This is a genomic window from Pseudomonas sp. 09C 129, assembly GCF_002843625.1.
Taxonomy (GTDB): Bacteria; Pseudomonadota; Gammaproteobacteria; order Pseudomonadales; family Pseudomonadaceae; genus Aquipseudomonas; species Aquipseudomonas chlororaphis.
Genome location: NZ_CP025261.1, coordinates 1,986,965 through 2,099,637, shown reverse-complemented (window position 1 = coordinate 2,099,637; position 112,673 = coordinate 1,986,965). Strand labels below are relative to the sequence as shown.

Genomic DNA, 112,673 nt, shown 5'->3' with positions numbered 1-112,673 from the left:
CTGTTTCCCATGAGCCTGATCGTGTCCCTCGACCACCTGGACAATCCGCGGCGCGCCGGTGGCCTGACGGCCTTCGTGCAAGGCATCGGCTACCTGATCGCCGGCCTGTCGCCGCTGCTCGCCGGGATCATCCGCGACCGCCTGGGCAGTTTCGAATGGGCCTGGTGGTCGCTGACCGCGGTCATGGCGCTGATGATCCTGATGGTCCTGCGCTTCGATCCGCGGCACTACCACCGCCACTTCCAATGACCCGGAGAACGCGCTCATGAAGCCCACCAGCTTGCTCAACGCCCATCTCGGCATGCTGCTGTGGGCGGTGTTGATCGCCGCTTCTTTTTTCGCCGCGGCCCGGGTCAGCCAGGCCGTCGACCCGCTGTTGCTGACGGGCCTGCGCCTGCTGTTGTCGGCCCTGATGTTCGTGCCGGCGCTGTGGCTCAACGGCACGTTCCGGATCAACCGCGCCGGGCTGCGGGCGCATGCCATGCTTGGGTTGCTGCTGGCGATCTATTTCGCTTCGCTGTTCGAGGCCCTGCGGCATACCTCGGCGGTCAATACCGGCATCCTGTTCGCCCTGGTACCGCTGCTGACCCTGCTGTTCGAGGGCCTCCTGCTGAGCGACAACCCAGCAAAAAACCGCCTGTTGCCGATGCTGCTGGCGGCCGCCGGGGCCATGCTGCTGACCTTCAGGGGCTCGGGCCCCGAGGGCATGCCGTCGCTCTACGCGGTCGGCGTGTATGGAGTCGGTTGCCTGGCCATGGCCGGTTATTCACCGCTGAGCCAACGGCTAAAAGCCACCAGCCTGAAAGATCGCAGCCCGGCCGCCATGACCTTCTGGAACATGCTGTTCGGCGCGCTGTTCCTGTTCGCCTTCTGCCTGCCGGGTGGTGGCTGGCGCAGCGCCGTCCTGCTCACGCTCAACGACGGTGTGTGGCTGCTGTACCTGGCCTTGTTCGCCACCCTGGCGACTTTTTGGCTGCTGCACCGGGCCATCGGGGTGATCGCACCGGCCACGGTGATTTCCTACATCTACCTGAGCACCCTGTTCATCACCCTCTTCCACTGGTTCGGGCTGGGCCGGCATCCCTTGCCGAGCGAGCTGCTCGGCGCGCTGCTGGTGGGCCTGGGCATGCTCGCCCTGATCCTCGGCAGCCGCCGGCCAGTCCCGGTGCCCGGTTGAAGGCACAACACCAAGGGACAAGCCGCTACGCGCCGCGCCATACCGCACAGGTCGTGTTCTCGGAATTAATTGTCCCTTCGCTATCCGTGAAACCCCGGGGCAAGGATTCAATTAGGACGATCGTTCCGTTAGCATCAGGCAGGTTTGCGCACGACCGCGCGAGGTGCTCAACGAGACGGAACTGATGCTGAACAGTAACTTGCTTAGAAAGCTCGATATGCAGGACCTGATGGTGTTCGTCGCCGTGTACGAGCAAAGCAGCGTGACCGGGGTCTCGGAAACCCTGTGCGTGAGTCAGTCGACCGTCAGTTACTGCCTGAAAAAACTGCGCACCGGCTTCGAGGACGAGCTGTTCATCAATACCCGCACCGGCATGCGTCCGACCTACAAAGCCACCACCATGTACAGCCATGTGCTGAAGATTCTCGAGAGCATCAACCTGTGCCATTCCGGGGTCCAGGCTTTCGACCCGACCCGCCAGGCCGTTACCTTCAACATCTGCGCGCCGGAATACTTCGAACTGCTGATCCTGCCCCGCCTGCTCAAGGGCTTCGACTTCGCCGACCTGCCGGTGTCGGTCAATGTGCACAAGCTGGAAACCGACATCCCCGCCGAGGAACTGCGCGATGGCAGCCTGGACCTGGTGATCTGCTTCGGCCCGAACTTTCACCACAACCACCCCGACCTCAAGTCTCAGGTGCTGCTCGAGGATGACCTGGTGTGTGTCTTCGACAAGCGCGCGACACCGCCGCTGGAGCCGCGTTTCAGCCTGCAGTCGTTCGTCGAGCGCCGGCACGTCTACCCCACGCCCTGGACCTCGACCACCAACATGGTCGATGGCTGGCTGGCCCGCCAGGCCCACCGGCGGCAGATCGTCGCGCGCTCCAACAGCTACAGCGCGGCGCTGAAAATGATCACCGGCACCGACTTCATCCTGACCCTGCCGCGGCGCATCCAGGCGCTGCTGACCAACGACGCGGTGTTCAGCCATTGCGAAGCGCCCAACGGCCTGCCGGGCTTTACCCTGGACATGCAATGGAGCGCCCACACCGACCAGGACAGCGCCAACACCTGGTTCCGCGAGCAAGTGGTCAAGGTCTGCGCGCAGCAGGGCCTATTGTAGGTCCAGGCCCTGTGGCATTCCGGCTCAGTGGCCGATGCTGAGCTTGCCGTAGGACTCGCGGTCGATATCCAGGATCTCCACCGCCAGTTGCAACTCGACGCCAGCCGGCCATTCACAGAGTTCCTGCAGCACCGCCAGCAGGCTTTGCGAAAGCTGCTTCTTGATCTCTGGCGAACGCCCGCTGAGCAACGACAGCTTCACATGCACGAACGCCCGCTCGCCGAGGCCGGTGCCGACGCGAAACGTCTCGACCTTGCGCGCGCGGCTCTTGATGTCGTATTCAGCGAACTGCCCGGATGCCACCAACGCGTTGTTGAACCGCAGCAAGGCCTTGTCGGCATCCAGTTGCGACAGGTTGGCGGTGTATTCCATATGCAGATGAGGCATGGCGGAGCTCCCTGAAAGGTGGGGGTGAAAAGGCGCTCCATACTACACGCCTCGCGACCGCCTGCCTGAGTCCTCTACGAAGGGATAAGAGTTCAACGCGCCTTGAGCGGCGCCAGGTCACGGTCGCTCATGAACGCCTCCAGCCGCGAACGCAGCCAGCGTTCGGCCGGGTCGGTGTCGACATGGCTGAGCCAGACCATGGACAGGTCCAGGGTCGGGGTCTTGAACGGAAACGGCTCCTGGAACAACTGCCCCGACGCCGCCATGGCCGCCGCCGTGTAGTCCGGCAGGCTAGCGATCATGTCGGTCCCCGCCAGCAACGCCGGCAGCGAACTGTACTGCGGCACCGACAACACCACATGGCGCTGTCGACCGATCTCGGCCAGCCATTCATCGGCAAAGCCGCTGACATTGGCCGTGTGCGACACCAGCACATGCGGACGGGAACAGTATTCGTCGAGGGTCAGTGGCGTGTCGCTGGCATCGGCGCGCAGCACGCTGGGCTGGATATGCCGCAGCAGCTTGCGCTTGGCATTGGCCGGCAGCCCGCGGGTCTGGCTGATGCCCACGGTGATGTCGCCGGCGGCCAGCAGGTCCGGGATCCGCCAGTAGTCCGCGTGCTGCACCACGAACACCACCTTCGGCGCTTCCTGGCGCAAGGTCCGCAGCAGCGGCGGCAACAGGCCGAACTCGACGTCGTCGGACAAGCCGATGCGAAAGGTCATGGTGCTGCTGGCGGGATCGAAATCGTGGGTCAGGCTCAAGGCCGAGGACAAGGCATCCAGCGCCGGCGACAGGTGCTGGATCAGCTCCTCGGCGCGGGCGGTCGGCTCCATCCTGTGGCCCACACGAATGAACAGCGGATCGTTGAAGATCGCGCGCAAGCGATTGAGCGCCGAACTGATGGTCGGCTGGCCGAGAAACAGCTTCTCCGCCGCCCGGGTCACATTGCGCTCGAGCATCAGGGTTTCGAACACCACCATCAGGTTGATATCGGCCTTGCGCAGTTCGTTGCGATTCATCCGCGTGCTCCATCCCCAGGTCGGAGCCCAGTGTAGAAAGGCCCCGCAACGGCGTCTATCGCCATCGAAGGGGCTTGGTTCAACCCTGAATGACTCAGGGGAAGGTAAAGGTGAACTCCGCCGCGCCATCGGCGTCGCCGACCTTGACCTCGGCATCGCTGCCGGTGCGGATGTAGCCGGCCCGCAGCGGGATGATCGCGCTGTCGCCCACCCGTTGCATGTCGTAGCGGGTGCCGTCGTATTTGACCCGCTGCCCGTTCAGGTCGTTGATCATGATGATGCCGAAGCCCTTGGCGCTGTTGGGCGAAGCCGCCAGGTTGAGCACCGACGGGTCGGTGTGAGCGGCAACTTTGTCGGTGAAGGTGATCTGCGGCCTGGCATTCAATGCGCACTGGCTCAGTTCGATGCGAAACGGTACCGGCGACGAGGTCGAACCCACCTTGGGAAAATTGGCCAGGGAGAAACGCCCGAGCTTCACCGGGATGGTCCTGTACGACTCCACCACGCAGGTGTTGGGAACGGTGATCCCGCCTCCCCCGCCCATATTGATGATGGCGGGGCCCATCAACGAGTAGGGCTTGCGGCAGATGCCGATGGGCATGTTGTCGCTCGGGATGGTGACCTCCCCTCCCAGGCTGGCCACCCCCTTGAGCAGGTCGACCGCATACAGCATCAGCCCCGAGCTGCCGGCGACACGGTCGATCACCAGCTCGCCGCTGGGCAACTGGCTGGGGGGCACCGTGAGGATCAGCGATTGCAGATAGTTGGTCACCATCAGCGAGCGCTGGTTCTGGCCTGCGCTGGGGTCATAGATAACCTGGTTCTTTTCCAGCGCTACGGGTTTGGACACCTGGGTGATATTCCTGAGGACGCCGTCGGAGGAGTTCACCGCGATCTTGAAACCGATGCCGTCGATGTTGGTCGGGGCGATGGCGTCGGGCAGCGGTGTACCCGCGGTCCAGTATCCGGCAGAGACCAGCTCATGGGCCTTGTTACCCGTAGCCCCGCCATATCGGTAGTTGGTGATCAGGGCCACCGGTCGTTGCCACAGGACGGAGCCTACCGGCGTGGTGCTGGTCAACGGCGTCACTTCCACCCAGGGCCGGCCGGCACCGTTACTGAACGAGCAGTCGATCGCCTGGCTTTCCACCAAGGCGGCCTGGGCCGTCGCGCCGATCAAGCCCGGGAGCAGACAAGCCAGTACCTGGGCACTGCGGTAGAACCGACGTACGTGGCCGGCGGGCCTCAACGCCAATAGGTGGGTCATGGGGCCATTCTCCATACTCTGCTTGAGCCCGGCCGTGTTGGCCGACCGGGTTTCGTTGCTCATGGAAGACCCGCATCGCGGGTCATCCTGAAAGAGGTGATGAATCCTGAAAAACCGATACGCCATGCCGCGGCATGACGTATCGGGAACCCGCGATACCTGGGTATCAGCGGGTGGTGCCGAGGGTTACTGGATGATTCCCAGGTTCATGCCGGAAAGCGGTACCTGGGCAGCCTCGCCCAGTGCCGAGTTGTATTTCATCTCGCCATAGTTGACGCCGACCAGGCCGCCGTAAGTCTGGTAGCTCGGGTAATTGGCGTTGATCTTGCCACTGGCCACCGATTGACGAACTTTGCCCATGTTCAGCCCCACCAGGCCGCCGAGCCTGGTGTAGTAACCGCCGCTCACCGAGCCCAGGGCCAGGGAGTTGGAGATCTGGCCATGGTTCTGCCCCACCAACCCACCGATGTTACTGTCCCGATCACCGTAGACAGTGCCCTTGGCCGTAGCGGTTTCGATAGTCGAGCCCAGGGTGCGACCGTTGGTACCCACCAGGCCACCCACGAAGCTGTTGCTCCCGGCCCGGACTTCACCACTGGCTTCGACCGAACTCAGGTCACCGTCGTTGTTGCCGATCAGCCCGCCGACATTGCTGTTGCTGCCTGCCACGACCTTGCCGCGAGCCACGACGTGGCTGACGGTACCGCCGTAGTTGCTGCCGATCAGCCCGCCGGTATTGCTGTTGGCGCCCGCGGTGACATTGGCCAAGGCCTCGGCGGTGTCTATTTTGCCGTAGAAGTTCTGGCCGACCAGGCCACCGACATTGGTGCCCGAAGTGTCGTAGACCGTACCGCTGGTCTTGACGTCGTTCAGCGTGCTGTTCTGGTTGTAACCGATCAGCCCGCCTGCCGAGGCACTGCCGTAACCGTTGACCTTACCGCTGAAGCTGGACTCCCTGACCGCACTGTTGGTGTTGAACCCGATCAGGCCGCCAATGTTGCTGGCGCTGTGACCCTGCACCGTTGCCGAGGAGCTGGACCGCTCGACCGTGCCTGCCTGGTTGTAACCGATCAGCCCGCCTATATTCGTGCCCACATAACTGTACGAGTAGTTACCGACTGAACCGCTGCTGGAAGAGTCGGCGATATAACCGCCCCTGTTGGTACCGACCAGGCCGCCCGCACCACCAGCGAAGTTGCGCGCCAGGTACCCGCCGATGGCGACATTCGCCAAACTGTTGGTAATGCTCGCGGAACCCGCACCCCCTGAAACGTTTTCACCGACCAGGCCACCCACCGACGTGGTATAGCTGTTGCCATTCACGTAGGAGTTGCCCCCCACCGATGCGCGATCGATCGCACCGCCAGCATTGAGCCCGACCAAACCACCCACGACGTTGGTGTTCGAGGCGTTGGCGTTGACGCGCAGGCCAGTGGCGCTGACGTTGGTCAGGGTCCCGGTGTTCACCCCCACCAGGCCGCCGATATAGCTGAAGCCCACTCCGGAGGTAGTGCCATTGACGGTCATGTTGGCCAATTTCAGGTTACTGATACTGCCCGAGTTGCCGGCGAACAGACCAACCATAGGCCCGGTATTGGTCACCGTGAAACCGCTGACGGTATTGCCCAGGCCATCGAAGACGCCAGAGAAGGTGCCATTGCCACCAATGGACTTGAAGTTGCCGTACCCCTTGATGTCGGTCCCCAGGACATACAAGCCATTGAGGTTGTTATTGACCGCCTGCAACTGGGCGGTGTTTTGAATGACATCGTAAAGCGCGCCGTTCGAATCGAACGAGGCCCCGGTACCGGACAGAGTGACCTTCGCGTCCTGCCCCAGGGCATAGCCGCTGCCATGGTTCATCCCGAGGCTGGCATTGGCCCCACTGAGGGTCACGTTGCCGTTGAGCCGGATGGCTTTATCGGCATTCATCTCGACCCGGGCCTTGATACCGGTGCTGGCCAGTCCGCCATTGACCTCGATGTCGCGCTTGGAAGACAGCTTCAGCTGATTGCCACTGTTCCAGGTGACGGGACCACCCACCACCACATCGCCGGCACTGCTGGCCAGTTCGATATTGGTGGTCGCCAGGTTGTTCGACAAGGTATCGGCGTAGGCGGTGTCGCTGCCCGATGCCGCTGTCGGATTGACCTTGACCTCGCGCGAGGTGATCTTCCAACTGCCGGTCTGGCCGTTGCTGGCCTGGGTATTGACCCGGGTCGCCAGTTGCACCTCGGTATTCGCGCCTTTGGTCTCGATCACACCGCCATTACCCACGGCGCCGATGGCACTGGCAGTCATCGCCCCGCCCACCAGCACCTTGCCCATATCGCCGCCATCGAGGGTGATCTTGCCGGCTGTGCCACGCAGGGTATTGGCCTCGATGGTGCCCTGGTTGTTGACCACGGTCCGCAACATGTCGCCGGCACTCTTGGCGGTCATCAGCACCTGGCCGCCGTCAGCCTTGAGCAGGCCACCGTTTTTCACCAGGGCATCCACTGCGGCACCATCGACTTGCAGGTTGAGCAGGTTGTTGCCGTCGAAGTTCACGGTGAACTTGTCCCCCGCCCCCAGTACCACCCGCCCCATTTGCGCCTGGATCACCCCATCGTTGCGAACGTTGGTCCCCAGCAGCGCCACGTTGCCGCCCTGGTCGGCAATGATGTCGCCGTTGTTGATGATCTCCGCCGACGAGTTGCCCGAGAAATTGTATTTGCCGGCCTTGAAGTCATCGTCGCTGATGCTTCGGGTCGAAGCCACCAGACCACCCACGTTGACCTGGGCGCCCTGGCCGAACACTACGCCGTTGGGGTTGACCAGAAACACCTGGCCATTGGCATTGATCCGGCCCTGGATGTTACTGGCATTGGTTCCGATGACGCGGTTCAGCGCAACCGAGCTTTTACCGGGCTGGTTGAAGGTAACCCTCTCGCCCTTTGCGACGCTGAAGTCGTTCCAGTTGGTGATCAGCTTGTCGGTATGCTGGTTGATCGACATTTCCTTGTTATTGTCGAAGATCAGAATATCGCCCGTACCGTGCACCACAGTTCCCCCCGTCGGCAGGGCGAATGCCGAGGACATGGCGCCCGCTCCCAGCAGGCTGACAGCCGCCACGACCATCCCCTTGCGCGCACCCGACTTGCGCCGGCGACGTGCCCCTTCATGAGCCACATTCCAGCATGCCAGGGCCTGGTTCCAAACCAGTGCATACATTTTGTTCACGGTAACGCCCTCTTCACTAAAGAACGTTCTGCAAACCATTTGCAGAACGACACCACTCCTGCTACGAGCAGGTACTAGAAATATTGCGTCGCGTTCATCCAGACCTGGGGGCGGCGCTCCGGCTTGTCCCGGGTCTTGCCGTTGTCATGCAGCGGCCAGGCGAGCGTCAGGTTGACTTGCTGCGAAGGCCCCGCCCAGCTGGCACCGATACCGGTCGCCGTGATCCGGCGGGTATTGTTTTCGGAGGTCCAGGGTTGGCGATCGACCTTGACCGTGCCGTTGTCGGCGAAGGCGCTGAGCTGCCAGCGCGGGGCCAGGGCGTAGCGCAGTTCGGCACTGGCCTGCCAGCCCTGGTCGCCGCTGCCGGCGCCCAGTGGATAGCCACGCACACCGTAGGGACCGCCAAGGCCGAGCTTTTCCGAGTTGTCCAGGTTGCTGTTGGCCCATTGCGCACTCAGTCGGGTATAGAGCTGGAAACGGTCGCTCAGGCGCTGCAGGCGCGCAGCGTTGAGATTGAGCTTGGCGAACCCGCCCGAGCTGCCCGCGGTACGACCATCGCGAACCTCTTCCTCGGGGTCGCCAAAACGCAACCGGCCGCTGCCGTAGGACAGATCGAAGAAGTTCTGGCCTCCCCGGAAAAAACGGTCCTGGCTGTTGCCGCTGAGGCTCAGCGTCCACAGGCCGATCCGCTTGCGGTTACTGAATTCGAACAGGTCGATATCGTCGCGTAGCCGTTTGTCTTCGTATTGCAGTTGCGCAGTGAGGTCGAAGGTGCGACTGCGCACCAGCGGCTGGGCGACGAAAAAACTGCGGAAGCTGGCGGTACCGTGGTAGTCGAGGACCTCGAAGTCCCTGTACAGGCGGTAGCTCATTTCCGAGTACGCACCGCCGATGCGGGTCGACCAGGGCCCGACCGGTAACTGGTAGGCCGCACGGTAATAGCGCTGCGATTCGTCGCTGCGCATCGCCCGCAGGCTGAGCTGGTCGCCGAGGCGCAAGGGGTTGTTGAGGTTGAGGCTGCCGCCCAGGCGGTATTCACCGGTGTAGTAGCCACCGAAGTTGTCCGCCTCCAGGGTGCCGTTCAGCAGAGGCCCGGGCTCGGCGTCGATCACCAGGTCGGTGGTCCCGTACTCCTGGCCAGGACGCAAGGTGCCGCGAGCCTGGACCCCGGGCAGGTCGCTCAACAGCAAGAGGCTGCGCTCCAGGTCCGCGTCGTATACCGCCTCGCCGCTGTTCAGCGCCGACAACGGCGCATGCACCACCTGATCCAGGGCGCGCGAACGGTTCTGCACTTCGATGCGTCCGTAACGCCCCTCCACCACGGCGATCCGCACCAGGCCGTTTTCAATGTCCTGGGGCGGCAGGAAAGCGCGGGCCAGTACATAACCCCGCTTCTGGTAGTAGTCGGTAATACGCTGCGCGGCTGCGCGCAAACCGTTCAGGTCCAGCTCCTGGCCCTGCAGGTCGGCCAGCAGCGGCTGCAGACGCTCGGTGGCGAAAACCTGGTTGCCCTCGATGGCAAACGCCTGGACCTGCACCCGGATCCCGGAGGTGTCCGGGGCTGCGGGCGCGGCGGGCGTCTCGGCCTTGGGCAGATCCAGTTCCAGCTCCGAAGGGACTGGCTGGACCGGCTGGACCGACTCGATGTCACGCATCGCCTGACCGGCGCTAGGCACCTGCAAGGCCAGGGCGATATCGGGCACCGCCAGGGGCAGCAGCGCCGCCAGCACGAAACACGACCCACGCCGCCCCAGACTCATGCCCACCGGTCGCGCACCCTCGGGCGCTCGACCGCGACCGCATGACGACGCACTCGCCGCGAATCTGTCCATCGCAAAACTACTGTTGTAACCGCGCACTTCCACTCAGCGTCTCCCCGCTGTCTATCGCCACCTGGTAACGAACGACCGTCGCATTGGCGACGGCTGCCTTTTTTGTTGCGGGCAGGGCGATACGTGTCGTGCCGAAAGGCTCGAGCGTGATCCCCTGCCAACTGATCGATTGAGCCCCGCTGCCCAGTTCCAACTGCGGGATGGACACGTAGTAAGGCGCCCGGCTGGTGGCCTGCAGCGCCATCTGCCCGTCCGCTCCGGGTGCCTTGTCGAGGCTCCAGACCACTTGCCCGATTGCCTCGTCCGCCTTGCCGGCAAGGCCCGAAGGGCGGTACAGCAGCTTCATGCGCATGCGATAGGCCAGGCGCAGCACATTGCTGTCGCTGGTCGTCACCGGTGGCACTTCAAGGAAGTTGATCCAGAACACCGACTCGCGATCGCCGGGCAAGGGCTCACCGGTGTAACGCACCACCAGGGCGCTGCGCTGTTGCGGGTCGAGCCGTGAAATCGGCGGCGACAGTACGAACGGCACCGTCAAACGACTCGGGTCGGCGCGCGTATCCCCCCGGTCCAGCCAGGCTTGCAGGAGGATCGGCGCATCGCCGGTGTTGCCGACCCTGACCGTCAACGCCGGGGTATTGGCCGGGTAGATGAAGCGCGTACCGGTAATGGCCAGCGCCGCCTGGACGTCGGCGCAAAGCGACATCAGCAGCCAGGCCGCCATCAGGCCCTCACAGATTCGCCGAGCCATGGCCGAGGGGCAGCACAAGCCGCCTGCCTGTCGCATCAGCCGCTCCTCGCCTGAGCGGGCGCGCCGGCAGTGTCGGGAGGCAGCGGTCGGCATGGCAGGTCGAACACCTCATAGCCCTTCGCCTCAGCCGCCTTGGCAGACGCTGCATCGCGTTTGGACAAGCGGTAGTCGATCAGGCATTGCTGCCCAGGCTGATCACCCCATTCGACGCGGATCGAACCCTGGTCCTTTTCGCTGCGCAGCACCAGGCGACTGCCCTGTCCGACCGCGCCCATTTCCACCCCGCTCTCGGCGTCGGTCGCGCTCGCGGCAAACGGCAGGAGCGCGCCATTGGGTTGCAGGCTGTTGATCAGGAAAGAGCGCGCCTTGCGGGTCGGGTAAGACAGCATCACCACGGCTCCCGCCACCGGCGCGGTGTTGCGCGAACTGACCTGCAACTCGACGTCGTCGGGCATGCCTTGCGGGTCGATATCCACGGTATTGAGCTGGAAAGGCGTGAGGCTGGGCACCACCGCGTAACCGCTGCCATTCACCCGCGCGCCGCTGTAGCCGACACCTGCGCCCTTGGCATGAGGCGCGTAGACCAGGCCGCTGGTCTCGCTCAGGGTCTGGGCAAACGTCAGGCCGCCGGGGTGCAGGATCATGCCGCCGGACGCACCGATGGAGCCCTGGCGGTAATCGCTGCCCTGGGAAAAACTGGAACTTAAGGCCACCTGGGGCAAGGAATAATTGAGACTAGCGTTGTGGCTGGTTTCCCGTTGCTTGTCATCACGGGAAACGGACACGGCATAGGATGCTTTGCCCGCGTCGTCCACTGTCCCGGAAACGCCGCTGGTCAGATGAGTTCCGGTGCTCTGGTCGTGACTGACGAAGTTATTGAGCACCGTTGCGCCCCGGGTCTCACGGCCCAGCGGGATCGTAAGGGTCAAACTCAAGGTCGTATTGCTACTGACTGCCCGACGCCCTGAATACCGGTTCTGACCCAGCGTGCGCTGTACGGCGAAGGAATAGCTATTGCCCCGCCACTGATTGCTGTAACCCGTGGAAAAGCTCAGGGCCTTGCCTTGTCTGTTCCAATAATTGAGCGCCGAACCACTGGCATAGAAATGCCCGCCAGTGGCCTTCAACTGCTGACTGATATTCACATCCAGCCGGTCACGCATTCGGGAGAAGGCTTCCACCCGTTCGCCGCTCTCGACGAAGTCCTGCAACGCGACCGCGTCATGCAGTCCCAAATAACCACGGGTCGAGTAGCGATAAGCCAGTAACGAGAAGTTGGTACCGCTATTGGGCAGGTTCTTGCTATAGGACAGACGCAGGCTCGTCCCCTTCAGACGGCCCCTTCTGGGCACGTTGGTTTTGGCCTGGGTCACATCGAAAGCAAAGCCCCCCACATCGGTATTGAGCGCACTCCCCATCAGCACCGACATATAACTGCCCGTGACAGCACTGCCGATGTACCCGGTAATGTCGTTATCCAGACCGTGCTGGGCTGTCCCTTGCAGCACATACTGGTTATTGCCACGCAGTCCAGGATCGATGATCTGGCCGGCGGTGAAGCCATATCGGGAGTTTCCAGGACGCAGTAACTGAACAGTCGTGGCAAAGGGCACGATGAAGCTGCTGCTCTTCCCGTTAGCCTCGGTCACGGTGACGCTCAGGTCGCCACCGAAGCTGGCGGCCTGCAGATTGCTGATCTCGAATGGCCCTGGCGCCACCGAGGTTTCGGAGATCAGATAACCGCGCTGATAGACCGACACCTTGGCGTTCGAACTGGCTGTACCGCGCACCACAGGTGCGTAATAACGATCAGTGTCAGGAAGCATCCGATCGTCACTGGACAACTGCACACCACGGAACGACACCGAGTCGAACAGATCCGCATCGGTGGCGCTCTCTCCCACCAGCAGCTGCGAGCGCCAGGCCGGCAGTTCGGTCTGGGCATAAACTTGCCCGCGCTGATAATGGCCACCCGTTTGCGGCGACCAGGTCAGGGTGCCGTTATGCCGCAAGCGCACCGAGCCGGCATTGACCCCCATGTTCAGCCCGGCATAACCATTGGTCATGGTGCGGCCGCTGTTTTGCACGCTGAACAGGTTAGTGTTGTAGTTGAGTAGCCCCGCGGAAACGCCATGATCCCAATTGGCCGGATCGACGTAGGTTTTCGACAGGTTCTTCTGCAGGAAATATTGTGGGACCGAAAGATCGATCGTCAGCTCCTTGAGATCGATTTTCGTGGTGAGACCCGGAATGTAGCGAGCCAGGTCGGCGCAATAGGTGCCCTCCGGCATGCTTTCTGCGGAAGGTTGCGCCGAAGCCGCCTTGTCCAGATCGATACCAGCGCGGACCAGCAACGAACGCTCATAACAAGGCTGGCCGCCTTGCGGCCCATGCGTGTCGCGAAACTCGATGTTCTGCGTGGCACGCCACTGACCATTTACCAGCAGGTCGATACGGTAATTGCCCGGAATGAGAAAGCCCTGGCGCTCAAAGCGGCTGGTATCGATGGGGGCACCTTCGGTCTGAAACAACATCTGCGAATCGAATACCACGCCCTGCCCCGCGGGCTCGGCAGTGGAAGTTTCAGCCCATGTTTCAGTCGTCATGACAATAGCCGCCGTAGAAACAAGACATAGAAAAAACCGACCTGAGCTCAAACCGTACGAAACTAACGCACAAGCAAAAACAACCAGATAACTACGCTGGACGTTCAACATATTCGATACCGGCATGCAGCCAGGTCATAGAAATGACAGAACTGCAGGGTGAGAAAAGTTACAGGGACAACGGTTTTTCAAGTACGCGCCGCCCACCGAAGTCATTAATGACCTCGTAATGAACAGAGGCTTTTCGATAAGCCTGAGGAGCCTGTTCGGGCAATGAAAAAAAACCACTACTGAAAGGCGCGATCATTTCATCTTTAACTGCAATCCGTCGCCCATCCAGAGCAACTTCGACCTTGCCGAAAGAAACGTAATACGCCGTCGGATTGCTTACCTGAATCCCCAGGCGATGCCCGACTTTGCCTTTTCCATCCGAAGGACTGGCTTGCTTGAATTGCCAATCAAGCTTGTTCGCCACCAAGTCCACATCCGACTTCAAGTTCTTGGGTCTAAAGAACACTTTGATTCTAGTTCTGAACGTAAATTGCAAGACATTTTCATCGACTTCCTTGCGCGGAGGCGTTTCCAGCACATTGAGCCAGAACAAGGACTCCCGATCTTCTGCAAGTTTTTCACCCGTATAGGAAACACGCAGTGAAGCCGAACTACCCGGATCCAGACGGATCACCGCAGGGGACAGCAAAAATGGAACCTTTATTTCCTCGGGGCCTTTAGTTGAATCGCCATCATCAATCCAACTTTGGGCCAATGCAGCAGAGGCACCGGTATTGTTCATTTTTATAGTAACTTCACGAGCATCCGACGGATAAACCAGCCGAGTGCCCTGGATGACTACCGACGCCTGCACGATTCCAGAACATACGCCCAAGAACATGACGCCGAGAACGAAAGAAGAAAAAATACGCGCTTTCGGCGTCATGACCCACTCCTCGGGCGCTGGCCTTTACTTATACGACAGGGTGTATCGAACGAAGGAGTTACCCGAACCCGCGCCAACGCTAGCAGCGGTCGCGACATAGTTCGCCTTGAACTTCAGGGTTGCCGTGTTGCCTGCAACGGTGGCGACCTGTGGCGTGGCCTCCGACATACCGAGTGGGACTTTCGTGCCAGCAGCGACATTGTCGTTGTACACCTGAATCTGCACGCCGGTAGCAGGCGCGGCGCCGATCAGCTTGAGGTTTCCGGTCGCCGCGTCGACGTTGCCCACCTGGTCAAAATCAACGACGACCTTGGTTCCATTGGAACAATCCGCGCCGGACAGCACCAATTGGAAGCCCTTGAACGGAGAAGCATCGCCAATGGCCTTGAAGATCGAAGGAGAGATGCGCCCCAGTTCCACGTTGGTGACGTTGTCTTCACCCGGGGCCTTGCCGTTGATATTGCAAGTCACGTCAGTGATGCTGCCAGAGAAGTTAACCACGCCATCAGTGGCATGAGATAACGAAGGAACAAGTGCGGCAAGCATCAAGCTGGAAGTTGCCAGGGATAGTAAAGATGTTCGTTTCATGTGATTTCCTTGTTCACGTTGATCGGCAAAAGAAGTGCAATCTATTTGATCGTCCTCCCGGTTCAGCCATGACCAAATCACGCCAGCCATAGCAGCCCTAGCCTCTCTCATTCAAAGTCTAAGTCGATTGGTCGACAACAATAGCAAGCCCCCTTGGCAGCCCATGAAGGACGCCCAAAGGAAGCCGTAGCTTACCGATCAACCTTCGAATTTGAATTGAGAGACGGCCGAAGCACCCATCAGAAATATCTTAATAAACCGCCCATTGATTTCGTCTTTACTTATGAGGCAAGACTGTGTACTTCTTCAACGCATTGCGTTCAGCTGAACTCTGCCAAGTGCTCGCATCACAGTAGCCTGAGTCAGGCTAACTAAACTAATCAATAAAAATGAAAGGAGTCTACCCCGCCGGCCTGCGCAGTGAGCGCCGACAAAAGGCCCAACCTCAATGAGAAGAATTGAATATAGAGAGTAAAAATATAAAACCTACACGCATAATCAATATAGAGAGAGCACACTATGGGATCCATAGTAATAGTCGACGACCACCCCCTGGTCAGAGTCGCATTGAAAGTCATTCTTGAGCGTAATGGTCACAATATCGCCGCCGAGGCAGACAATGGCGTCGATGCCATTCAAGTCGTTCGCATACATAAACCGGACCTGGTGATACTTGACCTCGATCTACCGCAACTGGACGGGTTATCGGTACTCACTCACTTCAAGGCAAATAACTTCCTGGTAAAAACGCTGATATTGACTTCCAGTGACTCAAAGAATTTTGCCGTACGTTGTTTGCATGGAGGCGCAGCAGGTTTCATTTGCAAGGACGAAGCGCTGGATGAGGTCGGAGATGCAGTAAAGGCACTGTTATCGGGGCATACCTATTTCCCTGAAAGTTCTCTGCTCCTGTTGCAGGAAAGCATTCACACCAACCAGATGCAAAGTATTGCCGCTTCCCAGCTGACCAACAGGGAAATCACCACATTAAGGTTATTGGCACAGGGTCTTAACAATAGGGAGATTGCAGCGACTCTGCTTATCAGTCATAAAACAGTCAGCACTTACAAAGTAAGACTCTTGAAGAAATTCAACACCACCAACCTTCTGTCCCTGATTGAAATAGCCAGGCAGAAAGGAATCATATAGGCCTCTTGCGAAACCCAGCAGCGCATGGACATCTGTCCGTTTCAGAATCGGCGTCTTATCGGTTTTGCGACGGGACATCGAGTACTACTCCCTTAGAGCAGCAGAGGAATCAGCGCTCACGAGGCAGTTCTCTCAGATTGATTGGCCCATCATCCTGTATGGCTACAAGACAGATGTCCTTGAGGTTGAGCAACGCCTGCTCGACCAACTGCACCCTTTCCAACAGCACCGGCCAACTCCCCGCGAGACTGACGTCCCTCAACTGCTGGCAGCTGGAAATCAGCGGCTGGTACTTCAACACACAAGCTGCACCCGCCATCTTGTGGCACAGCCTGGCAATGGCCTGCCGATCGTTTTGTGCGCAGTACGCCCGCAACAACTCGAGGTCTTTGATCTGGTAGGTCCTTACGTCGTCTATGAGCCGTCGTGCGATTTGTTCATTGTCGCCAGCAAGGTCCATGAGCCTGCCAAGCACCTCTAGCAACGACACGGCGGAACCGACCCGGATAGCCTGAAGCACCTCGTCATCCGCGCTCACGCCCGCGTTGAAATCTGCCGCCTCCGGCGTTGCACCGGCCTGTACATCCAGCCTATTCATATCCGCCTCCCTGCCTCACCTGAATATGCCACGGTGCATTCACCGAATACGGGTCAGGCTAGGCAAAACTCCTTGAAGCGAATATCAGACATTTCTCAAAGCGCGGGACAGGCAACTTTGTTCAGGGGCGCCACGCCCCAGGCATCGAAATCCGGACAGCCTGAAAAATCCCGACAGAAAAATGCTCTGGAGTTTTTTTAATAACTGACACTGCAGTTTGCCGCTGCCCAGCACTGGCAGACGCAGCCAGCCCTTGCCACATAAGGGTTTCAGCTCATTGAGCCGCATCAGTGCCGGGTGCTTGCGAGCATTTCGCCAAAAACACATCGACATAATATTGACACCAAAACATCCGCCTGTCGGAATATTGGCACTTCGTACTGTTACTCCCGGTTAACACCTTTACAAGGCCTGACCCCACAACTAAACAACTATCAAACTGATATCAGGAAAGGCCGTATCCCTGAATCAGAACGACCCCAAGACACGGCTTCATCCAGCCATTACTTCAGGAGTCCCTTTCATATGGGTGCTCTCAGGCTATTGCGCACCATGCGCAGCGCAGCCCCGGGCTTGGGCCCATGTTCGCCCAACCGCGCCTGCGATTCGCTTCTCAAGCACGGCGAACTTCTTCACCAGCACGCCATCTGCGTCCCTCTTCCGGCAGGCCCAGGCGGCCGACGATGTCCGGGATCAGCTCGCACCGCTCCTTGACACCCTGAGCGGTACAAGCACGGGACTTCGTCCTGTCAACAGGACCTGGCAATTCTAAAAAAAGCATTTTCGGGAGAAAGACATGGCTACCACCACAACGACCAGCGGCGGCACCACAACCTCGTTTTCCAATACACCGCAGGCGCAGGACGACATTTTCACTACCGGCGTCATTGGCACGAGCAGCGCAAGCATCACTGAAGACCTGCTGGGAGTCGTGTATCTGGACGTCATGTCCAATGACCTGGGCGGCAATGCAAAGACACTCTGGTCACTCGATAACGCAACCAGCCTTTCTACTGCCACCAAGGTTTATGCTCCGGCCGATCTCCTGGTCCAGGACACGGGCAGAGTCGAGGCGACGAGTTCTGACACCAGCTTCAATGGTGCAAAAATCTGGATTACGTCCGATGGAAAAGTCGGCTACGACGCCGCGACTTTATCGACTGCTTTCAAGGCGCAACTTCAGGCGCTTGCTGCCGGAGCATCCCTGACAGACAGCTTTACGTATGCGATTCGTCTCGGCAATGGCACGCTCAGTTGGGCCACTGCGCAGGTGCAATTTGCAGGTGCGAATGACAGCGTGACGATGAGCCTTGGCGCCCAGGCCGGTACCGTAACCGAAGATGCGGCCACGACACCTAGCCCGACCGACTCGCACAGCGCGACGGGCACGATTGCGTTTAACGATGTCGATCTGAGCGACACGCATACCGCCTCTTTCGTGGCGGCGCCAGGCAATGCCACAGCGCTGGGCAACTTCGTCCTCGCTTCGGTGACTGAAGCCGCCAACGCGGCCAACGGCACCGTCAACTGGACTTATACCTTGAATAACGCGGCAGCCCAGTCCCTGGCCCAGGGGCAGACGGCCAGCGAAACTTATGTGGTCACCATCAGTGACGGGCATGGCTCGTCGACAACGCAGAATGTGATCATCACCATCACCGGCACCAACGACCAGGTGCAAATCACCAGCGGCGTGCAGGCCGGAGAGGCCAAGGAAGACAGCGGCGACTACGCTGCCAGCGGCAACATCACCTTTACCGACGCCGACCTGATCGACACCCACAGCGTTACCGTCACGCCGGGTGCTTCGGGCTACCTGGGCAGCTTCACTACAGACCCGCTGAACGACAGCACCGGCACGGGCAGCGGCTCGCTGGGCTGGCACTTCGCGGTAGACAACGCCGCCCTGCAGTTCCTGGGTGAAGGCCAGACCCTCACCCAGACCTATGACGTGGCGATCGGCGACGGCGCGGTGCAAACCGTGACCATTACGATCACCGGCACCAACGACCGGCCGACGCTGACGATTGCCGACACTGCCGGCGCCATGAGCGAAGGCAACGCTGCGGCCACACTGAGCGACAGCGGCGCCCTGAGCTTTGCCGACCTGGACAACATCGACGCGGTGACGGTGTCGCACACCGCCAACGGCAACATCGCCTGGAGTGGTGGCACGCTCAACGCGGGCGTGGCTTCGGCGCTGGTGGCCGGCTTCTCGGTCGATCAGAACAGCTGGGACTACAGCAGCAACCAGAACCTCGACTTCCTCGGCGCGGGTGAAACCATCACCTTCTCGTACACGGTCGTCGCCACCGATGACAGCGGCGCGGCAAACGCGACCTCGGCGACGCAGACCGTCAGCATCACCATTACCGGCAGTAACGACGCCCCGGTGCTCAGTTTCGCAACGGGCAATGATCTCGGCGCCGTGCAGGAAGACACTACCCTCAGCGTCAGCGGCCAGTTCAGCTCGGCTGATATCGATCACGCTGCCACGGCCACCTGGAGCATTGCCGGGTCAAACACCGGCACCTACGGCTCGATTACCGTGGACGGCACCGGCCAGTGGACCTACACCCTGGCCAACGGCACCGATGGCGTTGCCAGTGCCGTGCAGTCGCTGAAGGCGGGCGAGAGTCATGATGAGGTGTTCAGCGTGCAGGTCAGCGATGGCCTGGGCGGCGTGGATACCCAACTGGTAACCATTACCGTCACCGGGAGCAACGACGCGCCGGTACTCAATTTCGCCACTGGCAACGATGTCGGCACAGTGAAGGAAGACACCACCCTTAGCGTCAGCGGCCAGTTCAGCTCGACCGATATCGACCACGCAGCCACGGCCACCTGGAGCATTGCCGGGTCAAACACCGGCACCTACGGCTCGATTACCGTGGACGGCACCGGCCAGTGGACTTACACCCTGGCCAACGGCACCGATGGCGTTGCCAGTGCAGTGCAGTCGCTGAAGGTGGGCGAAAGTCACAACGAGGTGTTCAGCGTGCAGGTCAGCGATGGCCTAGGCGGCGTCGACACCCAACTGGTGACCGTCACCGTCACCGGCAGCAACGACCAACCAACCCTGACCATTGCCGACACCACCGGAACGATGAACGAAGGTGATGGCACTGCCACACTGAGCGACAGCGGCGCCCTGAACTTTGCCGATGTGGACAATACCGACACGGTGACGGTGTCGCACACTGCCAACGGCGACATCGCCTGGAGTGGCGGCATACTCAATGCGAGCGTGGCTTCGGTACTGGTCGCCGGTTTTTCGGTCGATCAGAACAGTTGGGACTACAGCAGCAGCCAGAACCTCGACTTCCTCGGCGCCGGTGAAACCATCACCTTCTCGTACACGGTGGTTGCCACCGATGACAGCGGCACGGCTAACGCTGCATCGGCAACACAGACCGTGACCATCACCCTCACCGGCACCAACGACCAACCAACCCTGACGATTGCCGACACCACCGGAGCGATGAATGAAGGTGATGGCACTGCCACACTGAGCGACAGCGACGCCCTGAGCTTTGCCGACCTGGACAACATCGACGTGGTGACTGTGTCGCACACCGCCAACGGTGACATCGCCTGGAGCGGTGGCACACTCAATGCGGGCGTGGCTTCGGCACTGGTCGCCGGCTTCTCGGTCGATCAGAACAGCTGGGACTACAGCAGCAGCCAGAACCTCGATTTCCTCGGCGCCGGTGAAACCATCACCTTCTCGTACACGGTGGTCGCCACCGATGACAGCGGCGCGGCTAACGCGGCTTCGGCGACGCAGACGGTCAGCATCACCATTACCGGCAGCAATGACGCGCCGGTACTCAGCTTCGCCACCGGCAACAATGCCGGCGCCGTGAAGGAAGACACCACCCTCAGCGTCAGTGGTCAGTTCAGCTCGGCCGACATCGACCACGATGCCACGGCCACCTGGAGCATCGTCGGAACAAATACCGGCAGCTATGGCTCGATCGCCGTGGACAACAGCGGCCAGTGGACCTACACCCTGGCCAACGGCACCGATGGTGTTGCCAGTGCCGTGCAGTCGCTGAAGGCCGGCGAAAGTCATGACGAAGTGTTCAGTGTGCAGGTCAGTGATGGCCTCGGCGGCGTGGATACCCAACTGGTGACTGTCACTGTCACCGGTACCAATGACGCTGCCGTGCTTTCCTCGGCCAGCGTCACGCTGAGCGAAACCAATGCTCCGCTGACCACCGGCGGCAGCCTGACCGTCAGCGATATCGACAGCCCGGAAAGCTTCCAGGCGCAAATCGACACTGCCGGCAACTACGGCCAATTCTCCATCGGCACCGGCGGTGCCTGGACCTACGTCGCCGATACCGCCCACAACGAGTTCGCCGCAGGTACCACCTACACCGACACCTTCGCGGTAAGCAGTGCCGACGGCACCCTCACTTCGGTCACGGTGCATATCCTCGGCACCAACGATGCCGCCGTGCTGTCCGCCGACATCGCCAACCTCACCGAGACCAATGCCGCCGTCGACATCTCCACCACCGGCACCCTGACCATCAGCGACGTCGACAGCGCCGCGACCTTCGTCGCCCAGACCAACACCGTCGGCAGCTACGGCCAATTCTCCATCGGCACCGGCGGTGCCTGGACCTACGCCGCCGACTCCGCCCACAACGAGTTCGCCGCCGGCACCACCTACACCGACACCTTCGCGGTAAGCAGTGCCGATGGCACCCTGACTTCGGTCACGGTGCATATCCTCGGCACCAACGATGCCGCCGTGCTGTCCGCCGACATCGCCAATCTCACCGAGACCAATGCCGCCACTGACATTTCCACCGCCGGCACCCTGACCATCAGCGACGTCGACAGCGCCGCGACCTTCGTCGCGCAAACCAACACCGCCGGCAACTATGGCCAATTCTCCATCGGCACCGGCGGTGCCTGGACCTACGTCGCCGATACCGCCCACAACGAGTTCGCCGCCGGCATCACCTACACCGATACCTTCGCGGTGAGCAGTGCCGATGGCACCCTCTCTTCGGTCACCGTGCATATCGCCGGCAGCAATGATTTGCCGACTATCACCTCCAACGGTGGGGGTGCGACAGCTTCGGCCAACGTGGCGGAGAACGGCACGGCAGTCACGACAGTGGCGGCAACCGATGTTGATCTACCCGCACAAACACTGAGCTACAGCATCGTCGGCGGAGCGGATGCCGCGAAGTTCTCGATCGTTTCAGGCACAGGCGCACTGAGCTTTATCTCTGCACCCAACTTTGAAGCGCCGGCGGATTCGGGAACGAACAATGTCTATGACGTGATTGTGCGGGCGTCGGACGGCACGCTGTTTGACGACCAGGCGATCGCGGTAACCGTGACGGGCGTCAACGACAACAGCCCGGTGATCACCTCCAACGGCGGTGGTGCGACGGCTTCGGTCAACGTGGCGGAGAACACTGCGGCGGTCACAACAGTGGTGGCGACCGATGCCGATCTACCAGCGCAGACGCTGAGCTACTCGATCCTGAATACGGCCGGGACGGACTTCGGCAAATTCTCGATCAGTTCCAGCGGAGTGCTGACGTTCAATTCGGCGCCCGATTACGAGAATGCCCAGGATGTCGGCGGCACCGACGGCGACAATGCCTACGTCGTGGACGTTCAGGTGGCCGACGGCAATGGCGGAACCGATACGCAGACCATTACGGTGAATGTGCAGAACGTCGTCGAGACGCCAGTCGACAGTGTGCCGCCAACGGTGACGGTGACGGGGACAGCCTTAGGCAGTTCGATCGGCTCGACGTCGACGGTCACATTCCAGTTCAGTGAGACAGTGAGCGGTTTCAACCTCTCGGATGTCTCGGTGACTACGACGAGCGGAGCGCCCCGCGGAACCTTCAGTAACTTTACCCAGGTCGATGGCGATACCTACACCGCGACGCTGACCAGAACGCTGGGCGGTAGCATAAAAGTCGACGTTGCCGCGAACAGCTACACCGACCTGGCGGGTAATCCCGGGGCTGCCGGGAGCAGTGCAAACCTTCCGGCAGGCGTTGCCGGCGAACCCATCAATCTGGCCCTCGACATTCCACTGGCCGAGATTAACGGCCCCGTAACGGTGGCCATCAGTGGCATTCCTTCGGGGTGGGTGTTCAATGCTGGAACCGACAACGGCGACGGCACCTGGACCGTGCAGACCAACGATCCCGGCGCCTTGACCGTGACAACCCCAAGCGACTTCGCAGGTGCGTTGGTACTTGATGTCAACATGTACTGGAGCAACAGTGACGGCAGCACCGCAAGCGCCTACGTGTTCAACAACGTCGAAGTCTATGCCCCAGGCTCGCCGATCTTTGCCTTGTCCGCTGATGACAACCTGACCGGTTCGTCCGGTGCCGACACGTTCGTCTTCGCCCAGCCAATCGGTAACAACCAGATCTACAATTTCGACGTCATGGCGGACAAGATCGACTTGATCGGCTTCACAGGCGTCACCACCTTCGCTGACTTGAGCATCAGCAACGACGTAAACGGCAATGCCCTGGTCAGCATCGGCTCCGGCCAGACGGTCACCTTGAGAGGTGTCGATGCAGCGGACCTGAGCGAAGCGAACTTCCAGTTCGATAGGGACCCGCTTACCAGCAACACCGGCACCCTCACCATTGCCGACGGCGCGATCATGCCGTTCGGTGGCAGCCTCGATAATAGCGGCACCATCGAACTCGGCTCCGCTGGCAACGAGACCCGTCTTGAGATTCTGTTCCGTGGCGCGACCTTGACCGGTGGCGGCCAGGTGCTGCTATCCGACAACGCGCAAAACGTGATTTTCGGCGGTAGCGCCGACACCGTGCTGACCAATGTCGACAACCGCATTTCCGGCGCCGGCCAGTTGGGCGCCGGGCAAATGATACTGGCCAATGCGGGGCTGATCCTCGCCAGCGGCTTGAACAGCCTGGTGCTCGACACCGGCACCCACACCATCACCAACAGTGGTGTGCTGGAGTCCACAGGCACAGGCGGCATGACGGTGGCGAGCACGGTCGAAAACACCGGCCATCTGTGGGCCAACGGTGGTGACCTGCACCTGCTGGCCGACGTGACCGGCAATGGCAGCGCAACCATCGACGGCAATGCCAGCCTGACCTTCGCTGGCGCCGCACACACCTCCGTAGCCTTTCACGGCGAAGGTGCGGGCTCGCTGGTGATCGCCCAGGCTGAAGCAGCGGGCTCGCTGGTCGGTATCCTCGGCCTCGAGAGCGATGACTTGCTGACGTTCGGCGATCTCGCTTTTGGCGCCAACACCCAGCTCAGCTACACCGCCAACGCCTCTGGCGCCGGTGGCCTGCTGATGGTGGACGACGGCGCACATCGAGCCGAGGTGAACCTGCTGGGGCACTACTCGGCGGAAGACTTCCAGGTCACCGACGGCGGCGAAGCCGGCACCCAAGTCAGTTACCACGGCGAATCCAGCGGCACACTGGTGGGCAGCATGCTCGCGGACACGCTCAGTGGCGGCGACGGCAACGACATCATCGTGGGTCGTGGCGGCGAGGACACACTCAGCGGCGGCGCGGGAGCCGACGTGTTCGCCTACCTCAACGCGCATGAAGGCGGCGACCATATCCTCGACTACAACTTTGCCGAAGGTGACACCGTCGACCTCTCCACGCTGCTCAACGCCAACTTCGTCAGCGGCACCAGCCAGGTAGCCGACTTTGTCCAACTGGCGCAGTCCGGCAGCGACATCACGGTGCAGGTGGATCCCGATGGCGCCAACAATGGCAAGCACTTCGTCGATGTGGCGGTGCTTGACCACACTGGCACGCCCAGCCCCGATCTGGTACGCACCTGGTTCGGGGAGGCCGACCATACGCTGACGGCGTGATGCATTGGGCTGGAGTTGACTGGGAGGGTCAGTATGCTCGATGTGAATCGAGTGGCCCCGCAGTCAGCTTTTCGAAATCCAAATGGGGGAACAAGCGGGGGGAATAAAAACAGCCAGAAACGACGAAGCCCCTGAAAACTTTAACGTTTTCAGGGGCTTCGGCTACTTCAATAATGGCGGAGAGATAGGGATTCGAACCCTAGGTACCCGCGAAGGTACAACGGATTTCGAATCCGTCCCATTCGGCCACTCTGGCATCTCTCCAACGGCGCGCATCATAACAGCACCTTTGCCCGAAGCGAAGCCCCTCGGGCAAATTTTTTCCGTGCTATCAGTCGGTTGCGTCGATTACAGCGGTACGCCCAGACGCTTTGCGACTTCTTCGTAGGCTTCGATCACATCACCGAGGCCCTGACGGAAGCGGTCCTTGTCCATCTTCTTCTTGGTGTCCTTGTCCCAGAGGCGGCAACCGTCCGGGCTGAATTCGTCACCCAGGACGATGGAGCCGTCGCTGAACACACCGAACTCCAGCTTGAAGTCCACCAGCAGCAGGCCAGCGTCGTCGAACAGCTTGCTCAGGACTTCGTTGACCTTGAGCGACAGTTCTTTCATGCGCGCCAGTTGCTCGGCGGTGCCCCAGCCAAAGGCCACGACGTGGGATTCGTTGATGAACGGGTCGCCCTTGGCGTCGTCCTTCAGGAACAGTTCGAAGGTGTATGGATTGAGCTTCAGGCCCTCTTCCACACCCAGGCGCTTGACCAGGCTGCCGGCGGCGTAGTTACGCACGACGCATTCGACCGGGATCATGTCCAGCTTCTTCACCAGGCACTCGTTGTCGCCCAGCAGCTTGTCGAACTGAGTCGGCACGCCGGCCTCTTCGAGCTTCTGCATGATGAAGGCGTTGAACTTGTTGTTCACCATGCCTTTGCGATCGAGTTGCTCGATACGCTTGCCGTCGAACGCCGAGGTGTCGTTGCGAAACAGCAGGACCAGGCGGTCGGCGTCGTCGGTCTTGTAAACCGATTTGGCTTTGCCACGGTAGAGTTCTTCACGTTTTTCCATGATGGGCTCCGCTTGCTAAGTAGGTGGGCTAGGCGATGTGGCGCCAGTCGAGCCCTGAATCTTGATCGGCCAGTTGCAGCCAGTCCGGGTCGCACCCGAGGGTGTCGACAAAACATTGCCGGGCCAGCTGCGGCAGGTTGTTCTTGCTGCTGAGATGGGCCAGTACCAGATGCTGCAGGTCCTGCCAGCCCAACTCGGCCACCAGGCTTGCGGCCTGATGGTTGTTCAAATGTCCCATTTCCCCACCGACCCGCTGCTTGAGGAAATACGGGTAGTAACCTCGGGCCAGCATGTCGCGGCAGTGATTGGCCTCGATCATCAAGGCATCCAGCCCGCGATAGCGGTCGATCACCGTGTTGCAGTAGGAACCCAGGTCGGTCAGCAGGCCAAAACGCCGCCGGCCGTCACTGAACACGTACTGCACAGGCTCCAGCGCATCGTGGGCGACGCGGGTCACGTCGATGCTCAAGGCACCGACCTGAAGCGTCTCGCCCCCGGCGAGAAAACCCGCAGCGTCCACCGGTTTGCGCATCCCGCGCAACGTGCCGCGACTGAGGTAGACCGGTAAATTGTAGCGCCGAGACAGTAAACCCACGCCATGCACGTGGTCGGCATGTTCGTGGGTTACCAGAATCGCGCTCAGCTGCGCGGGGGCTACCCCCAGGCGCAGCAGGCGCCGCTCGGTTTCGCGCAAGGAGAAACCACAATCCACCAGGACGTAGGTGTCGTCACTGGCTATCAGCGTGCCATTCCCTTGACTGCCACTGCCGAGAACGGCGAAACGCATCGGATCAGCCCAGGTTGTCCTGAATCACAGTCAAGACCTTGCGCGCCACTTCAGGCGGAGCAACGGTGTTGATGTCTTTCTCGACGGTGACCTGGACGTTGTCGCCCACCTTACTCAGGCGAACCTGATAACGCTCGGCGCGGGCCTCGATTTCTTCCTTGGCCGGTGCGCTGCCGAACAACTTGCCGAAGAAGCCCGGCTCGTCGTTTTTCTTCTCGGCTTTTTCCGCCAGGTTGATGTAGTACAGGCCCAGGCTGCGGTTGATGTCTTCAACGCGCCACTCGCCCTGTTCCAGGGCACGGCCGACGCTCGACCAGGCGCGGTCGAGGTCTTCGCCGAGGTTGAGCACCACGTTGCCGCTGCCGTCTTCGGTGAGGCTGACACGGCTAGGGGTATCGAAATCACGCGCGGCCAGCAGGGAGACCGAACCGCCCTTCTCGGCGCTGCGGCTCATGCTGGCGAGCATTTCGTCGACCAGCGCGGCATCCAGGCTGGTGTTGACCGAGCGGTTGGTGAAATCGACGTTGGAGGTGCTGCCGACAGGACGTTCGGCGCTGACCACGTAGACTTCACTGGTATTGCGCTGCACGCCTGGCTCGATACGCACCCGCACGCGGGTTTCGTTATCGGCCGAACCTACGCTGCCCAGGCGCTTGGCCATGGATGCGGAGAGTTCGTCGGAACGCTGCCAGGCGGTGGTGAACTCGCCGGTTTGCGGACGTTGTTCGTCAATACGGAAACCGTTGTCCTGGAAGAACTGCATGGCCACCGGCCAGACTTCGGCCGGGGCGTGCTGGGCCATGACCCAACGCGCATCGCCGCTCTTCTGCAGGGTGTAGTCGCTGGCATCGGCCACCGAGCCCAACGGCTGCGGACGCGGCACGATGTATTCGCCCTTGACGGTGTCGTCGGCCACATTGCGCGGAATCGGCAGCAGCGGATCGAGGCGCTTGGAGGTGCTGACATCCGACGGCAGTTGCATCGGTGCGGTCTGTTGCGCTTGCAGGTAATCGCTGCCGCGGTCACGGAAGTAGCCTTCCGGCCCCCAAATCCAACCGCAGCCACTGGTGCTGGAGATAATCAAGGCAAGTGCGGAAAGTCCGGCCAATCGCTTCATGCGTAGTACTTCCTCAATTAAACCAATACGCCGGACTGGCGCATGGCCTGCCGCAGCGGTTCGTGACAGGCAGCACTGAGCCAGGTGAGCGGCAGACGGATACCGTTCGCCATCAAGCCCATCTCGCACAGGGCCCATTTCACGGGAATAGGGTTGGATTCGATAAACAGAGTCTTGTTGAGCGGCATCAGCTTCTCGTGGATCGCCCGGGCGGTGGCGGCATCGCCACGCATCGCGGCGGCGCACATCTCGCTCATGGCTTTTGGCGCCACGTTGGCGGTCACCGAAATATTGCCCTTGCCACCCAGCAGGATCAGTTCGACGGCGGTTGCGTCGTCACCGGAGTACACCAGGAAGTCGCTGCTCACGCCGGCCAGGATGTCCTTGGCGCGCTGCAGGTCACCGGTGGCTTCCTTGATGCCGATGATGTTCGGCACGGTCGACAGGCGAATCACGGTCTCGGCCTGCATGTCGCAAGCGGTGCGGCCCGGCACGTTATAGAGGATCTGCGGGATATCGACGGCTTCGGCGATGGCACGGAAATGCTGATACAGGCCTTCTTGCGTCGGCTTGTTGTAATAAGGGGTCACCAGCAGGCATGCGTCGGCACCGGCGATCTTCGCATTGGTGGTCAGCTCGATCGCTTCGCGCGTCGAGTTCGCGCCGGTACCGGCGATCACCGGGATACGCCCTGCAACCTGAGCGACCACGCGACGAATCACTTCGATGTGTTCGTTCACATCGAGGGTAGCCGACTCACCTGTAGTGCCGACCGCCACAATGGCGTTGGTGCCCTCTTGCAGGTGGAAGTCCACCAGTTTGCTCAGGCTGTCCCAGTCGAGACGACCCTGTGCATCCATGGGTGTGACCAGTGCCACCATACTGCCCGCAATCATGCAACCGCTCCTGCCGGAAAAAGAGAGCGGTAATGGTACTGGCGCCAAGATGCTTGCACAAGCGAAGTACCGCGCTGCGAGCATTCCCCTGAGCGATGTATTTCGCTACCCTTCAGGCTTTGATCGGTACTGCTAAGCTTGTACGCCGGGTTCCAGCCTCCCTTTTCGGCATCCGAAGCCCCAATCCTGCGTTGCCGCCCTTCGCTCTCGCCTTTTATGGAGCTCGTCGCAACCTGGCGGTTCAGGGCTTCTGAAACCGCATCCGGACGTTTACCCAGTACTCAAGCCTGCAAAAGTATCGACCGCTCATCGCTTTAGGAATGCTGCATGTCCACCCCCACAGTCCGCGAACAATTCCTTGTCATCAGTGCCCTCGGCGCCAACCCCATGGAGCTGACCAACGTCCTGTGCCGCGCCAGCCATGAAAACCGCTGCGCCGTGGTGACCTCCCGCCTGACCCGCCATGGTGAGTGCAGTGCGCTGGTCCTGGAGGTTTCCGGCAGCTGGGATGCCCTGGCGCGCCTGGAGGCCGGCCTGCCGTCGCTGGCGAAGAAATACGCCTTCACCGTCAACGTGGTGCGCAGCGCGGCCCTGGAAAACCGCCCGCAGGCCCTGCCTTATGTGGCTTACGTCAGCGCCGCCTACCGCCCGGACATCGTCAATGAACTGTGCCAGTTCTTCATCGACCACCATGTCGAGCTGGAAAACCTGACCTGCGATACCTATCAGGCCCCGCAGACCGGCGGCACCATGCTCAACGCCACCTTTACCGTGACCTTGCCGGCCGGCACCCAGATCAGCTGGCTGCGCGATCAGTTCCTGGACTTCGCCGACGCAATGAATCTCGATGCGCTGATCGAACCCTGGCGCCCACAGAACCCAATGTAAGGAAGCCCCAATGGCCGTTGCCATCGACCAACCTGTTGCCCACTTCGAAGCCCCGGCCACCAGCGGTCAGACCGTCAGCCTGGCCGCGCTCAAGGGCAAGCAGGTGGTGATCTACTTCTACCCCAAGGACAGCACCCCGGGTTGCACCACCGAGGGCCAGGGCTTTCGCGATCAATACGCCGCGTTCAAGGCCGCCAACACCGAGGTGTTCGGCGTCTCCCGCGATGGCCTGAAGTCCCACGAGAACTTCAAGTGCAAGCAGGAATTCCCCTTCGAGCTGATCAGCGACAAGGACGAAGCCGTCTGCCAGCTGTTCGACGTGATCAAGCTGAAGAAGCTCTACGGCAAGGAATACATGGGCGTCGATCGCAGCACCTTCCTGATCGACAAAAATGGCGTGCTGCGCCAGGAATGGCGTGGCGTGAAAGTGCCAGGCCACGTGGATGCGGTACTGGCTGCTGCGCAGGCGCTGAACAAGGCCTGAGCGTGGTAGCCGACTAAAAGGTAACCGATTAAAAAAAGGGGGGCGGCTGATTCAGCCGCCCCCCTTTTTCATTTCCAGAGCAGGGCCGCTCTAGAGCAAGGGCGCCACAACCGGCTCCTTGCGCGGCCAGGCATCCAGTACCGCCTTGAACAGGGTGGCCAGGGGAATCGCGAAAAACACCCCCCAGAAGCCCCACAGCCCGCCAAACAACAGTACTGCACAGATGATCGCCACCGGATGCAGGTTCACCGCCTCGGAGAACAGCAGCGGCACCAGCACGTTGCCGTCCAGGGTCTGAATGATCCCGTAGACCGCCATCAGATAGATGAACTGGTCGCTCCAGCCCCACTGGAACAAGGCAATCAGCGCCACCGGCACGGTCACCACCACCGCCCCGACGTAAGGCACCACCACCGAAATCCCCACCAGCAGCGCCAGCAGGGCCGCGTAGTTCAGTCCCAGGGCCACGAAGGCGATGTAGGTCACCCCGCCGCAAATGACGATTTCGATCACCTTGCCACGAATGTAATTGGCGATCTGCCGGTTCATCTCCTGGGCCACCCGGGTGATCAGAGCCCGCTCGCGCGGCAGGTAACCGCGCACCCACTGGCTGATCATCGCCCGGTCCTTGAGGAAGAAAAACACCAGGATCGGCACCAGCACCAGATAGATCATGATGTTGACCAGCAGCGGCAGGCTGGACAGCGAGAAGGTCAGCGCCCACTGGCCGAACTTGCCGATCTCGCCGCGTGCCACCTCGATCGCCTGCAACACCTGTTCGTCGGACACCAGGTGCGGATAACGCTCCGGCAACAACAGAAGCAACGATTGCCACTTGGCGAGCATTCCCGGCAACTCGTTGAACAAGGTAATCAATTGATGCCACAACAGCGGTACGACGACCACGATGAACACCAGCAGCAGCCCCATGAACAAGGCAAAGACCAGGCCCACCGCCGCCCCACCAGGCAAACGCCAGCGTTCCAGCGTGAGCACCAGCCCCTGCATCAGATAGGCCAGCACCATCCCCGCCAACACCGGCGCGAGCATACCGCCCAGGGTCAGCACCGCGGTGAAGGCCAGGAACAACAGAACGGCCAGTACCACGGCCTCTTCATCGGAGAAGTAGCGCTGAATCCAGTCGCGTAACACTTTGAACATCAATGATCCTTAGACAGAGGCGCGATGATTTCCGGGGCGGTTCAGGCCTTCTTCAGCCAGTAACGATAGACCCCAGCCTCGTCTTCCTCGCGAAGCAGGGTATGACCGGCCAAACGGGCAAAGGTGCGAAAGTCGCGCTGGGAGCCGGCATCCGTGGCGATCACCTTGAGCACCGCGCCGCTGGCCAGGCGATTGAGTTCCATCTTGGCCTTGAGCAGCGGCAGCGGGCAGTTCAGTCCGCTGGCATCGAGCTCGGCGTCGTGGGCTACAGCATCAGTCATTGCGTCACTCCGGGAGGGTCGTCGAGGTGCCTAGAATATCTGGTCCAAGGCCTGGTGTCCGGCTACAGTAGACTCTTTGTCGACTAAGGCTTTGTGCATGACTTTTTTGCGCCCTACCCTGCTGACGCTCGCTTGCCTGCTCGCCTCACCAGGCTTCGCCGACGACCTGCCATCACTCGGTGACGCCAGTTCTGCCATTGTCTCGCCCCAACAGGAACACCAACTGGGCCGCGCCTGGCTGGCGTTGCTGCGCAGCCAGGTTTCGCAACTCAACGACCCGCAACTCAAGGATTACGTCGAAACCAGCGTCTACAAACTGGTCGAGACCAGCCAGGTCAACGACCGACGCCTCGAGTTCATCCTGATCAACAGCCCGCAGCTCAACGCGTTTGCCGCTCCCGGCGGGATTGTCGGGGTCAACGGTGGACTGTTCCTCAACGCCCAGACCGAAGGCGAATATGCCTCGGTTCTGGCTCACGAATTGGCGCACCTGTCGCAACGCCACTTCGCCCGTGGCGTCGAGGCTTCGCAACGCATGCAGGTGCCGATGATGGCCGCCCTGCTGGCCGGGATCGTGATCGCCGCGGCGGGCGGTGGCGACGCCGGGATCGCCGCCATTGCCGGCACCCAGGCCGCGGCCATCCAGGAACAACGGCGCTTCTCCCGGCAGAACGAGCAGGAAGCCGACCGCATCGGCATCCTCAACCTGGAAAAGGCCGGTTATGACCCGCGCTCCATGCCGACCATGTTCGAGCGCCTGATGCGCCAGTACCGTTTCGACGCCAAGCCGCCGGAGTTCCTGCTGACTCACCCGGTCACCGAATCGCGGATCGCCGACACCCGCAACCGCGCCGAACAGGCCAAGGCCGGCGGCAAGGAAGACAGCCTGCGTTACCAGCTGATTCGCGCACGAGTACAGCTGATCTACGAAGAGTCCCCCGGCATGGGTGCCAAGCGTTTCCGCGCCCAGCTCGACGAAAACCCGAAAAACGACATCGCCCGCTACGGCCTCGCCATCGCCCAGATCAAGGGCAGCCAGTTCAACGATGCCCGGGAAAACCTCAAGCAGCTGCTGGCCAAGCAACCTAACGACATCACTTACAACCTGGCCCAGATCGACCTGGATACCGCCACCAGCCGCTTTTCCGACGCCCAGGCCCGGGTAGATAAAATGCTTGCGCAGTATCCTGGCAACTACCCACTGAACCAGGTCAGGGTCGACCTGCTGCTCAAGCAGAATCGCCCGGCGGACGCCGAAAAGGCCCTGGAAAGCCTGCTCAAGACCCGCTCCGACGATCCGGACGTCTGGTACTCGGTGGCGGAAACCCGCGGTCTGTCGGGCAATATCATCGGCCTGCATCAGGCGCGGGCCGAATACTTTGCCCTGGTCGGCGACTATCGCCAGGCGATCCAGCAGCTGGATTTCGCCAAACGTCGCGCCGGCAGCAACTTTCCCCTGTCTTCACGGATCGATGCACGTCAGCGTGAGCTGATGGACCAGGAGCAGATGGTCAAGGACATGATGCGCTGAGCCCAACCGGCGCCCACAAAAAAGCCCGCCTCTTTCGAGGCGGGCTTTTTATTGCGCGATCAATCCGCTACACGGACTACTCGGCCAGCTTGAAGGTAATGAAGCTGGCACGTCCCTGACGCAGAACCCGCATCGATACCGAACGGTTCTTCGGCAGCGCCTGGGCGATTTCAGTGAAGTTCTTGGTCGAAGTGATCGCCTGATTGTTCAGGTGAGTGATCACGTCGCCCGGCTGCAGGCCGATCAGCGCGGCTGGGCCATCCTGAACTTCCTTGATCACCACACCGCCCTTGAGGTCGTAGGTTTTCTTCTGCTCATCGGTCAGCTCGACCACCGCAACGCCCAGACGGTTGCTGCTGCGCTCAGCACCGGACTTGCCAATGGCGTCCAGGGCCTTGTCTTCGTCCGGAATCGCACCAACGGTCAATTCGACGTTCTTGCGCTTGCCGTCACGAATCACTTCCAAATTGGCTTTCGCACCCGCCTTGAGGGCACCGACCAGATGCGGCAGGTCCGCCGACATGATAATCGGTTGACCGTTCATGCTCAGGATCACATCACCCACCTGCAAGCCGCCCTTGGCCGCCGGGCCGTCGTCCTGGATCTGGGCCACCAGCGCACCGGCCGGTTTCTCCAGGCCGAAGGACTCCGCCAGGTCTTTGTTCACTTCCTGGATAACCACGCCCAGCCAGCCGCGGCTGACTTTGCCACCGGCTTTCAGCTGGTTGGAAACGTCCATGGCGACATCGATCGGGATAGCGAAGGACACACCCATGAAGCCGCCGGAACGGGTGTAGATCTGCGAGTTGATACCCACCACTTCACCGGCCAGGTTGAACAGCGGACCACCGGAGTTACCTGGGTTGATCGGCACGTCGGTCTGGATGAACGGCACATAGTTTTCGTTCGGCAGGCTACGACCGATGGCACTGACGATGCCCTGGGTGACGGTGTGGTCGAAACCAAACGGCGAGCCGATAGCCACTACCCACTGGCCGGCCTTCAGGTCCTGGGATTTGCCCAGCTTCAGCACCGGCAGGTCCTTGCCATCGATCTTCAGCAACGCCACGTCGGAGCGTGGATCGGTGCCAATCAGCTTGGCTTTCAATTCGCTGCGGTCGGCCAGGCGGACCAGGATTTCATCCGCGTCGGCAATCACATGGTTGTTGGTCAGGATGTAACCGTCCGACGAAATGATGAAACCAGAACCCAGGGACTGGGCTTCACGCTGGCGATCACCCCGTGGCGAACGCGGCTGCGGCGGCATGCCACGCTCGAAAAACTCGCGCAGCATCGGCGGCAGACCTTCGAGGTCCGGCATCTGGGCGGAAACCTTGCGGTCCGGGAGCTTCTGCGTGGTACTGATGTTGACCACTGCAGGCGACGCCTGCTCGACCAGTTGTGTGAAGTCAGGCAAGTCCGCCGCCTGCGCGGTAACGGCCTGACCGAGCACCAGCACAGTAGCGAAAATGGAGAGATAGGATTTCAAACGTGGTATCGACATACGGCTCCCATTACAACGAGCGTGATTAAGCGATAGGGACAAGAAATACCAGGCGATTCGCGCAGTACTTTTGTCCCGGAAACGACAAACAAGGCCAGAACCTAGTGGCTCTGACCTATAAGAAAAAACAGGGGGTTTTGCAAATGAAAATGCTCACCGAACATTTAGATATCTCGATTGCAGAGCTGGCATTGCAGACCTCTTACACAACCAACATTAACGCTCGATGAACACCCGGGGCTTACTCACTGCGCCTTGGGCGCAGCGGCGTCGGTACGCATCGACAAGGCGATCCTTTCGGCGGTACCGATAGGTATCTCACCCACCACCGTTACCATCATTTCGCCTTCAGGCGTGGTCAGGCGTCGGGATACCGCCACGGTCGGACCCAGTTGAGTGCGGGTGTCGGTCACCGTCGCGCCATTGAGCGGTTCGAGGAACACCGAGAAGCGGGCCAGGCCATCGTCATACATGAGGCTGTTGACCATGGTCTTGGTGTCGGGATCTTTACGCGCACTGCTGCTGGTCAACTCGAAGCCTGGCGGCAGCCAGTCGGAATGCCAGGCCTGCGCAGCCTTCACCGCGGAGGCCTTGTCGCTGTCCAGGGCCACGGCCTTGCATTCGGCGCTGGCCTGCAGCTCGCTGTCCTTCGGCACATCCGCCGTATCCAGGCGAGTGAACTGGAAACGCTCGAGCAACTGCCCCTTATCGTTCAACAGCAGCGATTTCAGCGGCAGGCCCGTCTCGCGGTCCAGATGCAATTCAAAACCATAACGGTGCTGGTCCCGCGGGGTCAGGGAAACAATGACCGCGGAGCGCCCAGCCACACGCGACTTGCCGATGACGGCAAGGTCGTACCAATTCTTGAGTTTTTCTGGATCGAGTGAGTGGGCCGAAGAGTTGGGGGCGTCCCCCAGTCCAGCCACCAGCGTACCGCTGACACATTGGGTACGCCCATCAACACGCACAACCTCTTGAGCGGAACCGTCGAGCTGAATCAGTCGCTCGCGGACCTGGCCATCCTGGACGCGATGCCAGATGTTATGGGTAGAAAAACTACCATTACGCTCGTAGACGAAAGTACCCTGAAAGCTTTGCTGCTGTTCGGCTTGCCCAAGACGTTTCAACCAATCCTGAGCTTCGTCGGCGTGGGCTGGAACAATGAACCAGCCACTGAGCAGAAGCGAGAGTAGAGGGATGGCGCGCATGATCCTCCTTAACGGTTTTCCAGGCTCGCCGCACGAGCATAAGGCAGAGCGCTTTCAGTGCCCTTCAGTGCAGCTTGTTGAGCATGCTGACGCAGGTAGCTTGGCAGACGCTGATCGTGCCAGCCTGGCTGACCTTGCAATACGCCGTTGGCCATAGGGCCAGGGGCTTCCGAACTCTCATTGTAGCCGGCCAATACAGCTGGGCCTTTTACTTGAGGAGCGGCCAGGGTTGGCTGGTTCGATTGCTGTGCCAGTTCGACACCAGCGATCTCATCCTGGTTGTACAGGCGAACACCCGCCAATACGGCAACGGTCACCGATGCGGCAACAGCCAGGCGACCCAGGCTACGCCATGGACCACGAGTGGCCTTGGCCGGTACGGCTTCGTCAGCCAGCGCAGCAGAAACAGCCGCGGCGATGTCCAGACGCGGAAGCAGCAATTCCTTGTGCATGGCCGCCCGGGCGATCTGGTAACGAGCCCAGGTCTCACGGGTTTCCACTTCGTCGACGGCATTCAATACCCGACGTAATTCCAGTTCGTCCGCTTCGTTATCCATCACCGCGGACAGCGATTCCTGCAGGGCTTCACGACTCATGGCGGTTCCTCTCTTGGCTGTCGCCGCTGTCTCAGGTTTCCTGCAACAACGGCTGCAGGGCTTTGTCGATGGCTTCCCGAGCGCGGAAAATCCGGGAGCGCACGGTACCCACCGGACACTGCATGACGCTGGCAATGTCCTCGTAACTCAGACCATCGAATTCACGTAAAGTTAAAGCCGTACGCAAATCTTCTGGCAGTTGCTGAATGGTTCGATGGACGGTGCCTTCGATCTCATCCCGCAGCAATGCGCGCTCCGGCGATTCGAGATCCTTGAGGCCATGATCGCCATCGTAGAACTCCGCATCCTCGGAACTGACATCGCTATCCGGCGGCCGGCGGCCGCGCGAAACCAGATAGTTTTTCGCCGTGTTGATGGCGATACGATACAGCCACGTATAAAACGCACTGTCACCGCGGAAATTACCAAGCGCACGGTAAGCCTTGATAAAGGCTTCTTGTGCAACATCCTGGGCTTCATGGGTGTCGTGCACAAAACGCACGATCAACCCGAGAATTTTGTGCTGGTATTTCAGCACTAGCAGATCGAAAGCTCGCTTGTCGCCGCGCTGAACGCGCTCGACCAGCTGCTGATCCTCTTCCTGGGTTAGCATGAACACTCCTCGATAAGCTCGGAGGAGGCTTGCATAACTAAACGATCAGGCTTGCAAACATAGACTCGGGCTTTTCGCAAAAGTTCTCCCCCTCCAAGCAAGTTTCCTGCGGGCTCTGATTTGGCACGCACGAAAAACGCAGCGCGGGCAAGGCCGGCTGCGCGAATAATCCTGTCGTCGAATTGAGCTGCATGACCACGACACAAGTCCTGCATAAAACCGACGCTGTCCCTTCTATCAGGCAACCTTCTATTGAGTTTGGGGCCGTGTCAAAAGTTCCCAATCTTTATAGCCGTACGGAGCGAACATTGTGTAACCATGAAGAGAAAAAGGTTGCTACATCTTCGATACAGTCGCCAGCTCCCCGATTTGACGGAAAAATCGAGCCACCCATCACTGCCTCGCCAGACCGCTTTTCTCGCCCTCATAATTTCATAATGCCACGAAGGCACCGCTATTGTGCCGATCCCCCCCTCTATATACTAGTGGGCTGCATGGCTGCTTTGACTCGCCGATCCAGGCGTCTTGCGCCAACCCCGACCCGGGTCGCTTTTGAGCGGAATCTTCCAATGAGCCAACAGTTTCAACACGATGTTCTGGTGATAGGCAGCGGCGCTGCCGGTTTGAGCCTTGCGCTGACCTTGCCTGGTCATCTGCGCATTGCCGTATTGAGCAAGGGCGATCTCGCCAATGGCTCGACCTATTGGGCTCAGGGTGGCGTCGCGGCAGTGCTGGACGACACCGATACCGTCGAATCCCACGTCGACGACACCCTCAATGCCGGCGGCGGCCTGTGCCATGAAGACGCCGTGCGGTTTACCGTCGAGCACAGCCGCGAGGCCATTCAATGGCTGATCGACCAGGGCGTACCCTTCACCCGTGACGAGCAATCGGGCAATGAAGACGGCGGTTTCGAATTTCACCTGACCCGCGAAGGCGGCCACAGCCATCGCCGCATCATCCATGCCGCCGACGCCACCGGCGCGGCCATCTTCACCACATTGCTGGAGCAGGCCCGGCAACGCCCGAATATCGAACTGCTGGAACAACGGGTCGCCGTCGATCTGATTACCGAAAAGCGCCTGGGACTGGAAGGCGATCGCTGCCTCGGCGCTTACGTACTCAACCGCGCCACTGGCGAGGTCGATACCTACGGTGCGCGTTTTGTCATCCTCGCTTCCGGCGGTGCCGCCAAGGTCTACCTCTATACCAGCAACCCCGATGGCGCCTGTGGCGATGGCATCGCCATGGCCTGGCGCTCGGGCTGCCGGGTGGCCAACCTGGAGTTCAACCAGTTCCACCCGACCTGCCTCTACCATCCGCAGGCCAAGAGTTTCCTGATCACCGAAGCCCTGCGCGGCGAGGGCGCGCACCTGAAGCTGCCCAACGGCGAACGCTTCATGCCGCGTTTCGATCCGCGTGCCGAACTGGCACCACGGGATATCGTCGCCCGGGCCATCGACCATGAAATGAAGCGCCTGGGTATCGATTGCGTGTACCTGGACATCAGCCACAAACCGGAAGCCTTTATCAAAAGCCACTTCCCGACCGTGTACGAGCGCTGCCTGGAATTCTCCATCGATATCACCAAACAGCCGATCCCGGTGGTACCAGCCGCGCATTACACCTGCGGCGGGGTGATGGTCGACCAGCAGGGCCGCACCGACGTTCCGGGCCTGTATGCCATTGGCGAAACCAGTTTTACCGGCCTGCACGGCGCCAACCGCATGGCCAGCAACTCACTGCTGGAATGCTTCGTCTATGCCCGTTCCGCGGCAGCCGACATTCTCGAACAACTGCCGCAGATCGCCATTCCGATCGCCCTGCCCGTCTGGGACGCCAGCCAGGTCACCGACTCCGACGAAGACGTGATCATTGCGCACAACTGGGACGAACTGCGGCGATTCATGTGGGACTATGTCGGCATCGTACGCACCAACAAGCGCCTGCAACGGGCTCAGCACCGGGTCCGTCTGCTGCTGGACGAAATCGATGAGTTCTACAGCAACTACAAGGTCAGCCGCGACCTGATCGAGTTGCGCAACCTGGCCCAGGTCGCCGAGCTGATGATTCGTTCAGCCATGGAGCGCAAGGAAAGCCGGGGCCTGCACTACACCCTCGATTACCCGAACCTGCTGCCCGAGGCACTGGACACTATTCTGGTGCCGCCCACCTACGGCGACTGAACTTGAGCCGCACGCGCAGGCGCCGATGCACATCGGCCGCCTGCGCGTCCCGTGGCACACAGACCGACCTCACCCAGCGCTCGCCCGGCAGGCGAAAACGCAACACCACCAGCAGCGGCAGCGCCAGGCTGTCAGGCCGCAGTTGCACCGGCCGCCAGCCCTGCCCGGCGCACCACAACTGCCAGCCATCGGCATTACGACGCAGACCGCTGAAGGCCGAGGGATGATTCAGAAAAATCCGCCGCGGCAACGCCCAGACTCCGTGGCCCAGGCACAGCAGCACCCCGAGCAGACGGGCCCAGAGTGGAATATCGAGCATCAGCAAGGCGCCCAGCGCGAACAGCTGGGCCAGGAGATAGGCCGCCAGCAATTGCCTGGAAGGCTGCCAGCGGCATTCGAAGGCGTTACTTGGGTTGGACACGATCCAGGATCATGCGGACCATGCGTTGCAGCTCGGGATCTTCGGATTCGGAGCGTTCCATGAACCAGCCGAACATGTCCTGATCTTCGCATTCGAGCAGCCTGACGTAGCAGGCACGATCAACATCGTTCAGATGCGGATAGACTTCTTTCACGAATGGCACCAGCAACACGTCCAGTTCCAGCATGCCGCGGCGGCTGTGCCAGTAGAGGCGGTTCAATTCAACATCTTCGACCATGGAGCGCTCCTCAAATAGAGCGCAAGTATACAGCCCGACGGACACCAGAACAGTCGGCTTTGGTCGGTCACCACCCATCCTTTGTGAACTACCCATTTCAAGGGCGCCCCCTTATGATGTTCGCCAGACTTTTTACCCTGCGATGACCCATGGCTGATTCCGCTTTTTTCTGCTCCCTGTCCCACGAGGGCGTTCTCGCCGTCCGCGGCCCCGATGCCAGCAAGTTCCTTCAGGGCCAGCTGACCTGCAATCTCAATTACCTCAGCGATAGCCAATCCAGCCTGGGCGCCCGTTGCACCCAGAAAGGCCGCATGCAATCGAGCTTTCGCATCCTGCTCGAAGGCGATGGCTGCCTGCTGGCCATGGCCACCGAGTTGCTGGAGCCGCAACTGGCGGACCTGAAAAAATACGCCGTGTTTTCCAAGGCCAAGCTCAGCGATGAAAGTGCCCTGTGGGCGCGCTTTGGCCTGGGCAACGCCAATACGCTGCTGGCCGGTCTTGGGCTGGAGTTGCCGCCGGAAGACGGAGCGGTCGCCCGCAACGACGGCCTGATCGCCATTCGTGTTTCAGCGGACCGGACCGAGCTCTGGGCCCCCGCAGATAAAGCTGAGGTCCTGCGCGAACAGCTGTCCGCGCAACTGCCCGAAGGCGACCTTAATCAATGGTTGCTGGGCCAGATCCGCGCCGGCATCGGCCAGGTCATGCCGGCCACTCGTGAGCTGTTCATCCCGCAGATGCTCAATCTGCAGGCCATCGGCGGCGTCAGTTTCAAGAAAGGCTGCTATACCGGCCAGGAAATCGTCGCGCGCATGCAGTACCTGGGCAAACTCAAGCGCCGCCTCTACCGCCTGGCCTTGAACGCCGAAGAATTGCCGGAACCCGGCACCCCGCTGTTCTCCCCGACCCACGGCAGCGCCATCGGTGAGGTTGTGATCGCCGCGCGCGCCGAACAAAACATTGAACTCCTGGCCGTACTGCAAGCCGAAGCTGCAGAGGATGGCAATCTCCATCTTGGCGCGCTCGAAGGTCCCGGGCTGCACCTGCTGGACCTGCCTTACCAGCTGGATCGCGATCGAGAAATCCAGCGCTGATTGCCGCAACTTCCTGCAATACCCCTAGAGAACAGAAATGAGTGAGCTGGCGGAAAAGGTCCAACAGGATTTGGTTGAGGCCATCGACAACGATGACCTGGTTCTGCCAACGCTACCGGAAGTGGCCCTGCAGATTCGCCGGGCCGCTGAAGATCCGGAAATCAGCGTCAGTACCCTGAGCAAAGTGATTGGCCGTGATACGGCGCTGTCGGCGCGCCTGATCAAAGTGGTCAACAGCCCCCTGCTGCGCGCCACCCAGGAAGTCACCGACCTGCACACCGCGATTACCCGGCTGGGCGTCAACTACAGCAGCAACCTGGCCATCGGCCTGGTCATGGAGCAGATTTTCCATGCCCGCTCGGAGGTGATCGCGCAAAAGATGCACGACGTCTGGCGCAAAAGCCTGGAAGTGGCCGGCGTCAGTTATGCCCTGTGCCGCAGCCATACCCAGTTGAAGCCCGACCAGGCCGCCCTCGGCGGGCTGGTGCACCAGATCGGCGTACTGCCGATCCTGACCTATGCGGAAGATCACTATGAGCTGCTGTCCGACCCGGTCAGCCTCAACCACGTGATCGAGCACATCCATCCGTTGCTGGGCGACAAGCTGCTGCAAGTCTGGGAGTTTCCGGAACAGCTGGCCAAATTGCCGGGGCAGTACCTGGACTTCCAGCGCCAGTCCGCGCGCCTGGACTACGTCGACCTGGTGCAGGTCGCCAGCCTCTATTGCCACAAGGACACCGACCACCCACTGGCGAAGATCGATATCCTCAGCGTGCCAGCCTTCAAAAAGCTCGGGATCGACCCCGAGAACAAAGTGATGTGCAGCGATCTGGCCGAGTCGCGGTCAATGTTCTATTGAATCAATGCCCTACTGAACCTGTGCCACAAGCCTCTAGCCCGCGTTAAAACTCACCCGCACCTTCAGCCCCGCCTGCGCGCCATCGTGCAGGCTGATCTGCGCCAGATGGGCGCGACAGATTTCACCGACGATCGCCAGGCCCAGGCCGGAACCGGCGACATGGGGGTTGCGTCGGTAGAAGCGCTCGAATACCCGGTCGCGGTCTTCCAGGGGAATCCCCGGGCCGTCGTCCTCCACCTCCAGCACCGCCGGCGCGCTGACCCGCAGGATCACGTTTCCGCCCGGCTTGGTGTGGGCCAGGGCATTGTCCACCAGGTTGCTCAGCAGTTCGTTCAAGAGGGTTGGTTCGCCGCGCAGCCACACCGGCTCATCGGCTTCCAGGGCCAGGGCGATACCCCGGGCGTGGGCCAAGGGCGCCATGGCCATGCCCAACTCGCGGGCCAACTGGCTGAGATCAAGCAATTGCGCGCCGCCCTCGGCAATCGCCCGGGCGCCGTTTTCAATCCGCGCCAGGGACAACAGTTGATTGGCCAGATGGGTCAGACGATCGGTGCCCTGGGCGGCGCTTTCCAGGGTATTGCGCCAGGTCTCGGGCTCCGAGGCCCGCAGCCCCAATTCCAGGCGCGCCTTCAGCGCCGCCAGGGGGGTGCGCAATTCATGGGCGGCGTCAGCGATGAACTGCGCCTGACGCTCGAACTGGCCACGCAGTCGCTCGGTGAAGTGATTGAGCGCCCGCACCAAGGGCCACAACTCGCGTTGCACCTCGACCAGCGGCAAAGGCCGCAAGTCGTCGGGCTGGCGCTCCTCCACCGCGCTGCGCAAACGCTCCAGCGGACGCAACGCGGCGCTGACCGCGAACCACACCAGCAACAACGCACCGATGGCCAGCATGCCCAGGCGCAACAGGGTATCGGCCATCAGACTGCGCGCCATGCGGACCCGCGCCTCGTCGGTCTCCGCCACGCGAATCTCCGCCATGCCGTTCATGTTCGGCTCGCTGACCGCCTTGAGCAGGCTCACCACTCGGACGTTCTGCCCTTGATAAGTAGCATCGTAGAACCGCGCCAGCGCCGGATAATCGTCGGTGCGCGGCGTGCCCGGCGGCGGACCGGGCAGGTTTTCGTAACCGGAAATCAGCTTCTGATGGATATCGTTGACCTGGTAATAGATCCGCCCGGCACTGTCATAGGCGAAGGTATCGAGGGCGACATAGGGCACATTGGCGCTCAGGCCGCCGTCGCGCTGGGACAAACCGGCAGCGATGGTCCGGGCCGAGGCCAGCAAAGTCCGATCGTAAGCCGTATCCGCCGCCTCGCGGCCGTTCCAGTAGGCACTCAGGCCGCTGGCCAGCATCAGCACCACCAGCAGCAGCGCCAGGTTCCACAGCAGGCGCCAGCGCAGGCTGCTGGGCCTATGCATCGCGGCTTTCCAGCAGGTAGCCAAGCCCGCGGAAGGTGACGATGGCCACCGGCTGGCCGTCGAGTTTCTTGCGCAAGCGATGGACATAGATTTCGATGGCGTCCGGGCTGGCCTCTTCATCCAGGCCGAACACCTGGGACGCCAGTTGCTCCTTGCTCATGACCCGACCCGGCCGGGCGATCAGCGCCTCGAGTACCGCCTGCTCGCGGGAGGTCAGGGTCAGCAGCTCTTCACCCAGGGTAAAGCGCCGGGTATCGAGGTCGTAGGCCAGCACCCCGCAGCGCTGCACCCGCTCACCGCCGAGCACGCTGCGCCGCAGCAGGGCCTTGACCCGTGCTTCCAGCTCGGTCAGTTCGAAGGGCTTGGCCAGGTAGTCGTCCGCCCCCAGGTTGAGGCCGTGGACCCGGTCCTTGACATCGCTGCGCGCGGTCAGCATCAGCACCGGCAGGTTCTTGCCCCGGGCACGCAGGCGCGCCAGCACTTCGAAACCATCCATGCGCGGCAGACCCACATCAAGGATCGCCATGGCGTAATCCTCGCTGCCCAGGGCCAGGTCCGCGGCGACTCCGTCGTGCAGCACATCCACGGTCAAACCCGTGCTCTTGAGCGCCTGGGCGACACTTTCAGCCAGCTGCAGGTGGTCTTCGACGAGAAGCACACGCATGGATTTCCTACCTCGTTCAGGGGATCGACGGCACTTTTTATTGCCGCGGAGTTTACAGCCGGGACCGCTGCTGTGAAGCCCGAAAACCGTGAAAGTCTGCTGAAAGGTTAGCGAAAGGTTGGCCCTTTAGAGTCCTGTCACGGATTGTTTCGACTTCCGTGGCTACCTCCCGGTGGCCTCCCGAAAAACGCCTCGAAGCGTTTTCGCCAATAAGAACAATAACGGAGTACAACACGATGCTGTCCATGCAGCCTCAGGCTTGCCAGCCTGTTCGTTTTTCCCGTCTCAGCCACACCGCCCTCGCCAGCGCCGCCGCCCTTGCCGGTTTCTCACCGATCAGCCAGGCCGCCTTCTTCGAAGACAGCAGCGCCACCCTCGAAACCCGCAACATGTACTTCAACCGCGATTTCCGCAGCGGTACCAGTGCCCAGCAATCCAAGCGCGACGAATGGGCCCAGGGCTTCATGCTCAACCTGCAATCGGGCTACACCGACGGCACCGTGGGCTTTGGCGTCGACGCGCTGGGCATGCTCGGCATCAAGCTCGACTCCAGCCCCGACCGCACCGGCACCGGCCTGCTGCCGACCCACGACGACGGGCGCGCCGCCGACGAGTACTCCAAAGTCGGCCTGACCGGCAAAGTGAAAATCTCCGCCACCGAACTGAAGATTGGCAGCCTGATCCCGGAACTGCCGACCATCAAGCCCAACGACGGGCGCATCCTGCCGCAGACCTTCGAGGGCGGCCTGCTGACCTCCAGGGAAATCAAGAACCTGACCTTCACCGGCGGCCGCCTGGAGAAAGCCAAGGATCGCGACAGCACCGACTTCGAGGACATCGCCCTCAACAACAAGAACAGCCGCTTCGCCGGCACCGTCGCCGGCAAGCACTTCGACTTCGGCGGCCTGGACTACAAGTTCACCGACAAGATCACCGGCAGCTACCACTTTGCCCAGCTCGCCGAGGTCTACAACCAGCACTTCTTCGGCCTGCTCGCCTCGCAGCCGATGGGCCCGGGCACCTTCGCCACGGACCTGCGCTTCGCCGTCAGTGACGACCAGGGCCAGGCCCGCGGCGGCAAGATCGACAACAAATCCCTCAACGGCCTGGTGAGCTACGCCCTGAACGGGCATAAACTCAGCGCCGGCTACCAGCACATGTCCGGCGACAGCGCCTTCCCCTACCTCGACGGGGCCGACCCGTACCTGGTCAACTTCGTGCAGATCAACGACTTCGCCGGCGCCGAAGAACGCTCCTGGCAAGCCCGCTACGACTACGACTTCGGCAAGCTCGGCATCCCCGGCCTGACCTTCATGACCCGCTACCTGAGCGGCGACAACATCGCCCTGAAAAACGGCGATACCGGCAAGGAATGGGAACGCAACACCGAGATCAAGTACGTGGTGCAAAGCGGCACCTTCAAGGACGTCGCGGTGCGCCTGCGCAACGCCACCTACCGCTCCAACTATTCGACCCGCGATGCGGATGAAGTGCGCCTGCTGGTGAGCTACAGCCTGGCGCTCTGGTAATCGACCGACCTTGAGCAGGCGCCACGCCTGCCAAGGCCCCTGGCATGCAACACACAACAACAACTCCTGTGGAGACAAGCATGAACCCATCACTGCGTAAATTGGCCCTCGCCGCCGGCTGTATGCTGTTCGCCGGTCAACTGCTCGCCGCCGCCAGCGCCGAACCCAAGCGCCCGGAATGCATCGCCCCGGCCTCCCCCGGCGGCGGTTTCGACCTGACCTGCAAACTGGCGCAGAGCGCGCTGGTCAACGAAAAGCTGCTGACCAAGCCGATGCGCGTGACCTACATGCCCGGCGGTGTCGGCGCGGTGGCCTACAACGCGGTGGTGGCCCAGCGCCCTGCTGACGCTGGCACGCTGGTGGCCTGGTCCAGCGGTTCGCTGCTGAACCTGGCCCAGGGCAAGTTCGGCCGCTTCGATGAAAGCGCGGTGCGCTGGCTGGCCGCGGTCGGCACCAGCTATGGCGCCATCGCGGTGAAGAGCGACTCGCCGTACAAGACCCTCGACGACCTGGTCAAGGCGCTGAAGAAAGACCCGAGTTCGGTGGTGATCGGCTCCGGCGGCACCGTCGGCAGCCAGGACTGGATGCAGACCGCGCTGATCGCCAAGGCCGCCGGGATCAACCCGCGCGACCTGCGCTACGTGGCCCTGGAAGGCGGCGGCGAAATCGCCACCGCGCTGCTGGGCGGGCACATCCAGGTTGGCAGTACCGACATTTCCGACTCCATGCCGCACATCCAGAGCGGCGACATGCGCCTGCTCGCGGTGTTCTCCGACAAGCGCCTGGACGAGCCGGAAATGAAGGACATCCCGACCGCCAAGGAGCAGGGCTACGACATCGTCTGGCCAGTGGTGCGCGGCTTCTACCTCGGGCCGAAGGTCAGCGACGAAGACTACACCTGGTGGAAAGACGCCTTCGACAAGCTGCTGGCTTCCGAAGAGTTCGCCAAGCTGCGCGACCAGCGCGAACTCTTCCCGTTCGCCATGACCGGGCCGGAACTGGACGCCTACGTGAAGAAACAGGTGGCCGACTACAAGACCCTGGCCAAAGAGTTCGGCCTGATCCAGTAATCGCCCCTGTCTAGCGGCCCTGCCCCTTTCTCGGGGGCGGGGCCCAGGAGTTTCCCATGCTCTTACAACGCCTTTTCGCCTCGCTGCTGCTCCTGGTCTGCCTGGGCCTGGCACTGATGGCCTGGCCCTACCAGGCCGCCTTTTCCTACGAACCGGTCGGCCCGCGCGCCTTTCCCCTGCTGATGCTCGGCCTGATGGGCCTGGCGCTGCTGTACATGGTGTTTCGCCCGGCGCCGATCAAGCACAGCGAAGACGAGCCGCCACTGGACCGTGAAACCCTGACCAAAATCAGCATCTGTGTGCTCCTGCTGCTGATCTTCGCCGGTCTGTTCGAACCCCTGGGTTTCATTCTCAGCAGCATCCTGATCGGCATTCCGATGGCGCGCCTGTACGGCGGTCGCTGGGTGCCCAGCGCCGTGGTCACCACGCTGATGGCCATCGGTCTGTACGTGCTCTTCGACCGGGTGATGGATGTACCACTGCCCCTGGGCCTGCTCGACGTTCTGGAGAACTGATATGGATACGCTTGGCTATTTGGGCCAGGGTTTCGGCGTCGCGCTGAGCCCCTACAACCTGGTCACCGCCCTGACCGGCACCCTGATCGGCACCGTGGTCGGCCTGCTCCCGGGCCTGGGCCCGATCAACGGCGTGGCACTGCTGATCCCGATCGCCTTCGCCCTCGGCCTGCCACCGGAGTCGGCGCTGATCCTGCTGGCGGCGGTTTACCTGGGTTGCGAATACGGTGGCCGGATCAGTTCGATCCTGCTGAACATCCCGGGCGAAGCCTCCACCGTGATGACCACCCTCGACGGCTACCCGATGGCGCGCCAGGGCCTGGCCGGGGTGGCTCTGTCGCTGTCGGCCTGGAGCTCGTTCATCGGCGCCTTCATCGCCACCTGCGGCATGGTGATGTTCGCCCCGCTGCTGGCGAAATGGGCGATCGCCTTCGGCCCGGCGGAGTACTTCGTGCTGATGGTGTTCGCCATAGTCTGCCTCGGCGGCATGGCCGGCGATCGTCCGATCAAGACCTTTATCGCCGCGCTGATCGGGCTGTTCATGTCGTCGGTCGGCATCGACGCCAACAGCGGCGTGTACCGCTTCACCGGCGATAACATCCACCTCACCGACGGCATCCAGTTCGTGGTGCTGGTACTGGGCCTGTTCTCCATCAGCGAAATCCTGTTGCTGCTGGAAAAAACCCATCGCGGCCAGGAAGCGGTGAAAGCCACTGGGCGCATGATGTTCAACTTCAAGGAAGCGGCGTCGGTGTTCGTGGTGAACATCCGTTGCGGCCTGCTGGGCTTCATCATGGGCGTCTTGCCGGGTGCCGGCGCGACCCTGGCCAGCGCCGTGGCCTACATGACCGAAAAACGCATCGCCGGCGCCAGCGGCAAGTTCGGCCAGGGCGACAAGCGCGGCCTGGCGGCACCGGAAACCGCGATCGGCGCCTCGGCCTGCGGCGCCCTGGTACCGATGCTGACCCTCGGCGTCCCGGGTTCGGGCACCACCGCGGTGATGATCGGCGCCCTGTCGCTGTACAACATCACCCCGGGTCCGCTGCTGTTCCAGCAGCAGCCGGACATCGTCTGGGGCCTGATCGCCTCGTTGTTCATCGCCAACATCATGCTGGTGATCCTCAACATTCCGATGATCCGCGTCTTCACCCGCATCCTCGCCGTGCCGAACTGGGCCCTGGTGCCGGTGATCGCAATCATCACCGGGATCGGCGTCTACGCGGTGCACGCCACCACCTTCGACCTGTTCCTGATGGTCGGCATCGGCATCTTCGGCTACATCCTGCGCAAGCTGGATTTCCCGCTGTCGCCAGTGTTGCTGGGCTTTATCCTCGGCGGGTTGATGGAACAGAACCTGCGTCGCGCACTGTCGATCTCCAACGGCGCGATGGAAATCCTCTGGTCCAGCCCGATCACCGTCGGCGTCTGGGTGCTGACCGTGATCATGCTGCTGATGCCGATGATCCGCATCTGGCGCAAGCATTCGGCCCTGCAACGCGCCGTGGCCGATGTCTGAGGTCAGCTTCAAACAGTGGTGGGGTACGCCCCTGGTCGGTCTGGCCGGCGGTTACCTCGCCAGCCAGATCGGCTGGCCGCTGCCGTGGATGGTCGGCTCGTTGCTGGCGATCATCCTGGTGCGCTGCCTGACGCCCTGGCAATTGGGGGAAATTCCCGGCGGCCGCAAATGCGGGCAATGGGTGGTGGGGATCGGCATCGGCCTGCACTTCACACCAGTGGTGATGGAACAGGTCATGAGCCACTTCGGCCTGATCTTCTTCGGTGCCCTGGTCACCAGCCTGTCCAGCGTGGTCGGGGTCTGGCTGCTGCGGCGCACCGGTGAGGACCGGGCCACCGCGTTCTTCTCCAGCATGCCGGGCGGCTCCGGCGAGATGGTCAACCTCGGCGCGCGCAACGGCGCGGTGCTCAGCCGCGTGGCGGCCGGGCAGAGCCTGCGGGTGCTGGTGGTGGTCCTGTGTGTACCGGCGGCCTTCAAGTACCTGCTCGGTGAAGGCGTGCCCCAACTGCATCCGGCCAGCGTCGATTGGCGCTGGCTGGCCGTATTGTTTCCGGCGGGCGCCCTGCTCGCCTGGCTCTGGCAACGCCTGCGCCAGCCCAACCCCTGGCTGTTCGGGCCGCTGCTGGTCAGCGCCGCGGTCAGTATCGGCTGGGACCTGCATATCGGCCTGCCGGACGGCGGCAGCCAGATCGGCCAGTGGCTGATCGGCAGCGGCCTGGGTTGTCACTTCAATCGCCAGTTCTTCCGTCGCGCGCCCTCATTCATGGGCCGCACCCTGATCGGCACGGCGCTGACCATGCTGATCGCCAGCCTCGCGGCCGTGGCCCTGAGCGCCTTGACTCATCTGGACTTGCGTTCGCTGACGTTGGGCATGATGCCCGGCGGCATCGCGGAAATGAGCCTGACGGCCGAGACCCTGCAACTGTCGGTGCCGCTGGTGACGGCGATGCAGGTGATGCGCTTGCTGTTCGTGCTGTTTCTGGCCGAGCCGCTGTTCCGGCATTGGGACAAGAAACCGGACTGAAGCCGGTCCCCTGTAGCCGCTGCCGCAGGCTGCAATCGACCCCGAAGGGGGCGCGATGTTCAGCGTCGCCGAGGTCCTTCGGACCTATCGCAGCCTGCGGCAGCGGCTACAGGGTTTTGCGTTGATTCTGCAGGAGCGAGGCTTGCCCGCGATAACGGCCTTCAACCCCCCATCAAACCGCCGGCAACCGCCATTCGATCGGCGTCTCGCCATTCTGCTCGAGGTACTTGTTGGTCCGGCTGAAATGCCCGCAACCGATAAAGCCGCGGTAGGCCGACAGGGGCGACGGGTGCACCGAGGTCAGCACCAGGTGCTTGGTGGCATCGATCAGCTTCTGCTTGCTCTGGGCATGGGCCCCCCACAGCAGGAACACCAGGTGCGGCTGGTGCTCGCTCACCACTTCGATGATCCGGTCGGTGAAGTGCTGCCAGCCCCTGCCCGCGTGAGAAGCGGCGTTGGCCCGTTGCACGGTCATGGTGGTGTTGAGCATCAGCACGCCCTGGTCGGCCCAGCTCTGCAGGTAGCCGTGGTTGGGCATGTCGATGTTCAGGTCGCGCTTGAGCTCTTTATAGATGTTCACCAGGGACGGCGGCGCCGGTACGCCCGGCTGCACCGAGAAGCACAGGCCGTGGGCCTGGCCCGGGCCGTGGTAGGGGTCCTGGCCGAGGATCACCACCTTGACCTTGTCCAGCGGGGTCGAATTCAGCGCATTGAAAATCAGCGGGCCCGGCGGGTAGATCTCCTTGCCAGCGGCATGTTCCTGACGCAGGAACTCGCGCAACTCCGCCATATAAGGCTGGTCGAATTCGGCACGCAGCGCCTGCTTCCAGCTGGGTTCGAGTTTGATACGGTCGTCATCGGTCATGGTTGCACCCGGTAAAATCAATGGGCGCACCCTAGGAAAGCCCACCACGCTTGTCAATTGATCTGACGCAGAACCGCCACTTTCGCCTATAGCGATCATACTGAACGCTCAAATTCCCGATCGAGGTCACGATGAATCTGCACTTCGAAGAACTCACCGGCACCGACGGCGCGCGCATCGCAATTGCCAGCCTGGATGCCGAACACTCCCTCAACGCCTTGTCCCTGCCAATGATCCATCTGTTGAGCGACCGCCTGGAAGCCTGGGCCAAGGACCCGCAAGTGGTCTGTGTGCTGTTGCGCGGCAACGGCGCCAAGGCCTTTTGCGCCGGCGGCGAAGTGCGCAGCCTGGTCCAGGCCTGCCTGGCCCACCCCGGCGAAGTACCGCCGCTGGCCGCGCAGTTCTTCGCCGCGGAATACCGTCTCGACTACCGTCTGCACACCTACCCGAAACCGCTGATCTGCTGGGGCCACGGCTATGTGCTCGGTGGCGGCATGGGCCTGCTGCAGGGCGCCAGCATCCGCATCGTCACGCCAAGCAGCCGCCTGGCGATGCCGGAAATCAGCATCGGCCTGTACCCGGATGTCGGCGCCAGTTGGTTCCTCTCGCGCCTGCCGGGCAAGCTCGGGCTGTTCCTCGGCCTGACCGGCGCGCACATCAACGGCCGCGACGCCATCGACCTGGACCTGGCCGACCGCTTCCTGCGGGACGACCAGCAAGAAGCGCTGATCAACGGGCTGCTACAGCTCAACTGGCAGGAACAGACGCCGATGCAGCTCAACAGTCTGCTCAAGGCCCTGCAACAGGAGGCCGTCGAACAAATGCCCGCAGCCCAGTGGCTACCACGGCGCCAGCAGATCGACGAGTGGCTGGACGTCAGCGATGTACGCTGTGCCTGGCGAGCCATCAGCCAGTTGCACAATCACTCCGATGCCCTGCTGGCGCGGGCGGCGAAAACCCTCAGTGAAGGCTGCCCGCTGACCGCCTGCCTGGTCTGGGAGCAGATCCAGCAGGCCCGGCACCTGTCCCTGGCGCAGGTGTTCCAGATGGAATACACCCTGAGCCTGAACTGCTGCCGGCATCCCGAATTCAGCGAAGGGGTGCGGGCGCGCCTGATCGACAAGGACCACAAGCCCCGCTGGCACTGGCCGGACATCAACAGCATCCCCGACGCCGTGGTCGAGGCGCATTTCCACAAGGCCTGGGAAGGTCGTCACCCCTTGGCGGATCTGTCGGACTTCTGAAAACCAGCCATGAAAAAGCGGCGCTCCAGGCGCCGCTTGTTGGTTGTGGGTAGATCAGCGGTTGTGGTGGCGGTCACGGCGGTGATCGTCGCGACCGCGATCGCTCCAGTCTCGACCGCCACGCCGGCCGTCATGGTCGCGGCGGCCGTCATGGCGCCGATAGTCGTTGTTCCAGCCCTGGCGGTGGCCATCCCAGCCACGGTTTGGGTAGGCGCGATAAACGGCCCGCGGCGCCGACTGGTAGTAACGCGGTGCCGGCTGGTAATACCGGGGCTGGTAGTACCGCGGCGCTGGTTGGTAATAACGCGGCGCGTAATAGCCGCGACCGGAAGAATAATAGGAACCGCCGTAGTAGACCGGCGCCGGCGTCGTATAGACCTCAGAGCGGTAGTAAGTGGAACCTCCGTCGTAGTCGTAATAGGGAACGCAGGCAGAAAGAGCCAAACCCAGGAACGCAGTGAGAAGAATTCGACGATACATGGCGGCCTCCTGGACCGCTGATGGGCCATGCCAGCGACGCTGGCCGGCGGCAGCCAAGGATGTTCTGGCTGACGAAATATCTGACCGCGAAAACCGGGTCTGGTGCGATTTTGGTTACACCTTGATACAAGTCGCCAGGCAAGGATTTTGGATCCGAAAACGGCCGGTTTTCGCGGGCTGTATGCCATTGCTGGCGAGCGATCAAATGGCGCAGCTACCCGTCGGCGCGGCCACTAGAATGCTTGCATCGGGTCACGGCCACGGAGTCACCCATGCCGCTTAGCTCCCCGCTGTATTCGCAACGCTGGCTGATCATCACGCTCATCGCGCTGCTGGGCGGCGGTTTTATGGTCACCTCCTTGCTCAGCTATTACGCCTCGCGAACCTCGATCCGCGACAACATCGTCAACACCGAGCTGCCGCTGACCTCCGACACCGTGTATTCGGAGATCCAGAAAGACCTGGTACGACCGATCCTGATTTCTTCGATGATGTCCCGCGACACCTTCATGCGCGACTGGGTGATGGCTGGCGAACGCGATCCCGAGCAGATGACCCGCTACCTCAATGAGGTGATGACCCACTACGGCGCCTACACCGCCTTCTTCGTCTCCAACAGCAGCCTGACCTACTACCACGCCAAAGGCGTGCTGAAGAAAATCGCTCCTGATACCCCCCGCGACGCCTGGTATTTCCGGGTCCGCGACATGGCCACCCCGTATGAAATCAACGTCGATCCGGATCAGGCCAACCAGAACAACCTGACGTTTTTCATCAACTACAAGGTCTACGACTACCAGGACAATCTCATCGGCGCCGCCGGTGTCGGCCTCAAGGTAGATGCCGTGATCAAGCTGATCGACCGCTACCAGCAGCGTTATCAGCGCAGCGTGTATTTCGTCGATACCCAGGGCCGGATCGTCCTCACCGGGGCCGAAGGCGGCCCGCAGGGCGCTCGGGCCGGACAGTTGCTGTTCGAACTGGAAAACCTGCGCGACCTGCAGGCCAGGCTGCCCAAGCCCCACAGCGGCAACTATGAGTACAGCGCCCCAGACCAGCGGCACTTCCTCAATGTGCGGTTCATTCCCGAACTGAACTGGTACCTGCTCGTCGACAAGCGCGAGGACAGCGCCCTGGGCGATATCCGCCGCTCGCTGTATCTCAACCTGCTGATCTGCCTGGCGATCACCCTGATCGTGCTGACCCTGCTCAATGGCGTAGTCAGACGCTTCCAGCGCAAGATCGAAACCCAGGCCACCCTCGACAGCCTCACCGGCCTGCCCAACCGCCGCGGCTTCGACTTGCTGGCCGCCCAGGCCATGCTCGAAGCCCAGCGTGAGCCCAAGCCGCTGGCCGCCCTGCTGCTCGACCTGGACCACTTCAAACGCCTCAACGACACCTACGGCCACCTCGCCGGCGACCAGGTGTTGAGCGGCTTCGCCCGGCACCTGGCAAGCTGCCTGCGCCAGTCCGATATCGTTTGCCGTTGGGGCGGCGAAGAGTTCATCGTGCTGCTCAAGGACACCGACAGCGCCACGGCGCTGAAGATCGCCGAGAAAATCCGCCTGCTGATCGAGCAACAGCGCTACACCTATGAGGGCAGGAATATGCGGCTGACCGTCAGCATCGGCGTGACCACATTGCAGGCGGACGATACCCTGCACAGCCTGCTATCGCGCGCCGACCATGCGATGTACCGTGCCAAGCAGACCGGCCGTAACCGAACCTGCGTGGAAATGCCTCACTCCCGTTATGAATGAACCGACCCTGAACAACCCCAGCCTCTGCCCGGCCTGCGGCGCCCGCAACGACTGCAGCCTGGCCGACCCGCGTACCGCCGACCAGGCCTGCTGGTGCTACAGCGTGAGCATCGACCCGGCGGTGCTCGAAGCCCTGCCGCCGGAGCTGCGCGATCGCGCCTGCCTGTGCCCGCGCTGTGCCCGGGTCGATGCGCAACTGCAAGCGGCCGCCCGGCCGATCCCGTAAGATGCGCAGCCTTTTGCCAGCCTGCCGATAGCCATGCGCGTTGACCGTTTCCTCAGTAACCTGCCCCGCTTCAACCGCCAGCAGGTGCGCCTGCTGCTGGTGGCAAAGCGCATCCGTATCGACGGCCAGGTGGTCAGCGACCCCCATGCCGAGGTGCGCGAGTTCAGCCGGGTCGAGCTCGACGACGAAGTGCTGCAGGCCGGCAAGCCGCCGCGCTATTTCATGCTGCACAAACCCATGGGCTGCGTCAGCGCCACCCGCGATCCCGAACACCGCACCGTGCTCGACCTGCTGGACGAACCGGACAAGCACGAGCTGCACATCGCCGGTCGCCTGGACTACAACACCACCGGTTTGCTGATCCTCACCAACGATGGCAGCTGGTCGCGGCGCTTGACCCAGCCGCAGACCAAACTGCCGAAGCGCTACTACGTCGAGACCGAGCAGGACATAGGCCCGGAGTACGCCGAGACCTTCGCCCGGGGCCTGTACTTCGCTTTCGAGGACCTCACCACCCTGCCCGCCGAACTGCAGATCCTCGGCCCCCAGTGTGCGCGGCTGAGCATCATCGAAGGCCGCTACCACCAGGTCAAACGCATGTTCGGTCATTTCGACAACAAGGTCTTGCGCCTGCACCGCGAACGCATGGGACCGCTGGCCCTCGACGAAAACCTGGCGCCCGGCGAGTACCGGCCGCTGACCGATGAAGAAATCCGCCTGGTCTGAGCGCCTACAATTTCCGTAGCCGCTGTAAGCCATCGACGATGCGATGACCATTCAGCCGAAGTTGTCGAACAATTTACCAACGGCACTTGCGAGACGGCGTTCTCCCTGCTTGAATCAGTCCGTCGGCCGAAATGTGACCGATGAGTCACGAACATACTTCTAAGAAATCCTTTGCCGTCCGAGCCGCCTGTGCTCATTCCTGTTGTCCGGCAAATTGCCCGCCTATAACAACACCCGTCGACCATCTGTGCGGATCGACATGGGCTAAAAAATTCCAGGCGTATGCCTACCTGTCACAAATCTCGTGCACCCTCGGTTGCGCGCATACCCGCTTGCCAGGAGTCTTATGACATGAGGCCAGAAATCGCTGTGCTGGATATACAAGGTCAGTATCGGGTTTACACGGAGTTCTATCGCGCAGATGCCGCAGAAAAGACCATCATTCTGGTCAACGGCTCAATGGCCACCACTGCCTCTTTTGCGCAGACCGTGAAGAACCTGCATCCGCAATTCAATGTGGTGCTCTACGACCAGCCCTATGCCGGTCGTTCGAAAGCCCACAACAGGCACGAGAAAATGCTCACCAAGGAAGTCGAGGGGCTGATCCTGCTGGAGCTGATCGACCACTTCGCCGCCGAGCACGTGATGTCGTTTTCCTGGGGTGGCGCGCCGACGCTGCTCGCCCTGGCGCAGCGCCCGCGGCGCATTGAAAAGGCGGTGATCAGCTCGTTCTCGCCAGTGATCAACGAGCCGATGCGCGACTACCTCGAACGCGGTGTCGATTACCTCGGCAGCCGGGACGGCGACCGTGTCGGGCACCTGGTCAACGAGACCATCGGCAAGCACCTGCCGTCACTGTTCAAGCGTTTCAACTATCGCCACGTCAGCACCCTGGCCGAGCATGAATACGGGCAGATGCACTTCCACATCAGCCATGTCCTCAGCAGCGACCGCCAGTGCTACCTGAAAGCGGCGAAGAACATCGAGGTACCGGTGCTGTTCATGAACGGTGAATGGGACGAATACACCGCCGCCAATGACGCCCGGCTGTTCGGCAACCATGTCCGGCACTCGACGTTCAGCACCATCCAGGCCGCCGGGCACTTCCTCGACATGGAACACAAGGCCGCCTGCCGGGACAGCCGTAACGCGCTGATGGGGTTCCTCAAACCGACCCAGCACACCAGTCGTCCGCGTTATCACTACCTGCAGGACCACCATGCCCTGGCTATCTGAAGTGGCGTCATCGCGAGCAACTCGTCCCCTGCCCCAGAAGCGAGCTTGCCCGCGATAGACCGCAAGCCGGTCTTCGCCCCGTCGCCGCGATGACGGCGTAGAAGCGTGCCTGCGTGCATTTCCCACCGCTTCGCAAACACAGGCCCGGCAAAGAAAAACTTCAAATCCGCGCGCACTTCTGGTACAAAGTCAGCCGCTCCGAGCGGGTGTCGTATAATGGCATTACTCCAGCTTCCCAAGCTGATAACGAGGGTTCGATTCCCTTCACCCGCTCCACTTCATTCGAGTCCAGCGTCAGGCCCTGCCGACGCGGGATACAGAAACAAAAAAACCGGTCCTCGAGTGACCGGTTTTTTTATGGGCGCCTTATCAACCTGCGGCCACGATAAACGAGCGCGGAAATGGCAATAACCCCGAATAGCCCCGTGCTGTCCTCCAACGCCTCGGCCGGGTTCGCTCATCTTCAAAGATGACCATCGAGTACTCCTGTCGGTCCTCAACGCAATCAGCTTGGCCAGTACTTCGGCAGATATCGCGGTTCGAGAAGGATCCTGCAACACAGCCAGCGCTTTTATCCGCCGCGTTCCAAACTCGCTCTTTCTACACTTCAGCCTGCGGAGTTCCCCTGCCAACGACCGTCGGGCGGGCCAGGTATTGAACACATTTTTTTGGTAGGTATAGTAACCACCGGCATCACAAGGAGGTGATGTGGACAGTCGGTATTTGATCGGCCAAATCGTCGCAGACGGTTGGTATCTGGTCAGGGTCAGAGGCAGTCACCATCATTTCAGGCATCCCAGTAAACCGGGGCTGGTGACAGTGCCACATCCCAAAAAGGACCTGCTGAGAAAAACCGCCATCAGCATTCTGAAACAGGCGCTGCTTATGTGAAGGTGATTCACCGCGCCCTGGAGGTTCCGCACATGCTTTACCCGATTGCAATTTCAATGGGCGATGACGAACACGCCTGGGGGGTGGAAGTCCCCGATATTCCTGGCTGTTTCTCGGCCGGTGACGACCTCGACGACGCCATGGCCATGGCCCGCGAAGCCATCGAAGGGCACTTCGAGATTCTCGCCGAAGACGGTGCCCCCATCCCGCACGCCAACAAGGTCACCCTGCACGCGGCCAACCCTCAGTACGCAGGCTGCACCTGGGCGCTGATCGACATCGATGTCACCAAGTACCTGGGCAAGGCGCAGAAGCTCAACATCACCCTGCCCGGTTACTTGCTGAACCGCATCGACGAATACGTGCTGCATCACCCGGAAGCCAAGAGCCGCTCGGGGTTTCTCGCTTCGGCTGCACTGAAGGTTTTGCAGCAAGACTGAACACACCGCCCTGACCGAAGAACGTGAATAGCCAATAAGGCTGTTGGTGGCCGCTCAACGCTGGACCGGCTAGCGCTCGCGCAAAAGAAGAATCGGCCCGGCGTGGCCGATTCTTTTGTCCCCCAGCGCTGCCTCGGCAACGAACTGCAAACGAATATAAGCAAGGACCCATTCGGTATTTAAAGCCGCCCCACCCGCCCCGTTATAGTCGGCCCTCCCCAGGTTAAACAGACAGGAGGCCCAGGTGGCCAAGTCTTCTCCGTTGTTCGACTCGCTGCAGGCCGATATCGACGCCCTGGCCAGGCAACTGGGCGTCAGCTCGATCCTGATCATGCGTTCGCTGCCCCAGCACATGCAGGTCGAAGCTTCGGGCGGGCGGCATGAGGACACTTATCCGATTGGTGCCCAGGGCCAGAAAAGCAGCCTCGCGCACAACGGCCAGGCGCTGTATTGCGAGCGCGTGGTGGACAGCGGCCAGCCGCTGTACGTCAAGGATTCGCGCCTGGAAGCCGAGTGGGCAGGCAACGAGGACGAGGTCGAATTCGGCCTGAGCAACTACCTGGGTTACCCGGTGCGCGATGCCGATGGCGAGGTGTTCGGCACCGTCTGCGCACTGGATGAAAGCGCCAGGCAATACAGCGCCGAGGAACAGGCCGCGCTGGAGGCGTTCCGGCAAAAGGTCGAGGCCCTGCTCGCCCGTTCGCCGCGGTGAAACTTTAGTCGTACAGGTCGCCCACAGGCACGCGCGGACGAGTACGGCTAAGCCCAGGTCGCATCCGGCGCATCGGCAACGCTCGAAACTTCTACGATGAACCCTCGCCTTTCACCGTAGAGACCGCCCATGCGCCTGATCCTGCTCGCTCCCTTGCTCGCACTTTCGTTGGCCGCCGGCAGTTGCCTGGCGGGCCCGTCGTTCGATCATCTCTACGCCTTCGGCGACAGTTACTCCGACAACGGCGCCAGCGACCGCTTGACCCGGGACATGCTCGCCCAGCAGTTCAAGGACGCCCAGCAACTGCCCGGCGAGCTGTATTGGCAAGGCCACTGGAGCAACGGCCCGACCGCCGTGGAAGTACTTGCCAAAAGCCTGCGGTTGCCCCTCACCGACCACGCCGTTGGCGGCGCGAAAAGCGGGCAGAACAATTACTACGCCTGGATGACTGCGTACCGCGACACAGGAGTGAGCGGGCAGATCGACGACTACCTGGCCAACGCCAAAGGCCAGGCCGACCCTCGCGCGCTGTACTTCATCTTCATCAGCGCCAACGACTTTTTCGAGCATGCCGACTTCGGCCACAAGGAGCCGATCGACGAACTGGCCACCAGCAGCATCGACCATATCCAGAATGCCGTCAGTCGTCTGGCCAAGGCCGGCGCCAGGCATTTCCTGGTGGTCGGCAGCACCGACCTGCGCCATGCCCCGGCGGTGGTGGCCAGCGGGCAGAGCGAACAGGCGCTGCGCTATCAACGGATACTTGAACGGCAACTGCCGTCGCTGCTGGTGGCCGAGAGCAAAAAGCTCAATGTAAAAATCACCTACTTCGACCACATCGCCTTCAGCGATCAACTGCGCCGCCGGCCTGCCGAGCATGGCCTGGCCCAGCTCGACCGACCGTGCCAGCCGACCTATCCCGAGGTGAAGCCGGCGTGCGCCCATCCAGACGAATATTTCTATTGGGATGAATGGCACCCGACCCGCAAAGTCCATGCCCTGGCGGGCGAAGCCATGGCCAAGACCCTCGGCCAGGCCCGCTAAGGCACAGCCTCGCCGGCGAGCAGCAGGCCTGCCCTAGACGCAAAGCTGCAACGGGAACCGGTTCGCCCCGCTCCAGGCCAGGAAGCGTTCCTGCAGCATCGGCCTGGCGAGGAAATAACCCTGGGCTTCATCGCAACCGAACGTGTAGAGCATCTGCAAACATTTGAAACTCTCGATGCCCTCGGCCACGGTGCGATAACCCAGCTCGCGGGCCAGGCTGATGATCGAGCGGGTGATCTTCTGGTGCTGGGTGTTGCGCTCAAGGTCGGTGATCATCGATTTGTCGAGTTTCACCACGTTGGCCGGGATCTGGTGCAGGTAGGCAAAGTTGCTGTAGCCAGTGCCGAAATCATCGATGGCCACGTCCATGCCCAGCTCGCGAATGCGCGTCAATTGCGCCAGGACATTCGGGTTGGAACGCAGCCACTCGCCCTCGGTGATCTCCACTTCGAGCCGCCGTGGGTCGATGCCATGCAGCTCACAGGCGCGGCGGATCAGCTCGGCGATATCCTGGTCCTCGAAATCCTTGGGCGACAGATTGATCGACAGCTTGCAGCTCTCGGGCAGGCCCCAGGTGCGCAACTTGCTCAACACCGTATCGATGACCCAGCGGGTCACCTGATGAATCAGGCCGTTGCGCTCCATCACCGGAATGAACTCGGCGGGCGAGATCGGCCCCAGCCACGGATGTTCCCAGCGCAGCAAGGCTTCGGCACTGACCTGGGCTCCGTCGGGCAGGGCGAAACGTGGCTGGAACATCAGGTAGATCTGGCCACTGCGCAAGGCGTCGTTGAGGTCCGACGCCAGGTTGAACGCGCGGCGCTGGGCGTGATCGCGCCCGGCATCGTAATGCGCCCAGAAACTGCGCCCGGCCATGGCCAGCTCCAGGGCGAACATGGCCTTGCGCAAGGCATCGTCCACCGACTGGGTATCGATCTCGAACTCCACGGTTCCGGCGCATACCGTGGGAATCATGGGAAACCCCAGCCCGGGCGGCTGGCGACGCAGGCGACTGACCAGCGCATCGAGCAGTCTATCGAGCCCCTCGGCCGGCGCCGGCAGCAGGAAGCCGAAGCGCTTGACCGACACGTGATAGACCCGCACATGCCGCCCCAGGTACTCCTGCAAACGCAGCGCGAGAAAACGGATGATGGTCTCGAAAGGCGCCAGTCCCAGGGCCAGGGTCAGTTCGTGGGCCACCTTCATGTCCAGGGCATCGATCAGCACCAGCACGCGCTGTTCGCCGATGTGGTGCTCGACCAGGTCACGCAGGTCGCTCTGGAACTGCTCGCGATTGGCCAGGCCGCTGACCGGGTCGCGACGACGCTGGCGCTGGCGCTGCTCGACCTGCTCCATGACCATCGCCGCCATGTCCCGCAACTGCTGGCGTTCGACGATGCTCAACTGCTGCTCGACCTTGTCGATGATGCACAGGCTGCCGATGGCATAACCGGACGCGGTCAACAGCGGCGCCCCGGCGTAAAAGCGGATGCCCTGGCCTCGGGTCACCAGCGGGTTGTCCTGGAAACGCGGATCGAGCGCCGCGTTGCGCACCTCCAGCACTTCGCGGCCTTGCACCGTGAAGGCGCAGAACGACTGGCTGATGGGGGTCTGCGGCTCATCGAAACCCACCCGCGACTTGAACCACTGACGATCACGGTCCACCAGGCTGATCAAGGCGGTAGGCACCTTGAAGTACTCGGCCGCCATGCGGCAGATCCGGTCGAAATTCTCGCAACTGGCGGTGTCCAGCAACTCCAGGGCATGCAGGGCGGCCAGGCGCCGCTCCTCGGCAATCGCCTTATCGGGCATACACGACCTCGGGCCGGGACAACGCGATCATCACAATAAACAACCTATTCGCAGGGAGGCTGGAGGGGGAGCGACGGGGATGAAAGCGATAGTGGCATTAGGACATCCCGGCCACCAGAATGACTGACGGGCAGGCGCTTGCCAAACCCATCCGTCGGACGAACGGTATTGGTTACAAAAAAGCTTGGTTCTCAAGAGCTTCGGTCTAGAGCGCTTCGACGGTTTTCGACGTTGCTCTCAGGCGCCGAAACGAGCGATCGCCGCATCGACGAAGTGCCGCAGCTTAGCGGTCATCTGCCGGTCCGGCCGGTACAGCAGATGCATCGCGCGACTCGGCGCCTCATAGCCGGGTAGCAACTGCACCAATTCCCCCGCGGCCCGCGCCGGTTCGAGAAAATCCGCCGGCCCCAGGACGATGCCGAAGCCATCCACGGCCGCCGACAGCAGGGCCTTGCTCTCGTTGACCTGCAAGCGGCTGCGCACCTGAACCTCATGTATCTGGCCGTCGTGGCGGAACTGCCATTGGTTGTCCGCCGGCCGCGACCAGTAGGCGTACCCCAGGCATTCATGCTGTTCGAGATCGGCCGGAACCCGTGGCGTGCCCCGGGCGGCGAGGTAGGCAGGTGCCGCGCAGGCGATCAGGCGATAGGGCGCCAGCGGCCTGGCGGTCAGGCTGGAATCGGCCAGCGGGCCGATACGAAAGGCCGCCTCGTAGCCCTCCTCCACCAGGTCGATGTAGCGATCGGTGAGGTGCAGGTCGATTTCCACCTGCGGATGCTCGCGCAAAAACGCCGTCACGAACGGCATGAGGCTGTAGGAGCCGAAGGTCACCGGCGCACTGATGCGCAACTTGCCCCGGGGCGTGGCGTTCATGATCTGCGCCAGGGAATCGGCAGCCTGGGCTTCGCCGAGGATGTGCTTGCAGCGCTCGAGGTAGGCACTGCCCAGCTCGGTCAGGCTCTGCCGGCGCGTGGTGCGGTTGAGCAGGCGCGCGCCCAGCCGCTGCTCCAGCGCCGCCACATGCTTGGCGACCATCTGCGGCGACAGTCCCAGGCGGGTCGCCGCACGAGCGTAGGAACCGCTTTCGGCGGCCGCGACAAAGGCCTCCATGCTGGTCAGACGATCCATCATTCAACACTCCCAGTAACGAGACCAAGTACCAGGCGCTTATTTATCGCCATCTAGTGTCGAATCATCATAGCCGCTCGACCCTTTCAACGGAGCATGGACATGCGTATCGGCATTATCGGAGCAGGTTTTATCGGGCGCGCCGTGGCGCAACTGGCCCTGGCGGCGGGGCATGAGGCGATGCTCAGCAACTCCCGCGGCCCGCAGACCATGAGCAGCGTGGCCAGCGGCATTCGCGGCAGCCGCATCGGCAGCGTCGAAGACGCCGTACAGTTCGGCGAGCTGGTGCTGGTGGCCATCCCGCTGGCCCATTACCGTAGCCTCCCCGCGGCCCTGCTGGCCGGCAAGACGGTGCTGGACGCCAATAACTATTACCCAAACCGCGACGGCCATATCGAAGCCCTGGACCGCTTCGAAACCACCACCAGCCAATTGCTCGCCGAACACCTCGAAGGCGCCAGGGTGGTGAAGGTGTTCAATGCCATCCTCGCCCAGGACCTGCTGACCGACGCCCGCCCCGGCGGTGCCCCTGATCGCCGCGCCCTGCCGATTGCCGGCGACGATCCGCAGGCCAAGGCGCAGGTCGTGCAATTGCTCGACGAGCTGGGTTTCGACACGGTCGATGGCGGCGGCCTGGCGGACAGCTGGCGTTTCGAACGGGCCAAACCGGCCTACTGCATCCCGCTGGATAAACCGGGGCTGCGCGCGGCCCTGGCACAGGCGCAACGAGAAGTCGAACTGCCCGAAGGTTCGTGGCGCTCCTGACGCCAAGGCATGCAGCGTTCTGCGAGCGCAAAAAAAAAACGACCCGTTCGGGTCGTTTTCATAGGTTTGCCTGTGTGCCGGTTCGCCTTCGCTCAACTGGCCCAGCCACCCGCATGCAGGTGCCAGCCATCGCCGCGACGCTCCCAGAACGGGTGCACATAATGGTACCCGGGACGCAACGGCTCCCAGTGACCATGGACCGCCACATACTGCCGGCCATCCCAGTGCCAGTAAGCCCTGGACCAGACATAACCCGGGCGATGCATGGGCTCGACTTCGATGACCCGCACCGGCGGTGGCTGCGGCGCAACCACCTCGGCGTATTCCACCGGCGCCGCGCGTTCGACCACCCGCCGCTCATGCACCACCCGTTCCTGCACACACCCGGAGGCCACTACGACCACCGCCACCAGAGCCGTGTAACGTAACAACATGCTGCCTCCCCGGCGCTTGACGCCGACGCTTGAACTGCTGACAACGCCCCCTGCAACCACCCGGCTCCTGCCAGGCGTAAGACGTGTTTTAACAGCTCGAAACTGTCTGCTAGCTGAACTTGATAGCAGCAGGCAGATAGCGGCAGCAAGGTGGCGACAAACGGCCAGTCAGCGGCGGCAGATCAACGTCCTCGGGCGTCGAAATCCGCCCGGGTCATCTCGAAAAACTTGCTCGGCAGTCCCTCGAACTCGCCATCGCGCACAAAACGAAAACCCAGCTTGCGCGCCACCCCCAGCGAGGCCTCGTTCAAGGCATGGGCATCGGCGACGATGCGCTCGACCCTTGCCCCGAGAAAAGCGTGCTCGACGATGCGCCCCGCCGCCTCGGACGCAACACCCCTGCCCCACGCCCGGCGCACCAGGCGCCAGCCCATTTCCAGTTCCGGGCCGACAGCCTCGTAGGGAATGAACGACACCCAGCCGAGAAACTCCTCCGGCGCGGACTTGGCAAAGATCGCCCAATAGCCGCAGTGCTCACCAAAATCGCGCTCCATACGCGAACGCACGAAATCGCGGTGCTCCTCGCCACCGTCCCAGGGGCCGGGAAGGTAACGGGTGACGTGCGGATCGAGGTCCATGGCGATGCACGCCTCGAAGTGTTCGAGGGTACGCGGGCGCAGCAACAGGTTGGGGGTTTCGAAGTGAAGGTTCATCAACTGGATATCCGTATTCAGGAAGATTGAAACGAGCGATGAACGATAACAAAGCCCCCCCTGCTATCAGCTATAATTTCCCATCACTCGCACAGAGGGGCCGGATATGGAAAAGCTGAGTTTTCAAGCTAAAAAAGCCTACTTCGCCAAGCATCGTAAATCCAACTTCAGCGCCAGTCTGCGCCTTGAAGGTTTCGCCACATCGCTCAACGATGAGGAATGCAAACTGCCCTCCCGCAAAGCAGCACTCAAAGCCGTTCAACAACTCAAAGTGTGAATACCGACAAGTACGGCGTTGGCCATGACCCGGATTGCTACCCGGGAACCGATGTCCTGAAAAACCTCCTGGATTTGCGTGATGAGCGAGACCTCAACGAGGCAGAACGCTATCTCACCGAGAAGTGCGCAACGCAGTTCGAATTCCAGGAACCGCCCTACAGTCTGGCAACCTTGAAAGACATCCATCACACGCTGTTTTCGCGGATCTACAGTTGGGCAGGCGAACTGAGAACAGTGAAGATCAGCAAGGGTGGCAATCAGTTCTGTATCCCCGAGCGCATCGAACCGGAAGCGACCAAAGAATTCAGCCGGCTCAAGGCTGCAGGCTGGTTTGACGGTTATTCACGTGAACAGCTGGTAGTTGCCTGCGCCGAGTCTTACGGAACGATCAACGTCCTGCATCCCTTCAGGGAAGGCAACGGGCGAACCCAACGCATCCTTTTCGAATGGATCATCGTCAACGCCGGCTATGAAATCGATTGGTGGGCGGTTGACCAACAAGAATGGGTTGCAGCCAACATCAGTTCATTCCACGGCAATGGTCACCATCTGAATCAGATATTCGAGCGCTGCATCGGTATGCCGATTCAAGAAGACGTTCATTCATAGCCCGGAACTGAAACGATCACTTGTTGAACGATTACGGCCCCTCTGTAGATGAGCTTGCTCGCTACAAGAATCGCGGTTACTGCGCCAACAGCGCCTGGATATCGTTGAACAGCGCGCGGGGGATCTTTACGCCGTGTTGCGTGCTGCGGGCCCTGGCTTCGAAACGCCGCTGCGACGGCAGCCGCGCGCCCTGCCCCGTGATGGCCGCGAACAGTCCTTCGGCGCGTTCCAGACCTTTCTCGTAGTCCTGCCCCAAAAACACCTGCGGATCGAACGCCAGGATCAGCTCGCCATGGCAAGGCGCGGCGCCGACGCCAGCGTCGAAGGCCATGGACTCAGCGCTGGTGAGGTCGCCGATCAGGGCGCCGGCCAGCAGTTCGATCATCGCCGCCAGGGCTGAACCCTTGTGCCCGCCGAAGGTTTGCATGGCGCCTTGCAGGGCTGCCCTGGCATCCGTGGTCGGTTGGCCCTGGGCGTCGATGGCCCAATGCTCGGGGATGGCTTTGCCTTGGCGCGCGTGCAATTCGATATCGCCGCGGGCGATGGCGCTGGTGGCGAAGTCGAACACGAACGGCTGGCCCGCCGGCCGTGGCCAGGCGAACGCCAGGGGGTTGGTGCCAAACACCGGCTTGCTGCCGCCGGCCGGCGCCACCCAGCTGTGGCTGGGGTTCATGGCGATGCCCACCAACCCCTCGGCGGCAATCGCCTCGACCTCCGGCCACAGCGCCGAGAAGTGGAAACACCGCTTGATCGCCATGGCCGCCAGCCCCTGATTGCGGGCCTTTTCCGCCAGCAACGGCAAGCCGGTCTGGAACGCCAGCAAGGAATAGCCGTAGTGCGCATCCACCTCCAGCACGCCCGCGGAAATAGACCGCAGGCTCGGCTCGGCCAGCGGGTCGACCTTGCCCTCGCGCACGGAGCGCACACAACCCAGCAGGCGGTACACCCCGTGGGAATGGCACTCGTCGCGCTGGCCCTGGGTGATGACCTCGGCAATGGCCCAGGCATGGGCATTGGACAGGCCGTGGCGGGTCAGCACCTTGAGGGACAGGTCATGGACTTCGGCGAGGGAAAGAGTGACGAGATCGGACATGGGGCTTGTGCTCCGATAAAAACCGTGGGGGCCATAAAACCCGGCCCTATGGGGTTGAGGGTGAGAACGCCGCAGGCCTGCGGCAGCGGCTACAACGGGCGCTCGCCGTTGAGACGCTGTGGAACCTGCCAGGGGTTGTCGTTGCGCAAAGCCTGCGGCAGCAGTGCTGGCGGCAAGTCCTGGTACGACACCGGGCGCAGGAAACGCTGGATCGCCAGGCTGCCCACCGAGGTGGTGCGCGTATCCGAGGTGGCGGGGAACGGCCCGCCATGGACCATGGCATGGCCAACTTCGACACCGGTGCCAAAACCGTTGACCAGCAGACGGCCGGCCTTTCGCTCCAGCAACGGCAACAGTTCCCGGGCTTGCGGATGGTCGTCGTCACTCAGGTGCAGGGCGATGGTCAGCTGACCTTCCAGGCTCGCCAGCAGCACTTTCATCTGCGCGGCATCGCTGCAACGCACGATCAACGAGGCCGGGCCGAAGACCTCCTCGCGCAGTGCAGCGCGGGCCATGAAGGCCTCGGCCGATGTGGCGAACAGCGCGGCACGGGCCTGATAGCGCTGGCCATCGGCGCCCTGCCCCAAGGGCTCCACCTCGGCATGCCGCAGCAGCCGCTCGACGCCCTGGCAGTAGCTGCCATGAATACCTGGCGTCAACATGGTCTGCGCCGGCGCCAGCTTGAGCACGGCTGCCGCCGCGGCTTCGAATGCGCGCAACGCCGGGCTGTCGACCGCGAGGAGCAAACCCGGGTTGGTGCAGAACTGCCCGGCGCCCAGGGTCAGGGAGCCGACAAAGGCCTGGGCGATGGCTTCGCCGCGCTCCGCCAGTACATTGGCCAACAGCAGCACCGGGTTGATCGAACTCATCTCGGCATAGACCGGGATCGGTTCCTCGCGGGCCGCGGCGATCTTCATCAACGCCACGCCGCCGTTGCGCGAACCGGTAAAGCCCACGGCCTTGATCCGACTGTCCGCCACCAGCCCCTGGCCAATGCTGCGGCCGGCATCGAACAGCAGCGAGAACACCCCTTCCGGCAGCCCGTGGCTGTGCACCGCCTGCTGGATCGCCTGCCCTACCAGTTCCGAAGTACCGGGGTGCGCCGAATGCGCCTTGACCACCACCGGGCAACCGGCGGCCAGCGCCGAGGCGGTGTCGCCGCCGGCCACGGAAAACGCCAGGGGAAAGTTCGAGGCACCGAACACCGCCACCGGCCCGATGGCGATCTGGCGCAGGCGCAGATCCACCTTGGGCAAGGGCTGGCGCTCCGGCTGGGCCGGGTCGATGCGCGCCTCCAGGAAGCTGCCGTCGCGCACCACCGCCGCGAACAACCGCAGCTGGCCTACGGTGCGCCCGCGCTCGCCTTCCAGGCGGGCACGGGGCAAGCCGGTTTCGCTCATGCAGCGCTCGATCAGCTCATCACCGAGGGCGAGGATGTTGCCGGCGATGCTCTCCAAAAAAGCCGCCCGTTGTTCCAGGCTGATTTCCCGGTAGCGGTCGAATGCCGCCTCAGCCAGGGCACAGGCGCGTTCCAGGTCGTTCGGGCCGGCGCCGCCAAAACCCGGCGCCAGGATCTCGCCGGTGGCGGCAGCCAGTGCATGCACTTCGCCGTGGCCACCCCGCACGCGGGTTTGGCCGATCAGCAGTTGTCCTGTTACAGGCATGGGTTACCTCTCTGAATAAATGGCGTGAGCTGAATGGATGCCTGGGCTGTGCTCATTCGTCTGCCCCTTCCAACAGCAGCTTGCTGCCTGGCACCCCGGTGTTGGCGCCCCAGTAGTAGATGCACAGGGCCATGAGGGTGACGACCAGGGTGTCGTAGGGGTGAGTGAGCACACCGATCCCGCCGAAGCTGCCCAGGTAGGAAATGACCATGGTCAGGGCGTAAAAGGCGATCAGCCACAGGGACGAGCGCACCTGTTCGGTCAGGCTCAGGTGGTCGGTGGGCACCAGGCGCCTGCAGCCCAGGTAGATGACGAACATCAGGATCTGCAGGCCCAGCAGCCAGGACACCGTGCTCCAGCCGGACCAGTAGACGATCAGCGCGGCGATGACGAAGGACACCGGCCCCAACAGGCCGAAGCCACTGACCCGGAACGGCCGCGGCAGGTCCGGCGCACTCTTGCGCAGCGCCGCCACGCTGATCGGGGCAATCGCGTAACTCAGCACCAGGGCCGCCGACACCACATTGATCAGCGCTTCCCAGGACGGGAACGGCAAGGTCCAGAACACCGACAGGCCGAAGGTCAGCCACAGCGCCGGGCGCGGGATGCCGGACTGCTCGTCGATGCGAGTGAAGATCTTGAAGAAGGTCCCGGTCTTCGCCCAGCCGTACACCACCCGTGGCGTGGCGTTCATGTAGATGTTGCCGCAGCCGCTGGGGGAAATCACCGCGTCGGCCACCACCAGGTAGGCCAGCCAGCCGACGCCCAGGGTCAGGGCGATGTCGCGGTACGGCAGGGAGAATTGCTTGCTGATGCTGCTCCAGCCGTTGGCCAGCATGTCGGTGGGAATGCTGCCGAGGAACGCCAGTTGCAGCAGGCCGTAGATCAGGGTCGAGAGCAGGACCGAAAGGATCAGCGCGATGGGAATGGTGCGCTGTGGATTGCGCACTTCGCTGGCCACCGAAATGATCGGCGTCAGGCCCAGGTAGGCGAAGATGATGCCGCCGGCGGAGACCGCCATTTCGATGCCGGACAGCCCGAAGGGAGCAAAGCCCTGGACGTGGAAATTCTCCGCTTTGAAGAAGGTGAACAGCACGCCGATGACCAGCAGCGGCACGACGAACTTGAACAGGCTGATGAGGTTGTTGGACTTGGCGAAGGTCTTGACGCTGGAGTAGTTGAGCCAGAAGAACAGGCACAACAGGGCGAACTGCACCAGCCAGCCGAGCAGGGTCGGGTTGCTGTTGCCGGCATGGGTCAGCCCCGGAAACCAGGCCGCTGCGTATTGCCGCGCCGCCACCACTTCAATGGCCACCAGGCTGGAAAACGCGATCAACGTGATGAAGCCCATCAGGTAGCCCAGCAGCGGCCCATGGGAGAACACCGGATAACGCACCACCCCGCCCGCTCGCGGCAGGGCCGCGCCCAGTTCGCAATAGACGATGCCCAGCAGCAGGACGGCGAAACCGCCGAGCAGCCAGGAGAAGATCCCCGCCGGCCCGGCGATGGCCGAGACATGGCTGGCGGCGAACAACCAGCCGGAACCGAAGATCGCCCCCAGGCCGATGAAGGTGAGGTCAACCAGAGAGAGCTGTTTCTTGAATTTGCCTTGGCCTGACATAGGCGCGCCTTCTTATTGAGTTATTGGAGTAGGCAGATCGAATGTCGCGCCGGCCTCCTGCGAGCAGGCTGCCGACGGGGTGAAACACGGCACTGCGCGAGTGCCTGATGGTTCTTCTCGTGGACCAGGCCGCCCCGCGAGCCACTGCGCGGGGCGGCCTGTCGGCTGGCTTACAGACCGACGTCCGGCAACTGCGGACGCTCGGCCAGGGCCTTGGCGACTATCGCCTTGACCTCGGCCAGGGTCTCGCCCTGCAGGGCCAGGCGCGGCGGGCGGGTGATCGAGGAACCGCGACCGACCAGTTCCTCGCAGAGCTTGATGCACTGCACCAGGTCCGGACGCGCATCCAGGTGCAGCAGCGGCATGAACCAGCGGTACAGCGCCAGGGCTTCCTCGAAGCGTTTTTCCCTGGCCAGGCGGAACAGGGTTTCGCCCTCTTTCGGGAAGGCGTTGGACATGCCGGAGACCCAGCCTTCGGCGCCGACGGCGATGCTTTCCACCACCACGTCATCCAGGCCGGCGAACAGCACGAAGCGGTCGCCCACGGCATTGCGCAGGTCGATGAAGCGCCGGGTGTCGCCGGAGGAGTCCTTGAAGCAGACGATGTTTTCGCAGTCCTGCAGGGCGATCAGCACGTCCGGGGTGACGTCGTTTTTGTAGATCGGCGGGTTGTTGTAGACCATCACCGGCAGGTCGGTGCCGGTGGCAATGGCACGAAAGTGCGCGGCGGTTTCATGGGACTTGGCCGAATACACCAGGGCCGGCATGACCATCACCCCGTCGACCCCGACCCTGGCCGCTTCGCGCACCGTGTTGCGGGCGAACTCGGTGGTGAACTCGGCGATCCCGGCGATCACCGGTACGCGGCCGCCGGCGGCGTCCTTGGCGACCTCGATCACCGAGAGTTTTTCCGCGGTGCTCAGCGAGGTGTTTTCGCCCACGGTGCCGCACACCACCAGGCCCGACACACCGTCGGCCACCAGGTTGCGCATGACGCTGTGGGTGGCGTCCAGGTCCAGGGAAAAGTCGGGTTTGAACTGGGTGCTGACGGCAGGGAATACACCGCTCCAGTGGATGGCTTTACGGCTCATGGTCTTGTCCTTGTTGGTTGAGTCGGTCGGGGCCGACAGGCGTTGGAAACGAAAAACAGATTCCGCCTTTCACCGCCTCGCAGCTTGAGGTTTTTCCCGCTCAAGCAAGACGAAATCGGCACATTTACCCAATCGTCCACCGACCTTTTCCGTCCATTGCGCCTCCTTCGACCCGCCTGCCCCCCTGCACCAGCAGCCGCACTGCACACCTGTAGCCGCTGCCGAGGTACGAGGCTGCGATCGGCTGCGCAGCAGTCGTAAACCCGGCAATTCGGTTTGTCAGAGAGACCGAGGACACAAGGCTGGCGGCCGCTTCGTCGGAATGCCGCCCAACCCGATCGCAGCCTCGTACCTCGGCAGCGGCTACAGGATGGGCGAGCCTCACCACTATGCCGATTTCGTCATCCGCCGCAGAGAAAACCCACAAGCGATGCGGCCCTTTCCCGAGCCACTCTGTAGGCCTTTTCCGTCAGGTGCTGCCATGAAAAAAATAACCGTCATCGATTCACATACGGGGGGCGAGCCGACTCGCCTGGTTGTCGACGGCTTTCCCGACCTGGGCAACGGTTCGATGGCCGAACGGCTGGCGATCCTGCAAGCACGCCACGATCGTTGGCGCACGGCCTGCGTGCTGGAACCACGGGGCAGCGATGTGCTGGTGGGGGCCCTGCTGTGCGAACCCCAGGCGGCGGATGCCTGTGCCGGGGTGATCTTCTTCAACAACAGCGGTTACCTGGGCATGTGCGGCCACGGCACCATCGGTCTGGTGCGTTCGCTGTATCACCTGGGGCGCATCGAACCCGGCGTGCACCGCATCGAAACCCCGGTGGGCACCGTCAGCGCCACCCTGCACGACGACCTCTCGGTCAGCGTGCGCAACGTGCCGGCCTACCGATACCGCAGCGGCGTCGAACTGCAACTGCCCGGCCACGGCAAAGTCCGTGGCGATATCGCCTGGGGCGGCAACTGGTTCTTCCTGATCAGCGAGCATGGCCAGCGTATCGCCCTGGATAACGTCGAAGCCCTGACCCACTACACCTGGGTCGTGCGCGAAGCCCTGGAGACCGCCGGCATCAGCGGCGCCGACGATGGTGTGATCGACCATATCGAGCTGTTCGCCGACGACCCGCAGGCCGACAGCCGCAACTTCGTGCTGTGCCCCGGCAAGGCCTACGACCGCTCCCCCTGCGGCACCGGCACCAGCGCCAAGCTGGCCTGCCTGGCCGCCGACGGCAAACTCGCGCCCGGGGCGATTTGGCGTCAGGCCAGCGTGATCGGCAGCCAGTTCAGAGCCAGCTACGAGCAGGCAGGCGAGCAGGTCATCCCGACCATCCGCGGCACCGCCCACATCAGCGCAGAAGCCACCTTGCTGATCGAAGACAGCGATCCCTTCGCCTGGGGCATCGTCTCGTGAGCCAGCCGGCCGAAGCCGACGTCCTGGTGATTGGCGGCGGCATAGTCGGGGCCGCCTGCGCCCACGAAATGGCCCGCCGCGGCCTGCGGGTGCGGGTGCTCGACAACGCCAGCGGCGGCGCCACCGGCGCGGGCATGGGCCACCTGGTGGCGATGGACGACAACCGCGCCGAACTGGCGCTGAGTCACTACTCCATCGGCCTGTGGAACCAGCTGCGCGCGCAACTGCCGGCCACCTGCGCCTACCGCAATTGCGGCACCCTGTGGCTGGCCGCAGACGCTGCGGAAATGGACCTGGCCCGGGCCAAGCAAATCAACCTGGCCCAGCACGGAGTGGCGGGCGAATTGCTCGACAGCGCGACCCTGGCTGCACTCGAACCCCTGTTGCGCAAAGGTCTTGGCGGCGCCCTGAAGATCCCCGGCGACGGCATTCTCTACGCCCCGGCCACCGCCCACTGGCTGTTGCACAACACGCCAGGGATCAGCTGCGAGCGGGCCACGGTCAGCGCCATCGCCGACCACCGCGTGGCGCTGGATGACGGCCGCGTGCTGCGTGCCGAGTACGTGGTGCTGGCCAACGGTCTGGCGGCGAAGAACCTGCTGCCGGAGTTGCCGCTGCGGCCGAAGAAAGGCCATTTGCTGATCACCGATCGTTACCCCCGGCAGGTATCCCACCAACTGGTGGAGCTGGGCTACGCCGCCAGCGCCCACGCCAGCAACGGCACCTCGGTGGCGTTCAATGTGCAGCCACGGCCAACCGGGCAATTGCTGATCGGCTCGTCCCGGCAGTTCGACAGCCTCGACCCGGCCATCGAGCCCGAAGTGCTGACCCCAATGCTGCAACGGGCCGTGGCCTATCTGCCGGGGCTGGCGCAATTGAATGGCATCCGCGCCTGGACCGGCTTTCGCGCCGCCACCCCGGACGGCCTGCCGATCCTTGGCCAACATCCACGCCACACAGGCCTGTGGCTGGCGGTCGGGCATGAAGGCCTGGGCGTCACCACCGCCCCCGGCAGCGGCCGGCTGCTGACCCAATTGCTGCTCGGCGAACGGCCGGATATCGACGCCCAGGCCTATCGCCCCGCACGCTTCGCCGAGCTGACCGCCTCCCTGACTGGAACTGCCCCATGATCATTTACCTGGACCGTCAGGCGCTGACCGTACGCGATGGCCTGAGCGTCGCCGCCGCCGTCGCCGCCAGCGGCGACCCACGTACCCGAACCTCCTGCACCGGCCAGCCCAGGGCGCCCTTCTGCGGCATGGGCATCTGCCAGGAATGCCGCATGACCATCGACGGCCGGCGCCAACTGGCCTGCCAGACCCTGTGCCGCGAAGGCATGCACGTGGAGCGCACGCCATGAGTCAACAGCGCCTGAGCTGCGACATCCTTATCGTCGGCAGTGGCCCGGCCGGCCTCGCGGCGGCCCGGGCGGCGAGCCGCAGCGATCTCTCCATCGTCCTGCTCGACGACAACCCGCGCCCCGGCGGCCAGATCTGGCGCAACGGGCCGGGCGTCACGCTCGCCGGCATCGCCCGCGACGCCTTGCAGGTGCTGGAGCATCCTCGGTTGCGTTACCTGCCGGGCACCCGGGTGGTGGCCGGCGCCGGCGCCAATGCCCTGCTGCTGGAAAATGCCGAGCAGGCTTTGCTGATCCGCTACCAGAGCCTGATCCTGTGCTGCGGCGCCCGCGAACTGCTGCTGCCCTTCCCCGGCTGGACCTTGCCCGGAGTGACGGGCGCGGGAGCCTTGCAAGCGCTGCTGAAAAACGGCCTGACGCTGGCCGGCGAGCGAGTGGTCATCGCCGGCAGCGGGCCGTTGCTGCTGGCCAGCGCCGCCACCGCCCGCCAGGCCGGCGCCCGGGTGCAGGCGGTCCTGGAGCAGGCCCCGCTGGCCGCACTGGCGACATTCGCCGCCGGGCTCTGGCGCTGGCCGGCCAAGCTCGGCCAGGCCGCCGGGCTGGCCACCACGGCCTATCGCTACAACGCCCATGTGCTCGAAGCCCTGGGTGAAGATCGCCTGCAAGCGGTGCGTATCCAGCAGGGCGAGCAGGTTCGGGAAATACCCTGCGAACGTCTCGCCTGCGGTTTCGGGCTGGTGCCCAACACCACCCTGGCCAGTCACCTCGGCTGCCAGCTGCAGGCCAACGCCATTGCCGTGGATCGCTACCAGGCTACCAGCCTGGCCCAGGTCTACGCGGCCGGCGAATGCACCGGGGTCGGCGGCAGCGAACTGGCGAGGGTCGAAGGCGAGATCGCCGGGCTGGCCGCCAGCGGGCAGACCCGGGAGGCCATCGCGCTGATCCAGCGTCGGGCCCATTGGCAGGCTTTCGCCGAGCGAGTGCGGGAAACCTTCGCCCTGCGACCCGCGCTTCTGCGCCTGTCGCGACCTGATACGCTGCTGTGCCGCTGCGAGGATGTGCCCTACGCCGAGGTAGCTGGCGAAGCGAGCTGGGCCGAGGCCAAACTGCACAGTCGCTGCGGCATGGGCGCCTGCCAGGGGCGAGTCTGCGCCACGGCGGCACAGGCCCTGTTCGGCTGGGCCGCGCCGACGCCACGAGCGCCCCTGGTGCCGGCGCGGATCGAGACGCTGCTGATGGAATCGTCGACGCCCGGCGTGAAGTGAGGCGCAGACCGTTGCCGTGGGCCGCCCGCCAACGGCGCCGCGCAATTCAAGGATGAGCCAGTAGACCCAAAGTCGCGGGGCGCGCCCCGTCCCACAACAAGAGCAGCCCTTGATGATCGATACCGCTCAGCTGCACCGTCTGCCCGAAGCCATCGCCAGCCAGGCGCCCGAGGATATTCACGGCCTGCTGGGCAGCATGGCCCTGGTGATCCCGCTGCTCGACACCCTGCCCAACGCGGTGTTTTTCATCAAGGACCTGCAGGCCCGCTACCTCACCGCCAACCTGACCCTGGCCCAGCGCTGCGGCTTCAAGAACGTCGCGCCGCTGCTGGGCAAGACCTCGGCCGAGGTGTTTCCCGCCGTGCTCGGCCCGGTCTATACCGAGCAGGACCAGCGCGTGCTGCGCCAGGGCGTCACCATCAAGGGCCAGCTGGAACTGCACCTGTACGGCAGCCGCGAACCCGGCTGGTGCCTGACCCACAAGCTGCCGCTGCACGGACGCGACGGGCAGATCATCGGCATGGCCGGCATCTCCCTCGACCTGCAGGCCGCCCGCGACGCGCACCCGGCCTACCAACGCCTGGCCGCGGTGGACCGGCATATCCGCGAGCACTACAACGAAGCGATCCGCCTCGACGACCTGACCCATATCGCCGACCTGTCCATCGCCCAGCTGGAGCGCTACTGCAAACGCATCTTCCACCTCACCCCACGGCAGATGATTCACAAGGTGCGCCTGGAACACGCTTCGCGCCTGCTGCTCGGCGAACTGCCGATCACCGACGTCGCCCTGCAATGCGGCTACACCGACCACAGCGCCTTCAGCCGCCAGTTCAAGGCGCTGACCGGCATCAGCCCACGGCAGTTCCGGCAGAACGCCACGCATTGAGCGAAGTGTTTGCCCACCACCTGCTCATTCGCGGTAAAAGGTCGTGTACCCGAACAAAGCGTCGAACCCCGCCTTCCGGTAGATCGACAGCCCCTCCTGGGAGGCCTCCAGCACACACAGGCTCATCCCCTGTTTTTTCGCATACGCCAGCGCTTGTCGAATCAGTGCGCTGGCATAGCCCCGGCCCTGGTATTCGGGCCGGGTGCCGATATCATCCAGACGCGCCACCGCCTGCCCCAACGACAGGGTCAGCGAACTGACGGGCAGCGACTGCTCATATAGGGTGAAATGCATCAACGGCTGGCCGTTTTGCAGCGCCACCCGATGCCGGGCCAGGTATTGCCCCGCTCCCGCATCACCCGACTCGAAGGCACTTTCCACGGGATCGGCCCAATCCTCGAGCAGCTCATCGGTACAGCGAATGTCGAAGCTCACCGCCACATCCGGTGGCAATTCATGGACGCTCAGATCGACCCACATCGACGTGGTTCTATCGCCTTCCAACAAGTGCTGCTCCAGCAGCAGGTCACGGACCTGCGCCACCAGGTTATCCTGCACAACCACACAAAAAGGCAGCCCCGCGCGTTCAAGAAACCCGATGCCTGCAAGCACCCCCACGGCCAGGTCCGGCCCTGTTCGCTTGACGAACAGCAGGTTCAGACTGCTGGCGACAACACCCGTGCAGTACGCCGCAAGACTATCGTTAAAATGCCAGTTTTCTTGTGAAATGGCCGAGAAAAAAAGGTCCTCTGCCTGATGATAGAGAGCGACCGTACGGGACTGCGTAACGCTGGACATCGTGTTCACTCCTAAATCTGCTCGCGCCCCCTGTGTCGCGCTCTTCAATCCACGGTAACCCCGAGCACCTGGGCCCTCCAGAAAAATTCTGTTTTAGAGTGTGAAGGTGTGTGTTCGTCGATAGAGCAACCTGATCCGCTGGCGCGAAACCAGCCTGTCGCAGAGCTTCGAAACCGCGGTGGTGTTCTACAGGTTCATCAGTGGCCAGGGCAACGGCCCCCCACTCCACGCAAGGCCACCGCCTGAATGGCGGTTCCCAACCCCAGCAACCCTTGGGTGCCCAGCTGTCAGAAAGTGGACAACTAACACGGGTCGTCCGAAATCCTGGCCTGCGGCAGGCAGAGTGCCGCGCATTGACCCCGTCTACCGGCCTACTCGGTCCAACCCCGGCCAAAACAGGCTGTGGCCGGCCAGAGGTCCTTTTCCCTCGCAAGGGCACAGAAGGCACCCGGATGAATTTCGTGAACGCCAGGACTTGCGATGAATTATGATGCGCGCCCTTTCGGCTAGCGTTTCAGCGCAGGCTCACAGCGCCCCCTCGTTCGTAATCCCAGGTCAGGAACCCTACATGCTTCACCTCAGGAGCTTCACCCGAACGCTGCATCGACAGCAGATCGATGGCGTGACCTTCCATTTCGAGCCATCCCATCGGCACGAACTGGCCCCGCTGATACGGCGTTTTCTGGCCAAGCCCGAGCAATATCCCACGCTGGATATTCCGGAAGACACCCGGGGCGTGTTCCTGCTCGAAGGCGAACGCCAATGGGTGCTCAAGCGCAACCGCCTGACTCACTGGAAAAAGCAGCTGCAGAACTTCCTCGGCCTCAAGCGCAGCTTCGGCCTGCACGACCTGACCAATGAATTCATCAATCTGTCGGTGGTATCGGGCAAATCCGCCCTCTCGCCCCAGGTCTCGGCATTTGGCTACAAGGGGCGTTTTCCGTTCCTGCGCGAAGAGTACTTGCTGGTGGGTTTCTGGGCGGATCATTGCAGCGTCGACGACCGCCTGCTGGCCCATCCCGAGCAGGCTGAAACCCTGTTGTCGGCGATCTTCCGGCTGTTCGGCCAGATGCTCGACGACGACTTCGTGCACATGGACCCCCACCCGAAAAACATTCTGCTCGCCGCCGATGGCCACCTGCGCCTGATCGACTTCGAGTGCTGCGCCCACTCGGTACTCCACCGCGACTTCAGCCTGGGTTTCCTGCTGGGTTACTTCTACCGCTTCTGGTTCCGGCGCTTCATCGCGCAGCAGGATTACGACCGACTTTGCGAGGCGTACCTGAACGCGGAGCACCCCAACCTGGATCGCACCGTCTTCCAGCCGGTGTACCGGCGCTTTCGAGACCAAACCGTCTCACGCAGCACACGCTACCGCATCCTCACCTGCGCCCGGGCACAAGCGGCGTTCCAACGTGAAATCAGCGGCTTCCACGGCTAATCCGCGATCCCGTTCAAGTGCTCTTGATGAGTGTTTTTTTCTATCGCCAAGCGGCCCCTTTGGCGGATCTATACCGGGCAACGTCAGACAGCAGGCAGGGAGCCAGCTCGACTGAAGAGAAAAAGAATTTTCCCTCTACCGCCGCTGTCTGAATTTCAGATGCCGCCGCACAGGGGAAACGCCAATGAAATTCGCCAAACTCTCGCAGAAGCTGTCGCTGTGGGCCGGCAGTCCGGGGACCTTTCTGATCGCGCTGGCATTGATTGCAATCTGGGGCATGAGCGGGCCGGTCTTTGGTTTTAACGATACCTGGCAGCTGGTCATCAATACCTCTACCACCATCATCACCTTCCTGATGGTGTTCCTGATCCAGAACACCCAGAACCGCGATAACGACATCCTGCACTTGAAGATCGACGAACTGCTGCGCGCCACCAAGGATGCGCACAATGCGTTGCTGAGCCTGGATGGGCTGGATCTCGAGCAGTTGGAGAAACTGCGCCAGGAATACAAGGAAATCGGCGAGGGCGAGCCCTTGAAGCTGGATGAACTACCGCCGGAGCAACAGCAGAAGCCGAGTTGAGTCGATGCTGAAAATGCCAGGGAGAGACGGCGACACCGGACGCGACGCGCCTTCAGGTTAGGCCCGAAGGCGCATCGGCGGTGGGACGGCACTCAGCCATCCAACTGATCCAGGGGCTGGCCAGCTTTGAGGGCCTTGGCCATTTGCAGGTGATTGCGCAGTTTCGGCAGGGTCTCTTCGGCGAAGGCCTTGAGTTCGGGGACCTCGGTGATTTCGGCCTGTTGCTGGATCTGTTCGATGGCTTCTTCGGTGGCCTTGACCTGGCTCTCGGCATAGGCGGCATCGAAGGCTTCGCCTTCCGGAACCTCGGGGATCAGCGCCTTGGCCTTGTTGATCACTTCTTCCCGGGGCGCCACGGGTAGGTCGAGTTTCCTGGCGATTTTCGCCAGGTGCTGGTTGGCGGTGGTGCGGTCGTTGATGACCACGATGGTGTAGTCCTTGACCGCCTTGGAAGAGGTCTTCTGGTGGGCCAGGCGACTGGCTTCGATGTCTGCCATGCCCTTGGCCGAAGCCTCATCGATAAACTCCGCGGGGGACTGGGCGAATGCCGCGCTGGCGCTCAGGCCGAGCAGCAGCGCGAGGCAGGTGCGGGACAGATGGGTGGCCATGAAGCTCATGGTATCGGCCTCCTTTGATCAGTTGACGGCGCACGGCGCCTGCACAGAGTGAGAGTTTTCAGGCCATCGAAGGTTTGAAAAAGTTGCATCGGCCACGACGAACGGTTGGCAAAAAAACACCCTGATCGGCCGCTTCTTTCAGGCCCGGGACGGGCTCCGCTGGGCGCGCTTGGCCGCGTACATCGCCTCGTCGGCGTGCTTGAACAGCTGCTTTTCGTCATAGCCGTGTTCGGGGAACAGGCCGATGCCGATGCTCGGCAGAATGCTCAACTGATGGCCATCCAGGCGCAGCGGCTCGTCGAGCGCCCGGCGAATTTTCCCGGCGACGATGCCGGCATCTTCCGCATGCTGGATACAGCCGAGCAGCACCACGAACTCATCGCCACCGATCCGCGCCACGGTGTCGCTCTCGCGCACGCAGGCCTTGAGCCGGTTGGCCACCGCCTGCAACAACATGTCGCCGACGGCGTGGCCAAGTGTGTCGTTGACCTGCTTGAACCGGTCCAGGTCGACGTAGAGCAAGGCCATGCGCCCGGACTCGCGACGAGCACGGGCCAGGGCACTGCGCAGGCGCTCGCGGAGCAATTCGCGGTTGGGCAACTGGGTCAGCTGGTCGTACTGGGCCATGTACTGCAGGCGCGCATGCAGCTGCTTGCGCTCGATGGCGGTGGCGAGCTGGGCGCAGACGTATTGCAGCAGCTCCTTGTCCTGCTCGGTGTATCGCTCGTCGCCCGGCGCGCTCTTGACGATCAGCGCGCCGATGGTGCCTTTCTGCGAATTGAGTGGCACCCCGAGCCAGCAGGGCGAGTACGGGGCGGCGGCATCCGACGGCGGGGACAGCGGCCCATAATTGCCGGGAGTCAGCAGCAACGGCTGGCCACTGCGGATCACCTCGGTGCACAGGCTGCCGGTCAGCGTGCCCGGCTGCTCCGGACAACGCTCGCGGTCGTCGACGTGATAGGGAAAGCTCAGCGCCTGGCATTGCTCGTCGTACAGCGCGACGGAGAAATTCAGCGCCGGCAGCCATTCACCGATGATCCGGTGCACGCGCCGGAACAACGCCAGCAGGTCCTCGGTGGCATGGGCCGCTTCGGAAATCGCATACAGCGCCGCCTGCCGCGACTCGGCCTGCTTGCGCTCGGTGATGTCGCGGGCCACGGCGATGCGCAGCTGGTCGACCTCGGACCAGCGCGCTGACCAGAGGATATGCGCGACCTGCCCGTCCTTGCGCAGGTAACGGTTCTCGAAGTTGGGCATGGGTTCGCCAGCCATGATCCGCTCGGCGGCCTGCAGCGTGCGCAGGCGGTCCGCGGGGTGCACCAGCTCGATCATGCGCCGGCCGACCAGTTCGTCTGGCGTATAACCGAAAATCCGCTCGCAGGCGGCGCTGACGAAGACGAAACGACCCTCCACATCCACCGCACAGACGGCGTCCAGCAGAAGGTCGATGAAACTGGCCAGGGGCTCGGAATTGTTGGTTGCCATCAGGGAACGACACTGCCTGTGAAGATAAAGCGCCGAGTATCAATCCCTGGGTTCCGGCAGCGGCGCAAAGCCGTTGCTTGTCCGTGGCTGTCGCAACCTTGCGGACAGCCTTTATGCCTTGTTCGCCAGCAATCCCGGAACGGCATGCAGCAAGGCGTTGATGGCAAACCCGATGAACATCACGCCGCAAAGCCGGGTGATCGCCAGCTCGTGGCGCTGATACAGGGTCCGCACCCGCCGCGCACCGACGATGCCAATCAGAATAGCGTATGCGCCGATGCCGCCGAGGAAACTGAGGAAGATCAGCCAGGGCAGCATCGACCAGTTGAGCAGCTCGGCACGACTGGACAGCAGCGCGGTGAAAGTCGCCACGGCCACCGGGTACGCCTTGGGGTTGGTCAGGCCGAACAGGATGCCGTGCCAGAACGGCTGGCGCGCCGGGCCCTGGGGTTCCTGCCCGTTGCTGCGTTGGCTGCGGATCGCCCGCAGGCCGAGCCAGAACAGATAAAGGCCGCTGAGCACGCCGAGCACATCGAAGGCGCTGCTGCCGATCTCCTTCGCGCCGACGATGGCGATCAGCGCGGTGCTGCACCAGATCACGTCGCCCAGCAGATGCCCGCAGAGAAAGCCGGCCCCGGCGCGCCGCCCGCGCGCCGCGCCGATACCGAAGACCGCCAGCACGCCCGGCCCGGGAGTAATGCCGTAGATAAAGCCCGAGGCGAGAACGGCCAGTAACAGCGAAGAAGTCATGCCACACTCCGAAGCGCCGAAGGTGGCGCGGTTTTGATCGCAGGATTCTGCCGGCTTGCGCGCCCCCGCACCACCCCATAATGGTCGCCATAACGACAGCCAGCCGTCTTGAAGCGGCGGCGAGCGGTCATTCGTCGGTAAAGATCGTCATCCCGGCATAGGGCTGCTGCCGGCAGGCGCGCAAACGCGAGGCCAGATCGCCGACATGGGCTTCCAGCTGGTGGCCGTCGGGGTCGAGGAAATAGAACGAGGCGCCTTCGCTGCGGTTGTCGCGCCACTCCCGCACGCCAGCAGCCCGCAGGCGCTGGACGAACGCCAGGAAATGCCCGGCCTCGATGCCGAAGGCATAGTGGGTGTAGTCCGGCACTTCGGCCAAGCGGCGCGACGGGTCCAGCGACAGGCACAGCCACAGGCCCGGCAGCGACAGATAGGCGCCGCTGTCCCAGCTGGCATCCAGGCGCAGGCCCAGCAGGTCGTGGTAGAACCCCAGGCTGCGGTTCAGGTCGGTCACGGCGAGGGTCAGATGGTTGAGGCCGGTCAGCATGCAAAGTCCTTGTAAGAGGAAGGTCCTGAATCGTCTTGAATCAAAGCAGCGCTCGCACTGGACGAATGGCTCTGGCGGCGAGCCACGGGTGGCGATGTAGTGTGCTGCATCACAAACCACTACATCGAGATCACCCTGTCCGTCATGTCCTTGCGCCTGCCCGATGATCTTGCCAACTCCCTGGCTCACTTGGCCAAGGCGACAGGCCGCAGCAAGTCATTCCTCGCTGTGGATGCACTGAAAGAATATCTGGCCCGCGAAGCCTGGCAAATCGACGAGATCCAGAAAGCCCTGACTAAAACAGAGGCAGGCGACTTCGCCTGGTTCCCAATCGTCCTTACCTGATCCCCTACCGCGTACGTCAGGGACGCCTGCAGATACTGCGGATTTTCCATACCCGGCGCTTGCCGCCTGCCGGTTGGCAAGGCGACCGCCAATAGCTCGTGCATTGGGGCCTGCGGCGGTGCGCCCAGGACAGCAAGGGCCCGAGCGCGCGGTAGAACATCTGTAGGTATCAGAACGCGCTGCGGAAGATCTCTTCGATCTGGCGCTGGTCGGCGGTGCGTGGGTTGGTCAGGCCGCAGGCGTCTTTCAGGGCGTTGGCGGCCAGGACCGGAATGTCCGTCAGCTTGGCGCCCAGGTCACGCAAGCCGCTGGGGATCTCGACATCCCGGGCCAGGTTGCGAATGGCGCTGATGGCTGCCTGCGCGCCCTCCTCCGGGCTGAAGCCACGGATGTCCGCGCCCATAGCGTGGGCCACGTCGGTCAGGCGCCCGGCGCAGACCATGGCATTGAAACTCTGCACATGGGGCAGTAGCACGGCGTTGCACACGCCGTGGGGCAAGTCGTAGAAACCGCCCAGCTGGTGCGCCATGGCATGCACGAAACCCAGCGACGCATTGTTGAAGGCCATGCCCGCGAGGAACTGGGCGTAGGCCATGTTTTCCCGGGCGACCAGGTCGTTGCCGTCGTGCACCGCCTGGCGCAGGTTCTGGCTGATCATGGTCATGGCTTTCAGCGCGCAGGCATCGGTGATCGGGTTGGCCGCGGTGGACACATAGGCTTCGATCGCGTGGGTCAGCGCGTCCATGCCAGTGGCGGCGGTCAGGCCCTTGGGCATGGCGACCATCAGCGCCGGGTCGTTGACCGACAGCAGCGGCGTGACGTTACGGTCGACGATGGCCATTTTCACGTGGCGCTGCTCGTCGGTGATGATGCAGAAACGGGTCATTTCGCTGGCGGTGCCGGCAGTGGTGTTGATGGCGATCAACGGCAGTTGCGGCTTGGCCGAACGGTCGACACCCTCGTAGTCGCTGATATGCCCGCCATTGGTGGCGCACAGGGCGATGCCCTTGGCGCAGTCATGGGGCGAACCGCCGCCGAGGGAGACCACGAAGTCGCAGCTGCTCTGCTGCAATTGCGCCAGGCCCTTCTCGACGTTGCCGATGCTCGGGTTGGGCTTGGCGCCGTCGAAGATCACCGAATCGATGTCCTGCATCGCCAGCTTCTCGGCAATCATCCCGGCCACCCCGGCCTTGGCCAGGCCGGTGTCGGTGACGATCAGCGCCTTGCGAAAACCGTAGTTGCGAATCGCGACCATGGCCTCGTCGAGACAGTCGATACCCATGATGTTCACGGCGGGAATGAAAAAAGTGCTGCTCATGGCGCGTCCTCCAGGCTGGGATTGGATCAGCCGTGCCGATCCGGCAAATGCGCACAGGATCGACCCATCGGTCACGCGCGTTGTTGATCTGGCTCAAGGGTCGGTCGTGATAAAGTCGGCGCCCTGTACACCTTCTGCCTTGAGACGACGAACCGCGATGATGGATTTCCAGGAATTTGATGCCGACCTTGAAGACTGGAACGCCTTGCGCGCCAGCACGCCGATCACCGGCCTGCTGATCGGCAACGGCGCCAGCCGCGCGGTGTGGGAAGACTTCGCCTACGATTCGCTGTTCGAGAACGCCCGCACCGTCGAGGAAAAGCCCCTGAGCCCCTCCGAGCTGAGCGTGTTCGAAGCCCTGCAGACCCGCAGTTTCGAACAGGTGCTGGGCGCGCTGAAGACCACCAGCCGGGTCAACAAGGCCCTGGCCGTCAGCTCCGCGGCGCCGCGCAATCGCTACTACGCAATCAAGGAAGCGCTGATCAATACCGTGCACGCGGTGCACATTCCGTGGCGCCTGGTACAGCCGGCGACGCTGTCGCAGATCAACCAGGAACTGCGCCGCTACCGCACGGTGTTCACCAGCAACTACGACCTGCTCAACTACTGGGCGATCCAGCACGATGCCCAGGGCATCGACGACCTGTTTCAGGGCGCCGACCCGAGCTTCGACATCAGCCAGACCGCCAGCGAACGGACCCGCGTGCTGTACCTGCACGGCGGCCTGCATCTGGTGCGCAACCAGGACGGCACCGCGCGCAAGCTGGGTTCCACCGAAGGCACGCTGCTGGGCAACTTCGCCATCAACAACACCCTCAAGACCCTCGACGATGTGCCGCTGTTCGTCAGCGAGGGCCCGGTGGCGGACAAGCTCAAGACCATTCGCGGCAGCGACTACCTGTCGTTCTGCTACCAGCAGTTGCTGAATCACAGCGACGCGCTGTGCATCTTCGGCCACGACCTCGGCTCCCAGGACAGCCACCTGGTGAGTGCCATCCGCCAGTCCAAAGTGCGGACCCTGGCGATCTCGATCCAGCCGCGCAGCAAGGCCTTCATCCAGAACCAGAAGCGGCGCTACGCCAAGCTGTTCGCGGGGATGGAAGTGACGCTGCGCTTCTTCGATTCGAAGAGCCATGCGCTGGGCGATCCTGCGCTGTCGGTGCCGGTCGAGCGCTGAAAGATCGCGGGCAGGCGTCTGCGGAGCGCCACCTCTGTAGCCGCTGCCGAGCCCGCGAGGCTGCGATCGACCCCGAAGGGGGCGCACGGTGTTGAGATCGCTGAAGGCCTTCGGCCTTATCGCAGCCTTCGGCAGCGGCTACATCGTGTCCCTTATTCCTCGCCGCTGTGCACCACCACCAGCAACTGCGCCTGCACCTCGCCCACCGAGCGCAGGCGGTGGGGTTTCTGCGCGTTGAAGTGCAGCGCGTCGCCCCGGTTGAGGATCACCCGCTCGTTCATGAAATCCACTTCCACCTGCCCTTCGTGGACAAACAGAAACTCCTCCCCCAGGTGTTCCTTGAAGCTCTTGTCGGTGAACTCCCTGGGCGGGTAGATGATGAACGGCAACAGGCTGCGCTCGCTGACCTGATGCGCCAGCACCGCATAACCCGGCGCCTGGTCGTTGGCCGCCAGCGACTGGCGTTCGTCGCTGCGCACCAGGCTGTAGCTGTCGAGGCTGACCTTGTCTTCGGCGAACAGCTCCTCGACGTTCACGTTCAACGCCTTGGCCAGTTTCAACGCCGCGGCGATCGAGGGCGTGTTCAGGCCGCGCTCGACTTTCGACAGGTAGCTCTTGGTCATGCCGGATTTCTCGGCCAGGGCCTCCAGCGTCACGCCAAGTTTTTTTCTCAATAATTTCAAACGGATAGACATGTAGAACGGTTAACCCATCAAGGAGGCGACGATTTGTCCTTGCCAATGACACAAAGTGTCATATAGCCTCTTTAGTGTCATTTGCTTTCACCCAACGACCTTGCGAGCAGCGGGGGCTGGCAAATCCGACGTCCATTGCAACGACCAAAGGACACCGATATGGCCAAGACATTAGCACTACCCAAAGAGCAACTGGTCAGGCAAGCCCTGACCCAGATGCAAAACACCCTGGCGGATAATACGTGGACCGACCGGCAAAAGCTGGCCCTGACCTGCCGCATCCTGTTCGAGAACGGCCACGACTCCGGCCTGGCCGGGCAGATCACCGCCCGTGGCCCGCAACCGGGCACTTACTACACCCAGCAACTGGGCCTGGGTTTCGACGAGATCACCGCGGGCAACCTGCTGCTGGTCAACGAAGACCTGGAGGTGCTCGAAGGCCACGGCATGCCCAACCCGGCCAACCGTTTCCACAGCTGGGTGTACCGCGCCCGCCCCGATGTGAACTGCATCATCCACACCCACCCGACCCACGTCGCCGCGTTGTCGATGATCGAAGTGCCGCTGGAAATCTCCCACATGGACCTGTGCCCGCTGTATGACGACTGCGCCTTTCTCAAGGCCTGGCCAGGGGTGCCGGTGGGTAACGAAGAAGGCGAGATCATCTCCGCGGCCCTGGGCGACAAGCGCGCCATCCTGCTCTCGCACCACGGCCAGCTGTCCACCGGTGCCAGCATCGAGGAAGCCTGCGTGATCGCCCAACTGATCGAGCGCGCCGCCAAGCTGCAATTGCTGGCCATGGCCGCCGGCACCATCAAGCCAATCCAGCCGGAGCTCGGCCGCGAGGCCCATGACTGGATCTCCAAGCCCAAGCGTCACGCAGCCGCCTTCAACTACTACGCTCGGCAGAACCTCAAGCAACACGCCGATTGCCTGAACTGAACCCACCTCATTCGCTAAAGGAGCGTCGCCATGTCGAACGCCAACATTCACGGCATCATCGGCTACACCATCACCCCGTTCACCGCCAACGGTGAGCAACTGGACCTGGACACCCTCGGCCGTTCCATCGATCGCCTGATCGACAGCGGCGTGCAGGCCATCGCGCCCCTGGGCAGCACCGGCGAAGGCGCTTACCTGAGCGACGCCGAGTGGGACCAGGTCGCCGAGTTCAGCATCCGCCACATCGCCAGGCGCGTGCCGACCATCGTCAGCGTTTCCGACCTGACCACCGCCAAGGCCGTGCGCCGCGCGCGGTTTGCCGAGGCCAAGGGCGCCGATGCGGTGATGGTCCTGCCGACGTCCTACTGGAAGCTCAGCGAAGCCGAGATCCTCGCCCACTACCGCGCCATCGGCGACAGCGTCGGCGTGCCGATCATGCTCTACAACAACCCGGCCACCAGCGGCACCGACATGTCGGTGGAGCTGATCCTGCGGATCTTCCATGCGGTGGAAAACGTGACCATGGTCAAGGAGAGCACCGGCGACATCCAGCGCATGCACAAACTGCAACTGCTGGGCGAAGGCCAGGTGCCGTTCTACAACGGTTGCAACCCGCTGGCCCTGGAAGCCTTCGCCGCTGGCGCCAAGGGCTGGTGCACCGCCGCGGCGAACCTGATCCCGCAGCTCAACCTGGACCTGTACCAGGCGGTGCTGGACAACGACCTGGAGCGCGCGCGCGAACTGTTCTACCGCCAGTTGCCGGTGCTCGACTTCATCCTCAAGGGCGGCCTGCCGACCACCATCAAGGCCGGGTTGAACATGACCGGTCTGCAGGTCGGCGACCCGCGCCTGCCGGTGTTCCCGCTGAATGAAACCGGGCGCAATCAGTTGCAGGCCATGTTGAACGCAGTGCGCTGATCGGGCCCTGGCTGTAGGGGCAAGCTTGCGGGCCTCATCGCCGGCAAGCCTGGCTCCTACAGGTCCGCGCGCCCAGGCTTGCGTAGGAGCGAGGCTTGCCCGCGATAGCGCTGCATCAGGCACAACACACATTGCCTGGGCTCCCACAAAATCACCGCCCAACAAAAAGCCCGGCAGGTTGTCCTGTCGGGCTTTTTTGTTTCAGTGCAAAACGTCAGGCGGTCTTGTCTTTGATGGTCGTGCTCGGACCGTTGGTCTGCACGCTGGCAATGCCCGCGTCGCGCGCCGCCTCGGACGAATAGCGCTGGCTATTGCCGATGATCTGGTGGTTCGCGGCCTTGAGGTTGAAATAAGGTTTGCCGTCCTTGGAGACTTCCTTGGCGTAGCGGGCCTCGTTGGGACTGTTGGTCTGCACCGAAGCGATGCCGTTTTCGGCGGCGCTGCGGGAGGAATACAACTCACTCGTCAAAATGGTTTCAGCATTGCCAGCCTTGAGAACGAAGCGGAACTGCCCGTCACTGCTTTTGCTCAATTCATACCATCCAGCCATGGTCCTGCTCCTGAGTGTCCAAAGATGCGAATGCACTTCGGATTAAAGCTTGTCTTTGCCGGTTTACCAGCGTTTGGGGTGTGTTGCTGAGGCACGCAGCATCAGACAGGAAAAATCGCATCCGGTTCATGACGCGAAACTCATGCAGACAAATAGTAATAATTCTCGATATCATTCACGACCTTTCTGCCCGGCAGTACTTGCGAAGGATTTTCATGTCTCGCTTCAAGCCCGACCCCACCTCGGCGGACCCCGTCCGCGGGTTCTATGCGGACATCCTGCATTACCTGCGTAAACGCACGGACAACGCCTGCGATGCGGCGGACATGACCCAGGACGTCTTCACCCAATGGCTCGATTACCGCGACCGGGCCAAGGTCGAACAACCCCGCGCCTTTCTGTTCCAGATGGCGCGCAACCTGCTGCGCGACCACTGGCGCCGGCAGAAGGTCAGGCACAAAGTGCACCACGAACCGCATGCAACAGAACCCGAGCCGCTGGCCGACGAACACCACGAGCCACTGCCCGCGGCCCAGCGCCTGCAACGCCTGGAGCGCTTGAAGAGCGTGCTCGCCGAACTCTCGCCGCGCCGCCGCGAAGCCCTTATGCTGCACCGCTTCGAAGGCCTGAGTCAGGCGCAGATCGCCGAACGCATGGGCATCTCCCTGAGCATGGTGGAAAAACACATCGCCTTTGCCCTGCTGCACTGCAAGCAGCGCCTGGAGCAGGAACACGGCAAGGAGCAAGCCCAATGACCCGCCCCCGCGACCCTCAACATGAGCACGAGCAGCAGATCGACAGCATCGATGCCCAGGCGGCCGGCTGGTTCACCCGCAATCGCGACGATCGCAGCCAGGCCACGCGCGACGCCTTCAAGATCTGGTCCCGCGAACCGGCCCATGCCCGAGCCTACGCCGAGTTCGAGCGCTTGTGGGCCGACCTGGCCGAACTCGAACCACTGAACCAACCGACGCCGCTGCCGGTGCGCAAAAAGCCGCGCTGGCGCCCGGCCCTGGCGGTGGCCGCCGCATTGGTCTGCGCGCTGCTGGCCATCGAGCTGGGCGCCCCGCCGGCGATCCATTCGCAACAGATCGCCGCCCAGAGCACGGGCATGCGCAGCTTCAACCTGCCCGATGGCAGCACCCTGTACGTCAACGCCAACACCCGCCTGCGCATCGACTTCACCGCGCAGCAACGCAACCTCTACCTGGACCAGGGCCAGCTGTACCTGGAAGTGGCCGCCGACAAGGAACGGCCGCTGTGGGTGCATGCAGGCAACGCCCGGGTGCGGGTGGTCGGCACCGGCTTCGATGTGCGCCGCGGTGAGAAACAACTGGTGGTCAGCGTCGCCCACGGCCAGGTGGCGTTCGTTCCCGACGCGCAGAAGCCCGATTCGCTGCTGCTCGGCGCCCGCCAGCGCGGCATCTATGACTACGCCAGCGGCACCCTGCGGGAACAGGCGGTGAACCTCGATGAGGTCGCCGACTGGCGCGGCGGCCACCTGGCCTTTCGCAATCGCGACCTGGCCAGCCTGGTGGACGAGCTGAACCTCTATCGCCGCCAGCCGGTGTTGCTGGCCGATGGCGCGCTGGGCAACTTCAAGGTCTCGGGCAACCTCGATGTGCAGGACCCGGACGCCCTGATCAAGGCCCTGCCGGCGCTGATCCCGGTGAAAACCGTGGCCCTGGCCGACGGCCGCGTGCGTATCGAAGCCCGACGCTGAAACCTATATGCGAATATTTTGCATTCGCATATGAGGTTTTATTTTGCTGACGCGTCTTCCTCCGGTCTGCGTTGTTTACGCACACCTTTTCTGGCCTTTGTCGCCGCTCCGGGGGATTTCATGTTTCGCGCGCCTTATCACTTGCAGCTCATCTGTTCGCGTCCGACCCTGCTCGCCACCTGCCTGGCGTTCAGCCTGCAGGCCCAGGCCCAGGTTCAAGTCGAATCGTTCAACTTTGCCCTGCCCGCCCAACCGCTGGCGGCCTCGCTGAGCCAGGTGGCGCAGCAGGCGAAGATCCAGTTGCTGTTCGACGAAGAGTTGCTGCGCAACGTGAAGGCCCCGGCGCTGAAGGGCGATTTCAGCCCCGAGGCGGCGATCCGGCAACTGCTGGGTGGCAGCGAGTTCAGCCTGGTCAAGGTCGACAAGACCTACGTGGTGCGCCCCGCGGAAAACAGCAGCACCCGCAGTTCGGCGCTGCAGCTGGGGGCCATGAGCGTCATCGGCAGCGGCCTGGAAGTGGACTCCGCCACGGTCGGCCGCTCGACCCTGAACCAGGCCGAGATCGATCGCCACCAGGCCACCAACATTCCCAGCCTGATCGCCACCCTGCCCGGCGTCAGCCTCGGCGGCTCGCTCAAGCCCGGCGGCCAGACCATCAACATCTGGGGCCTGGGCGACGCCGAAGACGTGCCGATGAGCGTCGACGGCGCGACCAAGAGCGGCTTCGAACGCTACCAGCAGGGTTCGATCTTCATCGAGCCGGAACTGATCAAGCGCATCGAAGTGGAAAAGGGCCCGCACTCGCCCGAGACCGGCAACGGTGGTTTCGGCGGCACCGTGCACATGGAGACCAAGGACGCCCCCGACCTACTGCAGGAAGGCCGCGACAGCGGCGCCATGCTCAAGTACGGCTACAGCAGCAACAGCCATGAGCAGGCCTACACCGGCGCGGTGTACGGACGCACCGAGGACCGGCGTTTCGATGCCCTGGCCTACTGGACCAAACGCGACGGCGACGACATGAAGCTGGCCAGCGCCCAGCCGGACCCGCGCAACGCCTACCCGATCAACCCCAAGCGCCTGCCCAACACCGCCCAGGACCTGGACGGCGAGCTGTTCAAGCTGAACATGCAACTGACCGACGAACATCGCCTGGGCTTGAGCTACATGCGTTCCAACAGCGATATCTGGGCGCCCTTCTCGGCCAAGAGCTACCCGACGCCACCGACCCAGAGCGATATCGACAAGTACGGCTACGACGGCGCCACCCGGCGCTTCCTGGCCCAGCGCAATACCGTCGACACCACCTGGCAGGCCAAGTACCAGTACACGCCGCTGGACAACCCGTGGATTGACTTCGAGGCCAAGTACTCCGATTCCAAGACCGACCAGACCGACGAGCGCGGCCCGAACGCCTATACCCAGCCCGCCTCCGGTGGACGCAAGATCACCGTGGGTTACGAGGACAGGATCCTCTCGCTGAAAAACACCAGCCGCTTCAACACCGGCCCGCTGGAACATGCCCTGACCCATGGCATCCAGATCCGCAAGCACACCCGCGAGGTGGACATGTGGATGCCGGGCAAGACCTATGAGGTGCCCAAGTACAACAACGGGCATTACCAGCCGGGCTTCATGCCCCATGGCAAGGTCGACAACAACGCCTTCTATATCCAGGACGCGATCACCCTGGGCGACTTCACCCTGACCCCGTCCCTGCGCTACGACCATGTGCGCAACCGTGGGCAGAAAAACGACGCGCCGATCTATAACAGCCCCAACCCGGTGGTCGGCCACGATTATGGCGACAAGACCTACACCGGCTGGTCGCCACGGCTGTCGGCGTTCTGGACGGTCACCCCGCAATTCGCCCTGTTCGCCGACTACAGCAAGACCTGGCGCGCGCCAGTGATCGACGAGCAGTACGAAGTCCAGGCGCCGGGCACCACCCGCTCGGCCACCAGCCGCGACCTCGACCCGGAGCGCATCACCGCGTTGCGCGCCGGTAACATCACCAGCTTCGCCAATGTGTTCAGCGATGCCGATAGCGTGCAGATCCGCACCACCGTGTTCCGCAATGAGATCAAGGACGAAATCATGAAGAACCTGGGGATCGGCTGCCCCGAGCAACTGAGCAGCGGCAAGAACATCGGCCAGGTGTGCAACCAGCCGACGATCGGGGTCTACCGCAATATCGGCGACCTGACCATCAAGGGCTTCGAGGTCGAGAGCTTCTACGATTCGACCTACCTGTTCGGCTCGCTGTCCTACTCCTGGATCACCGGCAAGCATGAAGGCGCCTACACCAATCCCTGGGGGCCGAATGTCTGGGCGCGGGACATTCCGCCGCGCAAGTGGGTCGCCACCCTGGGGGTGAAAATCCCGCAGTGGGATGCGCAGGTGGGTTGGCAGGGCCAGTGGGTACGCCAGACCGACCGCGTGCCGAGCGACGTCTACCCGAGCGGCCCGGCCAGCGCCTTGGGCGACTCCTACTGGGACCAGTACGAGAACGACCGCTACAACGTGCAGGGCCTGTTCGCCAACTGGAAACCGCAGCAGCCGTACCTCAAGGGCACGGAAGTCAACTTCACCCTGGACAACATGTTCAACCGCGATTACCGCCCGCCCCTGAGCGGCGAAAACGCCTCCAGCCTTGGGCGTAACGCCAAGATCAGCGTGACCCGGTTCTTCTGACTGCATCCGGCTGCGGTGTACTCGATGCACCGCAGCATGCAGATCGCCCGCACCTGCCGCTGGCCGCCAAGGATGTGTTGCAAGCCTTTAGCCAAGCCCTCCTGCCCGCTCCTGCCGGGCTAAGATCGATCTCCCCCTGAAAACCACAGGGATGCCTTCGGGCGCTTTCAGTTGATTTCCTGTTGAATTCGTACGACAAGTATCGTACAAACGAGAAAGCATCATGGACAGAGGCTTCAGGCAGGTCCGGAGAGACCTGATCAGCGCGCTGCAAACGGAAAACTATCTGCATGCGGCGCGTGGCTCGATCGAGATCAAGAACCTGCTGGCCACAGGCGAGGTCTCGGCCCGGCAATTGATCGAGATCATCAGCGCCTGCAAGGGCACGGACCACAGTTGCAGCGCACATCACAGCGTCCCGGGCATCGCGGTCCATGTGCTGAAAAAGGCGGGCTGGTACATCAAGTTCTACTTTATCGAACCCGATGCGTGGTTCATCAGCGTTCACCGATGAGGGCACCCCATGAAACTTTTTCTGCAGGGCGACCGGGGCAAGGCGCTCTGTGAGCATTGCCAACAGGTCGTCGGCATCACCTACATCCGTCGCGACGTCCCTTTCAGCGATGGGCATGGCCAGGCCCGGGAGATCCTGGTGGGAGTCTGCGACCACTGCGCCACCACGGTGGCCATCCCGCCCCAGTCGACACCAGCGATCAAGGACGCCCGCAAGCAGCAACTGACCTCCATCGAGGCGCGGCTGCCTGCGGTCTACCTCGACGTCCTGGATGCCGCGATGCACTCCGTGGCCCAGGACGCCGGGGTGCAGATGCGCAAACTGTTCTTCAGCTACTACTTCAGCGCACCCGCCGTGTCTGGTCTGGAGCAGGTGCATAGCGGCTTCGCCGCGTATCTGGCGGAGCAGGTCGAGGCCCGCCAGTTGCCTGCCGCCCGTTCGATGAAGCGCCTGTCGCTGAAAGTGAACCATTATGTGGCCGAGGATCTCGCCCGCCTGCTGGAGACGACCCGGATGACCCAGACCGAGTTGCTGAAATCGCTGATCGCGCAGATTCGCCTGGATGTGCTCGAAGGGGGCAACCCGGCGGTGATCGCCGACCTGCGCCAACTGACGCGCCTGGCGCTCTAGCCCTCAGCCTTTACCCCTGCCAACGACCCTGCCCGCCAAGGAAATCCCCCAGCGCCGCACCAGATAGTTGTGCTCGTCCATCACTGAGTTCCACACGGCGATATGCCCCATGCGCTGCTGATAGGAACCGCCATCACGGGTTTCGCCGATATCGATCAGCGGCCCGCCGTCACTGCCCGGCAACTCTTCCCGGGCCGGCTTGCCGTCGTACCAGTAATCCCACTTCGGCGCTGCTCTGGTGATCGCGAGAGCACCCGCCCCACCAACTGCGCCACCTGTAGCCGCTGCCGAGCCTTGGCGAGGCTGCGATCGGGGCGCAGCCCCGCAAAACCTGACGACGCGGTATGCCTGGAACGATGCCGCCTGCTCAGTGGCTCAGGTGGCGCTCTCGGGTCCATCGCGAGCAAGCTTCGCTCCTACGGGTAGGGTGTTGTCCGGCTTGGCGTCCGCTACGTCGGAGTGCCGCCCAAGTCGATCGCAGCCTCGCCAAGGCTCGGCAGCGGCTACAGGGTGCGGGGTTATTGGGTGGCGCTGCGCACCACGCTGAGTTCCGGCGTGGCGCTGCGGCGCTGGCTCAGGTAGCGGGTGCAGCTGACCCGCAGGAACGAGGCGAAATTCACCACTTCGCCGCGGTAGTCCATCACCTCTTCGTAGAGCTTGGCGATCAGCTGGTTGGTGGTCATGCCATCGACCTCGGCGATTTCGCTGAGGATGTCCCAGAACTGGTTTTCCAGGCGCAGGGTGGTGACCACCCCGCAGATGCGCAGCGAGCGCGAACGGGACTCGTAGAGGATCGGGTCGGCTTTGACATAGAGCTCGCACATGCTGGGCGCTCCTCGGTTGTAGGGGTAGGACGATGGCGCTGCTTCCTGACAGAAAAGCAGCGCCGGCGGATCATCCGCTTACAGGGTGACTTGGGTGCCCAGCAAACCGAGGAAACCGGCCAGCCAGCTGGGGTGCGCCGGCCAGGCCGGGGCCGTCGCCAGATTGCCTTGGACGTGGCTGTCCGTCACGGGAATATCGATGTAGGTACCGCCGGCCAGGCGCACTTCCGGGGCACAGGCCGGGTACGCACTGCACTCGCGGCCTTCGAGAATGCCCGCCGCGGCCAGCAGCTGGGCGCCGTGGCAGACGGCGGCGATCGGCTTGCCGGCCTGGTCGAAGGCTTGCACCAGTTGCAGGACTTTTTCGTTCAACCGCAGGTATTCCGGGGCGCGACCGCCGGGGATCAGCAGCGCGTCGTAATCGGCGGCCTCGACCTTGGCGAAGTCAAAATTCAGGGCGAACTGATGGCCCGGTTTTTCGCTGTAGGTCTGGTCGCCTTCGAAGTCGTGGATCGCGGTGCGCACGGTCTGCCCGGCCTTTTTGTCCGGGCACACCGCATGCACGGTGTGGCCGACCATCAGCAGCGCCTGGAACGGCACCATCACTTCGTAGTCCTCGACGTAATCGCCGACCAGCATGAGGATTTTTTTCGCGGCCATGGAGATGACTCCTCTTCAAGGGAAAACAGGAGTATTCAAGGTAGTCCCTATCCGCGGGGCCGGGTAATAACCCGGTACTACGCCTCACCCCAGAAACGCATCAATACCCCGGCCCCGTAGGAACGAGGCTTGCCCGCGATAAAGGCGACGCGGATTGCCTGATACAACGCGTTATCGTTCATCGCGGGCAATCGAGCGTCGACCGGCCGCTCCTACAGAAGCCGAACTGTATGGATAACTCTGCGTACAGCTGTAACAGGGTGCCGCGGTGGGTTTATGGCTAGATAAGCGCACCTGCCCTTCCCCAATAAAAAACGGTTGTCATCATGTCTTCCCGCGAAAATACCGGCATGGCCCTGGGCCTGCTCGGCGTGGTTATTTTCAGCCTGACCCTGCCCTTCACCCGCATCGTGGTGCAGGAACTTCACCCACTGCTCAACGGCCTGGGACGGGCGCTGTTCGCGGCGATCCCGGCGGCGCTGCTGTTGCTCTGGCGGCGGGAAAAGTGGCCGACCTGGAAGCAGATCAAGGGTCTGAGCCTGGTGATCGCCGGGGTGATCCTGGGCTTTCCGGTGCTGTCGGCCTGGGCCATGCAGACTCTGCCGGCGTCCCATGGCGCACTGGTCAACGGCCTGCAACCCTTGTGCGTGGCGCTGTACGCGGCGTGGCTGTCCCATGAGCGGCCGTCGAAAGCCTTCTGGGGCTGCGCCGCATTGGGCAGCGCCCTGGTCCTGGGCTACGCGCTGATCAGCGGCGCCGGCAGTATCCAGGCCGGCGACTTGCTGATGCTCGGGGCGATCGCGGTCGGCGGCCTGGGTTATGCCGAAGGCGGCCGGCTGGCCAGGGAGATGGGCGGCTGGCAGGTGATCTGCTGGGCGCTGGTGCTGTCGACGCCGCTGTTGATCGGCCCAGTGTGGTACCTCGCGGCACAGCATCAGGGCGCGGTCTCGGCGAAGACCTGGTGGGCCTTCGGCTATGTGGCGCTGTTCTCGCAGTTCATCGGTTTTTTTGCCTGGTACGCCGGTCTGGCCATGGGCGGCATCGCCCGGGTCAGCCAGATCCAGCTGCTGCAGATCTTTTTTACCATCGCCTTCTCGGCGCTGTTCTTCGGCGAACAGGTGGAACCGGTCACCTGGCTGTTCGCCGTCGGCGTGATCCTCACCGTGATGCTCGGGCGCAAGACCGCTGTGCGTCCGGCACCGCTGATCACCGCGAAACTGTAGCCGCTGCCGTAGGCTGCGATCGACGGCGTAGCCGGCGCAAAGGCGGTATCCCGGCCCTGTCAGATGTAGCGCGTCGCCTGGTTTGCGGCCCCTGCGGTGCCGATCGCAGCCTGCGGCAGCGGCTACAGGAGCGTGATCAGCCCAGGTAGCCGTCGGCCCGCAGCAGGGTTTCCAGGCAGTGCTCGCTGATGTGGTAGAACGCCTTGAGCTCGCCGATCTTCGCCAGCAGTTGGGTCGGGTCCTGGGGCTCGGCGCGCTTGACCGCGAGGATCATCTTGTTTTTGTTGGTGTGTTCCAGGGAGATGAACTCGAAGACCTTGGTCTCGTAGCCGCAGGCTTCGAGGAACAGCGCGCGCAGGCTGTCGGTGACCATCTCCGCCTGCTGGCCCAGGTGCAGGCCGTATTGCAGCATCGGCTTGAGCAGCGCCGGGCTCTGCATCTGCGGGCGGATCTGCTTGTGGCAGCACGGCGAGCACATGATGATCGCCGCGCCGGAACGAATGCCGGTGTGGATCGCGTAGTCGGTGGCGATATCGCAGGCATGCAGGGCGATCATCACGTCCAGCTCGCTCGGCGCCACGCTGCGCACGTCGCCACACTTGAACTCCAGGCCCTGATGGTCGAGGCGCGCCGCCACGGCGTTGCACAGGGTCACCATGTCTTCGCGCAGCTCCACGCCGGTCACCTGCCCTTGCGCCTGCAAGGTGTTGCACAGGTAGTCGTGGATGGCGAAGGTCAGGTAGCCCTTGCCGGAGCCGAAGTCCGCCACCCGCACCGGCTGTTGCAGATCGATCGGCGACGAACTCAGCGCATGGCTGAAGACCTCGATGAACTTGTTGATCTGCTTCCACTTGCGCGACATCGCCGGGATCAGTTCGTGCTGCTTGTTGGTCACCCCCAGGTCGGTGAGGAAGGGCCGGCTCAACTCCAGGTAGCGATTCTTTTCGCGGTTGTGCTCGGCGGACGGCACTTCGCGCTGCTGCTGGGCCTTGCCCTTGAACAGCGAACTCTTGCCCTTCTTGCTGTATTCGAGCTGCACCTCATCGGTGAGCGACAGCAGGTGCGCGTTCTTGAACGACGCCGGCAGCAGCCCGGCGATCAGCGCCACGCCTTCATCGAGGGGGAAATTCTTGGTGATGTCGCGGGTCTTGTAGCGGTAGACGAAGGACAGGCACGGCTGCTCCTTGACCGTCAGTTGCTTGATGATCAGCCGCTGCAAATCCGCCTCGGCCCCCACATGCTTGGCCAGCACCAGTTTGATAAAGGCGTTCTGCGCCAGGCTGGTTTCCAGCAATTCGAGAAACTGGGCGTGATGATCCGGCGCGAGGCTGGCGGGGGTTGCAGTTGCGGACATGTAAAAGGTGCCTCGGGCGATGCGGGGTGTGAATCGGGGAATGGCGGGTATTTTAGGGGGGATGGCCCGCCGGGGCACGGAGTTATTTACCCGGCGGCGCAGAATTCCAGGCGATGGGGCCTCCTGTAGCCGCTGCCGAAGGCTGCGATCGGCCGAAAGGCCGTGGCGCTCTCAAGATCGCTGGAGGTCCTGCGGACCTTGCGCAGCCTGCGGCAGCGGCTACAGGAGCGGGGGAAATCAGGCCAGGACTACCAGGCGGTTGGGCAGTTCGTTGCGCACATGGGTCACCGGTACATGCACCTTGAGCAGTTCGCCACAGGCCTCGATGCAGTTGATGAAGCCTTGCAGGGTCTGCCCCTGCTTCACCTGCTGGGTGAAGGCCTGGACGATGGCGTCCCAGGTCTTGTCGTCGAGGCGCCTGGAAATACCCTCGTCCACCAGGATTTCCACATAGCGCTCGGCTTCGCAGACGAAGATCAGCATCCCGGTGCTGCCGACGGTGTGGTGCAGGTTCTGTTCGAGAAACTGGCGGCGGGCCAGGTTCGAGGCGCGCCAGTGGCGTACCGAGCGCGGAATCAGGCGAGTGGTGATCCGCGGGATGCGAAACACCAGGCAGAGCACGATAAAGGTCACCCATTGCACCAGCAGCAACAGGTGCATGCTCATCCAGCCGGTGGCGTAATGCACCACGCCCGGCACGATCAGCGCCAGCAGGCTGGCCCAGAGCAACGGGATATAGGCGTAGTCGTCGGCGCGGGCGGCCAGCACGGTGACCAGTTCGGCATCGGTCTGCTGTTCGACCCGGGCGATCGCCTCGGCGACCTGCCGTTGTTCGTACTCACTCAGTAGTGCCATGTCTTCCCATACTCATCGATTATTGTTAGTCACCAGCCGCCTGACGATCCGCCGCCGCCAAAACTACCACCGCCGCCGCTGAAACCCCCACCGCCTCCGCCGCCAAAGCCTCCGCCACCCAAACCGCCCCCGCCGAAGCCTCCGGAACCGCCACGCCCGCCGCCACCGCTGGGCAGGATGCCAAGCAACTGGCAGACGAAGATCGTCACGATAAACAGCAGCACCAGGAACACCAGGGCGCCGGGATGCCGCTCGAAAAACTCACTGCCACGCTCGCCGCCACCGTCATAGGCAGCGCTCGGCTCGTCCAGCGGATTGCCGCCCAGCACCAGCAACATGGCCGACACGCCGTCGCTGATGCCCTTGCTGAAATGGCCGGCCTTGAAGGCCGGGGTGATGACCTGGTTGATGATCACCGAACTTTGCGCGTCGGTCAGGCGATCTTCCAGGCCGTAACCGACTTCGATGCGCAGCTTGCGATCATCGCGGGCGACGATCAACAAGGCGCCATTGTTCTTGTCCTTCTGGCCAATGCCCCAGTAGCGCCCCAGCTGATAGCCGAAGTCCTCGATGCTGGTGCCTTGCAGGTCCGGCAGGGTCACGACCACCACCTGCTCGCCGGTGGACTGTTCGTGGGAGGCCAGTTCCTGGGTCAGTTGCTGGCGCACCGCCGGCTCGATCATCTGGGCGTTGTCCACCACCCGCCCGCTCAGCGCCGGGAACTTCAGCTCGGCCTGGGCCGTTATCGCAAACACCCAGAGCAACAGCACCAGGCCAACTCTCAACACGCGCATTGGAACCTCATCCGTGGTAACGCCGGGGCGGATCCCGCGGCCGCTCGCGCGATCCGCGGGTAGCCGCGGCTGATCAGAACTTCACTTCTGGGGCTTTGTCGGCGTCGGGGCTGGTGGCCTCGAAGGTCTCGCGCACCGGCAGGTTGCTGTACATCACGCTGTGCCACAGGCGGCCGGGGAAGGTACGGATCTCGGTGTTGTACTTCTGCACCGCGAGGATGAAATCGCGACGCGCCACGGCGATGCGGTTCTCGGTGCCTTCGAGCTGCGACTGCAGGGCCAGGAAGTTCTGGTTGGCCTTGAGGTCCGGATACCGCTCGGACACCACCATCAAACGGCTCAAGGCGCCGGTCAGCTGGTCCTGGGCCTGCTGGAACTGCTTGAGTTTTTCCGGGTTGTCCAGGGTGCTGGCATCGACCTGGATCGACGTCGCCTTGGCCCGCGCCTCGATCACCGCGGTCAGGGTCTCCTGTTCGTGCTTGGCGTAGCCCTTGACCGTTTCCACCAGGTTGGGGATCAGGTCGGCGCGACGCTGGTACTGGTTCTGGACCTGACCCCAGGCCGCCTTGGCCTGTTCGTCGAGGGTCGGGATGTTGTTGATCCCGCAGCCGCTGAGCAGGCTGCCGAGCAGCAGCAATGCCATCACGGGCCAGCTTGAGCGAAGGCTCTGTCGTACGTTCATGGTGGTGACGCTCCTTGCAACCTAGGGGATGGAACCTGTAACCCTTTGAATCGAGTGCATCGGGCATAATCTGCCGCCACCACTGGATTGCATCGGGCCAATCGGCTAAAAGATGCCCAGCGCGAAAAAGAGTTCAGAAGTGTGCTGCATTTATCCGAACAACAATAGTCGTTCCTTTATTAGCCGCTCTCCCAATTTTCGGCCGCTCGACGCGTACTGATCGCGTCTGTCTTAGGCCCTAGAGAACAATATTCATGAAGAAGCTGTGTTTGCTGGGTTTGCTGATCAGCCTGGCCAGTCACCCTGCCCTCGCCGCCACCACGCCGGTATCGGCCCAGGAAAAACCCTTTTCGGACGCGGTCCTGCAGAACAAGGACGCTTTCATCGACAACCTGCTCAAGCAGATGACCCTGGATGAAAAGATCGGCCAGTTGCGCCTGATCAGCATCGGTCCGGAAATGCCCCGCGAGCTGATCCGCAAGGAAATCGCCGCCGGGCGCATCGGCGGCACCTTCAACTCCATCTCCCGCCCGGAAAACCGGCCGATGCAGGACGCGGCCATGCGCAGCCGGCTGAAGATCCCGATGTTCTTCGCCTATGATGTGATCCACGGCCACCGCACGATCTTCCCGATCCCCCTGGCCCTGGCGTCGAGCTGGGACATGGACGCCATCGGCCGCTCCGGGCGCATCGCCGCCCAGGAAGCCAGCGCCGACAGCCTGGACATCACCTTCGCGCCAATGGTCGACATCTCCCGCGACCCACGCTGGGGCCGCACCTCCGAAGGCTTCGGCGAAGACACCTACCTGGTCTCGCGCATCGCCAAGGTCATGGTCAAGGCCTACCAGGGCGACAGCCCGAAGAACGCCGACAGCATCATGGCCAGCGTCAAGCACTTCGCCCTGTACGGCGCGGTGGAAGGCGGTCGCGACTACAACGTCGTCGACATGAGCCCGGTGAAGATGTACCAGGACTACCTGCCGCCCTACCGCGCCGCAATCGACGCCGGTGCCGGCGGGGTAATGGTGGCGTTGAACTCGATCAACGGCGTGCCGGCCACCTCCAACACCTGGCTGATGAACGACCTGCTGCGCAAGGAGTGGGGCTTCAAGGGCCTGGCGGTGAGCGACCACGGCGCCATCGTCGAGCTGATGCGCCATGGCGTCGCCAAGGACGGCCGCGAAGCCGCCAAGCTGGCGATCAAGGCCGGCATCGACATGAGCATGAACGACTCGCTGTACGCCAAGGAGCTGCCGGGACTGATCAAGTCCGGCGACGTCAGCCAGCGCGACCTGGACAACGCCGTGCGCGAAGTGCTGGCCGCCAAGTACGACATGGGCCTGTTCGCCAACCCGTACCTGCGTATCGGCAAGGCCGAGCAAGACCCGGCCGACACCAACGCCGAAAGCCGCCTGCACCGCAGCGATGCCCGCGATGTGGCGCGCCGCAGCCTGGTGCTGCTGAAGAACGCCAATGAAACCCTGCCGCTGAAAAAGGCCGGCAAGATCGCCCTGGTCGGTCCGCTGGCCAAGGCGCCGATCGACATGATGGGCAGTTGGGCCGCCGCCGGCGTACCGGCGCAATCGGTCACCCTGTTCGACGGCATGAGCCGCGCCCTGGGCGACCAGGCGCAGCTGATCTACGCCCGTGGCTCGAACATCACCGCCGACAAGGCGGTGGTCGACTACCTGAACTTCCTCAACTTCGATGCCCCGGAAGTGGTGGACGACCCGCGCCCGGCCCAGCAGTTGATCGACGAAGCGGTGAAGGCCGCGCAGCAGGCTGACGTGGTGGTGGCGGCGGTAGGCGAATCGCGGGGCATGTCCCACGAATCCTCCAGCCGTACCGACCTGCACATCCCGGCCAGCCAGCGCGAGCTGATCAAGGCCCTCAAGGCCACCGGCAAGCCGCTGGTACTGGTATTGATGAATGGCCGGCCGCTGGCGCTGCTCGACGAGAACGAACAGGCCGACGCGATCCTGGAAACCTGGTTCAGCGGCACCGAAGGCGGCAACGCCATCGCCGACGTGCTGTTCGGCGACTACAACCCGTCCGGCAAGCTGCCGATCACCTTCCCACGTTCGGTGGGGCAGATCCCGACCTACTACAACCACCTGACCATTGGCCGGCCGTTCACCCCGGGCAAGCCAGGCAACTACACCTCGCAGTATTTCGACGACACCACCGGTCCCCTGTTTCCGTTCGGTTATGGCCTGAGCTACACCACCTTCAGCCTGTCGGACATGGCCCTGTCGTCGACCACGTTGAACAAGAGCGGCAAGCTCGACGCCAGCGTGACCCTGAAAAATACCGGCAAGCGCGACGGTGAAACCGTGGTGCAGCTGTATATCCAGGATGTCGCCGGCTCCATGATCCGCCCGATCAAGGAACTGAAAAACTTCCAGAAAGTGCAGCTCAAGGCCGGCGAACAGAAGGTGATCCACTTCAGCATCAGCGAAGACGACCTGAAGTTCTACAACGCCCAGCTCAAGTACGCCGCGGAACCGGGCGAGTTCAAGGTCGAGATCGGCCTGGACTCCCGGGACGTCAAGCAACAGAGCTTCGAACTGCTGTAACCCTCCCCCTCGGCCTCGCTCCTGCCCCCCCATGTAGGAGCGAGGCTTGCCCACGATAGCGATTCTGCTGACACACCGCGTTGCCCGTATCGCCAGCAAGCTTGGCTCCTACAGAAGCCAAAGCCGCGCCGGGCCGGGTCAGTCGCGGCGATTGAGCAGGTTGACCACCAGCCGGTCCACCCAGCCCCAGATCCGTTGCTTGATCCGCCGCCACAGCGGGCGGTTTTTCCAGGCTTCTAGGCTGACTTCCTGGCTCTGGTCGAAGTCGGCGAGGAAGCTTGCAAGCACCGCATCGGTGAGCGGCAGGTCGAGGGCTTCGAGGTTGGCCTCGAGGTTGAAACGCAGGTTCCAGTGATCGAAGTTGCACGAGCCGATGCTCACCCAATCGTCGATCAGCACCATCTTCAGGTGCAGGAAACGCGGCTGGTATTCGAAGATCTTCACCCCGGCCCGCAGCAGGCGCGGGTAATAACGATGCCCGGCATAACGCACCGACGGGTGATCGGTGCGTGGCCCGGTCAGCAGCAGGCGCACGTCCACCCCGCGTCCGGCAGCGCGGCGCAGTGAGCGGCGGACCTTCCAGGTCGGCAGGAAATACGGGGTCGCCAGCCAGATTCGCCGGTGCCCGCTGTTCAGCGCGCGCACCAGCGATTGCAGAATGTCCCGGTGTTGCCGGGCGTCGGCATAGGCCACCCGGCCCATGCCCTCGCCCTGGGCCGGCACCCGCGGCAGGCGTGGCAGACCGAAGTTCGACGCCGGCTTCCAGGCGGTGCGATAGCGGTTGGCGATCCACTGCCGGTCGAACAGCATCTGCCAGTCGAGCACCAGCGGGCCGCTGATCTCCACCATGACTTCATGCCAGTCGCAGCTGTCTTGCAGCGGGTTCCAGAATTCATCGGTCACCCCGGTGCCGCCGACCACCGCCAGTTCCTGATCCACCAGCAACAGTTTGCGGTGGTCGCGATACAGGTTGCGCACCCCGCGACGCCAGCTCAGGCGATTGTAGAAGCGCAGTTCGACCCCGGCGCCCGTCAGGCGCTGGCGCAGACCCAGGGTGAAGGCCAGGCTGCCGTAGTCGTCGAACAGGCAACGCACCCGCACCCCGCGATCGGCGGCCTGGGTCAGGGCCTGGACCATGGCCTCGGCGCAGGCGCCCGCCTCCACCAGGTACAGCTCCAGTTCCACCTGCTCACGGGCCCGGGCGATCGCCACCAGCATCCGCGGGAAAAAACTCGGACCGTCGATCAGCAACTCGAAGCGATTGCCTTCACGCCAGGGAAAGACCGCGCCCGCCATATCAGCGCGCCGTGAAGATCAGCACCGCACCCACCGGCACCGACAGACTGATCGCCGACAGGCCGGCCGCCTTGCGCAGGGTTTCGAGCCCCGGCACCAGGTCGAAATCGGCGGCGTTGAGCACCAGCGGCTCCAGGGTCACCACCTGGAAACGCCGATCGTCCAGGCGCGTGGCCAGGAGCTCGGCGCTATATTCGTGCTGTTTGCCGTGCAGGGTGACATTGACCGGCAAACGCAATTCGATCTGCGCGCCGGGCGCCAGGTCGTTGATCGGGCGCAGGTTGATCTGTGCGTTGATCAGGGCATCCGGATGCCGCTCGATTTCGAACAGCTCCTTGCGCATGCGCTCGTCGCGCAGCGGAATCCCGCTGTTGATCGAGTCCAGCTCGACTTCCAGCTGCGCCATGCCCTTGGCGTCGACCTTGCCGTGCAGGACCAGGAAGCGCTGGACTTCGGAAACATTGGCGTTTTTGGTGGTGACGAACGACAGGCGCGAGGACTCGTTGTCCAGGTACCAGTTGGCCTGGGCCGGCCAGGCCGCGCAGGCCAGCAGCAAAGCGCCCAGGGCTTTGGGGAAAGAAGCGTTGAACATGGAAGACTCATGGGGTCGAGAAATCTGAGCCGAACCTTAACCGGCCCGCGCGCGCTTGCAAACAGCGACCAGCCCCGAACGGTGAATTCCGTAGCCGCTGGCGCAGGCTGCGAAAGGTCCGCAGGACCTCCTGCGCCCGCGAGAATGTCACGGCCGTGCCGGCCGATTGCAGCCTGCGGCAGCGGCTACAGGCTGCGCTCGACATCGTGGACAGTCGCCGCGAGGCTGTCCAGGTGCAAACTCAGCACCCGCTCCACCGGCGCCTGGTCCATCGGCCAGTGCAGGGCCATGCTGCCCACCAGCCGGCCCTGGTCACGAATCGGCAAGGCCACGGCGCGGATCAGGAACGGCAGCCGCACCGGGTACTCCCAATAACCTTCGGTGCGCTGGCCGAAACCCTGATGCTGGGATTGCTCGCAGGCGCGGTACTGGTCCTCCTGGGGCACCCGCTCGCGGACGGCCAGGCGCTGGACCTGCTCGTGATCCAGCTCGGCCAGGCACGCCTTGCCCATCGCCGAATGGAACAGGCTCGAATAGTGGCCGACGATCTGGCAGTTATGCGGATAACGCTTGCGCAGCACCGCCGGGATCGAACTTTCCATGACCTCCAGGCGCTCGCCGTCGAAACACGACAGGTCGACCACCAACCCGGTGCGCTCGCTCAACGCCTGCAACCAGGGCGCGGCACGCTCCACCAACTGCCGCTTGAAGCGTTGCTGCTGGTCGCCGAACAGCCGCCTGGCGCACAGCCGGTAGCGCCGGTCGCTCAGGCCACGATAGATCCAGCCCTGCTCCTGCAACGTCAGGAGCATGCGCGACACCGTGGCCTTGGGCAGCGCCGTCAGGTAATGCAGCTCCTCCAGGCCCAGGGCCTGGTGCTGGCCCAGCAGTTCGACGATCGCCAACGCCCGTTCGACCGAACGCACACTGCCGGTTTCTACCTTGCTGGCCATATGCCGACCTCCCTGATAAGCGGATGGATGAGCGTTTTACGCAGCAAGATGCGGGCCCGATAAACCCGCACACCCCGGTTCGAGGGTTACAACGGATGACCCGGCGGCCGGCGCCTGACCCACTGCGTCAGTTGTTCGTGGGCATGACCGAGCTGCAACACCGCCCGGTCGGCCTGGGCCGGGCCGATGATCTGCATGCCCATGGGCAAGCCCGCCGGGTTGAAGCCGACCGGCACGCTGAGGCTCGGCAGGCCGGCCAGGGTCGGGCCGATCACCACTTCCATCCAGCGATGGTAAGTGTCCATTTCCCGCCCTCCGACAAGGCGCGGCCAAGGCACCCCTGCATCGAAAGGGAACACCTGGGCGCTGGGCAACAGCAGGAAATCGTAACGTTCGAACAGGCGCTCCAGGGCCCGGTACCAGTCGCTGCGAATCTGCGAGGCCTGGTAGACATCCGCCGCGCTCAGGCGCAGCCCGCCCTCGACTTCCCACTGCGCCTCGGGCTTGAGCAGTTGGCGCTTCTGCGGGTCGGTATACAGCGGCCCCAGGTTGCCCTGGACCAGCCAATGCCGGTGCACCAGCCAGCACTGCCACAGCGCCGCCATGGAAAACGCCGGCTGGCAGGCCTCGACCTCGCAGCCCAACTGGCGAAAATCCCCCAGCGCCGACTCGCACAGCGCCAGCACGCCATCGTCCATGGCCAGATAGCCGTCGTAGTCCCCCAGCCAGCCCAGGCGCGTGCCGCGAAAGTCCCGCTGCAAAGGCTCGTTGAAGATCGCCGGGTCGTCCTTGAGCGACAAGGGCACCCGCGAGTCGTACCCGGCCTGAGTGGCCAGCAGGCGCGCGATATCGGCCACGCTGCGGCCCATCGGGCCCTCGGTGGCCAGTTGCTGGACAAACAGCTCCGGCGCCGGGCCGTGGGGCACCCGGCCCTGAGACGGGCGCAGGCCGAAGACATTGTTGAAGGCCGCCGGGTTGCGCAACGAGCCCATCATGTCGCTGCCATCGGCCACCGGCAGCATGCGCAGCGCCAGGGCCACCGCCGCCCCGCCACTGCTGCCGCCGGCATTCAACGTCGGGTCGTAGGCATTGCCGGTGGTGCCGAACACCTTGTTGTAGGTCTGCGAGCCCAGGCCGAACTCCGGCACGTTGCTCTTGCCGACGATGATCGCCCCGCTGGCCCGGACCCGCTCCACGCAGATGGCGTCATGGGCCGGGATCTGTTCGGCGAACAGCGGCGAGCCCAGGGTCGTGCGCAGCCCGGCGGTGGCCGCTAGGTCCTTGATTGCCTGGGGCATGCCGTGCATCCAGCCCAGGGACTGGCCCCGGTCCAGATGGCGGTCGCGCGCCTCGGCCTCGGCCAGCAGTACCTGGCGCTCGCGCAACGACACCAGGGCATTGACCCGGGGGTTGCAGCGCTCGATCCGGTCCAGGTAGGCCGACATCACTTCGCGGCAGGAAAACCTGCGGGCGTGGATCGCCCGGGACAGCTCGACGGCGCCCAGCTCGACAATGGGTCCAAGGTCTTGTATTGCGATATCCATCAAGGCTTCACCCCGAAATTCAGTGTGCTCGGTTTCTTCTCTTTGGGTGCCTCATGCAGGCAATAAGTGCCCAGCAGCGTCAACACGCAGGCAAACAAGACATAAAACGCCGGGGCCACCGGGGTGCCCAGCACCTTGCTGAGCCAGGTCACGATCAGCGGGGCAAAACCACCGAAGACCATGACCGCCACGTTGTAGGCCACCGATACCCCGGTGGAACGCACCTGCACCGGGAACTGTTCGGCCAGTGCCGTCGGCGCCGGGCCGAAGAAGCCGCCGATGGCGCTGCACAGCAGCACCTGCATCACCAGCAGCCGCTCGATCGAGGGCGCCGCGGCGACCCAGACATACAGCGGGTACACCATGACGAAAAACGCCAGGGTGAAGGCCAGCAATACCGGGCGCCGCCCCAGCCGGTCCGACAGAGCGCCGGACAATGGAATCACCACCGTCATCAGCGCCACCGCGAACATCTGCACCAGCAACACCTGGTCCAGCGGCAAGCCGAGGTTCTTGTGGGCGAAGGTCGGCATGTTCACCAGCACCACGTAGAACGACACCGTCGCCCCGCAGGCCAGGCCCATGGACACCAGGATGCTGCGCCGGTGCTCGCGCAGCACCTGCATCAGGCCCGGGCCGTTGCCGCGCACCTGCCTGCGAGCCTCGACGAAGGCTTCCGGCTCCTCCATGTACTTGCGGATCCACAGGCCCACCGGGCCGATCAGCAAGCCGATGACGAACGGCAGGCGCCAGCCCCACAGATCGAGGTCCTCGGGCGAGAACAGATGGGTGACCAACGCCACCATCGCCGCCCCGGAGAACACCGCCAGGCATTGCCCGACCAATTGCCAGGAGCCATACAGGCCCTTGCGGTGCGCCGGCGCGCTTTCCACCAGGAAGGCCGTGGCGCTGGCGTATTCGCCGCCGGTGGCGAAGCCCTGCAGCATCCGCGCGACCACGATCATCAGCGGCGCGCCCATGCCGATGGCCGCGTAGTTGGGGGCAAAGGCGATCAGGGCGATGGAGACGGTCATCAGGCGGATGATCAGTTGCATGGCGGCCTTGCGGCCTTTGCGGTCGGAATACATGCCCAGCAGGATGCCGCCCACCGGGCGCATGAAAAAGCCCACGCCGAAGGTGGCCAGGGCCATCAGCAACGAGGCGTATTCGTCGTCGGAGGGAAAAAACTGCCGGGCGATGATGCTGGCCAGAAAGCCGTAGACGATGAAGTCGTACCACTCCAGGGCGTTGCCGATCACCGCGGCGACCACTTGCCGGGTACGCGAAACACTGGAACTCGAGGTGTGCATGAGCGCTGTCCTTCTATTCTTGTCGGGCCTCTCGGGTAACGAGTCGGGCCCTTATGGGAAGTGCCGGGCGCCACGGCGCCCGATTCAGCGGCAGAAGAAAGGGAAAACTCAGGCCGGCTCGAGCCAGCTCTCGGCCAGCGCGGCCCAATAGGCGGCGCCGGTCAGCAGGATATCGTCGTTGAAGTCGTAGCCGGGGTTGTGGACCATCGGCCGGGACAGGCCGTTGCCGATGAACAGGTAGCTGCCGGGGCAGCGTTGCAGCATCCAGGCGAAGTCTTCACTGCCCATCAGCTTGCGCGTATTGCCGTCGACCGCCTGCTCGCCCAGCAGCGCCACACCCACCTGGCGGGCGAATTCGGTCTGCTCCGGGCTGTTGACCAGCACCGGATAGGCCGGGCGGTGTTCGATGCTGGCCGAGCAGCCAAAGCTCTGGGCCTGGGTGTGGATGATCGCCTTGACCCGTTCGAGCATCTGCTCGCGCACCGGCGCGTTCAGCGCCCGCAGGCTCAGGCGCAGCAGCGCCTGTTGCGGGATGACGTTGGCCGCCTCGCCGGCCTGCAGCGCACCGACCGTCACCACCGCCGCCTCCTGGGCATCGATGTTGCGCGCCACCACGGTTTGCAAGGCCATCACCACACTGGCCGCCGCCACCAGCGGGTCGACCGTCAGGTGCGGCATCGAGCCATGCCCGCCCACGCCTTCAAGGGTCACGGTGAGCAGGTCCTGGGAGGCCATCATCGGCCCTTCACGAAAGCCCAGGTGACCGGCCGGCAGCCCCGGCATGTTGTGCATGCCGAACAGCGCATCACAGGGGAAACGCTCCAGCAGGCCGTCGGCGAGCATCGCTTCGGCGCCGCCCTGGCCTTCTTCGGCCGGCTGGAAAATCAGGGTCAGGGTGCCGTCGAACTGGCGCGTGGCCGCCAGGTAACGCGCCGCGCCGAGGAGCATGGCGGTGTGGCCGTCGTGCCCGCAGGCATGCATGCAACCGCGGTGGCGGCTGCTGTAGGCCACGCCGCTGTTCTCGATGATCGGCAAGGCGTCCATGTCGGCGCGCAGGCCAAGCCTGCGCGGGCTGTTGCCATTGCGCAGCACAGCGACCACGCCGGTCTTGCCGATACCGCTATGCACTTGGTAACCCCACTCCTCCAGGGAGCGGGCGACCAGCGCCGAGGTGCGGTTCTCCTCGAAACCGAGCTCGGGATGGGCGTGGATGTCCTGGCGCACGGCGCGCAGGTCGCTGGCGACGTCGTCGAGCCAGGCAAAGATATGCGGGAAACGGGTCATGACGTATCTCCTCGGGCCGGGTGTAATCCCGTTCTTTTTTCGGAGCGTCTCACGGTGCGGCAAGGCGTGATCGCGGCGTGCCCTCAGATAACCGCGAGCCGTCGCCCGCGACAATCAAATGTGGTTCCACAGGGTGGAACCTTGTGTGGGGAGCCAATAAGCATGGGGCTGGAAGCCCCGGGAAAGGATTACCGATCTTTACGCGGTGCCGTTCAGGGTTCCAGTCGACAGCCCTGGCGTTCGCCCAGCCAGACCGCGCTGTGGCTGCGTCCCAGGCCGCTGGCGCTGACCCGCTTGTGCTCGGCATCGTCCTGCAGGCTTTTCAGTGGCAGGTACTGCTGCACATAACCTTCGCAGTACTCGGCGGCGTTGTGCATCACGTACCGGCAGGAGCAGTACTCCTTGGCGCTGTAGGCGCTGAGGATGTCCGGGAAGGCCCGCAGGGCGACCCGCTCACTCCAGCCCCAGCCGAGCAAGACCAACAGCGCCAGCAACAGCAGGCCGGCAAAGGGATGGCGCAGGAGCCATGGATGCCGGCTCATGGCTGCACCTGCCGGGCGAAGGCCGCCTGGGCCAGCTTGAGCAATGTGTTGTGGCTATAGCTGCCGTCGCGGTCGTCGGCATAACGCACGATCACCAGCCCGGCGCTGGGGATCACGTACAACGCCTGCCCCCAATGCCCCAGTGCCGCGAAGGTATCGGCTGGCGCATCCGGCCAGGGCGGCGGAGCTCCGCCAACGGCGCGGTTGAGCCACCAATGGCCGCCAGGCACCAACTCGTCCTGATTGGCCTGATAACCGGCGAACGGCGTGCGATTGAACTCGACCCAGTCCCTGGGCAGCAACTGGCGCTCGCCCCAACGCCCGTCGCGCAGCATCAACAAACCGACCCGCGCCAGATCGCGGGCAGTGAGGTAGGCATAGGAGGAACCGACGAAGGTGCCGGTGGCGTCGCTTTCCCACACGGCGTGGGTAATGCCCAGGGGCTCGAACAGCGCCTGCCACGGGTAATCGGCATAACGCTGGGCGCCCAGCATGCCTTTCAGGGCCGCCGACAGCAGGTTGCTGTCGCCGCTGGAATAGCGAAACACCTGCCCCGGCGGGCTGAAGGCCGGGTGCTCGGCGGTAAAGCTCGCCATATCGCCGTGGCCGCGGGTGTAGAGCATGGCCACCACCGAGGACTTGAGGGGCGCGTACTCGTAATCCTCCTGCCAGTCCAGGCCCGAGGCCCAGTGCAGCAGATCGGCCATGCGGATATCCGGGTGCTGGCGCAACGCCGGAAGAAAGCGGACGGCCTTGTCCTGCAACTGGAAACGCCCTTCGCCATAGGCCACGCCCAGCACCGCGGCCAACAGGCTCTTGCTGATGGACCAGGTCAGGTGCGGGGTGTCGGCGTTGGTCGGGCCGGCGTAACGCTCATAGATCAACTGGCCGTCACGGATCACCAGCAAGGCGTCGCTGCGGATGCCCAGGCGGGTCGCGTCGTTGCGGGGGGCGAAGGCATAGGCCTCCAATGCCTCAAGGGCCGGGCCGCTGGCCGCGGGGCCCTTGCTCCATTGCGCGCCGGGCCAGTTCTCGGCCCAGGCGGGTGGGAGCATCAACAGCAACGCAAGCAGCAGGGTCGAGCCTTTGAGCATGGCGGGAACTCGGGCAAGGGAACCCGCTGAGGGTAGACCAGGGAGATGACAGTTTTTGTCCGGCCGGCGCTCCCGCGACTCCCTTCTATTTATAGAGCCAGCGCCTTGGCCAGGCGTTTGCTCCGCGCCCCCGCCGCCAGGTCCAGCACCGCCCGATCGCGCTTCCACAATTCTGCCCATTGCGGCGGGCCATCGGCAAAGGCCTGCTCAAGGGCCGGTTTGAGCCCGTCAAACTGGGCGAACAGGCCACCCAGCAACACATGCCCGCTGCCCAGCGAGGGGTTCTGCCGGCTGACTTCCGCGCAACCGGCGAGCAAGGCCAGCAATTGCAGGAGCAGGGTCTGCGGCCAGTCGTTGTCCTGGCCGACGCCATACAGCCAGGCGGTCATGGCGCTGAGTACATAGATGTCTTCCAGGGTGCGGAAGGGTTTGACGTAGGCATCCCAACCGTCGCCCGCCAACAGCTCGCACAGGGCGTTATCCAGTTGCAGGCGGCCGTGGCTGATGTCCGGCATCAGCGGGATCGCCGGCAGCTTGTCGACCTTGACCCCGGGCTCGCCAGCATGGACCACCGCCAGGCTCAGGCGCGGCGACTCGCCTGGCGCTTCGCAGCGGGCGGCGATCAGCAGCCAGTCGGCGGCATCGCCGGCGGTGACAAAATCCTTGCGCCCGTTCAGGTGCAGGTTCTGCAGGCGGGTCTGCATGTCGGCCGGGCGCAGGCTGCGCTGCTCGGTGGCGCACAGCGCACCCAGGCTCAGCGGCGCGCTGGGCCAGAGCATGCGCAAAGCCGCCTGGTAGCCCACCAGGAAGGCCAGACCCGGGGTGGCCATCAACCGTCCGCCGCGCACCGCCAGTTCGAAGGGCGTCACTGGCCCCAGCTCCTCCAACAACGCGGCATAACCTTCGGCCAGGTCCAGGTGGGCGGGCAGTCGGCGACGGCTGTGCAGCAGGGCTTGCCAGGGCATAAGCGGGTCCTCAGGGGCTGTCATATAAGCATCACCAAAGCTTCATGGCGATGACACCGGGGCTACATAGCCTGACTTTGCACAACAAAGTCGATCGGCTGCAACCCAAGGCGGGTCAGTGGCCCGCACGGAGATTCACAATGACTCAGATCGCCCGCATCAGCGACACCGGCAATGAACGCCGCCTGCAAGCCGAGCGCCTGGTGGGCGCCGCGGCCCTGCAAGAAGCCCAGGCCCTGCGCTTCAACGTCTTCAGCGGCGAGTTCAACGCCAAACTGAAAGGCGCGGAACTGGGTCTGGACATGGATGACTATGATGTCCACTGCAGCCACATCGGCGTGCGTGACTTGAACAGCGGCCGCCTGGTCGCCACCACCCGCCTGCTCGACCACCAGGCCGCCAGCAGCCTGGGGCGCTTCTACAGCGAAGAAGAATTCAGCCTGCACGGCCTGGTCCAGCTCAAGGGCCCGATCCTCGAGATCGGCCGGACCTGCGTCGACCCGGCCTACCGCAACGGCGGCACCATCGCCGTGCTCTGGGGCGAGCTGGCCGAAGTGCTCAACCAGGGCGGCTACAGCTACCTGATGGGCTGCGCCAGTATCCCGATGCAGGACGGCGGCGTGCAGGCCCACGCGATCATGCAGCGCCTGCGCGAACGCTACCTGTGCACCGAGCACCTGCGCGCCGAACCGAAGAACCCGCTGCCGAACCTCGATATCCCGTCCAACGTCATCGCCGAAATGCCGCCGCTGCTCAAGGCCTATATGCGCCTGGGCGCGAAGATCTGCGGCGAGCCGTGCTGGGACCAGGATTTCCAGGTGGCCGACGTGTTCATCCTGCTCAAGCGCGATGAGCTGTGCCCGCGCTACGCCCGTCACTTCAAGGCGGCCGTGTGATGCGCCGGCTACGGGTCTACGGGCGCATCGCCCGGGTGCTGCTGGTGGTGGCGCTGGGCCTGAGCATGGCCAGTGTGTTCGGCGTGTTCGAGCGCCTGGGCGTCGCCCATTCCATGGTCCGGCGCCAGCGCTGGTCGCGCTTTTTCATGGCGCGCCTGAGCAATGCCCTGCCCTTCGGCGTGACGGTGCACGGCGAGGTGCCGAAGCAGCCGATGCTGTGGGTCAGCAATCACGTGTCCTGGACCGATATCCCGTTGCTCGGCGCACTGACACCGCTGTCGTTCCTGTCCAAGGCCGAAGTGCGCACCTGGCCGGTCGCCGGCTGGCTGGCCGCCAAGGCGGGCAGCCTGTTTATCCGCCGCGGTTCGGGCGACAGCCAGTTGATCCGCAAGCAGATGACCCGCCATCTGCAGCAGACCCACCCGCTGCTGATGTTCCCAGAAGGCACCACCACCGACGGCCGCAGCTTGCGTACGTTCCACGGTCGCCTGCTGGCCAGCGCCATCGACGCCGATGTGGCGTTGCAGCCGGTGGCCATTCGTTACCTGCGCGATGGCG

104 protein-coding genes, 2 tRNA genes and 3 pseudogenes (2 of these 109 running past the window's edge) are annotated in these 112,673 nt (G+C 63.0%); 50 read left to right on the top strand and 59 right to left on the bottom strand.

Features of this window, described 5'->3' with window-relative positions; translation table 11 throughout:
* From CXQ81_RS09695 to CXQ81_RS09685, 3 genes are all read left to right on the top strand, one after another.
* Positions 1–249: the final stretch of a cyanate transporter gene (locus tag CXQ81_RS09695; protein ID WP_101337100.1), read on the top strand. Its footprint begins 936 nt before the window's first position; 249 of the gene's 1,185 nt are visible here — the last part of the coding sequence; its start codon lies off the left edge, out of view; it ends in the stop codon at positions 247–249.
* A 16-nt stretch (positions 250–265) separates the two neighbouring features.
* Positions 266–1,177, top strand: coding sequence for a DMT family transporter (locus CXQ81_RS09690; RefSeq protein WP_101337099.1), 912 nt, complete (start codon positions 266–268; stop codon positions 1,175–1,177).
* 184 nt (positions 1,178–1,361) lie between these two features.
* Entirely contained in the window at positions 1,362–2,300 is a 939-nt protein-coding gene (locus tag CXQ81_RS09685; RefSeq protein ID WP_062823335.1) for a LysR family transcriptional regulator, read from the top strand.
* 24 nt (positions 2,301–2,324) lie between these two features.
* Here CXQ81_RS09685 and CXQ81_RS09680 read toward each other — a convergent pair whose 3' ends face one another.
* From CXQ81_RS09680 to CXQ81_RS09640, 9 genes are all read right to left on the bottom strand, one after another.
* Entirely contained in the window at positions 2,325–2,687 is a 363-nt protein-coding gene (locus tag CXQ81_RS09680) for a 5-carboxymethyl-2-hydroxymuconate Delta-isomerase (protein ID WP_087089065.1), read from the bottom strand.
* Positions 2,688–2,779: 92 nt separating this feature from the next.
* The gene (locus CXQ81_RS09675) at positions 2,780–3,709 is read right to left on the bottom strand and encodes a LysR substrate-binding domain-containing protein (protein WP_007928849.1); all 930 of its coding nucleotides are present in this window, start codon (positions 3,707–3,709) and stop codon (positions 2,780–2,782) included.
* Positions 3,710–3,803: 94 nt separating this feature from the next.
* Positions 3,804–4,976: a fimbrial protein gene (locus tag CXQ81_RS09670; protein WP_037035347.1), complete on the bottom strand. Its 1,173-nt coding sequence runs from the start codon at positions 4,974–4,976 to the stop codon at positions 3,804–3,806.
* A gap of 186 nt (positions 4,977–5,162) precedes the next feature.
* On the bottom strand, positions 5,163–8,198 hold the full coding sequence (locus CXQ81_RS09665; protein ID WP_101337098.1) for a GLUG motif-containing protein: 3,036 nt from the start codon (positions 8,196–8,198) through the stop codon (positions 5,163–5,165).
* 74 nt (positions 8,199–8,272) lie between these two features.
* Positions 8,273–9,958 (bottom strand): ShlB/FhaC/HecB family hemolysin secretion/activation protein, encoded by a 1,686-nt coding sequence (locus CXQ81_RS09660; RefSeq protein ID WP_101337097.1) that lies wholly within the window; start codon positions 9,956–9,958, stop codon positions 8,273–8,275.
* Positions 9,959–10,037: 79 nt separating this feature from the next.
* Complete coding sequence (locus CXQ81_RS09655) at positions 10,038–10,817, bottom strand: molecular chaperone (RefSeq protein ID WP_101337096.1); 780 nt, start codon at positions 10,815–10,817, stop codon at positions 10,038–10,040.
* The gene (locus tag CXQ81_RS09650) at positions 10,817–13,387 is read right to left on the bottom strand and encodes a fimbria/pilus outer membrane usher protein (RefSeq protein ID WP_101337095.1); all 2,571 of its coding nucleotides are present in this window, start codon (positions 13,385–13,387) and stop codon (positions 10,817–10,819) included. The genes CXQ81_RS09655 and CXQ81_RS09650 overlap by 1 nt, the downstream gene beginning before the upstream one ends.
* Before the next feature lie 169 nt (positions 13,388–13,556).
* Positions 13,557–14,324, bottom strand: a complete 768-nt coding sequence (locus CXQ81_RS09645) for a molecular chaperone (protein ID WP_101337094.1) — start codon at positions 14,322–14,324, stop codon at positions 13,557–13,559.
* A gap of 24 nt (positions 14,325–14,348) precedes the next feature.
* The gene (locus tag CXQ81_RS09640; protein ID WP_007928840.1) at positions 14,349–14,912 is read right to left on the bottom strand and encodes a fimbrial protein; all 564 of its coding nucleotides are present in this window, start codon (positions 14,910–14,912) and stop codon (positions 14,349–14,351) included.
* 519 nt (positions 14,913–15,431) lie between these two features.
* Between CXQ81_RS09640 and CXQ81_RS09635 the strand changes: the two genes are divergently transcribed.
* Positions 15,432–16,061, top strand: coding sequence for a response regulator transcription factor (locus CXQ81_RS09635; protein WP_007928839.1), 630 nt, complete (start codon positions 15,432–15,434; stop codon positions 16,059–16,061).
* Between the two features lie 109 nt (positions 16,062–16,170).
* Here the strand turns inward: CXQ81_RS09635 and CXQ81_RS09630 are convergent, their stop codons facing one another.
* Complete coding sequence (locus CXQ81_RS09630) at positions 16,171–16,659, bottom strand: Hpt domain-containing protein (RefSeq protein ID WP_007928838.1); 489 nt, start codon at positions 16,657–16,659, stop codon at positions 16,171–16,173.
* Positions 16,660–17,455: 796 nt separating this feature from the next.
* On the opposite strand from CXQ81_RS09630, the pseudogene CXQ81_RS09625 reads away from it, so the two are divergent.
* Positions 17,456–24,529: pseudogene (locus tag CXQ81_RS09625) on the top strand (VCBS domain-containing protein); the annotation flags it as partial.
* Positions 24,530–24,703: 174 nt separating this feature from the next.
* Here CXQ81_RS09625 and CXQ81_RS09620 read toward each other — a convergent pair.
* The 5 genes from CXQ81_RS09620 to dapA all read right to left on the bottom strand — a co-directional run bounded on the left by CXQ81_RS09620 (position 24,704) and on the right by dapA (position 28,391).
* Positions 24,704–24,793: transfer RNA gene (locus tag CXQ81_RS09620), tRNA-Ser, on the bottom strand.
* A gap of 84 nt (positions 24,794–24,877) precedes the next feature.
* Positions 24,878–25,591 carry a phosphoribosylaminoimidazolesuccinocarboxamide synthase gene (gene purC / locus CXQ81_RS09615; RefSeq protein ID WP_101337092.1) on the bottom strand — a complete coding sequence of 238 codons (714 nt, stop codon included), beginning with the start codon at positions 25,589–25,591 and terminating at the stop codon, positions 24,878–24,880.
* Positions 25,592–25,619: 28 nt separating this feature from the next.
* The gene (locus CXQ81_RS09610) at positions 25,620–26,378 is read right to left on the bottom strand and encodes an MBL fold metallo-hydrolase (protein WP_053259949.1); all 759 of its coding nucleotides are present in this window, start codon (positions 26,376–26,378) and stop codon (positions 25,620–25,622) included.
* Positions 26,379–26,382: 4 nt separating this feature from the next.
* Entirely contained in the window at positions 26,383–27,495 is a 1,113-nt protein-coding gene (gene bamC / locus CXQ81_RS09605) for an outer membrane protein assembly factor BamC (RefSeq protein ID WP_007930240.1), read from the bottom strand.
* A 17-nt stretch (positions 27,496–27,512) separates the two neighbouring features.
* Positions 27,513–28,391, bottom strand: a complete 879-nt coding sequence (dapA, locus tag CXQ81_RS09600; RefSeq protein ID WP_009042590.1) for a 4-hydroxy-tetrahydrodipicolinate synthase — start codon at positions 28,389–28,391, stop codon at positions 27,513–27,515.
* A 327-nt stretch (positions 28,392–28,718) separates the two neighbouring features.
* Between dapA and CXQ81_RS09590 the strand changes: the two genes are divergently transcribed.
* Both CXQ81_RS09590 and CXQ81_RS09585 read left to right on the top strand, forming a co-directional pair.
* Positions 28,719–29,279 (top strand): glycine cleavage system protein R, encoded by a 561-nt coding sequence (locus CXQ81_RS09590; protein ID WP_007930238.1) that lies wholly within the window; start codon positions 28,719–28,721, stop codon positions 29,277–29,279.
* A 10-nt stretch (positions 29,280–29,289) separates the two neighbouring features.
* Positions 29,290–29,763, top strand: a complete 474-nt coding sequence (locus CXQ81_RS09585) for a peroxiredoxin (RefSeq protein WP_007930237.1) — start codon at positions 29,290–29,292, stop codon at positions 29,761–29,763.
* A gap of 90 nt (positions 29,764–29,853) precedes the next feature.
* On the opposite strand, the gene CXQ81_RS09580 is transcribed toward CXQ81_RS09585, so the two are convergent.
* Entirely contained in the window at positions 29,854–30,924 is a 1,071-nt protein-coding gene (locus CXQ81_RS09580) for an AI-2E family transporter (protein WP_007930236.1), read from the bottom strand.
* Between the two features lie 41 nt (positions 30,925–30,965).
* Positions 30,966–31,205 carry a sulfurtransferase TusA family protein gene (locus tag CXQ81_RS09575; RefSeq protein ID WP_007930235.1) on the bottom strand — a complete coding sequence of 80 codons (240 nt, stop codon included), beginning with the start codon at positions 31,203–31,205 and terminating at the stop codon, positions 30,966–30,968.
* Between the two features lie 97 nt (positions 31,206–31,302).
* Between CXQ81_RS09575 and CXQ81_RS09570 the strand changes: the two genes are divergently transcribed.
* Positions 31,303–32,736: a M48 family metalloprotease gene (locus CXQ81_RS09570; RefSeq protein ID WP_007930234.1), complete on the top strand. Its 1,434-nt coding sequence runs from the start codon at positions 31,303–31,305 to the stop codon at positions 32,734–32,736.
* Positions 32,737–32,812: 76 nt separating this feature from the next.
* Here the strand turns inward: CXQ81_RS09570 and CXQ81_RS09565 are convergent, their stop codons facing one another.
* The 4 genes from CXQ81_RS09565 to rpoE all read right to left on the bottom strand — a co-directional run bounded on the left by CXQ81_RS09565 (position 32,813) and on the right by rpoE (position 36,657).
* Positions 32,813–34,240, bottom strand: a complete 1,428-nt coding sequence (locus CXQ81_RS09565) for a DegQ family serine endoprotease (protein ID WP_007930233.1) — start codon at positions 34,238–34,240, stop codon at positions 32,813–32,815.
* Positions 34,241–34,485: 245 nt separating this feature from the next.
* Positions 34,486–35,448 (bottom strand): MucB/RseB C-terminal domain-containing protein, encoded by a 963-nt coding sequence (locus CXQ81_RS09555; protein WP_007930232.1) that lies wholly within the window; start codon positions 35,446–35,448, stop codon positions 34,486–34,488.
* A gap of 8 nt (positions 35,449–35,456) precedes the next feature.
* Positions 35,457–36,044: a sigma-E factor negative regulatory protein gene (locus CXQ81_RS09550; RefSeq protein WP_007930231.1), complete on the bottom strand. Its 588-nt coding sequence runs from the start codon at positions 36,042–36,044 to the stop codon at positions 35,457–35,459.
* 31 nt (positions 36,045–36,075) lie between these two features.
* Entirely contained in the window at positions 36,076–36,657 is a 582-nt protein-coding gene (gene rpoE / locus CXQ81_RS09545) for an RNA polymerase sigma factor RpoE (RefSeq protein ID WP_007930230.1), read from the bottom strand.
* Positions 36,658–37,226: 569 nt separating this feature from the next.
* On the opposite strand from rpoE, the gene nadB reads away from it, so the two are divergent.
* Positions 37,227–38,843 carry an L-aspartate oxidase gene (gene nadB / locus CXQ81_RS09540; protein WP_007930229.1) on the top strand — a complete coding sequence of 539 codons (1,617 nt, stop codon included), beginning with the start codon at positions 37,227–37,229 and terminating at the stop codon, positions 38,841–38,843.
* Here the strand turns inward: nadB and CXQ81_RS09535 are convergent.
* A complete protein-coding gene (locus CXQ81_RS09535) occupies positions 38,812–39,264 on the bottom strand; it encodes a protein YgfX (RefSeq protein ID WP_101337090.1) in 453 nt (150 codons plus the stop codon). The two genes, nadB and CXQ81_RS09535, sit on opposite strands and share 32 nt — an antisense overlap.
* The gene (locus CXQ81_RS09530; RefSeq protein WP_007930227.1) at positions 39,248–39,502 is read right to left on the bottom strand and encodes a succinate dehydrogenase assembly factor 2; all 255 of its coding nucleotides are present in this window, start codon (positions 39,500–39,502) and stop codon (positions 39,248–39,250) included. The genes CXQ81_RS09535 and CXQ81_RS09530 overlap by 17 nt, the downstream gene beginning before the upstream one ends.
* 149 nt (positions 39,503–39,651) lie before the next feature.
* Here CXQ81_RS09530 and CXQ81_RS09525 point away from each other — a divergent pair, with 149 nt between their 5' ends.
* On the top strand, positions 39,652–40,593 hold the full coding sequence (locus CXQ81_RS09525; RefSeq protein ID WP_101337089.1) for a folate-binding protein YgfZ: 942 nt from the start codon (positions 39,652–39,654) through the stop codon (positions 40,591–40,593).
* A gap of 37 nt (positions 40,594–40,630) precedes the next feature.
* Complete coding sequence (locus CXQ81_RS09520; RefSeq protein ID WP_062823349.1) at positions 40,631–41,452, top strand: HDOD domain-containing protein; 822 nt, start codon at positions 40,631–40,633, stop codon at positions 41,450–41,452.
* 33 nt (positions 41,453–41,485) lie between these two features.
* Here the strand turns inward: CXQ81_RS09520 and CXQ81_RS09515 are convergent, their stop codons facing one another.
* Together CXQ81_RS09515 and CXQ81_RS09510 are read right to left on the bottom strand one after the other, a co-directional pair.
* Positions 41,486–42,871, bottom strand: coding sequence for a sensor histidine kinase (locus CXQ81_RS09515; RefSeq protein ID WP_007930222.1), 1,386 nt, complete (start codon positions 42,869–42,871; stop codon positions 41,486–41,488).
* Positions 42,864–43,535 (bottom strand): response regulator, encoded by a 672-nt coding sequence (locus tag CXQ81_RS09510; protein ID WP_007930220.1) that lies wholly within the window; start codon positions 43,533–43,535, stop codon positions 42,864–42,866. The genes CXQ81_RS09515 and CXQ81_RS09510 overlap by 8 nt, the downstream gene beginning before the upstream one ends.
* A 236-nt stretch (positions 43,536–43,771) precedes the next feature.
* On the opposite strand from CXQ81_RS09510, the gene CXQ81_RS09505 reads away from it, so the two are divergent.
* The 5 genes from CXQ81_RS09505 (at position 43,772) to CXQ81_RS09485 (ending at position 49,189) form a co-directional block, all read left to right on the top strand.
* A complete protein-coding gene (locus CXQ81_RS09505; protein WP_101337088.1) occupies positions 43,772–45,064 on the top strand; it encodes an OprD family porin in 1,293 nt (430 codons plus the stop codon).
* 80 nt (positions 45,065–45,144) lie between these two features.
* Positions 45,145–46,134, top strand: a complete 990-nt coding sequence (locus CXQ81_RS09500) for a tripartite tricarboxylate transporter substrate binding protein (protein WP_101337087.1) — start codon at positions 45,145–45,147, stop codon at positions 46,132–46,134.
* A gap of 56 nt (positions 46,135–46,190) precedes the next feature.
* A complete protein-coding gene (locus CXQ81_RS09495) occupies positions 46,191–46,649 on the top strand; it encodes a tripartite tricarboxylate transporter TctB family protein (RefSeq protein ID WP_007930215.1) in 459 nt (152 codons plus the stop codon).
* Position 46,650: 1 nt separating this feature from the next.
* Positions 46,651–48,165, top strand: a complete 1,515-nt coding sequence (locus CXQ81_RS09490) for a tripartite tricarboxylate transporter permease (RefSeq protein ID WP_101337086.1) — start codon at positions 46,651–46,653, stop codon at positions 48,163–48,165.
* Positions 48,158–49,189, top strand: a complete 1,032-nt coding sequence (locus CXQ81_RS09485) for an AbrB family transcriptional regulator (protein ID WP_101337085.1) — start codon at positions 48,158–48,160, stop codon at positions 49,187–49,189. The genes CXQ81_RS09490 and CXQ81_RS09485 overlap by 8 nt, the downstream gene beginning before the upstream one ends.
* Positions 49,190–49,361: 172 nt before the next feature.
* On the opposite strand, the gene ung is transcribed toward CXQ81_RS09485, so the two are convergent.
* A complete protein-coding gene (gene ung / locus CXQ81_RS09480) occupies positions 49,362–50,054 on the bottom strand; it encodes a uracil-DNA glycosylase (protein ID WP_007929398.1) in 693 nt (230 codons plus the stop codon).
* Positions 50,055–50,185: 131 nt separating this feature from the next.
* Between ung and CXQ81_RS09475 the strand changes: the two genes are divergently transcribed.
* Complete coding sequence (locus tag CXQ81_RS09475; RefSeq protein ID WP_009042573.1) at positions 50,186–51,298, top strand: enoyl-CoA hydratase/isomerase family protein; 1,113 nt, start codon at positions 50,186–50,188, stop codon at positions 51,296–51,298.
* Between the two features lie 54 nt (positions 51,299–51,352).
* On the opposite strand, the gene CXQ81_RS09470 is transcribed toward CXQ81_RS09475, so the two are convergent.
* A complete protein-coding gene (locus tag CXQ81_RS09470) occupies positions 51,353–51,778 on the bottom strand; it encodes a hypothetical protein (protein ID WP_009042572.1) in 426 nt (141 codons plus the stop codon).
* A gap of 272 nt (positions 51,779–52,050) precedes the next feature.
* Here CXQ81_RS09470 and CXQ81_RS09465 point away from each other — a divergent pair, with 272 nt between their 5' ends.
* From CXQ81_RS09465 to CXQ81_RS09425, 9 genes are all read left to right on the top strand, one after another.
* On the top strand, positions 52,051–53,538 hold the full coding sequence (locus CXQ81_RS09465) for a sensor domain-containing diguanylate cyclase (protein WP_101337084.1): 1,488 nt from the start codon (positions 52,051–52,053) through the stop codon (positions 53,536–53,538).
* Between the two features lie 7 nt (positions 53,539–53,545).
* A complete protein-coding gene (locus tag CXQ81_RS09460) occupies positions 53,546–53,764 on the top strand; it encodes a cysteine-rich CWC family protein (RefSeq protein ID WP_274306756.1) in 219 nt (72 codons plus the stop codon).
* A 33-nt stretch (positions 53,765–53,797) separates the two neighbouring features.
* Positions 53,798–54,490, top strand: a complete 693-nt coding sequence (locus CXQ81_RS09455; protein WP_101337083.1) for a pseudouridine synthase — start codon at positions 53,798–53,800, stop codon at positions 54,488–54,490.
* Between the two features lie 351 nt (positions 54,491–54,841).
* Entirely contained in the window at positions 54,842–55,726 is an 885-nt protein-coding gene (locus tag CXQ81_RS09450) for an alpha/beta fold hydrolase (RefSeq protein ID WP_101337082.1), read from the top strand.
* Positions 55,727–55,928: 202 nt separating this feature from the next.
* Positions 55,929–56,002 (top strand) — tRNA-Gly (locus tag CXQ81_RS09445).
* A 432-nt stretch (positions 56,003–56,434) separates the two neighbouring features.
* Positions 56,435–56,617 (top strand): type II toxin-antitoxin system HicA family toxin, encoded by a 183-nt coding sequence (locus CXQ81_RS09440; protein WP_087089111.1) that lies wholly within the window; start codon positions 56,435–56,437, stop codon positions 56,615–56,617.
* Positions 56,618–56,649: 32 nt separating this feature from the next.
* Positions 56,650–57,057: a type II toxin-antitoxin system HicB family antitoxin gene (locus CXQ81_RS09435; protein WP_007929416.1), complete on the top strand. Its 408-nt coding sequence runs from the start codon at positions 56,650–56,652 to the stop codon at positions 57,055–57,057.
* A gap of 244 nt (positions 57,058–57,301) precedes the next feature.
* Entirely contained in the window at positions 57,302–57,769 is a 468-nt protein-coding gene (locus CXQ81_RS09430) for a GAF domain-containing protein (RefSeq protein WP_007929417.1), read from the top strand.
* A gap of 129 nt (positions 57,770–57,898) precedes the next feature.
* Positions 57,899–58,813, top strand: coding sequence for an SGNH/GDSL hydrolase family protein (locus CXQ81_RS09425; protein ID WP_101337081.1), 915 nt, complete (start codon positions 57,899–57,901; stop codon positions 58,811–58,813).
* Between the two features lie 33 nt (positions 58,814–58,846).
* On the opposite strand, the gene CXQ81_RS09420 is transcribed toward CXQ81_RS09425, so the two are convergent.
* Together CXQ81_RS09420 and CXQ81_RS09415 are read right to left on the bottom strand one after the other, a co-directional pair.
* Positions 58,847–60,625: a GGDEF domain-containing phosphodiesterase gene (locus tag CXQ81_RS09420; protein ID WP_007929420.1), complete on the bottom strand. Its 1,779-nt coding sequence runs from the start codon at positions 60,623–60,625 to the stop codon at positions 58,847–58,849.
* Between the two features lie 237 nt (positions 60,626–60,862).
* The gene (locus CXQ81_RS09415; RefSeq protein WP_101339395.1) at positions 60,863–61,753 is read right to left on the bottom strand and encodes a LysR family transcriptional regulator; all 891 of its coding nucleotides are present in this window, start codon (positions 61,751–61,753) and stop codon (positions 60,863–60,865) included.
* Positions 61,754–61,855: 102 nt separating this feature from the next.
* Between CXQ81_RS09415 and CXQ81_RS09410 the strand changes: the two genes are divergently transcribed.
* The gene (locus tag CXQ81_RS09410; protein WP_101337080.1) at positions 61,856–62,518 is read left to right on the top strand and encodes an NADPH-dependent F420 reductase; all 663 of its coding nucleotides are present in this window, start codon (positions 61,856–61,858) and stop codon (positions 62,516–62,518) included.
* Positions 62,519–62,610: 92 nt separating this feature from the next.
* On the opposite strand, the gene CXQ81_RS09405 is transcribed toward CXQ81_RS09410, so the two are convergent.
* Positions 62,611–62,952, bottom strand: coding sequence for a YXWGXW repeat-containing protein (locus tag CXQ81_RS09405; RefSeq protein WP_087089123.1), 342 nt, complete (start codon positions 62,950–62,952; stop codon positions 62,611–62,613).
* 182 nt (positions 62,953–63,134) lie between these two features.
* Entirely contained in the window at positions 63,135–63,665 is a 531-nt protein-coding gene (locus CXQ81_RS09400) for a GNAT family N-acetyltransferase (protein ID WP_101337079.1), read from the bottom strand.
* A 106-nt stretch (positions 63,666–63,771) separates the two neighbouring features.
* Here CXQ81_RS09400 and CXQ81_RS09395 point away from each other — a divergent pair, with 106 nt between their 5' ends.
* Both CXQ81_RS09395 and CXQ81_RS09390 read left to right on the top strand, forming a co-directional pair.
* The gene (locus tag CXQ81_RS09395) at positions 63,772–63,942 is read left to right on the top strand and encodes a YhfG family protein (protein ID WP_007929425.1); all 171 of its coding nucleotides are present in this window, start codon (positions 63,772–63,774) and stop codon (positions 63,940–63,942) included.
* The gene (locus CXQ81_RS09390; protein ID WP_101337078.1) at positions 63,939–64,553 is read left to right on the top strand and encodes a Fic family protein; all 615 of its coding nucleotides are present in this window, start codon (positions 63,939–63,941) and stop codon (positions 64,551–64,553) included. Before CXQ81_RS09395 ends, CXQ81_RS09390 begins: the two co-directional genes overlap by 4 nt.
* A 76-nt stretch (positions 64,554–64,629) precedes the next feature.
* Here CXQ81_RS09390 and CXQ81_RS09385 read toward each other — a convergent pair whose 3' ends face one another.
* From CXQ81_RS09385 to CXQ81_RS09370, 4 genes are all read right to left on the bottom strand, one after another.
* Positions 64,630–65,646 carry an Ldh family oxidoreductase gene (locus CXQ81_RS09385; RefSeq protein ID WP_101337077.1) on the bottom strand — a complete coding sequence of 339 codons (1,017 nt, stop codon included), beginning with the start codon at positions 65,644–65,646 and terminating at the stop codon, positions 64,630–64,632.
* Between the two features lie 89 nt (positions 65,647–65,735).
* On the bottom strand, positions 65,736–67,310 hold the full coding sequence (locus tag CXQ81_RS09380; RefSeq protein WP_101337076.1) for an aldehyde dehydrogenase (NADP(+)): 1,575 nt from the start codon (positions 67,308–67,310) through the stop codon (positions 65,736–65,738).
* Positions 67,311–67,362: 52 nt separating this feature from the next.
* Entirely contained in the window at positions 67,363–68,931 is a 1,569-nt protein-coding gene (locus CXQ81_RS09375) for an APC family permease (protein ID WP_007922737.1), read from the bottom strand.
* Between the two features lie 170 nt (positions 68,932–69,101).
* Entirely contained in the window at positions 69,102–70,022 is a 921-nt protein-coding gene (locus tag CXQ81_RS09370; protein ID WP_101337075.1) for a dihydrodipicolinate synthase family protein, read from the bottom strand.
* A 481-nt stretch (positions 70,023–70,503) separates the two neighbouring features.
* Here CXQ81_RS09370 and CXQ81_RS09365 point away from each other — a divergent pair, with 481 nt between their 5' ends.
* The 5 genes from CXQ81_RS09365 (at position 70,504) to CXQ81_RS09345 (ending at position 74,947) form a co-directional block, all read left to right on the top strand.
* Entirely contained in the window at positions 70,504–71,436 is a 933-nt protein-coding gene (locus tag CXQ81_RS09365; RefSeq protein ID WP_101337074.1) for a 4-hydroxyproline epimerase, read from the top strand.
* Entirely contained in the window at positions 71,433–72,566 is a 1,134-nt protein-coding gene (locus CXQ81_RS09360; protein ID WP_101337073.1) for an FAD-binding oxidoreductase, read from the top strand. The genes CXQ81_RS09365 and CXQ81_RS09360 overlap by 4 nt, the downstream gene beginning before the upstream one ends.
* Positions 72,563–72,796, top strand: coding sequence for a 2Fe-2S iron-sulfur cluster-binding protein (locus CXQ81_RS09355; protein ID WP_101337072.1), 234 nt, complete (start codon positions 72,563–72,565; stop codon positions 72,794–72,796). Before CXQ81_RS09360 ends, CXQ81_RS09355 begins: the two co-directional genes overlap by 4 nt.
* Complete coding sequence (locus tag CXQ81_RS09350; protein ID WP_101337071.1) at positions 72,793–74,058, top strand: FAD/NAD(P)-binding oxidoreductase; 1,266 nt, start codon at positions 72,793–72,795, stop codon at positions 74,056–74,058. The genes CXQ81_RS09355 and CXQ81_RS09350 overlap by 4 nt, the downstream gene beginning before the upstream one ends.
* Before the next feature lie 112 nt (positions 74,059–74,170).
* Entirely contained in the window at positions 74,171–74,947 is a 777-nt protein-coding gene (locus CXQ81_RS09345; RefSeq protein WP_101337070.1) for an AraC family transcriptional regulator, read from the top strand.
* Positions 74,948–74,971: 24 nt separating this feature from the next.
* Here CXQ81_RS09345 and CXQ81_RS09340 read toward each other — a convergent pair whose 3' ends face one another.
* Complete coding sequence (locus CXQ81_RS09340) at positions 74,972–75,745, bottom strand: GNAT family N-acetyltransferase (RefSeq protein WP_101337069.1); 774 nt, start codon at positions 75,743–75,745, stop codon at positions 74,972–74,974.
* 127 nt (positions 75,746–75,872) lie between these two features.
* Here CXQ81_RS09340 and CXQ81_RS09335 point away from each other — a divergent pair.
* From CXQ81_RS09335 to CXQ81_RS09325, 3 genes and pseudogenes are all read left to right on the top strand, one after another.
* Positions 75,873–76,048 (top strand): annotated as a pseudogene (locus CXQ81_RS09335) (AidA/PixA family protein); the annotation flags it as partial.
* 265 nt (positions 76,049–76,313) lie between these two features.
* Positions 76,314–77,186, top strand: a complete 873-nt coding sequence (locus CXQ81_RS09330) for a phosphotransferase (protein ID WP_101337068.1) — start codon at positions 76,314–76,316, stop codon at positions 77,184–77,186.
* A 184-nt stretch (positions 77,187–77,370) separates the two neighbouring features.
* Positions 77,371–77,769, top strand: a complete 399-nt coding sequence (locus CXQ81_RS09325; protein WP_101337067.1) for a low affinity iron permease family protein — start codon at positions 77,371–77,373, stop codon at positions 77,767–77,769.
* A 92-nt stretch (positions 77,770–77,861) separates the two neighbouring features.
* On the opposite strand, the gene CXQ81_RS09320 is transcribed toward CXQ81_RS09325, so the two are convergent.
* The 4 genes from CXQ81_RS09320 to fos all read right to left on the bottom strand — a co-directional run bounded on the left by CXQ81_RS09320 (position 77,862) and on the right by fos (position 81,165).
* The gene (locus tag CXQ81_RS09320; protein ID WP_101337066.1) at positions 77,862–78,386 is read right to left on the bottom strand and encodes a DUF4142 domain-containing protein; all 525 of its coding nucleotides are present in this window, start codon (positions 78,384–78,386) and stop codon (positions 77,862–77,864) included.
* 138 nt (positions 78,387–78,524) lie between these two features.
* On the bottom strand, positions 78,525–79,871 hold the full coding sequence (locus CXQ81_RS09315) for a sensor domain-containing diguanylate cyclase (RefSeq protein WP_101337065.1): 1,347 nt from the start codon (positions 79,869–79,871) through the stop codon (positions 78,525–78,527).
* 111 nt (positions 79,872–79,982) lie between these two features.
* The gene (locus tag CXQ81_RS09310; RefSeq protein WP_007922230.1) at positions 79,983–80,621 is read right to left on the bottom strand and encodes a LysE family translocator; all 639 of its coding nucleotides are present in this window, start codon (positions 80,619–80,621) and stop codon (positions 79,983–79,985) included.
* A gap of 127 nt (positions 80,622–80,748) precedes the next feature.
* Entirely contained in the window at positions 80,749–81,165 is a 417-nt protein-coding gene (gene fos / locus CXQ81_RS09305; RefSeq protein ID WP_053259904.1) for a fosfomycin resistance glutathione transferase, read from the bottom strand.
* Positions 81,166–81,300: 135 nt separating this feature from the next.
* On the opposite strand from fos, the gene CXQ81_RS09300 reads away from it, so the two are divergent.
* Positions 81,301–81,510, top strand: a complete 210-nt coding sequence (locus CXQ81_RS09300; RefSeq protein ID WP_101339394.1) for a CopG family ribbon-helix-helix protein — start codon at positions 81,301–81,303, stop codon at positions 81,508–81,510.
* Between the two features lie 169 nt (positions 81,511–81,679).
* Here the strand turns inward: CXQ81_RS09300 and yiaY are convergent, their stop codons facing one another.
* Positions 81,680–82,828 carry an L-threonine dehydrogenase gene (gene yiaY, locus CXQ81_RS09295; RefSeq protein WP_101337064.1) on the bottom strand — a complete coding sequence of 383 codons (1,149 nt, stop codon included), beginning with the start codon at positions 82,826–82,828 and terminating at the stop codon, positions 81,680–81,682.
* A 157-nt stretch (positions 82,829–82,985) separates the two neighbouring features.
* Between yiaY and CXQ81_RS09290 the strand changes: the two genes are divergently transcribed.
* Complete coding sequence (locus tag CXQ81_RS09290; protein ID WP_101337063.1) at positions 82,986–84,005, top strand: DUF4917 family protein; 1,020 nt, start codon at positions 82,986–82,988, stop codon at positions 84,003–84,005.
* Positions 84,006–84,157: 152 nt separating this feature from the next.
* Here CXQ81_RS09290 and CXQ81_RS09285 read toward each other — a convergent pair whose 3' ends face one another.
* On the bottom strand, positions 84,158–84,700 hold the full coding sequence (locus CXQ81_RS09285; RefSeq protein WP_007922237.1) for a helix-turn-helix domain-containing protein: 543 nt from the start codon (positions 84,698–84,700) through the stop codon (positions 84,158–84,160).
* A 159-nt stretch (positions 84,701–84,859) separates the two neighbouring features.
* Between CXQ81_RS09285 and CXQ81_RS09280 the strand changes: the two genes are divergently transcribed.
* Positions 84,860–85,642 carry an aldolase gene (locus CXQ81_RS09280; protein WP_009042534.1) on the top strand — a complete coding sequence of 261 codons (783 nt, stop codon included), beginning with the start codon at positions 84,860–84,862 and terminating at the stop codon, positions 85,640–85,642.
* A 30-nt stretch (positions 85,643–85,672) separates the two neighbouring features.
* Entirely contained in the window at positions 85,673–86,560 is an 888-nt protein-coding gene (locus tag CXQ81_RS09275; protein ID WP_101337062.1) for a dihydrodipicolinate synthase family protein, read from the top strand.
* A gap of 214 nt (positions 86,561–86,774) precedes the next feature.
* On the opposite strand, the gene CXQ81_RS09270 is transcribed toward CXQ81_RS09275, so the two are convergent.
* Positions 86,775–87,110, bottom strand: a complete 336-nt coding sequence (locus CXQ81_RS09270; protein ID WP_007922249.1) for a YegP family protein — start codon at positions 87,108–87,110, stop codon at positions 86,775–86,777.
* A gap of 215 nt (positions 87,111–87,325) precedes the next feature.
* Between CXQ81_RS09270 and CXQ81_RS09265 the strand changes: the two genes are divergently transcribed.
* From CXQ81_RS09265 to CXQ81_RS09245, 5 genes are all read left to right on the top strand, one after another.
* Complete coding sequence (locus tag CXQ81_RS09265) at positions 87,326–87,865, top strand: RNA polymerase sigma factor (RefSeq protein WP_101337061.1); 540 nt, start codon at positions 87,326–87,328, stop codon at positions 87,863–87,865.
* Entirely contained in the window at positions 87,862–88,833 is a 972-nt protein-coding gene (locus CXQ81_RS09260) for a FecR domain-containing protein (RefSeq protein ID WP_101337060.1), read from the top strand. Before CXQ81_RS09265 ends, CXQ81_RS09260 begins: the two co-directional genes overlap by 4 nt.
* A gap of 120 nt (positions 88,834–88,953) precedes the next feature.
* Positions 88,954–91,527 (top strand): TonB-dependent receptor, encoded by a 2,574-nt coding sequence (locus CXQ81_RS09255; protein WP_101337059.1) that lies wholly within the window; start codon positions 88,954–88,956, stop codon positions 91,525–91,527.
* 223 nt (positions 91,528–91,750) lie between these two features.
* Positions 91,751–92,041, top strand: a complete 291-nt coding sequence (locus CXQ81_RS09250) for a hypothetical protein (RefSeq protein WP_178081052.1) — start codon at positions 91,751–91,753, stop codon at positions 92,039–92,041.
* A gap of 9 nt (positions 92,042–92,050) precedes the next feature.
* Entirely contained in the window at positions 92,051–92,671 is a 621-nt protein-coding gene (locus tag CXQ81_RS09245) for a hypothetical protein (RefSeq protein ID WP_101337058.1), read from the top strand.
* 3 nt (positions 92,672–92,674) lie between these two features.
* Here the strand turns inward: CXQ81_RS09245 and CXQ81_RS09240 are convergent.
* The 3 genes and pseudogenes from CXQ81_RS09240 to CXQ81_RS09230 all read right to left on the bottom strand — a co-directional run.
* Positions 92,675–92,945, bottom strand: a pseudogene (locus tag CXQ81_RS09240) (signal peptide prediction); the annotation flags it as partial.
* A gap of 244 nt (positions 92,946–93,189) precedes the next feature.
* Positions 93,190–93,495: a ribbon-helix-helix domain-containing protein gene (locus CXQ81_RS09235; RefSeq protein ID WP_097136505.1), complete on the bottom strand. Its 306-nt coding sequence runs from the start codon at positions 93,493–93,495 to the stop codon at positions 93,190–93,192.
* A gap of 78 nt (positions 93,496–93,573) precedes the next feature.
* Complete coding sequence (locus CXQ81_RS09230) at positions 93,574–94,155, bottom strand: DJ-1/PfpI family protein (RefSeq protein WP_101337057.1); 582 nt, start codon at positions 94,153–94,155, stop codon at positions 93,574–93,576.
* Positions 94,156–94,481: 326 nt separating this feature from the next.
* Between CXQ81_RS09230 and CXQ81_RS09225 the strand changes: the two genes are divergently transcribed.
* Positions 94,482–95,378, top strand: a complete 897-nt coding sequence (locus tag CXQ81_RS09225; protein WP_053259896.1) for a DMT family transporter — start codon at positions 94,482–94,484, stop codon at positions 95,376–95,378.
* A gap of 136 nt (positions 95,379–95,514) precedes the next feature.
* On the opposite strand, the gene CXQ81_RS09220 is transcribed toward CXQ81_RS09225, so the two are convergent.
* From CXQ81_RS09220 to CXQ81_RS09205, 4 genes are all read right to left on the bottom strand, one after another.
* On the bottom strand, positions 95,515–96,732 hold the full coding sequence (locus CXQ81_RS09220) for an SAM-dependent methyltransferase (RefSeq protein WP_101337056.1): 1,218 nt from the start codon (positions 96,730–96,732) through the stop codon (positions 95,515–95,517).
* 237 nt (positions 96,733–96,969) lie between these two features.
* Positions 96,970–97,587 (bottom strand): TPM domain-containing protein, encoded by a 618-nt coding sequence (locus tag CXQ81_RS09215; protein ID WP_007927435.1) that lies wholly within the window; start codon positions 97,585–97,587, stop codon positions 96,970–96,972.
* 29 nt (positions 97,588–97,616) lie between these two features.
* A complete protein-coding gene (locus CXQ81_RS31620) occupies positions 97,617–98,381 on the bottom strand; it encodes a YgcG family protein (protein WP_101337055.1) in 765 nt (254 codons plus the stop codon).
* Positions 98,382–98,454: 73 nt separating this feature from the next.
* Positions 98,455–99,063, bottom strand: a complete 609-nt coding sequence (locus CXQ81_RS09205) for a LemA family protein (protein WP_007927437.1) — start codon at positions 99,061–99,063, stop codon at positions 98,455–98,457.
* Between the two features lie 254 nt (positions 99,064–99,317).
* On the opposite strand from CXQ81_RS09205, the gene bglX reads away from it, so the two are divergent.
* Positions 99,318–101,639 (top strand): beta-glucosidase BglX, encoded by a 2,322-nt coding sequence (gene bglX, locus CXQ81_RS09200; protein WP_101337054.1) that lies wholly within the window; start codon positions 99,318–99,320, stop codon positions 101,637–101,639.
* 138 nt (positions 101,640–101,777) lie between these two features.
* On the opposite strand, the gene CXQ81_RS09195 is transcribed toward bglX, so the two are convergent.
* The 9 genes from CXQ81_RS09195 to CXQ81_RS09155 form a co-directional block, all read right to left on the bottom strand.
* Complete coding sequence (locus CXQ81_RS09195; protein ID WP_101337053.1) at positions 101,778–102,935, bottom strand: phosphatidylserine/phosphatidylglycerophosphate/cardiolipin synthase family protein; 1,158 nt, start codon at positions 102,933–102,935, stop codon at positions 101,778–101,780.
* 1 nt (position 102,936) lies between these two features.
* On the bottom strand, positions 102,937–103,527 hold the full coding sequence (locus tag CXQ81_RS09190) for a YceI family protein (protein WP_009042522.1): 591 nt from the start codon (positions 103,525–103,527) through the stop codon (positions 102,937–102,939).
* A 185-nt stretch (positions 103,528–103,712) separates the two neighbouring features.
* Positions 103,713–104,480 carry an IclR family transcriptional regulator gene (locus CXQ81_RS09185; RefSeq protein ID WP_007927441.1) on the bottom strand — a complete coding sequence of 256 codons (768 nt, stop codon included), beginning with the start codon at positions 104,478–104,480 and terminating at the stop codon, positions 103,713–103,715.
* Positions 104,481–104,566: 86 nt separating this feature from the next.
* Positions 104,567–106,024 (bottom strand): amidase, encoded by a 1,458-nt coding sequence (locus tag CXQ81_RS09180; RefSeq protein ID WP_007927442.1) that lies wholly within the window; start codon positions 106,022–106,024, stop codon positions 104,567–104,569.
* Positions 106,024–107,334: a citrate-proton symporter gene (locus tag CXQ81_RS09175; RefSeq protein ID WP_101337052.1), complete on the bottom strand. Its 1,311-nt coding sequence runs from the start codon at positions 107,332–107,334 to the stop codon at positions 106,024–106,026. The genes CXQ81_RS09180 and CXQ81_RS09175 overlap by 1 nt, the downstream gene beginning before the upstream one ends.
* Before the next feature lie 108 nt (positions 107,335–107,442).
* Entirely contained in the window at positions 107,443–108,618 is a 1,176-nt protein-coding gene (locus tag CXQ81_RS09170) for a M20 aminoacylase family protein (RefSeq protein ID WP_101337051.1), read from the bottom strand.
* Positions 108,619–108,830: 212 nt separating this feature from the next.
* Positions 108,831–109,160 (bottom strand): amidase, encoded by a 330-nt coding sequence (locus CXQ81_RS09165; RefSeq protein WP_101337050.1) that lies wholly within the window; start codon positions 109,158–109,160, stop codon positions 108,831–108,833.
* Positions 109,157–110,254, bottom strand: coding sequence for a serine hydrolase (locus CXQ81_RS09160; RefSeq protein WP_101337049.1), 1,098 nt, complete (start codon positions 110,252–110,254; stop codon positions 109,157–109,159). The genes CXQ81_RS09165 and CXQ81_RS09160 overlap by 4 nt, the downstream gene beginning before the upstream one ends.
* Positions 110,255–110,343: 89 nt before the next feature.
* A complete protein-coding gene (locus CXQ81_RS09155) occupies positions 110,344–111,219 on the bottom strand; it encodes an acyl-CoA dehydrogenase family protein (RefSeq protein WP_101337048.1) in 876 nt (291 codons plus the stop codon).
* 140 nt (positions 111,220–111,359) lie between these two features.
* On the opposite strand from CXQ81_RS09155, the gene olsB reads away from it, so the two are divergent.
* Positions 111,360–112,115, top strand: a complete 756-nt coding sequence (olsB, locus tag CXQ81_RS09150; protein ID WP_007926556.1) for an L-ornithine N(alpha)-acyltransferase — start codon at positions 111,360–111,362, stop codon at positions 112,113–112,115.
* Positions 112,115–112,673, top strand: partial view of a lysophospholipid acyltransferase family protein gene (locus CXQ81_RS09145; protein ID WP_101337047.1) — the 5' portion only. Its footprint extends 236 nt past the window's final position; only the first 559 of its 795 coding nucleotides appear in the window; it begins with the start codon at positions 112,115–112,117; the stop codon falls past the right edge of the window. The genes olsB and CXQ81_RS09145 overlap by 1 nt, the downstream gene beginning before the upstream one ends.

What these genes read in the sequence shown, in the direction of transcription:
- CXQ81_RS09690 (WP_101337099.1), top strand. Translation starts at nt 266, where the DNA reads ATGAAGCCCACCAGCTTGCTCAACGCCCATCTCGGCATGCTGCTGTGG.
- CXQ81_RS09685 (WP_062823335.1), top strand. Translation starts at nt 1,362, where the DNA reads ATGCTGAACAGTAACTTGCTTAGAAAGCTCGATATGCAGGACCTGATG.
- CXQ81_RS09680 (WP_087089065.1), bottom strand. Translation starts at nt 2,687, where the DNA reads ATGCCTCATCTGCATATGGAATACACCGCCAACCTGTCGCAACTGGAT.
- CXQ81_RS09675 (WP_007928849.1), bottom strand. Translation starts at nt 3,709, where the DNA reads ATGAATCGCAACGAACTGCGCAAGGCCGATATCAACCTGATGGTGGTG.
- CXQ81_RS09670 (WP_037035347.1), bottom strand. Translation starts at nt 4,976, where the DNA reads ATGACCCACCTATTGGCGTTGAGGCCCGCCGGCCACGTACGTCGGTTC.
- CXQ81_RS09660 (WP_101337097.1), bottom strand. Translation starts at nt 9,958, where the DNA reads ATGAGTCTGGGGCGGCGTGGGTCGTGTTTCGTGCTGGCGGCGCTGCTG.
- CXQ81_RS09655 (WP_101337096.1), bottom strand. Translation starts at nt 10,817, where the DNA reads ATGCGACAGGCAGGCGGCTTGTGCTGCCCCTCGGCCATGGCTCGGCGA.
- CXQ81_RS09650 (WP_101337095.1), bottom strand. Translation starts at nt 13,387, where the DNA reads ATGACGACTGAAACATGGGCTGAAACTTCCACTGCCGAGCCCGCGGGG.
- CXQ81_RS09645 (WP_101337094.1), bottom strand. Translation starts at nt 14,324, where the DNA reads ATGACGCCGAAAGCGCGTATTTTTTCTTCTTTCGTTCTCGGCGTCATG.
- CXQ81_RS09640 (WP_007928840.1), bottom strand. Translation starts at nt 14,912, where the DNA reads ATGAAACGAACATCTTTACTATCCCTGGCAACTTCCAGCTTGATGCTT.
- CXQ81_RS09635 (WP_007928839.1), top strand. Translation starts at nt 15,432, where the DNA reads ATGGGATCCATAGTAATAGTCGACGACCACCCCCTGGTCAGAGTCGCA.
- CXQ81_RS09630 (WP_007928838.1), bottom strand. Translation starts at nt 16,659, where the DNA reads ATGAATAGGCTGGATGTACAGGCCGGTGCAACGCCGGAGGCGGCAGAT.
- purC (WP_101337092.1), bottom strand. Translation starts at nt 25,591, where the DNA reads ATGGAAAAACGTGAAGAACTCTACCGTGGCAAAGCCAAATCGGTTTAC.
- CXQ81_RS09610 (WP_053259949.1), bottom strand. Translation starts at nt 26,378, where the DNA reads ATGCGTTTCGCCGTTCTCGGCAGTGGCAGTCAAGGGAATGGCACGCTG.
- bamC (WP_007930240.1), bottom strand. Translation starts at nt 27,495, where the DNA reads ATGAAGCGATTGGCCGGACTTTCCGCACTTGCCTTGATTATCTCCAGC.
- dapA (WP_009042590.1), bottom strand. Translation starts at nt 28,391, where the DNA reads ATGATTGCGGGCAGTATGGTGGCACTGGTCACACCCATGGATGCACAG.
- CXQ81_RS09590 (WP_007930238.1), top strand. Translation starts at nt 28,719, where the DNA reads ATGTCCACCCCCACAGTCCGCGAACAATTCCTTGTCATCAGTGCCCTC.
- CXQ81_RS09585 (WP_007930237.1), top strand. Translation starts at nt 29,290, where the DNA reads ATGGCCGTTGCCATCGACCAACCTGTTGCCCACTTCGAAGCCCCGGCC.
- CXQ81_RS09580 (WP_007930236.1), bottom strand. Translation starts at nt 30,924, where the DNA reads ATGTTCAAAGTGTTACGCGACTGGATTCAGCGCTACTTCTCCGATGAA.
- CXQ81_RS09575 (WP_007930235.1), bottom strand. Translation starts at nt 31,205, where the DNA reads ATGACTGATGCTGTAGCCCACGACGCCGAGCTCGATGCCAGCGGACTG.
- CXQ81_RS09570 (WP_007930234.1), top strand. Translation starts at nt 31,303, where the DNA reads ATGACTTTTTTGCGCCCTACCCTGCTGACGCTCGCTTGCCTGCTCGCC.
- CXQ81_RS09565 (WP_007930233.1), bottom strand. Translation starts at nt 34,240, where the DNA reads ATGTCGATACCACGTTTGAAATCCTATCTCTCCATTTTCGCTACTGTG.
- CXQ81_RS09555 (WP_007930232.1), bottom strand. Translation starts at nt 35,448, where the DNA reads ATGCGCGCCATCCCTCTACTCTCGCTTCTGCTCAGTGGCTGGTTCATT.
- CXQ81_RS09550 (WP_007930231.1), bottom strand. Translation starts at nt 36,044, where the DNA reads ATGAGTCGTGAAGCCCTGCAGGAATCGCTGTCCGCGGTGATGGATAAC.
- rpoE (WP_007930230.1), bottom strand. Translation starts at nt 36,657, where the DNA reads ATGCTAACCCAGGAAGAGGATCAGCAGCTGGTCGAGCGCGTTCAGCGC.
- nadB (WP_007930229.1), top strand. Translation starts at nt 37,227, where the DNA reads ATGAGCCAACAGTTTCAACACGATGTTCTGGTGATAGGCAGCGGCGCT.
- CXQ81_RS09530 (WP_007930227.1), bottom strand. Translation starts at nt 39,502, where the DNA reads ATGGTCGAAGATGTTGAATTGAACCGCCTCTACTGGCACAGCCGCCGC.
- CXQ81_RS09525 (WP_101337089.1), top strand. Translation starts at nt 39,652, where the DNA reads ATGGCTGATTCCGCTTTTTTCTGCTCCCTGTCCCACGAGGGCGTTCTC.
- CXQ81_RS09520 (WP_062823349.1), top strand. Translation starts at nt 40,631, where the DNA reads ATGAGTGAGCTGGCGGAAAAGGTCCAACAGGATTTGGTTGAGGCCATC.
- CXQ81_RS09515 (WP_007930222.1), bottom strand. Translation starts at nt 42,871, where the DNA reads ATGCATAGGCCCAGCAGCCTGCGCTGGCGCCTGCTGTGGAACCTGGCG.
- CXQ81_RS09510 (WP_007930220.1), bottom strand. Translation starts at nt 43,535, where the DNA reads ATGCGTGTGCTTCTCGTCGAAGACCACCTGCAGCTGGCTGAAAGTGTC.
- CXQ81_RS09505 (WP_101337088.1), top strand. Translation starts at nt 43,772, where the DNA reads ATGCTGTCCATGCAGCCTCAGGCTTGCCAGCCTGTTCGTTTTTCCCGT.
- CXQ81_RS09500 (WP_101337087.1), top strand. Translation starts at nt 45,145, where the DNA reads ATGAACCCATCACTGCGTAAATTGGCCCTCGCCGCCGGCTGTATGCTG.
- CXQ81_RS09495 (WP_007930215.1), top strand. Translation starts at nt 46,191, where the DNA reads ATGCTCTTACAACGCCTTTTCGCCTCGCTGCTGCTCCTGGTCTGCCTG.
- CXQ81_RS09490 (WP_101337086.1), top strand. Translation starts at nt 46,651, where the DNA reads ATGGATACGCTTGGCTATTTGGGCCAGGGTTTCGGCGTCGCGCTGAGC.
- CXQ81_RS09485 (WP_101337085.1), top strand. Translation starts at nt 48,158, where the DNA reads ATGTCTGAGGTCAGCTTCAAACAGTGGTGGGGTACGCCCCTGGTCGGT.
- ung (WP_007929398.1), bottom strand. Translation starts at nt 50,054, where the DNA reads ATGACCGATGACGACCGTATCAAACTCGAACCCAGCTGGAAGCAGGCG.
- CXQ81_RS09475 (WP_009042573.1), top strand. Translation starts at nt 50,186, where the DNA reads ATGAATCTGCACTTCGAAGAACTCACCGGCACCGACGGCGCGCGCATC.
- CXQ81_RS09470 (WP_009042572.1), bottom strand. Translation starts at nt 51,778, where the DNA reads ATGTATCGTCGAATTCTTCTCACTGCGTTCCTGGGTTTGGCTCTTTCT.
- CXQ81_RS09465 (WP_101337084.1), top strand. Translation starts at nt 52,051, where the DNA reads ATGCCGCTTAGCTCCCCGCTGTATTCGCAACGCTGGCTGATCATCACG.
- CXQ81_RS09455 (WP_101337083.1), top strand. Translation starts at nt 53,798, where the DNA reads ATGCGCGTTGACCGTTTCCTCAGTAACCTGCCCCGCTTCAACCGCCAG.
- CXQ81_RS09450 (WP_101337082.1), top strand. Translation starts at nt 54,842, where the DNA reads ATGAGGCCAGAAATCGCTGTGCTGGATATACAAGGTCAGTATCGGGTT.
- CXQ81_RS09435 (WP_007929416.1), top strand. Translation starts at nt 56,650, where the DNA reads ATGCTTTACCCGATTGCAATTTCAATGGGCGATGACGAACACGCCTGG.
- CXQ81_RS09425 (WP_101337081.1), top strand. Translation starts at nt 57,899, where the DNA reads ATGCGCCTGATCCTGCTCGCTCCCTTGCTCGCACTTTCGTTGGCCGCC.
- CXQ81_RS09420 (WP_007929420.1), bottom strand. Translation starts at nt 60,625, where the DNA reads ATGCCCGATAAGGCGATTGCCGAGGAGCGGCGCCTGGCCGCCCTGCAT.
- CXQ81_RS09415 (WP_101339395.1), bottom strand. Translation starts at nt 61,753, where the DNA reads ATGGATCGTCTGACCAGCATGGAGGCCTTTGTCGCGGCCGCCGAAAGC.
- CXQ81_RS09410 (WP_101337080.1), top strand. Translation starts at nt 61,856, where the DNA reads ATGCGTATCGGCATTATCGGAGCAGGTTTTATCGGGCGCGCCGTGGCG.
- CXQ81_RS09405 (WP_087089123.1), bottom strand. Translation starts at nt 62,952, where the DNA reads ATGTTGTTACGTTACACGGCTCTGGTGGCGGTGGTCGTAGTGGCCTCC.
- CXQ81_RS09400 (WP_101337079.1), bottom strand. Translation starts at nt 63,665, where the DNA reads ATGAACCTTCACTTCGAAACCCCCAACCTGTTGCTGCGCCCGCGTACC.
- CXQ81_RS09395 (WP_007929425.1), top strand. Translation starts at nt 63,772, where the DNA reads ATGGAAAAGCTGAGTTTTCAAGCTAAAAAAGCCTACTTCGCCAAGCAT.
- CXQ81_RS09385 (WP_101337077.1), bottom strand. Translation starts at nt 65,646, where the DNA reads ATGTCCGATCTCGTCACTCTTTCCCTCGCCGAAGTCCATGACCTGTCC.
- CXQ81_RS09380 (WP_101337076.1), bottom strand. Translation starts at nt 67,310, where the DNA reads ATGCCTGTAACAGGACAACTGCTGATCGGCCAAACCCGCGTGCGGGGT.
- CXQ81_RS09375 (WP_007922737.1), bottom strand. Translation starts at nt 68,931, where the DNA reads ATGTCAGGCCAAGGCAAATTCAAGAAACAGCTCTCTCTGGTTGACCTC.
- CXQ81_RS09370 (WP_101337075.1), bottom strand. Translation starts at nt 70,022, where the DNA reads ATGAGCCGTAAAGCCATCCACTGGAGCGGTGTATTCCCTGCCGTCAGC.
- CXQ81_RS09365 (WP_101337074.1), top strand. Translation starts at nt 70,504, where the DNA reads ATGAAAAAAATAACCGTCATCGATTCACATACGGGGGGCGAGCCGACT.
- CXQ81_RS09355 (WP_101337072.1), top strand. Translation starts at nt 72,563, where the DNA reads ATGATCATTTACCTGGACCGTCAGGCGCTGACCGTACGCGATGGCCTG.
- CXQ81_RS09350 (WP_101337071.1), top strand. Translation starts at nt 72,793, where the DNA reads ATGAGTCAACAGCGCCTGAGCTGCGACATCCTTATCGTCGGCAGTGGC.
- CXQ81_RS09345 (WP_101337070.1), top strand. Translation starts at nt 74,171, where the DNA reads ATGATCGATACCGCTCAGCTGCACCGTCTGCCCGAAGCCATCGCCAGC.
- CXQ81_RS09340 (WP_101337069.1), bottom strand. Translation starts at nt 75,745, where the DNA reads ATGTCCAGCGTTACGCAGTCCCGTACGGTCGCTCTCTATCATCAGGCA.
- CXQ81_RS09330 (WP_101337068.1), top strand. Translation starts at nt 76,314, where the DNA reads ATGCTTCACCTCAGGAGCTTCACCCGAACGCTGCATCGACAGCAGATC.
- CXQ81_RS09325 (WP_101337067.1), top strand. Translation starts at nt 77,371, where the DNA reads ATGAAATTCGCCAAACTCTCGCAGAAGCTGTCGCTGTGGGCCGGCAGT.
- CXQ81_RS09320 (WP_101337066.1), bottom strand. Translation starts at nt 78,386, where the DNA reads ATGAGCTTCATGGCCACCCATCTGTCCCGCACCTGCCTCGCGCTGCTG.
- CXQ81_RS09315 (WP_101337065.1), bottom strand. Translation starts at nt 79,871, where the DNA reads ATGGCAACCAACAATTCCGAGCCCCTGGCCAGTTTCATCGACCTTCTG.
- CXQ81_RS09310 (WP_007922230.1), bottom strand. Translation starts at nt 80,621, where the DNA reads ATGACTTCTTCGCTGTTACTGGCCGTTCTCGCCTCGGGCTTTATCTAC.
- fos (WP_053259904.1), bottom strand. Translation starts at nt 81,165, where the DNA reads ATGCTGACCGGCCTCAACCATCTGACCCTCGCCGTGACCGACCTGAAC.
- yiaY (WP_101337064.1), bottom strand. Translation starts at nt 82,828, where the DNA reads ATGAGCAGCACTTTTTTCATTCCCGCCGTGAACATCATGGGTATCGAC.
- CXQ81_RS09290 (WP_101337063.1), top strand. Translation starts at nt 82,986, where the DNA reads ATGATGGATTTCCAGGAATTTGATGCCGACCTTGAAGACTGGAACGCC.
- CXQ81_RS09285 (WP_007922237.1), bottom strand. Translation starts at nt 84,700, where the DNA reads ATGTCTATCCGTTTGAAATTATTGAGAAAAAAACTTGGCGTGACGCTG.
- CXQ81_RS09280 (WP_009042534.1), top strand. Translation starts at nt 84,860, where the DNA reads ATGGCCAAGACATTAGCACTACCCAAAGAGCAACTGGTCAGGCAAGCC.
- CXQ81_RS09275 (WP_101337062.1), top strand. Translation starts at nt 85,673, where the DNA reads ATGTCGAACGCCAACATTCACGGCATCATCGGCTACACCATCACCCCG.
- CXQ81_RS09270 (WP_007922249.1), bottom strand. Translation starts at nt 87,110, where the DNA reads ATGGCTGGATGGTATGAATTGAGCAAAAGCAGTGACGGGCAGTTCCGC.
- CXQ81_RS09265 (WP_101337061.1), top strand. Translation starts at nt 87,326, where the DNA reads ATGTCTCGCTTCAAGCCCGACCCCACCTCGGCGGACCCCGTCCGCGGG.
- CXQ81_RS09260 (WP_101337060.1), top strand. Translation starts at nt 87,862, where the DNA reads ATGACCCGCCCCCGCGACCCTCAACATGAGCACGAGCAGCAGATCGAC.
- CXQ81_RS09255 (WP_101337059.1), top strand. Translation starts at nt 88,954, where the DNA reads ATGTTTCGCGCGCCTTATCACTTGCAGCTCATCTGTTCGCGTCCGACC.
- CXQ81_RS09250 (WP_178081052.1), top strand. Translation starts at nt 91,751, where the DNA reads ATGGACAGAGGCTTCAGGCAGGTCCGGAGAGACCTGATCAGCGCGCTG.
- CXQ81_RS09245 (WP_101337058.1), top strand. Translation starts at nt 92,051, where the DNA reads ATGAAACTTTTTCTGCAGGGCGACCGGGGCAAGGCGCTCTGTGAGCAT.
- CXQ81_RS09235 (WP_097136505.1), bottom strand. Translation starts at nt 93,495, where the DNA reads ATGTGCGAGCTCTATGTCAAAGCCGACCCGATCCTCTACGAGTCCCGT.
- CXQ81_RS09230 (WP_101337057.1), bottom strand. Translation starts at nt 94,155, where the DNA reads ATGGCCGCGAAAAAAATCCTCATGCTGGTCGGCGATTACGTCGAGGAC.
- CXQ81_RS09225 (WP_053259896.1), top strand. Translation starts at nt 94,482, where the DNA reads ATGTCTTCCCGCGAAAATACCGGCATGGCCCTGGGCCTGCTCGGCGTG.
- CXQ81_RS09220 (WP_101337056.1), bottom strand. Translation starts at nt 96,732, where the DNA reads ATGTCCGCAACTGCAACCCCCGCCAGCCTCGCGCCGGATCATCACGCC.
- CXQ81_RS09215 (WP_007927435.1), bottom strand. Translation starts at nt 97,587, where the DNA reads ATGGCACTACTGAGTGAGTACGAACAACGGCAGGTCGCCGAGGCGATC.
- CXQ81_RS31620 (WP_101337055.1), bottom strand. Translation starts at nt 98,381, where the DNA reads ATGCGCGTGTTGAGAGTTGGCCTGGTGCTGTTGCTCTGGGTGTTTGCG.
- CXQ81_RS09205 (WP_007927437.1), bottom strand. Translation starts at nt 99,063, where the DNA reads ATGAACGTACGACAGAGCCTTCGCTCAAGCTGGCCCGTGATGGCATTG.
- bglX (WP_101337054.1), top strand. Translation starts at nt 99,318, where the DNA reads ATGAAGAAGCTGTGTTTGCTGGGTTTGCTGATCAGCCTGGCCAGTCAC.
- CXQ81_RS09195 (WP_101337053.1), bottom strand. Translation starts at nt 102,935, where the DNA reads ATGGCGGGCGCGGTCTTTCCCTGGCGTGAAGGCAATCGCTTCGAGTTG.
- CXQ81_RS09190 (WP_009042522.1), bottom strand. Translation starts at nt 103,527, where the DNA reads ATGTTCAACGCTTCTTTCCCCAAAGCCCTGGGCGCTTTGCTGCTGGCC.
- CXQ81_RS09185 (WP_007927441.1), bottom strand. Translation starts at nt 104,480, where the DNA reads ATGGCCAGCAAGGTAGAAACCGGCAGTGTGCGTTCGGTCGAACGGGCG.
- CXQ81_RS09180 (WP_007927442.1), bottom strand. Translation starts at nt 106,024, where the DNA reads ATGGATATCGCAATACAAGACCTTGGACCCATTGTCGAGCTGGGCGCC.
- CXQ81_RS09175 (WP_101337052.1), bottom strand. Translation starts at nt 107,334, where the DNA reads ATGCACACCTCGAGTTCCAGTGTTTCGCGTACCCGGCAAGTGGTCGCC.
- CXQ81_RS09170 (WP_101337051.1), bottom strand. Translation starts at nt 108,618, where the DNA reads ATGACCCGTTTCCCGCATATCTTTGCCTGGCTCGACGACGTCGCCAGC.
- CXQ81_RS09165 (WP_101337050.1), bottom strand. Translation starts at nt 109,160, where the DNA reads ATGAGCCGGCATCCATGGCTCCTGCGCCATCCCTTTGCCGGCCTGCTG.
- CXQ81_RS09160 (WP_101337049.1), bottom strand. Translation starts at nt 110,254, where the DNA reads ATGCTCAAAGGCTCGACCCTGCTGCTTGCGTTGCTGTTGATGCTCCCA.
- CXQ81_RS09155 (WP_101337048.1), bottom strand. Translation starts at nt 111,219, where the DNA reads ATGCCCTGGCAAGCCCTGCTGCACAGCCGTCGCCGACTGCCCGCCCAC.
- olsB (WP_007926556.1), top strand. Translation starts at nt 111,360, where the DNA reads ATGACTCAGATCGCCCGCATCAGCGACACCGGCAATGAACGCCGCCTG.